80 protein-coding genes and 1 tRNA gene are annotated in these 90,674 nt (G+C 44.8%); 44 read left to right on the top strand and 37 right to left on the bottom strand.

The features are described 5' to 3' along the window. Positions 1-283: 283 nt before the first annotated feature. Both B5F91_RS09075 and yihA read left to right on the top strand, forming a co-directional pair. A complete protein-coding gene (locus B5F91_RS09075; RefSeq protein ID WP_087428768.1) occupies positions 284-1,495 on the top strand; it encodes a GTP-binding protein in 1,212 nt (403 codons plus the stop codon). Between the two features lie 189 nt (positions 1,496-1,684). Continuing rightward, on the top strand, positions 1,685-2,281 hold the full coding sequence (yihA, locus tag B5F91_RS09070) for a ribosome biogenesis GTP-binding protein YihA/YsxC (protein ID WP_087428767.1): 597 nt from the start codon (positions 1,685-1,687) through the stop codon (positions 2,279-2,281). 225 nt (positions 2,282-2,506) lie between these two features. On the opposite strand, the gene abc-f is transcribed toward yihA, so the two are convergent. Genes abc-f through B5F91_RS09055 form a run of 3 tightly spaced genes read right to left on the bottom strand, consistent with a single transcriptional unit; the run spans position 2,507 to position 5,649 of the window. After that, positions 2,507-4,375, bottom strand: coding sequence for a ribosomal protection-like ABC-F family protein (gene abc-f / locus B5F91_RS09065; protein WP_087428766.1), 1,869 nt, complete (start codon positions 4,373-4,375; stop codon positions 2,507-2,509). Positions 4,376-4,430: 55 nt separating this feature from the next. After that, positions 4,431-5,264 carry a DUF3805 domain-containing protein gene (locus tag B5F91_RS09060; protein ID WP_087428778.1) on the bottom strand — a complete coding sequence of 278 codons (834 nt, stop codon included), beginning with the start codon at positions 5,262-5,264 and terminating at the stop codon, positions 4,431-4,433. A gap of 7 nt (positions 5,265-5,271) precedes the next feature. Further along, positions 5,272-5,649, bottom strand: coding sequence for a RidA family protein (locus B5F91_RS09055; RefSeq protein ID WP_087428765.1), 378 nt, complete (start codon positions 5,647-5,649; stop codon positions 5,272-5,274). 317 nt (positions 5,650-5,966) lie between these two features. On the opposite strand from B5F91_RS09055, the gene rho reads away from it, so the two are divergent. Continuing rightward, positions 5,967-7,925: a transcription termination factor Rho gene (gene rho, locus B5F91_RS09050; protein ID WP_087428764.1), complete on the top strand. Its 1,959-nt coding sequence runs from the start codon at positions 5,967-5,969 to the stop codon at positions 7,923-7,925. A 176-nt stretch (positions 7,926-8,101) separates the two neighbouring features. Beyond that, positions 8,102-9,589, top strand: coding sequence for a S41 family peptidase (locus B5F91_RS09045; protein ID WP_087428763.1), 1,488 nt, complete (start codon positions 8,102-8,104; stop codon positions 9,587-9,589). A 100-nt stretch (positions 9,590-9,689) separates the two neighbouring features. On the opposite strand, the gene B5F91_RS09040 is transcribed toward B5F91_RS09045, so the two are convergent. From B5F91_RS09040 to B5F91_RS09000, 9 genes are all read right to left on the bottom strand, one after another. Further along, positions 9,690-10,127: a PepSY-like domain-containing protein gene (locus B5F91_RS09040; RefSeq protein WP_087428762.1), complete on the bottom strand. Its 438-nt coding sequence runs from the start codon at positions 10,125-10,127 to the stop codon at positions 9,690-9,692. A gap of 44 nt (positions 10,128-10,171) precedes the next feature. Continuing rightward, positions 10,172-11,467: a HAMP domain-containing sensor histidine kinase gene (locus tag B5F91_RS09035; RefSeq protein ID WP_087428761.1), complete on the bottom strand. Its 1,296-nt coding sequence runs from the start codon at positions 11,465-11,467 to the stop codon at positions 10,172-10,174. Next, the gene (locus tag B5F91_RS09030; protein ID WP_087428760.1) at positions 11,464-12,141 is read right to left on the bottom strand and encodes a response regulator transcription factor; all 678 of its coding nucleotides are present in this window, start codon (positions 12,139-12,141) and stop codon (positions 11,464-11,466) included. Before B5F91_RS09030 ends, B5F91_RS09035 begins: the two co-directional genes overlap by 4 nt. A 112-nt stretch (positions 12,142-12,253) precedes the next feature. After that, on the bottom strand, positions 12,254-12,997 hold the full coding sequence (locus B5F91_RS09025) for a NigD-like protein (protein WP_087428777.1): 744 nt from the start codon (positions 12,995-12,997) through the stop codon (positions 12,254-12,256). Between the two features lie 138 nt (positions 12,998-13,135). Next, a complete protein-coding gene (gene secG / locus B5F91_RS09020; protein ID WP_087428759.1) occupies positions 13,136-13,510 on the bottom strand; it encodes a preprotein translocase subunit SecG in 375 nt (124 codons plus the stop codon). Between the two features lie 5 nt (positions 13,511-13,515). After that, positions 13,516-14,283: a hypothetical protein gene (locus B5F91_RS09015; RefSeq protein WP_087428776.1), complete on the bottom strand. Its 768-nt coding sequence runs from the start codon at positions 14,281-14,283 to the stop codon at positions 13,516-13,518. Between the two features lie 15 nt (positions 14,284-14,298). Further along, the gene (locus tag B5F91_RS09010; protein WP_087428758.1) at positions 14,299-14,826 is read right to left on the bottom strand and encodes an LptE family protein; all 528 of its coding nucleotides are present in this window, start codon (positions 14,824-14,826) and stop codon (positions 14,299-14,301) included. After that, positions 14,813-16,081: a sigma-54 dependent transcriptional regulator gene (locus B5F91_RS09005; protein ID WP_087428757.1), complete on the bottom strand. Its 1,269-nt coding sequence runs from the start codon at positions 16,079-16,081 to the stop codon at positions 14,813-14,815. Before B5F91_RS09005 ends, B5F91_RS09010 begins: the two co-directional genes overlap by 14 nt. Before the next feature lie 71 nt (positions 16,082-16,152). Then, entirely contained in the window at positions 16,153-18,792 is a 2,640-nt protein-coding gene (locus B5F91_RS09000; RefSeq protein ID WP_239416388.1) for a DUF5686 and carboxypeptidase-like regulatory domain-containing protein, read from the bottom strand. A 200-nt stretch (positions 18,793-18,992) separates the two neighbouring features. Here B5F91_RS09000 and B5F91_RS08995 point away from each other — a divergent pair, with 200 nt between their 5' ends. Genes B5F91_RS08995 through B5F91_RS08980 form a run of 4 tightly spaced genes read left to right on the top strand, consistent with a single transcriptional unit; the run spans position 18,993 to position 21,608 of the window. Beyond that, on the top strand, positions 18,993-19,469 hold the full coding sequence (locus tag B5F91_RS08995) for a phosphatidylglycerophosphatase A (RefSeq protein WP_087428755.1): 477 nt from the start codon (positions 18,993-18,995) through the stop codon (positions 19,467-19,469). A 14-nt stretch (positions 19,470-19,483) separates the two neighbouring features. Next, the gene (locus tag B5F91_RS08990; protein WP_204244675.1) at positions 19,484-19,984 is read left to right on the top strand and encodes a GtrA family protein; all 501 of its coding nucleotides are present in this window, start codon (positions 19,484-19,486) and stop codon (positions 19,982-19,984) included. Then, the gene (locus tag B5F91_RS08985; RefSeq protein WP_087428754.1) at positions 19,962-20,657 is read left to right on the top strand and encodes a CDP-alcohol phosphatidyltransferase family protein; all 696 of its coding nucleotides are present in this window, start codon (positions 19,962-19,964) and stop codon (positions 20,655-20,657) included. Before B5F91_RS08990 ends, B5F91_RS08985 begins: the two co-directional genes overlap by 23 nt. Before the next feature lie 18 nt (positions 20,658-20,675). After that, complete coding sequence (locus tag B5F91_RS08980) at positions 20,676-21,608, top strand: phosphatase PAP2 family protein (protein WP_087428753.1); 933 nt, start codon at positions 20,676-20,678, stop codon at positions 21,606-21,608. Between the two features lie 89 nt (positions 21,609-21,697). Here the strand turns inward: B5F91_RS08980 and B5F91_RS08975 are convergent, their stop codons facing one another. After that, positions 21,698-23,203, bottom strand: a complete 1,506-nt coding sequence (locus B5F91_RS08975; protein WP_087428752.1) for a TrkH family potassium uptake protein — start codon at positions 23,201-23,203, stop codon at positions 21,698-21,700. Between the two features lie 146 nt (positions 23,204-23,349). Here B5F91_RS08975 and B5F91_RS08970 point away from each other — a divergent pair, with 146 nt between their 5' ends. The 8 genes from B5F91_RS08970 to phoU all read left to right on the top strand — a co-directional run bounded on the left by B5F91_RS08970 (position 23,350) and on the right by phoU (position 30,782). Next, complete coding sequence (locus tag B5F91_RS08970; RefSeq protein ID WP_087428751.1) at positions 23,350-24,489, top strand: aldose epimerase family protein; 1,140 nt, start codon at positions 23,350-23,352, stop codon at positions 24,487-24,489. Between the two features lie 223 nt (positions 24,490-24,712). Then, positions 24,713-25,459 carry a metallophosphoesterase gene (locus B5F91_RS08965; protein ID WP_087428750.1) on the top strand — a complete coding sequence of 249 codons (747 nt, stop codon included), beginning with the start codon at positions 24,713-24,715 and terminating at the stop codon, positions 25,457-25,459. After that, positions 25,440-26,102: a hypothetical protein gene (locus B5F91_RS08960; protein WP_144025092.1), complete on the top strand. Its 663-nt coding sequence runs from the start codon at positions 25,440-25,442 to the stop codon at positions 26,100-26,102. The genes B5F91_RS08965 and B5F91_RS08960 overlap by 20 nt, the downstream gene beginning before the upstream one ends. A 173-nt stretch (positions 26,103-26,275) precedes the next feature. Continuing rightward, positions 26,276-27,040: a PstS family phosphate ABC transporter substrate-binding protein gene (locus B5F91_RS08955; protein ID WP_087428773.1), complete on the top strand. Its 765-nt coding sequence runs from the start codon at positions 26,276-26,278 to the stop codon at positions 27,038-27,040. A 43-nt stretch (positions 27,041-27,083) separates the two neighbouring features. Further along, entirely contained in the window at positions 27,084-28,277 is a 1,194-nt protein-coding gene (gene pstC, locus B5F91_RS08950; protein WP_087428749.1) for a phosphate ABC transporter permease subunit PstC, read from the top strand. A 30-nt stretch (positions 28,278-28,307) separates the two neighbouring features. Beyond that, a complete protein-coding gene (pstA, locus tag B5F91_RS08945; protein ID WP_087428772.1) occupies positions 28,308-29,165 on the top strand; it encodes a phosphate ABC transporter permease PstA in 858 nt (285 codons plus the stop codon). An 18-nt stretch (positions 29,166-29,183) separates the two neighbouring features. Then, complete coding sequence (gene pstB / locus B5F91_RS08940) at positions 29,184-29,936, top strand: phosphate ABC transporter ATP-binding protein PstB (RefSeq protein WP_087428748.1); 753 nt, start codon at positions 29,184-29,186, stop codon at positions 29,934-29,936. A 150-nt stretch (positions 29,937-30,086) separates the two neighbouring features. Next, on the top strand, positions 30,087-30,782 hold the full coding sequence (gene phoU, locus B5F91_RS08935) for a phosphate signaling complex protein PhoU (protein WP_087428747.1): 696 nt from the start codon (positions 30,087-30,089) through the stop codon (positions 30,780-30,782). Between the two features lie 79 nt (positions 30,783-30,861). Here the strand turns inward: phoU and B5F91_RS08930 are convergent, their stop codons facing one another. The 4 genes from B5F91_RS08930 to B5F91_RS08915 form a co-directional block, all read right to left on the bottom strand. Further along, positions 30,862-31,476: an LUD domain-containing protein gene (locus B5F91_RS08930; protein WP_087428746.1), complete on the bottom strand. Its 615-nt coding sequence runs from the start codon at positions 31,474-31,476 to the stop codon at positions 30,862-30,864. Continuing rightward, positions 31,469-32,839 carry a lactate utilization protein B gene (locus tag B5F91_RS08925; RefSeq protein ID WP_087428745.1) on the bottom strand — a complete coding sequence of 457 codons (1,371 nt, stop codon included), beginning with the start codon at positions 32,837-32,839 and terminating at the stop codon, positions 31,469-31,471. The genes B5F91_RS08930 and B5F91_RS08925 overlap by 8 nt, the downstream gene beginning before the upstream one ends. Further along, positions 32,836-33,576: a (Fe-S)-binding protein gene (locus B5F91_RS08920; protein ID WP_087428744.1), complete on the bottom strand. Its 741-nt coding sequence runs from the start codon at positions 33,574-33,576 to the stop codon at positions 32,836-32,838. Before B5F91_RS08920 ends, B5F91_RS08925 begins: the two co-directional genes overlap by 4 nt. Before the next feature lie 311 nt (positions 33,577-33,887). Further along, positions 33,888-33,961 (bottom strand) — tRNA-Thr (locus B5F91_RS08915). Between the two features lie 307 nt (positions 33,962-34,268). Here B5F91_RS08915 and B5F91_RS08910 point away from each other — a divergent pair. The 9 genes from B5F91_RS08910 to B5F91_RS08865 all read left to right on the top strand — a co-directional run bounded on the left by B5F91_RS08910 (position 34,269) and on the right by B5F91_RS08865 (position 42,687). Further along, complete coding sequence (locus B5F91_RS08910) at positions 34,269-34,799, top strand: DUF4199 domain-containing protein (RefSeq protein WP_087428743.1); 531 nt, start codon at positions 34,269-34,271, stop codon at positions 34,797-34,799. 47 nt (positions 34,800-34,846) lie between these two features. Further along, positions 34,847-35,797 (top strand): glycosyltransferase family 2 protein, encoded by a 951-nt coding sequence (locus B5F91_RS08905; protein ID WP_087428742.1) that lies wholly within the window; start codon positions 34,847-34,849, stop codon positions 35,795-35,797. Between the two features lie 2 nt (positions 35,798-35,799). Next, a complete protein-coding gene (locus B5F91_RS08900; protein ID WP_087428741.1) occupies positions 35,800-36,312 on the top strand; it encodes a DUF6452 family protein in 513 nt (170 codons plus the stop codon). Beyond that, on the top strand, positions 36,260-36,973 hold the full coding sequence (locus tag B5F91_RS08895) for a DUF6048 family protein (RefSeq protein WP_087428740.1): 714 nt from the start codon (positions 36,260-36,262) through the stop codon (positions 36,971-36,973). Before B5F91_RS08900 ends, B5F91_RS08895 begins: the two co-directional genes overlap by 53 nt. Before the next feature lie 3 nt (positions 36,974-36,976). Next, entirely contained in the window at positions 36,977-37,546 is a 570-nt protein-coding gene (locus B5F91_RS08890; RefSeq protein WP_087428739.1) for a manganese efflux pump MntP family protein, read from the top strand. A 161-nt stretch (positions 37,547-37,707) separates the two neighbouring features. After that, positions 37,708-38,721, top strand: a complete 1,014-nt coding sequence (locus B5F91_RS08885) for an FAD:protein FMN transferase (RefSeq protein ID WP_087428738.1) — start codon at positions 37,708-37,710, stop codon at positions 38,719-38,721. A gap of 478 nt (positions 38,722-39,199) precedes the next feature. Beyond that, on the top strand, positions 39,200-41,191 hold the full coding sequence (locus B5F91_RS08875; RefSeq protein WP_087428737.1) for an oligopeptide transporter, OPT family: 1,992 nt from the start codon (positions 39,200-39,202) through the stop codon (positions 41,189-41,191). 7 nt (positions 41,192-41,198) lie between these two features. After that, positions 41,199-42,038, top strand: coding sequence for an alpha/beta hydrolase (locus tag B5F91_RS08870; protein WP_087428736.1), 840 nt, complete (start codon positions 41,199-41,201; stop codon positions 42,036-42,038). Between the two features lie 100 nt (positions 42,039-42,138). Continuing rightward, the gene (locus B5F91_RS08865; RefSeq protein WP_087428735.1) at positions 42,139-42,687 is read left to right on the top strand and encodes a 30S ribosomal protein S16; all 549 of its coding nucleotides are present in this window, start codon (positions 42,139-42,141) and stop codon (positions 42,685-42,687) included. A 172-nt stretch (positions 42,688-42,859) separates the two neighbouring features. Here B5F91_RS08865 and B5F91_RS08860 read toward each other — a convergent pair whose 3' ends face one another. The 6 genes from B5F91_RS08860 to B5F91_RS08835 form a co-directional block, all read right to left on the bottom strand. After that, positions 42,860-43,879, bottom strand: a complete 1,020-nt coding sequence (locus B5F91_RS08860; RefSeq protein WP_087428734.1) for an endonuclease/exonuclease/phosphatase family protein — start codon at positions 43,877-43,879, stop codon at positions 42,860-42,862. Between the two features lie 102 nt (positions 43,880-43,981). Continuing rightward, a complete protein-coding gene (locus B5F91_RS08855) occupies positions 43,982-45,247 on the bottom strand; it encodes a DNA/RNA non-specific endonuclease (protein WP_087428733.1) in 1,266 nt (421 codons plus the stop codon). A 104-nt stretch (positions 45,248-45,351) separates the two neighbouring features. Further along, a complete protein-coding gene (locus B5F91_RS08850) occupies positions 45,352-47,790 on the bottom strand; it encodes a choice-of-anchor J domain-containing protein (protein WP_087428732.1) in 2,439 nt (812 codons plus the stop codon). 25 nt (positions 47,791-47,815) lie between these two features. Then, a complete protein-coding gene (locus B5F91_RS08845; protein WP_087428731.1) occupies positions 47,816-50,533 on the bottom strand; it encodes a TonB-dependent receptor in 2,718 nt (905 codons plus the stop codon). 437 nt (positions 50,534-50,970) lie between these two features. Beyond that, on the bottom strand, positions 50,971-53,556 hold the full coding sequence (gene xyl3A, locus B5F91_RS08840; RefSeq protein WP_087428730.1) for a xylan 1,4-beta-xylosidase: 2,586 nt from the start codon (positions 53,554-53,556) through the stop codon (positions 50,971-50,973). Between the two features lie 248 nt (positions 53,557-53,804). Further along, on the bottom strand, positions 53,805-54,185 hold the full coding sequence (locus B5F91_RS08835; protein WP_087428771.1) for a DUF3127 domain-containing protein: 381 nt from the start codon (positions 54,183-54,185) through the stop codon (positions 53,805-53,807). A 154-nt stretch (positions 54,186-54,339) separates the two neighbouring features. Here B5F91_RS08835 and dnaN point away from each other — a divergent pair, with 154 nt between their 5' ends. The 10 genes from dnaN (at position 54,340) to B5F91_RS08785 (ending at position 64,133) form a co-directional block, all read left to right on the top strand. Then, entirely contained in the window at positions 54,340-55,464 is a 1,125-nt protein-coding gene (gene dnaN, locus B5F91_RS08830; RefSeq protein WP_087428729.1) for a DNA polymerase III subunit beta, read from the top strand. Between the two features lie 79 nt (positions 55,465-55,543). Further along, complete coding sequence (locus B5F91_RS08825; protein ID WP_087428728.1) at positions 55,544-56,320, top strand: 3'-5' exonuclease; 777 nt, start codon at positions 55,544-55,546, stop codon at positions 56,318-56,320. 3 nt (positions 56,321-56,323) lie between these two features. Next, positions 56,324-57,517 carry a bifunctional phosphopantothenoylcysteine decarboxylase/phosphopantothenate--cysteine ligase CoaBC gene (gene coaBC / locus B5F91_RS08820; protein WP_087428727.1) on the top strand — a complete coding sequence of 398 codons (1,194 nt, stop codon included), beginning with the start codon at positions 56,324-56,326 and terminating at the stop codon, positions 57,515-57,517. A gap of 14 nt (positions 57,518-57,531) precedes the next feature. Next, a complete protein-coding gene (gene recN / locus B5F91_RS08815; RefSeq protein ID WP_087428726.1) occupies positions 57,532-59,202 on the top strand; it encodes a DNA repair protein RecN in 1,671 nt (556 codons plus the stop codon). Positions 59,203-59,219: 17 nt separating this feature from the next. Beyond that, on the top strand, positions 59,220-59,978 hold the full coding sequence (rlmB, locus tag B5F91_RS08810; protein ID WP_087428725.1) for a 23S rRNA (guanosine(2251)-2'-O)-methyltransferase RlmB: 759 nt from the start codon (positions 59,220-59,222) through the stop codon (positions 59,976-59,978). A gap of 21 nt (positions 59,979-59,999) precedes the next feature. Next, positions 60,000-61,697 (top strand): serine protease, encoded by a 1,698-nt coding sequence (locus tag B5F91_RS08805; protein ID WP_087428724.1) that lies wholly within the window; start codon positions 60,000-60,002, stop codon positions 61,695-61,697. Positions 61,698-61,730: 33 nt separating this feature from the next. Next, on the top strand, positions 61,731-62,645 hold the full coding sequence (locus tag B5F91_RS08800; protein WP_087428723.1) for a ribonuclease Z: 915 nt from the start codon (positions 61,731-61,733) through the stop codon (positions 62,643-62,645). A gap of 75 nt (positions 62,646-62,720) precedes the next feature. Next, positions 62,721-63,272, top strand: a complete 552-nt coding sequence (locus B5F91_RS08795; RefSeq protein ID WP_087428722.1) for a sigma-70 family RNA polymerase sigma factor — start codon at positions 62,721-62,723, stop codon at positions 63,270-63,272. Positions 63,273-63,322: 50 nt separating this feature from the next. Beyond that, complete coding sequence (locus tag B5F91_RS08790) at positions 63,323-63,688, top strand: hypothetical protein (protein ID WP_087428721.1); 366 nt, start codon at positions 63,323-63,325, stop codon at positions 63,686-63,688. Between the two features lie 13 nt (positions 63,689-63,701). Beyond that, positions 63,702-64,133: a hypothetical protein gene (locus tag B5F91_RS08785; RefSeq protein ID WP_087428720.1), complete on the top strand. Its 432-nt coding sequence runs from the start codon at positions 63,702-63,704 to the stop codon at positions 64,131-64,133. A 101-nt stretch (positions 64,134-64,234) separates the two neighbouring features. On the opposite strand, the gene B5F91_RS08780 is transcribed toward B5F91_RS08785, so the two are convergent. Beyond that, a complete protein-coding gene (locus B5F91_RS08780) occupies positions 64,235-64,852 on the bottom strand; it encodes a DUF4923 family protein (protein WP_087428719.1) in 618 nt (205 codons plus the stop codon). 126 nt (positions 64,853-64,978) lie between these two features. Next, positions 64,979-65,833 (bottom strand): carboxylating nicotinate-nucleotide diphosphorylase, encoded by an 855-nt coding sequence (gene nadC, locus B5F91_RS08775; protein WP_087428718.1) that lies wholly within the window; start codon positions 65,831-65,833, stop codon positions 64,979-64,981. A 95-nt stretch (positions 65,834-65,928) separates the two neighbouring features. On the opposite strand from nadC, the gene rlmH reads away from it, so the two are divergent. Continuing rightward, on the top strand, positions 65,929-66,399 hold the full coding sequence (gene rlmH / locus B5F91_RS08770) for a 23S rRNA (pseudouridine(1915)-N(3))-methyltransferase RlmH (protein WP_087428717.1): 471 nt from the start codon (positions 65,929-65,931) through the stop codon (positions 66,397-66,399). Positions 66,400-66,626: 227 nt separating this feature from the next. Here rlmH and B5F91_RS08765 read toward each other — a convergent pair whose 3' ends face one another. Then, on the bottom strand, positions 66,627-67,343 hold the full coding sequence (locus tag B5F91_RS08765) for a DNA alkylation repair protein (protein ID WP_087428716.1): 717 nt from the start codon (positions 67,341-67,343) through the stop codon (positions 66,627-66,629). A gap of 161 nt (positions 67,344-67,504) precedes the next feature. Between B5F91_RS08765 and B5F91_RS08760 the strand changes: the two genes are divergently transcribed. From B5F91_RS08760 to ccsA, 4 genes are all read left to right on the top strand, one after another. After that, positions 67,505-68,851, top strand: coding sequence for a hypothetical protein (locus B5F91_RS08760; protein WP_087428715.1), 1,347 nt, complete (start codon positions 67,505-67,507; stop codon positions 68,849-68,851). 47 nt (positions 68,852-68,898) lie between these two features. Continuing rightward, positions 68,899-70,167, top strand: a complete 1,269-nt coding sequence (locus B5F91_RS08755; RefSeq protein WP_087428714.1) for an imelysin family protein — start codon at positions 68,899-68,901, stop codon at positions 70,165-70,167. Positions 70,168-70,269: 102 nt separating this feature from the next. Then, on the top strand, positions 70,270-71,946 hold the full coding sequence (locus B5F91_RS08750) for a di-heme oxidoredictase family protein (RefSeq protein ID WP_087428713.1): 1,677 nt from the start codon (positions 70,270-70,272) through the stop codon (positions 71,944-71,946). A gap of 93 nt (positions 71,947-72,039) precedes the next feature. Then, entirely contained in the window at positions 72,040-74,253 is a 2,214-nt protein-coding gene (ccsA, locus tag B5F91_RS08745; protein ID WP_087428712.1) for a cytochrome c biogenesis protein CcsA, read from the top strand. Between the two features lie 229 nt (positions 74,254-74,482). Here the strand turns inward: ccsA and purT are convergent, their stop codons facing one another. From purT to B5F91_RS08730, 3 genes are all read right to left on the bottom strand, one after another. Continuing rightward, positions 74,483-75,652 carry a formate-dependent phosphoribosylglycinamide formyltransferase gene (purT, locus tag B5F91_RS08740; protein ID WP_087428711.1) on the bottom strand — a complete coding sequence of 390 codons (1,170 nt, stop codon included), beginning with the start codon at positions 75,650-75,652 and terminating at the stop codon, positions 74,483-74,485. A gap of 166 nt (positions 75,653-75,818) precedes the next feature. After that, positions 75,819-76,886: a PspC domain-containing protein gene (locus B5F91_RS08735; protein ID WP_087428710.1), complete on the bottom strand. Its 1,068-nt coding sequence runs from the start codon at positions 76,884-76,886 to the stop codon at positions 75,819-75,821. Then, positions 76,864-77,226, bottom strand: coding sequence for a PadR family transcriptional regulator (locus tag B5F91_RS08730; protein ID WP_087428709.1), 363 nt, complete (start codon positions 77,224-77,226; stop codon positions 76,864-76,866). The genes B5F91_RS08735 and B5F91_RS08730 overlap by 23 nt, the downstream gene beginning before the upstream one ends. Before the next feature lie 169 nt (positions 77,227-77,395). Here B5F91_RS08730 and B5F91_RS08725 point away from each other — a divergent pair, with 169 nt between their 5' ends. Continuing rightward, the gene (locus B5F91_RS08725; RefSeq protein WP_087428708.1) at positions 77,396-77,893 is read left to right on the top strand and encodes a GNAT family N-acetyltransferase; all 498 of its coding nucleotides are present in this window, start codon (positions 77,396-77,398) and stop codon (positions 77,891-77,893) included. On the opposite strand, the gene B5F91_RS08720 is transcribed toward B5F91_RS08725, so the two are convergent. Beyond that, positions 77,883-78,821 carry an endonuclease/exonuclease/phosphatase family protein gene (locus B5F91_RS08720; protein ID WP_239416389.1) on the bottom strand — a complete coding sequence of 313 codons (939 nt, stop codon included), beginning with the start codon at positions 78,819-78,821 and terminating at the stop codon, positions 77,883-77,885. The genes B5F91_RS08725 and B5F91_RS08720 overlap by 11 nt on opposite strands. Before the next feature lie 175 nt (positions 78,822-78,996). Next, positions 78,997-80,454 (bottom strand): aminoacyl-histidine dipeptidase, encoded by a 1,458-nt coding sequence (locus tag B5F91_RS08715; RefSeq protein WP_087428707.1) that lies wholly within the window; start codon positions 80,452-80,454, stop codon positions 78,997-78,999. Between the two features lie 139 nt (positions 80,455-80,593). Here B5F91_RS08715 and B5F91_RS08710 point away from each other — a divergent pair, with 139 nt between their 5' ends. From B5F91_RS08710 to trxA, 3 genes are all read left to right on the top strand, one after another. After that, positions 80,594-80,830: a hypothetical protein gene (locus B5F91_RS08710; RefSeq protein WP_087428706.1), complete on the top strand. Its 237-nt coding sequence runs from the start codon at positions 80,594-80,596 to the stop codon at positions 80,828-80,830. Between the two features lie 28 nt (positions 80,831-80,858). Next, positions 80,859-81,455, top strand: a complete 597-nt coding sequence (locus tag B5F91_RS08705) for an OmpH family outer membrane protein (RefSeq protein WP_087428705.1) — start codon at positions 80,859-80,861, stop codon at positions 81,453-81,455. Positions 81,456-81,654: 199 nt separating this feature from the next. Next, on the top strand, positions 81,655-81,951 hold the full coding sequence (trxA, locus tag B5F91_RS08700) for a thioredoxin (RefSeq protein ID WP_087428704.1): 297 nt from the start codon (positions 81,655-81,657) through the stop codon (positions 81,949-81,951). 277 nt (positions 81,952-82,228) lie between these two features. Here trxA and B5F91_RS08695 read toward each other — a convergent pair whose 3' ends face one another. From B5F91_RS08695 to B5F91_RS08670, 6 genes are all read right to left on the bottom strand, one after another. After that, a complete protein-coding gene (locus B5F91_RS08695) occupies positions 82,229-83,608 on the bottom strand; it encodes a transglycosylase SLT domain-containing protein (RefSeq protein WP_087428703.1) in 1,380 nt (459 codons plus the stop codon). Then, a complete protein-coding gene (gene udk, locus B5F91_RS08690; protein WP_087428702.1) occupies positions 83,605-84,216 on the bottom strand; it encodes a uridine kinase in 612 nt (203 codons plus the stop codon). Before udk ends, B5F91_RS08695 begins: the two co-directional genes overlap by 4 nt. A 124-nt stretch (positions 84,217-84,340) precedes the next feature. Then, complete coding sequence (locus tag B5F91_RS08685; protein WP_087428701.1) at positions 84,341-86,638, bottom strand: DEAD/DEAH box helicase; 2,298 nt, start codon at positions 86,636-86,638, stop codon at positions 84,341-84,343. 2 nt (positions 86,639-86,640) lie between these two features. Further along, the gene (locus B5F91_RS08680; protein WP_087428700.1) at positions 86,641-87,771 is read right to left on the bottom strand and encodes a glycosyltransferase family 4 protein; all 1,131 of its coding nucleotides are present in this window, start codon (positions 87,769-87,771) and stop codon (positions 86,641-86,643) included. 175 nt (positions 87,772-87,946) lie between these two features. Beyond that, positions 87,947-89,014, bottom strand: coding sequence for a radical SAM protein (locus B5F91_RS08675; protein WP_087428769.1), 1,068 nt, complete (start codon positions 89,012-89,014; stop codon positions 87,947-87,949). Between the two features lie 74 nt (positions 89,015-89,088). Continuing rightward, positions 89,089-90,288: a glycosyltransferase gene (locus B5F91_RS08670; RefSeq protein WP_087428699.1), complete on the bottom strand. Its 1,200-nt coding sequence runs from the start codon at positions 90,286-90,288 to the stop codon at positions 89,089-89,091. Between the last annotated feature and the right edge of the window lie 386 nt (positions 90,289-90,674).

Here is a 90,674-nt window from a genome sequence, read left to right as displayed (position 1 = left end):
TTGCATTAAAATATCGTCTCATAGTAAGAGATATGTATCATCTCATAGTAAGAGACAATCAAAATTTTAGTAGTAAGCTCTCCTTTCTACAGCCAGCCCATAATTGATATGCAAAGCCTTATACGACTCTATCAGGCAAGAATCTGTCATTTTGAATTTCTACAGAAAATCATCCCCAATTATCCCACGATAAATCCAAAGCAGTGTCCAAATCATAAATCATAAATTGTAAATCTCATAATAAAACCGTACTTTTGCATTGTTTTTTTAATCGCTAATCAACATGAATGCAAAAGAAATCCCGGTGCTGCTCCTGACCGGTTATCTGGGCAGCGGGAAAACCACATTGGTAAACCGTATCCTTTCCAATAAACGAGGCATCAAGTTTGCCGTTATCGTGAACGACTTAGGCGAAGTAAACATCGATGCTGACCTGATACAAAAAGGAGGCATCGTAAACAAAAAAGACGACAGTCTAGTATCGCTCCAGAACGGATGCATCTGCTGCACCCTGAAGACCGACTTGATAGAACAATTGTTCGAACTGGTGAAAAGCCAACGCTTCGACTATATCGTCATCGAAGCCAGCGGTATTTGCGAACCGGAACCCATTGCACAGACCATCTGCTCCATTCCCTCGTTGGGAGGTGCTTATACCAAATACGGCGTATGCCGGTTGGATTGCATCGTGACCGTAGTAGATGCCCTGCGTATGCAAGACGAATTTGCATGCGGAGACAACCTTACCCACAAACACATCGATGAAGAAGATATTGAAAACCTCATTATCCAGCAAATCGAGTTCTGCAACATCGTCTTGCTGAACAAGGCATCCGAAGTGAAACCCGAAGAGCTGAGCCGCATCAAGCAAATCATCCGTACTATCCAGCCCTCTGCCGAGATTATCGAATGCGATTACGGAAATGTTGACCTCGACAAGCTGCTCAATACCCAACAATTCGACTTTGAGCGTGTAGCCACTTCTGCCGGGTGGATTCGAGGCATCGAACGTGCCATGACCGAAGAAGAGGAACACGAAGCCCACGGGCATCACCACGAACATGAAGATGAACACGGACACCACCATCATCACCACCATGATGAAGGCGAAGCGGAAGAATACGGCATCAGCACCTTTGTCTATTATCGCCGTCCGGCATTCGACATACACAAATTAGACCATTACATCGCTACAAAATGGCCCCGGAACATTATCCGCACTAAAGGCGTATGCTACTTCAGCCATAATCACGACATGTCTTACCTCTTCGAACAAGCCGGACGCCAAAAGCTTTTGAAAGAAGCCGGACTATGGTATGCCACCGCTCCCGAAGAAGACCTCGTGAAGCTGATGACGCAAGAGCCCGGACTGATGCGTGACTGGGACGAGAAATACGGTGACCGCATGATAAAACTGGTCTTTATCGGACAACACTTAGATAAAGAACAAATCACGCACGATTTGGATGAATGTTTGGAACAATCCGTCCCCTAATAACCATAAGATAAATTGTAAATTAATAAATATGAATCTCCGCAAAATGCCAACGTAGGGGCGTATTGCATACGCCCTGAAAACATCCACGTGGATAAGTATGTGCATTCGGGCGTATGCGATACGCCCCTACAACTAATTAGGTGGAATGCGAATTCATATTGATAAATCGTAAATGAATAAAACAACATGGAAATAACAAGCGCCAAATTTGTCATAAGCAACTCACGGGCAGACAAGTGTCCCGAAGGAAATCTGCCCGAATATGCGTTTATCGGACGCTCGAATGTAGGAAAATCCAGCCTCATCAATATGCTGACCAATCATTCGAAGCTGGCTATGACCTCGTCTACGCCCGGAAAGACCTTGCTCATTAACCATTTCTTAATCAATAACGCATGGTATCTGGTCGACCTTCCAGGCTATGGCTATGCTCAACGCGGAAAGAAAGTGATGGAGCAAATCAAAAACCTCATCCAGCATTATGTATTGGAGCGCGTGCAAATGACTTGCCTTTTCGTGTTGATAGACAGCAGATTGGAACCTCAAAAGATAGACTTGGAGTTCATCGAATGGCTAGGAGAAAACGGCATTCCTTTTGCACTTGTATTCACCAAATCCGACAAGCAAAGTGCCGGAAAGACCAAACAAAACGTTGAGCGTTTCCTCGATACGCTAAAAGAACAATGGGAAGAACTTCCGCCCTATTTCATCACTTCCGCCGAGAAAAAGACGGGAAGAGAGGAAGTGCTGGATTACATTGATTCTATCAACCGCACGCTATAATAGTTGATAATTAATAGTTAATAATTAACAGTTAATAATGAATATTCCCATTTTACCCAATTAACTGTAGGGGCGTATCGCATACGCCCGAAAACATCCACGTGGATAAGTTGGTGTATTCCAGGCGTATGCAATACGCCCCTACATTGGCGATCCGCGGACATTCATTTTAATTATTAACTATTAATTATTAACTATTAATTATTAACTATTAATTATTAACTATCAACCCATTTCGCTCAACTCTAACCAACGCATACTTTTTTCATCAAGTTCTTCGTTGAGCACGGGAAGACGTTTCGATTTTTCGGTCAATTCCTCTACTCCTAATGTACCGCTACAGAGAGCGGTTTCTATAGCTTTCTTTTCTTCTTCAAGTGCTGCAATCTCTTGTTCCAATTGTTCGAATTCCTTGCGTTCTTTGAACGACATCCGACGTTTTCCTGCAGGACGTTCACGCTGAGGCTTCTTTTCTTTTTGAGGCTGAGGAACATTTTCTTTCTCGAAAGCAGCCTTGGCTACTTTCCATTCACGATAATCAGTATAGTTTCCAGGAAAATCACGAATATCGCCTTGTCCGTTGAAAACCAACAAATGGTCAACCACTTTATCCATAAAATACCGGTCGTGGCTCACAACAATCACGCATCCCTTAAAGTTTTGCAGATATTCTTCCAGCACTTGCAATGTAACGATATCAAGGTCATTGGTCGGCTCGTCTAAAACCAAAAAGTTGGGATTCTTCATCAAGACTGTACACAAATACAACCTTCGGCGTTCTCCTCCACTCAGCTTATATACATAGTTATGCTGCTTTTCGGGCGAGAACAGGAAATGTTGCAAAAACTGGGATGCCGTAAGCCGCTTGCCATTCCCCAGTTCGATAACTTCTGCTACCGATGTAATGACATCAATCACTTTCATCTGTTCATCGAACTTCAACCCTTCTTGCGAATAATAGCCAAAGCGCACGGTCTCGCCAATATCCAGTATGCCACTATCGGGTTTCTCCAGCCCCATCAGAATCTTAATAAAGGTAGACTTGCCTGTACCGTTATTGCCGATAATGCCCATTTTCTCATACCGGGCAAAAATGTAGGAAAAGTCATCCAAAATTGTAATATCGCCGAACCGCTTACACAAATGTTCCGCTTCAAAAATCTTTGAACCAATATAAGACGCCTTTACATCCAGTTTCACATCAGCCTCATGCGTATGCCGTTTAGCAACCTTTTCCAACTCATAGAAAGCTTCTTCCCGATAACGCGCCTTATGTCCTCGTGCCTGAGGCATCCGGCGCATCCATTCCAATTCAGTTCGATACAGATTATTGGCACGGGCTATTTCGGCATTAGCAGCATCGATGCGCTCTTGCCGTTTTTCCAAGTAATAACTATAGTTGCCTTTATACGAATAGAGTTGGCGGTTATCTATTTCCATGATTTCAGAACATACACGGTCCAGAAAATAACGGTCGTGCGTTACCATAAGCAAACTAAGCTTGGAACGGCTCAGATACCCTTCCAGCCATTCAGTCATATCTAAGTCCAAATGGTTGGTCGGCTCGTCCAAGATAAGCAAATCCGGCTCGGTAATTAATACATTAGCCAAAGCAACCCGTTTCAATTGCCCACCGGAAAGATGCTTGACCTGCTGGTTGAAATCACGGATTTTCAGTTGCGAAAGGATTTGTTTCACCTGACGTTCGTAATCCCAAGCCTTTTCATGCTCCATCCGCTCCAACAAAACATCCAGCCCCGGATTATCCGGCGTAGCCATACACCGCTCATATTCCTTAATCAATTCCGCCACAGCATTGCCATGCGAAAAGCAGGCTTCCAATACGGTCAACTCTTCAGGATAGACGGGACTTTGCTCCAAATAACCTACCCGCAAATCACGCCGGTACGTGATTTGCCCTTCATCGTATCCTTCTTTACCTGCCAATATATTCAATAAGGTAGTCTTCCCGCTTCCGTTCTTCGCTATCAGTCCGATACGCTGCCCTTGAGCAATACCGAACGAGATGTCTTGAAACAAAAGCAAGTCGCCAAATGATTTCGTTAAGTTCTCTACTTGCAAATAAGAAACCATAATTAGTTAATTAAGAATTAAAAGAATGAATATCCGCAGATATTCATTCTTCACTTTAAAGAGCTTTCTCCACTTCTGTACGGATGCGCAGATATTCATCTTTCAGTTTGCAAGGCTTTCCGTTCCGTACTGCCTCCCATATTAATTTCGTAGGATAGACCATCACTCCGGTGTCAGCAAAACGCAAGGCGGGATATTCCTGTTTCCCGTCGATGACCGTTACCCAGTCCATTCCGTCCATTTCGTTGACCAATATCGTACCGAACGCAATGCCGAAACTTTCCCACACCTGACGCTGTTCAGATTTAAAACGTCCGCTGTCCATCACCTGCTGGATGCGGTCTATATCGGCTTCGCTTCCCGTAAAATCCTTGGTCAACTGCTTTTTAATGGTCGACACAGCCCAATCGTATGCCTCATTGATAATATTGATTTCGAGCACCCGCACCGGTATAACTGCTTTCCAAGGCTTTTCATCTGCCTTCCGCACACGGAGAGAAGCGATAATCTCTTCCGCCACTTTGGCACTCTCTCCTTTTATCACCGTAAACGAACATTCCACAGAGATATCATCTTGTCCTGTAATCCAGAAATGGGTGGTGTACCAGCTTCCGTTTTCTTGAAAACTATCTGCCCCATACACACACTTCCAATTCCCTACCTGCACAAGTTTCGCTCCTCGGGTATGCGCCAGTTCGTCTTCCATGCATTCCTTTGCATAGGTACGGCTTTTCCCTTGATAAGCGGAAATACGGAAATTGCCAGTCCAACGGTCCGGATTGTAAAACAAGAAACTGTCTTCTGTATCTTCCGACTCGCACCACCCCAACGGATATGTCAATGCAAACCACGCTCCCGGTGAAATATAAGTCCTGTCCTTTTCTTCCATTTTCCGCTCAACGAACAGCAATACACTCTACTTCTACCAACGCACCTTTAGGCAAAGCCTTCACCGCTACAGCCGAACGGGCAGGAAAATCCCCTTCGAAATATTTGGCGTATACCGCATTCATATCAGCAAACAAAGCCATATCAGCCAAAAATACGGTTGTCTTTACGATATTAGCAGTGGTCAGCCCGGCTTCTGCCAGAATATGCTTGATATTTTCGAACGATTGTGTTGTCTGCTCGGCTACACCGCCTGGAGCAAACTCGCCCGTAGCCGGGTCAACAGGCAACTGACCTGAAACAAAAACCATTCCATTTGCTTCAATAGCCTGGCTATACGGACCGATAGCAGCAGGAGCCTTCTCTGTAAAAATCACTTTCTTCATTGTTTCAACATATTTAATTAGTTAATCAAAATCTAAAATCCACCGCTAAATTAGCACTTTTCCTGCAATCAACAGGACTTTTTGAAAAAAAATTAACGGGATTCTTAGAGGATATTAAAAAAAATACGTACTTTTGTCGTGTCAATATGTGAGAATGACCAAAAATAATTTTGGAAACCTCACTTCAAACTAATCAACAATAATCTTTAAATCCGTAATTATTGACAAGTGTAATGCGCATACATATATGCTTATGCGCATAAATGAGTAAAGCCTTACACTTACAAATATTACACAATTCATTACAACCTATACTTATGTATAACATTATTCAATTGAACGACAAAGATTTGTCTGAATTGCAACAGATTGCCAAAGAGTTGGGTCTGAAAAAAACCAGTGCACTACGAAAAGAAGAACTGGTATACCGCATTTTAGACGAACAGGCTATTGTAGGAGCTACACAAAAAGCTGCCGGCACAAAAACAAATGATGAACGTAAAGACGGACAACCCCGCAAGCGTTCACGCATCAGTGTAAAAAAAGAAGGTGACAAAGTTTATACTGCTACCAAAGACAAAGCACAAAAACTAGAAGCCAACACACCGCCGTTGCCGGCACCAGCTCCCTTATTCAAGACGGAAATTCAGGCAGAACCAACCGAAACTTCTGCACAAACAGAAGCGGTATCGATTCCTACAGACGACGAAAAGCCTAAAGCGAAGCGCGGAAGAAAACCGGGAAGCAAGAACAGAACTACCCAGGAAAAGGAACAACAAACGCTGGACGATAAGGAAAATGCAGTATCGGAACAACCGGAGGAAACCTCTATCGCAGACAATATGGACCTACCCGAACTGGACATGACAGGAGGAGATGACTTTATCGCTATCGAAGACCTTCCTTCAGACAATATAGAATTGCCGACTGAGTTATTAGGCAAATTTGAAGCGACAAAAATGGAACAACCTGCCGCTCCAGATAAAGAAAACAAACCCAATAACAACCGTTACCAACCACGCCAACAACGTCACAACAACCGTCAGGCAAACGGACGCCAACAAAACCAAGCAGCACAAACATCGGCAGAAAACCAATCGGCAGCATTGCCTGCTCCAGAAGCTGCACCGGCTAAACCCGCAGAAAAACCTTACGAATTTGACGATATCCTGAAAGGTACAGGCGTATTGGAAATCATGCCGGACGGATACGGATTCCTCCGCTCTTCAGACTATAATTATCTTTCGTCACCCGATGATATTTATGTATCCCAATCTCAAATCAAGCTTTTCGGACTAAAGACCGGAGATGTAGTAGACGGCACTATCCGTCCGCCTAAAGAAGGCGAAAAATATTTCCCGTTGGTAAAAGTGTCGAAAATAAACGGACTCCCGCCCGAAGTTGTGCGCGACCGTGTTCCGTTCGACCACCTGACACCGCTTTTCCCTGATGAAAAGTTCAAACTCTGCAAAGGATATGACGACAATCTCTCGGTCCGCATCGTGGATTTGTTCGCTCCTATAGGCAAGGGACAGCGTGCTCTGATTGTAGCACAACCCAAAACCGGTAAAACGATTTTGATGAAGGACATTGCCAATGCCATAGCTGCCAACCACCCGGAAGTGTACATGATTATGCTGCTCATCGACGAACGTCCGGAAGAAGTGACCGATATGTCGCGCAGCGTCAATGCAGAAGTCATTGCTTCTACTTTCGACGAACCGGCAGAACGCCACGTAAAAATCGCAGGTATCGTTTTGGAAAAAGCCAAACGCATGGTAGAATGCGGACACGATGTAGTTATCTTCCTCGACTCTATCACCCGTCTGGCACGTGCGTACAACACCGTTTCGCCCGCATCGGGCAAGGTATTGTCGGGAGGTGTAGACGCCAATGCGTTGCACAAGCCCAAGCGTTTCTTCGGTGCCGCACGTAACATCGAAGGAGGCGGTTCATTAACGATTATCGCCACGGCATTGATTGATACCGGTTCGAAAATGGATGAAGTTATCTTCGAAGAATTCAAGGGAACCGGAAACATGGAATTGCAACTTGACCGCAACTTGAGCAACAAGCGCATCTTCCCGGCAGTAAACCTCACCGCATCGAGCACACGCCGCGACGACCTGCTGCTTGACAAGACTACGCTCGACCGCATGTGGATTTTGCGCAAATTCCTGGCAGACATGAATCCGATAGAAGCGATGAACTCGGTAAAAGAGCATTTGGAAAAGACAAAAGACAATGACGAATTCCTGATGAGCATGAACTCATAAGCCGTCATAAACCAAAGACACCCAATGAGGGTGTACCGGATGAAAACGATTTTCATTTCGGTACACCCTCATTTTTTCTATTTTTCTTTTTCCGAACTTCTGCGCTGTTTCTTCACATTTTTTGTTATCTTTGAGCCCACGTATTTAAAACAAGTTAATATCTAAAGAAAAAGCACATGGACACAAAATTTCTAAAAACGCTGCTTCTCTTTATAGGAAGCTGTTTATGGGTGAGCTGTACAGACGAAGAACAAAGCAATGACAACCCGCAAGAAACTATCAGCAATGAAATCTATTACGCCAATATGTTGGGCAAAGACATCATGAGTGAATTGTATTATTGGAATGAAGAAATAGCAGGCGACCTCATGCAATGGAACATCACAACCAACGGAGATCCTATCGGGACTGTAGACCGCATCCGGTATCACGAAGGCGATAAATACATTGATAAATGGACCATGATGACCAACGACATGGATTCTTTCACCAGCAGCGTGGGCGGAGTATCGACCACTTTCGGCTGGAACCTGACGCCTTACCTGCTTTCACCAAACAGCATCGAATGCATCGGAGTGGTCAACTACGTGTCGGCAGGAAGCCCCGCAGAAAAAGCCGGGCTAAAGCGGGGCGATGTCCTTTGGAGCATAAACGGCAAAAGCATCACAACCGACAATTACTTAGACCTGTATTATGCTTCCTCACTGACCGCTTCACTGGCTTATATAGACTGGGAAAACGGCTCAATCGGCGATTCGGGGAAAGAAGTGGAACTGACCGCCGTCACGATGTATGAAAACCCTATATTATGCGACACAGTCTATGAATTCAACGGCAAAAAAGTAGGCTACCTTGCCTACACCAGCTTTGACCTGATTTCGATTCCGGAACTGATTGAAGTCGGGAAAAAATTCAAAAGCGAAGGCATCAAGGAACTGGTGCTTGACTTGCGCTACAATGGAGGCGGTTATGTGATAACCGAAAACGTTTTGGCATCTATGTTTGCCCCCAAAGCGAATGTTGACGCAAAGGATATATTCGAAAAAGAAAAATATAACGCCTATCTGACAGAAGCTTACCGCTTACAAGGCATCAGTACGGAAACCCCTTTCATGACCAAATACGATTACGAGAACGATAAAATCAGTTTGCACGTAAGTACGAAAGACGCCAATATCGGACTGGAACGGATATACGGACTCATCTCTCCCAATACGGCATCCGCCTCCGAAGCCCTGCTGAGCGGACTGATGCCTTACATGGACGTCCGCCTGATTGGAGAAACCTCGCATGGAAAATATTGCACAGGACTGATGATGAGCGGAGAAGACGCTTACGAAAATTGCCCGAAAGAAATCAAGAACTGGGGCGTATATGTAATGGTCAGCATCTATCAGAACGCAGCCGGAGAAACGCCCTGTATGCCCGACGGCTTGCAACCCGATACTCCCGTACAGGATGACCAGATTCCTTTATACCAATTGGGCGACGTAAACGAGCCTCTGCTCCGTGCAGCCCTTACGCAAGCCGGAAAGCAATATGACAGACCCAACGCAAGAAGCCGCAGCATGTCTCCTGCCTTCCAGCACATAGACGTTCCGCAAAAGCCCGTATTCGGCAAACGCATCTTGTTGCCTTCTGTCAATATGCCAGTCATCAACTGACAAAAATGCATACGGCTTCATCGGCAAACACACTTGGGTTCATCAAGCAACGAAGCAGGCTTCATCAGCCGATGAAGCCTGCTTCGTTTAAAAACATACATTAATCATCTATATCAATCACCCGGAACTGATTGTCGAACGTTATTTCCCAACCATTGGAAAGTTTTACTTCATATTCCTTTCCGTCCCGCTCAATTTCCAACACCTTGGCACCCGGATAGGTAGAAGACACATACGAACGAATCTCGGCTGGCAAGACTTGTACAGGCACTTCGGACGCCTTGCATTGGATTTCTGTCCAGTCGCCCGACTTATCGAACTCCAGTTTCTCGCCTGTGGTAAAAATCACATCATACGACTTGTAAAACAATCCCGACTCCATTTTCGCCAATGCCACCTTATGATGCTTGAAATACGTTGTAATCAAAGTCTGGGCTTTCGTAGGCAACTGTCCGATTTGAATCGGTTTGTCATTATCAGCCAACGCCATGGTCTGTACCCCTAACACACACATCAACATCAAAATCCACTTTCTCATACACATTCTTTTTTACACGTTAATATTGTTTTCTCTGGTTTCTATCACAAAGATGCGGAGGGATTCTGAAAAGATTTTGAAATCTCGAAACAATGCAAGCCGTTTTCATAAAAATAACGGATATGCAGTTGGTTCATCTTACAAATGGTATCCACCAAAGCTAGTCCCAAGCCTGTAGAACCTTCTTTTTTCTTCCCTTGATAAAAACGTTCAAAAATACGTTTCCCGTCTAATGCCTCTCCTCCTGTGTTCCGAATCACAAAAGCCTGTTTGTCTGTTTCCACACGGATAAGGCCTTCTTCTACGTTATGCACAAATGCATTCTTCAACAAATTCGTGACCAAAACCGTAGCCAACGAATCATTCATTTCTACACAAAACGATTTCTCCAACCGCATTTCCACCCGAATCTTCCGGTAGGCATACACCTCTTGGTAATCGTCGATATAATGTTTCAGCAATTCATTCAGACAAACCGGATGCTTATCCATGTATTGCCTGTTCTCGATTTTACATAAAAGCAACAACGAACGGTTCATGCGTGTCAGGTTCTCAAGCGTGCGGTGGGTTTTCATCAATTCTTCCAACTGCCTTTCGGACAAGCTTTCGTCTTCCATTAGCATCTCCAACCGGTTTCGGCAGATTGCCAACGGGGTCTGCATTTCGTGAGACGCATTCCCGATGAACTGCTTCTGCTGCTCGAACAATTTTTCATTGCGCCCGGCAAATTCGGTAACTGTCTCATTCAGATGATGAAATTCCGTAATCGTTGTCTTGTTATCCAACGGCTCGTTCGGATGCCCCAACTGATAACGATCCAGCCACCCCAACAAATGGTATAAAGGCTTCATGTTGCGCCGGTATACCCATGCCGTAATCAACAGAATGACCAGCAAGAGCATGACATACAGAAATACAATCCAGCCCAAAATGGCACGTTGCAAGTCCATTTTCTCTATCGTCGGGGTATAAACCACCAGTTCCATATAACGGTCGTTGGGTGCCTGAAAGATGGTAATCAGCACCCGTGCAGGCTCTTCCTCTCTTTTCTCGGTAATATACACCATTTCATCCCGGTAGGTAATTTGAGGATATGCCACCGCATATTCTTTGCTCACTTCATACAAGTAATATTGATTGTTCGAGCCATTGCTCGTATCGGGCATTTCTTCCCCCAACAAAGCACGCACAATGAGTTGCTCGGAGTAATCTTCGAGCGAATCATCAACTTCATCGTTCACCTCTTCGATGATAGCCAAATAGAAAAGCCACGCCCACACAGTGAACACCACGACCAAAGCCAACGACAAACGCCATAAAACCAAATGGAACAGTTTCATTCGACTACAAATTTATATCCGAACCCATATACCGACTTCAATTCCGGGGTAGCCCCGGCATCTTTCAGCCGTTTCCTTAGATTCTTGATTTGCGCATAAATGAAATCAAAATTATCCACCTGGTCGATATGGTCTCCCCAAACCGATTCGGCAAGGGTATTCTTATTGACCAGCCTGCCCGGACGCGACATGAAATAATACAGAATATCGTATTCTTTCCGGTTCAAATCCACTTGCTTCCCGCCTATCACTACGCGGAACTGGTCGGGATAGACTTCGATATTGCCCACCTGTATTTTATGTTCGCCCTCCCGCTGGCTGCGCCGGAAAAGGCTTTTCAAACGCGCATGCAGTTCTGCCAAATGGAACGGCTTCGGCAAATAATCATCCGCGCCCAAATCCAATCCGGCAACCTTGTCTTCGATAGAATCTTTTGCAGAGAGGATAATTACATTGGTACGCTTTCCCAATGCCTGAAGCTCTTTCAACAAGTCCAGCCCATTCCCGTCTGGAAGCATAATGTCCAACAAAATGCAATCATAGTCATAATCCTCTATTTTCAGCAAAGCGGTGCGAAAATCAGGAGCCTGCGAAACCACATAACGCTCTTTCTCCAACGAACGGACCGTTATCTCCCGCAAATCTTGGTCATCTTCTACAATCAGTATTTTCATAAGCAACCTTCTTTTTTACAAAAATAGACTTTCTACAGAAAAAGACAAACAAAAACGCAGACAAATGTGCAAAACACATTCATCTGCGCAAACAAACAACAAATTATCACCCTTATTCGATATCGCTTTCTTCTATGGACACATTCACATTTTTCGCCTCATCGGGAACCGGCTGATTCATATTCTCGAAAACCCACGTCTGTTCTCCATAAACAGCCGAATTGACTTTCATCTTAATCCCTTCAGCTTCATCCAAGGGCAATGTATTCAGATTATAGCAAACCACTTCCTCATACGGATTAAACACGTCAGTCGTGTCGCCATACGTATTATACCGGTATTCCAGATGAATATACCCATCCTCTCCTATCACCGGTTCGTCCGCACGCTTTACCAAGCTGACACGGTGTTTCTTCTCCATGGGCATCTTCATATTGAAAAGCATATTCATATACCCTCCTGCCACCCATGCGTCCAATACGTATGCCGGATGATTGGCATATTCCGCTTCATTGGCATCGGTCAAGTCTTCCACTGTCTTAGTCAGGAAAGGGCGCAACTGTTGGGGCTTGATACCTACATCATAACCATAATAATCATCATACAACGGATTGAAGACCAGCAAGCCGCGGGTACCTTCTGCCAAACGGTAGCCCCATACGGTAGGCGCTGCCGGAAACATCGTTCCCCACGTGTCGCCTGTAAATGTATAAACTCCGTCACTCTGTACATGCACCGTCACCCAATCGTAGGCAATATCGCCGATAGAATATCCCTCACCGTCGTCACACGAAGCCTGAAACAAGCCAACTACCAAAGCACAAATCCATAATCCGTATTTCATTTTTCTTTTCATAAGCCTTTCGTTTTTTATCATTTCAATTAATAAAGAAAAGAAAAGCCCAAATACTGCACGCATTAATAAAAATTAAAGGAGAATATACCTCTTTTCCGAGATATACCCTCCTTTCCCTACAACTATTATGAAATCAAATCATTGAGCTGCCGAGTCGTTTGCAGCAGGAGCTGCTTCCTGGTCTGCCGCACTTGGTTGAGGAGCAGCAAAACCTTCCGGCGCATTCAACGGATTCGTTTTTTGTTCTTCTACAGCCTGATTCATAATCACTGACGAACCTTCGCTTACACCCGGAAGTGCATAGGCTGCAAAGACGCTGACTACCACCATAAAAATAGCCAATCCCCATGTCAGTTTTTCTATAAAATCAGTAGTCTTACGTACACCCATAATCTGATTTGAAGCAGCAAAGCTAGAAGCAAGCCCCCCACCTTTAGAGTTCTGTATCATTACCACAAAACACATCAATACAGAAGCCAATACAATTAATCCAACTAATAAATAGTAAAACATTTTCCTTATTTTGATTTAGCGTTAATAATCAATTTCTCCAAAAATCTAATTTGGTCTGCAAAGTAAGCATTTTTTTTGGGATATTGCAAATTTAATTTTTTAATAATTTCAAGAGCCTTCTCATAACGGTGCTGCTTGACGTAGATTTTCGCCAAAGTTTCAGTAAAATATTGCTCGTCTGCCTCCGTTTCTTCCCTTTCCGCTTCCTCCGAAGACTCGTCTGGCATATCCTCCTCCGCCTTTGGCGCTTCCTCTTTTTTTTCATTTTGCGCCAACGGCAAATGTTTCTCGCTTTCCGAATGTTCGATAAACCGGTCTATCAGTTCCTGCCCTTTCAACGGATGCTTTTCTTCTTGTGCCTCTTTTTCCTGCATCAAGACAGAAATATAATCGACATTCGCCTCAGCCGGAAGCGGCAAATCATTGCCTAACGGTTCCGGCAAATCAGACAAGAAACGGTCTATCAAATCCAAAGTCCGGTCTGTCCCGTTTTCTTTTTCTACAGGATTTTGATGTGCAGCATCACCGGTAATAGCCAAACGGTTCCCTTCTATAAAATAGAAAAGCACGCTTAAATCGGCTATATATAAAGCACTTTTTTGCAATTCAGACTTAAAATCCTTATCGCCTAAAATGAAGAGGTTTTTTAAATAAAGCAAACGTATTGTCTGAAAATAAGGATAATGCACCAACATCTCACGCAATTCGCGCAAACTATCCTCTGATAACAATTCAGGATGCTGAATCCATTGTTGTAAACGTTGTTGTATCATCTCTTTCCCCAAGAATTACCAATTAGCTACAGTAGCATTGAAAATCTGGTCAACAATTTCCTCAATCATTTCAGTCACCAGCCCTTCCTGTACAGAAGAAAGCTGCTGGCTGGCATCATATTCACGGCTTGCAGAGAACTGCTGTTCAAAGTCTTCGGCATGATTGGTATTGTTTACAAAACGTACATTTACCGTCATACGCAACTCTGCCATAGTCGAATAACCATCGGCACCTACACCTTTATTATATGCATCGTAATTGGTAATCTCGCCCGACAATTCCAAATCGCCGCCCTGCCGGGTCTGCTTCAAACGGGTCTGTTGCATGTAAATATCCTGCAATTCCGTATTGAACATTGATTCCATCGGACCCCAAACAAAAGCAGCCGAACGGTTCGGAAAGTTTTCGAATGAAATGGTCTTCACCTTATCATAATTGATAGACGCGCCATTAAACTTATATGAAACGGAACACGCTGCCAACAGACAGGCAAAACCAACACACATACTGATGAATCTATACTTCTTTTTATTCAAGCCCATATTCTTTTATTTTCCGGTAAAGTGTACGTTCTGATATTTTCAAATCACTAGCCGCATTTTTCCGTCTTCCATGATGACGTTCCAACGCCTTGCGTATCATCTCTTTCTCTACCTCGTTCAATGACAAATTTTCTTCCACATACTCTTCCGTATCCTGTACTTCTGGTTCCTCAACCGGAGTGACATGCACAGGAGGCGCAGCTACTGCAGAAACAGGATTAACCACAACCTGAGAATCAGGAATTACACTGACTGTATTCTGAAGATAATGAACAGCTTCATTCGAAGGCTGGCTTACCGGATTTCCTGAACGTTCTGCCATAATATCGTGAACCAACTTCTTCAACTCAGTCACATCCCGCCGCATATCGAACAAGACCTGATACAAAATTTCTCTTTCGCTCTCAAACCCTTTTTTATCAGCCGAAGAACGCACACCAAACAAAGCCGGCAGACGGGAAACAGGCTGAGGAGGAAGATAATTTTGCAAGATATCTGGGGTTATATCCCGATTGGTTTCCAAAATGGAAATCTGCTCCGTAATATTCTTCAGCTGACGGATATTGCCCGGCCACGGATAATGCACCAGCATCCGCTTGGCTTCTTCGGTAAGCTGAATGGCAGGCATGTGGTATTTCTCTCCAAAATCCGCAGCAAACTTACGGAACAACAACACAATATCATCCGGTCGTTCGCGCAAAGGCAATACTTTAATGGGCACTGTATTCAAGCGGTAATATAAATCTTCACGGAACCGTCCGGACGCGATTGCTTCGGCAAAATCTATATTCGTAGCCGCTACAATACGGACATCGGTCTTCTGTACTTTCGAAGAACCCACCTTGATATATTCTCCCGATTCCAGCACACGCAACAAACGTGCTTGGGTGGATAAAGGCAGCTCGCCCACTTCGTCCAAGAAAATAGTACCGCCATTCGCTTCGGCAAAATAACCGTTCCGGTCACTGATAGCTCCGGTAAAAGCTCCTTTTTCATGTCCGAACAGTTCGGAATCAATCGTTCCCTCCGGTATGGCACCACAGTTCACAGCTATGTACGGACCATGTTTGCGACGGCTGAACTGATGAATAATCTGAGGAAAACTTTCCTTACCTACACCGCTTTCGCCAGTCACCAGCACCGACAAATCTGTCGGCGCCACTTGCATGGCTATATCTATCGCGCGATTCAACCCTTCGGTATTGCCGATAATGCCAAATCTTAACTTCACGCTCTGAATCTCTGTCTTATTCATATCTGTAATATTCTACTAGGACAAAAGTACAAAAAGTTTGTTTCCCAATAACAATTTTATCAGATTTTATTTTAGAATACCGTCCGTATCATAAAGCGGATACCCCACTTATTGGATGTAGGCAAATTGTTATAATTCAACCGGCGCACATATTCTACATGCAACAACTTAAATATGTTATGAATACCTGCCGTGATTTCCACATACGGCTTATGCGGGTCCATCACATAACTGGAATAATTATAACGGCCAGTTTCGTCATAATGTCCGGGGAACATCATCAATACATCATCATTCCGGTTTTGTTCCAAGAAAGGATTATTCTTGTCACTCAACTTGCCCCACAGACATTTCACTCCGATAAACTCACGCCATTTCAATTTCTTCAGCAACGGAATACGGTTGAACAACTTGCCTTGCATATTCCATGACACGTCAAGGGAAGCATAGCGGTCATTCAGAAACTCCATGTTATTAATCAAATTGAAAGTCTCATCCTCAATGATATACGACAAATTCGCCGCAGGCATAATCAACAACGGGAACGGAACTTTATTCCACTGGATGCCCGCCTTTAAACGGGCATCTATATTCCCCCAAGAACTCAACCAGAAGCGTTTATAGGCACTGGCTTCCGTCACATTGTATGTATAGTCTCCCCCTAATACCCCTTTCAATGCAATCGTGTGCTGAAGAGTAAAGACCGGAGCATCCAAATTGACCGGCAAACGGCGTTGCTTGGTATTGACAAAAGTCTCGCCCGGCGCATACCGGAAAGCCAAAGAAGCCTCAGCCACAGTAATGTCGTGTGTATTAAACGGGGTGCGTATCCATTCTGTACCCGACATCGAACCATTAGCAATAGCCGACTGCAACTGCGATTCTCCTGCCATAGTCCGATAGAACAATTTCCCGCAAGGCTCATAATTGGCATAACGCAAAATGGCTGTAGTCTTGAACCCGAATTCCCGTTCGCGTTCATACTTGATAGTCGCCTTACGTTCATAGTTGTATTGGTCTACCGTACAAACTTTCAATGAAGTAAATACATTATCCTTATCCGTATTGATAAACTTGTCTGAAGGCAACATATTGTCATACTGATAAGTAAAGGTCAACGAATGTTTCGGAAATTCACGGGGAAGATACTCTTTCTTGTCGAAGGAATATTCCACTTCACCCATGTATTTCGACTTATGGTCTTTGAATCCGTATGCATAATACCCTTTCAAAAACAAATTCGGATGCAAATTGGCTGTGGTCTGTGCCGAAGCACGCAAACGCAATCCATCGATATAATTCGTCGTAATCATGGTATTAATCGGACCAATATCGACTTTGCTGTCTGGCGTACTGGTTTCTACAAAGTTCTCAATGAAAGCCCTTAAGACAAACATGATGTATTTGAATCCTTTGATTTTGGTCAAATCATCCACAAAACTTCCCATGCGTTTTTCTGATTGCGTTAAGTCCTCCTGTCGGTATTTGCCCCAAAATTCCTTATCACGCATCATCGCATTGACATCCTTTATCTCTCTGCCTTTCACCTTGAACAAATCATCGGGCAACGGTTCAAAATCGAAATCAAAATAGCGCGTAGTACGCCTTACGAGAAATGAGCCTAACAATTTCTCCAGATATGACATTTCACACAACATATCATCTTCCAGCAAAGTCCATTCACCCGTAGGCAATTCACCGAATTTCTGTTCGATAATCATGTTGTCTATGAAATTAATATCCGTTTTCTTCGGAAGATTCAATTGACATTGCTTCACCCGATAAGTAGAATCAGCCAAGACATAAAGACTTCCTGTAAATCCGAAATCTTGCGAATTGTTAGGCACAAACGACAAACGGAAACACCGGTCGCGCTCTACATAAATGGTATCCATAATATAGAATTTATAAAAACGGATACCTGCTTCGGAAATAGGGCTATCGAAAGGATACTGTAAAAACCGGAAACGGTCTTCATAAATATCTATATCTTGGAAAACATCTTTCAATACCGTAGTCAACATTTCACCCGTGCTGAACAATTCGTTCACGCCCGATGAATTAATTCCACGAATATACGTTTTCTCCGAATGAGGCTTTTTCCGGTAAACAATCTCAGATACAGTCTCATCTACCGAAAGCGGAAGAATATTTTTCCCCGTCACATCACATTCCTCTACCTGGTCACGGAAAAACGGATATTTCTTAAACAGCCACGATTCGCGTAACGTATCGGCTGTAATATTATTTTTTGCAAAAGTTATTTTCTGATACTTATTATACCGATAGAAGTCTTTTTGAGCCAAATCCGTCCTTTTTTTCGATGCAATCACCTTTCGTATCAATTCTACAGCCGGATTGTTCTTGCGGGAATATTTTTCTTTTTTAGGACGTATAATCACTTCGTCTAATACTTGGTCCATCCCGCTCATGCTGACATTCAGTTCACCCGTTTTTGCAGATACGATAATTTCTTGCGTTTCATATCCTACCATTGAAAAAGTAAGTTTCGTCCAGCCCGGATGGTAAGATATCGAATATTTCCCATCCATATCTGTAATAGTCCCCACTCCTTTTCCATCATAATAAACATTTAAATAAGGTATAGGCTCACCTGTAGTTGCATCCACAACGACTCCATGGATTTGAGCCGCCATTTCTACGATACAGACCCACCCTATCACTATTATAAGGAGCAATCGTTTCACCATATAAAATCTCAATACGCGTTACTTTAAACTCGAAAACGGAAGCGAAATTACACCACTTTCTTGTTACTAACAAATCAAAACCACTGAAAACTGACAAATAAACCGACTTTTATGTAGTATTAACCATTATTAATTTAGATTTTTAGAAAAGGCATTTCAAAGAAAAACCGTACTTTTGTAGGCTCTTTTATAATGTATATATGAAAAAGATACCTTTTTTCCACCAACTAATAGCTACCGGATTCGGAAGCGGATATAGTCCGATAGCTCCTGGAACTGCAGGAGCCTTATTGGCTATGCTCATTTGGTGGGGATATGCTGCTTTTACCGATTATGCCACTATCCAATGGATAACGGCAATATTGGTCATCCTTTTTACCGTCTTAGGAATTTGGTCGGCAAGCGTATCCGAGAAATATTGGGGGGAAGACCCTTCCCGAGTCGTAATCGACGAAATGGTAGGAACTTGGATAGCCTTACTTGCTGTTCCCGAAAACGGACATTGGGGGTATATGTTGGCTGCTTTCCTGCTTTTCCGTCTATTCGACATTTGGAAACCCTTAGGCATACGGAAAATGGAAAAACTGCCCAAAGGATATGGCATTATGGCAGACGATATTTTATCCGGCATTTATGGATATATAGTTATTTACCTTTATAGACTGGCATTTACGTGAAAAATTGGATTCAAATATTCTCCCAAGGCAAAGGGTTGTTCATGTTTATTCGTGCACAACTTTCTGCCCAATTGGCAACAATAGCCGATTTCTTGGTCAGCATCATGCTAAACCAAGGAATGGGCATTTACTATGTGTATGCTACACTGACCGGTTCCATAATGGGAGGATTAGTCAATTGTGCCATCAATTATAAATGGACTTTCCATACCGAAGACTGCAGCCCGATGTTTGTCTTATTTAAATATGTATTGGTGTGGATAGGAAGTATCGGACTTAATTTGTGGGGCACGTATTTGTTGACTGAATTTTTAACAGCGCAGCATAACCGTTTTTCCATTTCGGAATCGACTGCATTTATCCTTTCAAAAATCATAACTTCGGTAACCGTTGCCGTATGTTGGAATTATAATTTGCACCGGGTATTCGTTTTTAAAGATGCTCAAATCAATGACAAAATAAAAAGTAAAATAAAACAAATCAGACATCAACATGGAAGTAAAAAAACAAGCTAAAAAAATGCGGGATGCACTACAGCAGTTCGTCTATAAAATCATCAACCCGCTTATTCATTGTATGATAAAAATAGGAATAACGCCCAATATGGTAACGACTATCGGCTTTTTGGGGAATGTGGCAGGAGCATGTGTGCTCGTTTATGCAGGTATCCATGCAGACACAGACCCTTATAAATTAATCGGATGGGCTGGAGGAATTATTTTTATTTCCTCATTGTTCGACATGATGGACGGGCAAGTAGCACGTCTCGGAAATATGACTTCTACGTTCGGTGCCATGTACGACTCTGTACTTGACCGTTATAGCGAATTGGTCACATTGGGAGGCATCTGTTTTTGTCTGATCGGACATGGGTATCTAATCGGTGCAGTCATTACTTTTGCAGCACTTATCGGCTCATTAATGGTAAGTTATGTACGTGCACGTGCCGAAGGATTGGGATTGGAATGCAAAATCGGTTTTATGCAACGCCCAGAGCGCGTGGTTTTGACAAGTTTAGGGCTATTAATCTGTGGCGTCACTGCTACGTGTGCAACAAACCTACAATTCGATGCCATGCTGATTCTGATTGTACCTATGGGCTTTATCGCTATCTTTGCGAATGTCACAGCTTTTGCCCGAATCGAATACAGCCGCCGGCAATTAATGAAAAATAAAATGAGAAACTAATTTATCTACTATATATAAATAAGGAGTATGAATTTACCGTCAACCAAAGAAAGCCTGACTTTCCTCATTGCCTTAGCGGCATGGATGATTGTAACAGCCCTATTTATTGGCATACGCCCTGAGCATTGGCTCATGGGGGCTTTATTGGCTTTTCTTTTTTTCATTACGCCTTCTACACGCAAATTGGCAATAGCCTTATTGCCTTTCGTCGTTTTTGCTATTTCTTATGACTGGATGCGTATTGTTCCGAATTATGAAGTCAATCCCATAGACATAAAAGGGTTATACGAAACAGAAAAAGACTGGTTTGGCATTCTTACCGCAGAAGGGACTCTAACCCCGAATGAATTTTTCCACATCCATTATTGTGCTTTTATGGATTTTATGGCAGGAATCTTTTATCTGTGTTGGGTTCCCGTTCCTATCCTATTCGGATTAGGACTGTATTTCACTCGCCAACGGAAAGTATATCTGCATTTTGCTTTAGTCTTCTTATTTGTCAACATCTTGGGATTCATCGGGTATTACATTCATCCAGCAGCCCCGCCTTGGTACGTCATGAATTACGGATTTGAGCCTATTCTTAATACTCCAGGCGATGTTGCCGGACTAGGACGCTTTGATGAAATGACAGGTTTAACCATTTTTCATGGACTTTATGGACGAAATGCCAATGTATTTGCAGCAGTACCGTCTTTGCATTCCGCTTATATGGTGGTCACTTTATTTTATGCCATGAAAGCACGATGCGCCACTTGGCTCCGCATCGCTTTTGCAATCATTATGGCAGGAATTTGGTTTACAGCCGTATATTCCGGACACCATTACCTGATTGATGTTATATTGGGAATTCTTTGTGCCCTCTTAGGTATCTTCCTTTTCGAAAAAGGATTAATGAAGATTCCGGCATTCCAAACATTCATGAAAAAATATACGCGCTACATAAGCTGATCCTATTTTCAGAAAAAAGAGAAGAAGGTGACATAAAATGAGATTTCATTCTAAAACACCTTCTTCTCAACCTATCAATTATCAACTACCTAACGGTTATGCCAGAAACTAGGAACAAACATCAACAGAATGGCATACAACTCCAAACGGCCTAATAACATCAGGAAAGACAGTATCCATTTGGCACCATCGGGAAGCCCACTCCACGAAAACGCAGGTCCGTAATTACCTAAAGCCACACCGGCATTACCCATACTGGAATAAACCACACCAAACGCATCGGTTAGCTCTACCCCCATCATCATCAGGGCAATCCACCCCACAAAACCGCATATCAAAAACAACAAAGTAAAGGTCGTAACCGCCGAGATAGTCATAGGGTCTACCGTTTGACGGTTTATTTTTACCGGAAATACGGCACGCGGATGAATAAGACGAGCCAATTCGTTTTTGGCATTGCGCAAAAGAATAAGCAAACGCATCACCTTAATACCTCCACTGGTAGAACCGGTACATCCACCAACCACCGTCGCATACACAATCAGCATCCATGTGAACGGCATCCAATAGTTATAATCATCAGTTGTAAAACCGGTAGAGCTGTGTACCGTAACCACTTGAAATAACGCTTTCCGAAAGGCTTTTTCTATATCATAATGATTATAAATCACAAGTGAAACTGTAATAATCAGGGTTACGGTAAAGACTGAGATGAAAAATCCTCTCACTTCATCGTCTTTCCATAAATGACGGAATTTCCCTTTCAGGCACATGAAATACAACGAGAAATTAAGTGAGGAAAGCATCATAAAAATAGCAATGACATACTCGATAAAAGGAGAATTCCAATATGCCACACTCGATTGCTTAGTAGAAAATCCTCCTGTAGCCGTTGTAGAGAACGAATGGCATACGGCATCAAACCAACCCATGCCTCCCCACACCAGCAACAAAGTTTCCGAAACCGTCAGAATCAAGTAAACGGTCCACAACCATTTCGCCATGATGCTGACTTTAGGATGGATTTTATCGTGAGTCACTCCCGTTGCCTCTGCAGAGAACAACACCTGATTCCCAACTCCAAAAATAGGCAATACGGCTATGGTGAAGAATACAATTCCCAAACCGCCTATCCAATGCGAGAAACTGCGCCAGAACAATATACCGTGCGAAAGCGATTTGATATTATCCAAAATTGTAGCACCGGTGGTGGTGAATCCCGATACAATTTCAAAAAAAGCATCCGCCACCGAAGGTATCGCCCCGCTAATAAGAAAAGGAAGCATACCGAAAGCAGAAAACAGAATCCACGTAAACGCCACAATACAGTATCCGTCTCTTCGTGTCAACTTATTCTCTGCTTTTCTTCCCAAGAAAACCAAAAGCCCTCCAGCCCCCACTGTTATCAAGGTAGAATAGACAAAATAAATATAATCCGACTCATGATAAAATAAGGAAACTCCTGCACATACCAATAACATCATTCCTTCGATAAACAACAAGAAACCTAAAATACGGCATATCATTTTCTGGTTTATCAGGCTGTTCTTCCGATTTCCTCCGACATATACATTTTTTACATTTGCTTCTTCCATTACACATTTTGATTAATGACGCTGCAAAACTAATGAAAAGATTCAATCTACACGTATATTTCTAAAATAAATATTCTTCTCTGCTTTCATATTATTCCCAATTATTATAACTTTGTTCCGATAGAATCTATAAAAGAATCAAGATTATGAGACACACTTACTTACTTTCGATAATCAGCATTACACTTCTATTTATAATCGCATCTTGCGGAAACCATCGGTTTACAACCGCATCGGGACTGAACCCGAAAGACTTCCGACAAAAAGTGGAAGGGCAAAAGACCGGCTTATATAAGATAGCCAACCGGAACGGCATGGAAGCTTGTATTACCAATTATGGCGCGCGAGTAGTAGCACTCATGACACCTGACCGGAATGGGAAATTGGAAGATGTGGTATGCGGCTTCTCCAATATACACGATTACATAAGCCAATCACAAAATTACGGAGCTACGGTAGGCAGATACATCGGACGCATCTTAAACGCACAATATACCTTAGACGGAAAAACCTATCATCTTCAGGCTAACCATTTATTGGGACATACCGCCCACGGAGGAGACCCCAATTTCGGAGCAAGAATGTGGAAAGTGACCCAAGCCACTCCTTCTTCCATTACATTAAATTACCTTTCGCCTGATGGAGAAAACGGCTTCCCCGGCAATTTGAATCTGTTCGTCACTTATACCATAACAGAAGATAATGCTTTAGACATCCGTTATGAAGCAACAACCGATAAGCCGACCGTACTCAACTTATGCAATCACTCTTTCTTCAATATCTCGGGCAATTTAAACCAAAACATAGAAAACCAAACGATGTGGGTAGACGCCGATTATTTCAGTACATACGACCGGAACAAATGCGTAACGGGTGAACTATGGCCCGTAGATTCTACCCCACTTGATTTCAGAGAGCCTCATCTGCTATCCGAGCACATCAATGATAACTACGGACAGCTGAACATCGTAAACGGTTATGACCATGCCTGGGCATTGAATCATCCCGGAGATGATACCCAGCCGGCAGCTTGGATTTATGATAAAGTAAGCGGACGAAAAATGGAAATCTATACTACTGAACCTGCTATCCATATCTATACAGGCAACGGACTGAAAGGGAAAGTCAAAGGAAAACAAAACATTTATTATCCTTTCCGTGCAGCTGTATGTTTTGAGACTTGCCATTTCCAGGACAGTCCCAATAACCCGCAATTCCCCTCCACTGTCTTATATCCCGGAGATATATTCCAAAGCCATACAGCATATAAATTTACGACAGAATAATTGCCGATTTACCCTATTTACTGGTCTAAATAAAAGCTATCAGCAATTTAGAACAGTTTTTCTGTAATACAAATAAAACGCATGTGAACTTTTTTAGCAATCTTTGCTAAAACCACTAAACACATTGCAAACTATGTATCTAACTAACAAACTGAAAAAATATTCCAAATACTTTCAGTTATGTCTGTCTATTCTTCCTTTAGGGATACTGACGGGATGTGACATGATAGAATTTCATCCATACGACTTGGATATTGACGGAGAAACTGGAATCAATGCTAAAAATATCAAAAGGATTGAATCAGCATTGCAAGGAAAAGACGCATTTTCTTTTGTATTCATCAGTGATACACAACGCTGGTATGATGAAACAGAAGATGCCGTATATGCCATTAACCAAATGGAAAATGTAGATTTTGTCATTCATACCGGAGACCTTTCCGATTTCGGGCTGAAATTAGAATTCGAATTACAACGCGACATCTTAAACAAGTTGGATGTCCCTTATGTATGTTTATTAGGAAATCACGATTGCCTAGCTACCGGACAAGACGTTTTCAGAATCATTTTCGGAGATGAGAACTTCTCGTTCCATGCCGGAAACACCCATTTTGTATGCCTGAACACCAATGCACTGGAATTTGATTATTCAGAAGCTGTGCCCGACTTTGCCTATATTGAAAATGATTTAAGCAACTTGCCCGCAGGAATAGCCCGGACTATCGTAGCCATGCATGCCGCACCTTATACAGAACAATTCAATAATAACATCGCCCGTGTGTTCCAACATTATATAGATGAGTACCCTTCTCTGCAATTCTGCTTGGCTGGACATACGCATAGCCTTGCTGTAGAAGACATTTTTGAAGACGGCATATTTTATTATACAGCCCCCTGCATCAAAAAACGTACTTTGCTTCATTTTATTTTCACCCCAGACTCTTACACTTATGAAACAATACCTTATTAATATATTAGCAATTCTGTTATTTTCTATTGCCTTCACACCTGTTATTGCCAATCCGACTGATTCACTTGAAGCAGTTCTCCCACGGAAATGGGATAAACGAATACATCAGAAATACGAAGGCTGGGAACGGTTGCGCCCCACACACGTCAAATACCAATATGCCGGCGGAATGGGAGTGTCCGCCTTCGGAATAGGATGGGATTATGGGAAACGCAGGCAATGGGAAACCGACTTTCTAGTCGGATTCTTACCTTCCAAATATGCGGATAAGTTCCGACTGACCTTTACTGTCAAGCAAAACTATATCCCTTGGAGCATGAGCTTTGATGAGCATTGGGCTTTGGAACCATTCTATTGCGGATTATACGTCACTACCATAGCTGGAGAAGAATTTTGGAAACAAGAACCAGGACGTTATCCGAACCGATACTACAATTTCAGCACCAAACTACGTCCGTATATTTTCATCGGACAACGTATCAATTTGAATTTGGATAACAATCTCATCAAACATATCAGCTTATTCTATGAAATAAGCAGTTGCGAACTTTATATTATTAGCAAAATAACAAACAGCAGCCTGAAAATGAAAGATATCCTCCGATTCTCCTTCGGAGCAAAAATACAATTATTCAAAGACTGATCAAACATTCATTGAAATGACTTAGCTATGTAACAAGTTTGTAACACCCCTTTCGAGAAAATCATTGTACCTTTGAACCGTTAAATTTTAGCAATCAAAAAACTGAATATTAACGGCGTATGAAGAAATATGTTTCTTTTTTCTTATTAGCATGCTGCACATGTCTGCCGGACATGCTGATGGCACAACGCATCAAAGGAAGCGACACCGTACTTCCTCTCACTCAAGAATTATCGGAAATGTATATGAAAAAGAATCCCTCTGCTACAGTAACTGTAACGGGAGGAGGTAGCGGTGTAGGAATTTCAGCCTTGCTCGACGGAACAACCGACTTGGCAATGGCATCTAGAAAAATCAAGTTCAGCGAGAAAATGAAGATGAAACAGGCTAAGCATGAACCTTGCGAATACATCGTAGCTTACGATGCACTAGCTGTTATTGTCAATCCTCAAAATCCCGTGAAACAGCTCACCCGTGAACAGTTGGAAGACATCTTCCGCGGTAAAATCACCAATTGGAAAGAAGTGGGAGGCGAAGATGCACGTATCGTAGTTTATTCACGCGAAACGTCTTCAGGTACATACGAGTTTTTCAAAGAAAGCGTTCTGCATAACAAGAATTACATGAGCAGTGTACTTTCTATGCCCGCCACGGGTGCCATCATCCAGTCGGTACGCCAGACCAAAGGCGCCATCGGCTATGTAGGCTTGGCTTACCTGAATCCATACGTAAAAGCAATTGCCGTATCCTACGACCAAGGCAAACATTATGTCTACCCTTCGGTAGAAAGCGCAACCCGGAAAGAATACCCCATTGTCCGTCCGTTGTATTATTACTACGACAAATCAAACGAAAAGAACGTCATGCCTTTCCTCAACTTTACCACTTCAGAAGAAGGACAAGCCAAGACATTAGACTTGGGATTCATTCCCCGCTAACCATAACACATAACATAGGTATATATAATAAGGTATATAGAATATGAAAAGATTGATTGATAACATCGCACGGTATATACTTACCGTGAGCGGGTTTACCACCAGCGTGGTCATCCTGCTGATTATCGGCTTCCTGTTCAAGGAAGCGGTAGGCCTCTTCAACAATCCCATCGTAGAAGACGGATATGTCTTGGCACTCAACAAGGAAAACGATGTAAAAAAGCTGAGTGCACAGCAAATCAAGAACATCTTCGATGAGGAAATCACCAACTGGAAAGAAGTGGGCGGAAAGGATATGCCCATCACCGTATTCCGCTTGGAAGACCTTGACAAGCATTACACGGAAGAAGAATTAGGAGCGGAATACGAATTTGCCGGCGCTAAAATTGCCGAACAGATTTACCAAACTCCAGGCATTGTCGCATACGTTCCCGATGTGCTGATAGAAGGTCAAAAAAACATTCGCTATATTGAAGACCAAAACATTCCAGCAAAAGATGTTTTATTAGGCAACGAATGGTTCCCGACAGCAACCCCTTCCCCTATCTTCGGTATTCTTCCACTGATAAGCGGTACATTATGGGTCAGCTTCTTCGCTATCCTCATCGCCTTGCCCTTCGGATTGGCAATTTCCATTTATTTAGCCGAAGTGGCGAACGAAAAGACCCGTAAGTTCCTGAAACCGATTATCGAATTGCTGAACGGCATTCCTTCAGTAGTCTACGGTTTCTTCGGGTTGGCAGTCATCGTTCCATTCCTTCAACAGACATTCAATCTGCCCGTAGGTGAATCAGGCTTGGCAGGTAGTCTGGTACTGGCTATCATGGCATTGCCTACCATTATTACTGTAGCAGAAGATGCTATGCGCAGTTGTCCGCGAAATATGCGCGAAGCCAGTCTGGCTTTAGGAGCGACCCAATGGCAAACCATTTACAAAGTAGTGATTCCCTTTTCCATATCCGGTATTACTTCAGGTATTGTACTTGGCATCGGACGTGCTATCGGCGAGACCATGGCTGTACTGATGGTGACGGGTAATGCAGCAGTCATGCCTCACAGCATTTTGGAACCTTTGCGGACCATTCCGGCAACTATTGCAGCTGAATTAGGCGAAGCTCCTGCAGGAGGCGCGCATTATCAATCGCTCTTTTTATTAGGTGTCATCCTCTTTTTCATCACTTTAATTATTAACTCTTGCGTAGAAATCGTATCTTCACGCAATAAATTCAAGAAATAAGTTATGGCTGTTGAAATCGACCCTTCTTACATGAAGCATAAAAAGGGCATTCAGAAAGGAATGTTCATTTGCTTCCGCATACTCAGTTATTTCATTGCGTTACTGTTATTTTACATTCTAGGATTCATTATTGTAAAAGGCATCAGCGTCATTAACTGGGATTTCCTTACCCAAGCGCCTACCGATGGCATGACCAAGGGAGGTATCTGGCCCGCCATTGTGGGTACATTTTACTTGATGATAGGAAGTGCTTTGTTCTCTTTCCCTGTAGGCGTAATGAGCGGCATCTACATGAACGAATATGCACCGAAAGGAAAATTGGTAAACTTCATCCGTACCATGACCAATAACCTGGCAGGTATCCCGTCTATCGTATTCGGTCTGTTCGGTATGGCGTTCTTCGTCAATTACCTGGATTTCGGCGACAGCATCATTGCCGGATCGCTCACGTTGGGTCTGTTGGCATTGCCGATTGTCATCCGTACTACCGAAGAAGCGTTTAAAGACATCCCTACCAGCTATCGGGAAGGAAGTCTGGCACTGGGAGCCACCAAGGCACAGACCATTTGGAAAGTGTTGCTGCCGATGGCGATGCCCCGCATCATCACGGGATTAATCCTTTCATTGGGACGTGTGTCGGGCGAAACAGCTCCTATCCTCTTTACGTGTGCAGCCTACTTCTTACCGAAATTGCCGTCAAGCGTCTTCGACCAATGTATGGCACTGCCTTATCACTTGTATGTAATTGCCACCAGCGGTACCAACATCGAAGCACAAACCCCTATCGCTTACGGCACAGCTTTTGTACTGATAGTCATCGTATTGATTATGAATCTGCTGGCTAATTACATCCGTAAATATTTCGAGAACAAACTAAAATCAAAATAACACATTATCGTCATCTGTATGAATAAGATTGAAGCTAAAAACGTAGATTTCTATTACGGCGACTTCCATGCGCTGAAGAACATCAATATTACTATCCCCAACAATGAGGTAGTAGCTTTTATCGGTCCTTCCGGATGTGGTAAATCAACTTTCCTGCGCTTGTTCAACCGCATGAACGATTTGATTCCGGGCACCCGGCTGACAGGAGAAATAGACATTGATGGACGGAACATTTACGACCCGTCGGTCAATGTAGACATCTTACGTAAGAATGTGGGCATGGTGTTCCAACGCCCTAACCCGTTTCCGAAAAGTATCTTCGAAAATGTAGCATACGGCTTACGAGTAAACGGAATTAAAGACAAAGACTTCATCACCGAACGTGTGGAAACTGCACTGAAAGGCGCCGCTTTATGGAACGAAGTAAAAGACAAGCTGAAAGCCTCGGCTTACGACCTCTCCGGCGGACAACAGCAACGTCTGTGTATCGCTCGCGCCATGGCGGTAGAACCTTCGGTCTTGCTGATGGACGAACCCGCTTCGGCACTCGACCCTATCTCGACTTCGAAAATCGAGGAGTTGATTTGCGAACTGAGCTCGCAGACCACGGTAGTCATCGTGACCCACAGCATGCAGCAAGCTGCCCGTGTGAGCAACAAGACCGCTTTCTTCTATATGGGCGAAATGGTGGAATACGGTGAAACAAAGAAAATCTTCACCAGCCCCGACAAGGAAGCAACTCAGAATTACATCACGGGGCGTTTCGGATAAACTTGTATATAATAATATGGAGAAACGCAGATTAACACAGATTTTCGCAGATTACAAATCAAAATTAATCCTCTGCGAAAGAATAATCCGCGTTAATCTGCGATAATCTGCGTTTTTATCATTAACTTTAACCCATAATTAAAAACGAACATGGTAAAATTTGTAGAAAACGAACTTCTCAACATCAAGACAGAAGTAAACGATATGTGGCAGTTAGTTTACCAGCAATTGGAAAATGCCTATAAATCCGTATTAAACGTCGATATGGAACTTGCCGACAAAGTCATCTTGCGCGAAAAGCGTGTCAACGCCTTCGAACTACGCATCGACAGCGACATCGAAGACTTCATCGCTCTCTATAATCCGGTAGCCGTAGACCTGCGCTTCGCACTCGCCATGCTGAAAATCAACACCAACCTGGAACGTATTGGCGACTATGCAGACAGCATCGCGCGCTTCGTTATCCGCACCGAACTGAAGCCCGAAAACAAAGCTTTATTTGCTGAACTGCAATTGGAAGATATGTTCGACATGGTGTTGCACATGCTCAGCACCACTTACGACGCATTGCAGAAACAAGACATCAGCCTTGCCAAATCTATTTTCGACAAAGACGAAACACTGGACATCCTGAACAAGAATGCCATCGAAACCTTAGCAACATACGCTCACGAACATCCTGAAGAAATCAAGTTGTGCCTGGAAATAGCGGGCATCTTCCGCAAATTGGAACGTGCGGGCGACCACATCAACAACCTCGCCGAAGAAACTGTGTTCTACATCGATGCCGAAGTGTTGAAACACCACAAGTCGATGATGGCGGCGGAAGAAGAGGCAAATAGTTAATAGTTAATAATTAACAGTTAATAGTGGAGGAGAACGATGTCAATCATTCCACTATTAACTGTTAATTATTAACTATTAACTACAAAAGAATAACCGTCACGCTGCGCGGGCCATGCGCTCCCATCACCAAAGCCTGTTCAATATCTGCGGTCTTCGACGGTCCAGAAACGAACACTCCATAACCATACTCACCTGTGTCGATACGCTTGTAAGCCTCATGCATGTTATTCACTAGGTTCTTCCGGTCAAGCAAGATAACCAAGGCTTCGGATATAAAATACACCGCACGCTGCTCTACATCCTGCTGCAGCCATACCGCCCCGTTCTCGCATACGCCGATGCGTCCGTCTACAACCGCAAGGTCTGTACCGTCCAACTCTGCAGGACTTGCCACATCATCAGGATGAAAAGTGGCACACGTTATCAGTTGGATTTTCTCACCCGTTGCCACTTCCTTCATATTCGAAGCTACCCGTTTGGCATTCGGGTAACGGCTCTTTATTACTTCGTTGATATCGTCTTCCGAAGTCAGCACTACCGCCTCACCTCCCATTTGCTTCATGATAGCGCAAAACTGGGTTACCTTATCCGGATAAGTCAAGGCATTCTCTTCCAGTTCCGTCAAGTCGGGACGCTCATAGCGTACCCGCGTATTGCGGCGGATATTCTGCAATATGTCTTCTCTACTACTCATTTATCTTTCCTTTCTTCCACATCTCGTTAAAACTTTCTTTGGCGAATGTGGGCATCTCGTGCTCTTTGCCCCAGTCATTCAAGCCGTTGTATACCATCCAGCGGGGAAAAGCATTCACCCATTTAGCTTTACGTAAAGCCAAGTTAAACAATTCCGGATGTTCCATCAAGAACTTCATGCCGCCCGACATCAGTTTCTTCTCGCAGCTCGCCACACCCAAGCCGTCCAGCTTCTGACGCCAACGGTAAATCTGGTCTGCCAAATCCACCTTAGCCGGACACACGTTCTGGCAAGAATGACACAACGAACATGCCGACACATTATCATAATAATGCAAAGGAGCCTTCAGCATACCGAGGTTGATACCGATAGGTCCGGGAATGAAATAAGTGTACGAATACCCCCCCGAACGGCGGTACACCGGACACGTATTCATGCACGCCCCACATCGCAGGCAATTCAAGGTCTTCACGTGTTCCGGGTCGGCAAGAATCTGGCTTCTTCCATTATCTACAATAATGATATGCAATTCTCCTCCCTTACGCGGCTTGCGGTAATGCGAAGTGTACGAAGTGATGGGTTGTCCCGTACCCGAACGGGCTAACAAGCGGGTGAATACCCCCAAGGCTTCACGGTCGGGCACAATTTTTTCCAGTCCGAATGCCGTAATCTGCAATTTAGGCTGAGAAGTGCCCATATCCGCATTGCCTTCGTTGGTGCACACCACACATTCACCCGTAGAAGCCACGGCAAAGTTGGCACCCGTCATAGCCGCTTCGGCATGAATGAACTTCTGGCGCAGGTTCTTCCGTGCAGCATGGGTCAAATACGTTTGGTCGTTATTGCCCGGCTCGGTGCCCATTTCACGTACAAAGAGTTCACCTATCTCCTCTTTCTTGATATGAATGGCTGGCATCACAATGTGGCTGGGTTTCTTATGCATCAACTGAAGGATGCGCTCTCCCAAGTCACTTTCTACGACTTCGATGCCTTTTTCTTCCAAATACTCGTTCAGCCCGCATTCTTCCGCCAGCATCGACTTGCTCTTGATGAAATGCTTCACCTGATGCCCGTTGAGGATGTTATAGATAATCTTGCAATATTCCCCGGCGTCTTTTGCCCAATAGACGTATGCCCCATTGGCAAGCGCGTTTTTCTCAAACTCCTGCAACAATTGGTCCAAATGGCTGTTGCTATACATTTTCAAGGCACACGCCGCGTCGCGCAGCTGCTCCCATTCGGGAACTTCCTTGCTCATTTTGTCCCGTTTGGCACGAACCATCCACAACGTTTCATCGTGCCATGCCGCCATGTCCTTATTCTTCAAGAACTCTCCGGCTGCTTTCGAATGTTTCGTACTCATAACCCTGCCGCTAAAATTTGAACAATATGAATGGTCTTGATAGGCAGACGGTCACGTTCGATAATGCCCGTCTGGTGCATCAGGCACGAACTGTCCGCCCCTACGATGTATTCGGCTCCCGTATCGATATGCCGCTGTACCTTGTCGCGTCCCATGCGTCCCGACACATCGTGCTCTTCTACGGCAAACATACCCCCGAATCCGCAGCACTCGTCCGGACGTTCCGGTTCTACAATCTCGATGTCCTTCACCAGCGACAACAAGTCGCGCAACTTATTATAATAAGGTATGTTCAATTCGCTGGGCGAAGAAAGATGCATCAGGCGCACACCGTGGCAACTGTTCTGGATGCTGACCTTATGCGGGAACGATGCCGCAATCGAAACAGGCTTCACCACATCGTGGATAAACTCGCAAATATCATAAATCTTCCCTTCGCTGGCACACCGGTGCGACTCTTCCGCCAGCAGGTTCCCATAATGGTCGCGCACGAACACCACACAACTCGCCGAAGGGCCTACGATATAATCGTAACGCTCAAACAAACGGTCGAAACGCTTTGCCAGTTCCTTGGCTTCTCCTTCAAATCCCGCGTTCGCCATCGGCTGCCCGCAACAAGTCTGGTCCAGCGGATAATCCACATCCACACCCAGACTCTTCAGCAGCTTATACGAAGCCACCCCCACTTCGGGATAGACCGCGTTGATGTAACAAGGGATAAACAATCCTACTTTCATGCTTTTCTCATTTAGTTTTTATCACGAGCAAAGTTACTTCATATTCTTGAATAAACGAAAATACTTCACGAATATTATCAGAAAATAATTTCAAGTCCTTAACTTAGAAATACAACCCCTCCCCAAAACGCACCTAGGTTCATCAGCCTACTCACCTAGATTCATCGGCTGATGAACCCGTATGCGTAAGCCGATGAACCCGTATGCATTTTTGGCAGAAGGGAAAAGACTTTTTGACAGGACTATTTTTCACATGGCGTAAATACAAAAAGAAAAGCCGCCCCTCAAGAGAGAGACAGCTTTACGAATCGAGCCTCTTGTCGGATTCGAACCAACGACCCCGAGATTACAAATCACGTGCTCTGGCCAACTGAGCTAAAGAGGCAGGTGGGTAAGCTTACCATATCGCGCCGCTACAACCAACTACCTTTGCTGCGATCAAGCCCTGGAGGATTCGAAGGGAGCTGGCCGTATGGGACTTACCCGTATTTCAAATATCTTGCAATCCCTGAACTATCGGCGCGATATTTCTTGATTGCGGGTGCAAAGGTAAGCGTTTTTTTTGAATCTGCAATACCTTTCGATAAAAAAATGAAGAAAATTTGAAAGAAACATCATTTTTCCCGCTTTTCATAGAGGAAATAGAGACAAAAAGCGTACTTTTGTAGACGAATATTTAAAGAAAAAAGATAATGACAACAGATAGACCAGTCTCCATTCAAGAACCTTCAATGAGGTTCGGCACTTACATGGGTATTTTTTGGATGTTCAAATTCATCTTTCTCCCATTAGGCTTCAGTATACCCTTGTTGCAACTCTTTTTTATCCTATGCACGCTTTTTGTGCCCATTTTAGGATACCTGTACGCACGGAAGTTCAGAAATACCTATTGCGAGGGGACAATATCTTTCTCCCGCGCTTTTCTTTTTACGGCATGTATGTACATTTTTGCGGCGATGCTGACGGCGGTAGGCCATTACATCTATTTCCAGTTCATCGACCAAGGATTCCTGATGGACATGTACCGCCAGCAACTGAATGAAGCTAAAGCAATGGTACAAGGCGAACTTGCCACTTCGATTGACCAAATAATGATTGCATTCGACACGGTAGCGGCACTTACACCCATTCAGCTTACTTTCCAACTTATCACGCAAAACGTATTTTATGGCATCCTCCTGTCTTTACCCACAGGATTGCTGGTCATGAGGTACAAAAAATAATTTTTAATCCATAATACTCAGTTCCTAATTTTTAATTACTTATTCAGATGGACATATCAGTAGTAATACCTTTATATAATGAAGCCGAATCATTGCCCGAACTGCATGCTTGGATAAAACGAGTCATGAACGCACACGGGTTCAGCTATGAAATTATTTTTGTAAACGATGGAAGCACCGATAAATCTTGGGAGATTATCGAGAAATTAAGCCAAGAAAATAAAGAAGTGAAAGGCATCAAGTTCCGCCGGAATTACGGCAAGTCTCCGGCATTGTATTGCGGGTTCGAACGTGCCGAAGGAGATGTGGTCATCACCATGGACGCCGACCTGCAAGACAGTCCCGACGAAATTCCGGAACTCTACCGGATGATTACGGAAGACGGCTATGACTTAGTTTCGGGCTGGAAGCAGAAACGCTACGACCCGCTCTCGAAAACCATACCGACCAAGTTGTTTAACGCTACCGCACGTGCCGTATCGGGCATCCACAACCTGCACGACTTCAATTGCGGGCTGAAGGCATACCGGCGCGATGTAGTGAAAAACATCGAAGTATATGGCGAAATGCACCGGTATATCCCTTACCTTGCCAAAAACGCGGGCTTTACCAAAATCGGGGAAAAAGTCGTGCACCACCAAGCACGGAAATACGGAAAAACGAAGTTCGGGCTGAACCGCTTCGTCAACGGATACCTGGACTTGATTACCCTGTGGTTCTTATCCACTTTCGGGGTCAAGCCTATGCATATCTTCGGATTCTTGGGCACCATTATGTTCCTCTTGGGACTTATTTCGGCAGGTGTTATCGGTTTCAACAAGCTGTATGACATGTATGCGGGCCATCCGTACCGGCTGGTAACGGAAAGCCCTTACTTCTACCTTGCCCTGACCACTATGATTATCGGGACGCAGCTTTTCCTTGCCGGATTCATCGGCGAACTGATTGCCCGCAACGCTCCCGAACGCAATAAATATCAAATTGAAAAAGAATTATAACGATGAAAAGACTACCGGTGCTACTCTGCATCCTCTTGCTGACAGGGGTGCTTATTCCAAGTTGTGAGGTGGAGAACTGCCCGCCCAACGCTTTGTCGTACCTGCATTTTTCGCTGGTAGACCAAAACGGAAGGACGTTCCAAACTTCGGACACCATTACCATCGTAGGGCAGACCCTTGCCAACGATTCGCTTGTATCCGATACGCTCATCAATCAGGAAACGGCTGCAAACAGCTTCACCCTGCCTTTAAGCTACGACGCTTATACCCAGTTTATCTTTGTCTATCATGCGTTGAATGCCGGCTATGTGGGACGGGATACCATCCGGATTGACCACCGCAATATCCCCTATTTCACCAACTTAGACTGCGGCACCATGATGTTTTACGAAATTACCAATGTCGGGCACACCCACCACAGGCTCGACTCCATTGCTATCACTAATCCGAATATAGACAACAATGAGAAAGAGAATATCCGCATTTATTTCACTGTTTCTGGCGTTGAGCAGTAGCCTCCTGTTCTTGCTTCCCGCTCCGGCATGGGCGCAAAAGAAAGACAAAGAACAACTGAAGGCAGACTATAAGGCTTCCCCGTTTTATCAAGGGAGCTCTGTCGGTGTAGAGATTGCCGGTATAGGGGGATATCTGTTGGGAGGAGACATATTGAGCAGCGAGATTATCTTGCAAAGCAATCTGAAAAACCGTTTCTTGCCTACCCTCGAAATAGGATATGGGAAGACCGATGTGGTGAACGATGCCAACGACATGCATTACAAAACATCCGCCCCCTATTTCCGCATCGGTATGGACTATAATGTATTCTATCTGAAACCTTACCTGCCGGGCTATCTGTACGTAGGCTTGCGCTACGGCATGAGCTCGTTCAGCTACGACGTGAGCGGACCTGACATGAGTGACCCCAACTATGGAGGCACTACCGTGCCTTTCTCCTACTCAGGCATGAAAAGCAAGGCGAGCTGGCTGGAAGGCGTGGTAGGCATCAAAGTAAAGATATACAAAGGCTTCCACATGGGATGGGCGGTGCGCTACAAGATGCGCATGAGCATCACCAACCACGAGAACTCGCAGCCTTGGTACGTGCCCGGATTCGGGAAAAACGCCAGCAGCAGCTTCAACCTGACCTATAACTTAATTTACAATCTTCCGTTTTAGCACATGAGCACGTTAGAAATTTGGTTGTTGGCGGTCAGCCTGGCTATTGACTGCTTCACGGTATCCGTTGCCAGCGGAATCATCCTGAGGCGCATCCATTGGAAAACATTCCTCACGATGGCTTTCTTCTTCGGCTTCTTCCAAGCGTTGATGCCCCTGTTAGGATGGTTCGGAGCCAGCCGTTTCAGCCACCTCATCGAGGCATACGACCACTGGATTGCCTTCGGGCTGCTCGCCTTTTTGGGCATCCGCATGATACGCGAATATTTCAAGGACAGCGAAGAATGCAGCTTCGACCCTACCCGGCTGAAAGTGATTATCACCCTCGCCGTAGCGACCAGCATCGACGCGCTGGCGGTAGGCATCTCGTTCGCTTTCACCGGATACAACAATTTCGAGCGTCTGCTCTCCCCGCTCCTGATTATCGGGCTGGCATCTTTCCTGATTTCGTTAACCGGAAGCCTCATCGGCATCTTCTTCGGGAAACGGTTCAACCTGCGCATGGAGCTGTTCGGCGGGCTGGTGCTTATCGGCATCGGAGTGAAGATACTGTGCGAACACTTGCTCGGTTAGAAAATTGAGAATGATAAGTATGTGTATCGAATTAAATGAAATAAGGAAACGCAGATTTTCGCAGATTCACGCAGATTTAATTAATTATCAAAAAAAATAATCTGCGAAAATCTGCGTGAATCTGCGTTTTAAGCTGACGAATTTATAAACTAATTAGAACAATGGCAAATAGAAACGGACTGAAATGGCAAATCCCCTTCCTGCTCCTGCTCATCGTGGGAACGGTGCTCATCTTACGCAAACAAGCCCCTTACCAAACCGACCAAGGGCTGGTGTTCGGCACCATGTATAAAATCACTTACCAATCGAAAGAGAACCTGAAAACGGAAATCGAAGCCGAACTGCAAAAGGTAGACCGTTCGCTCTCGCCTTTCAACAAGCAATCGGTCATCACCCACATTAATGACAACACCGACATGCAGGCGGATTCCCTGTTCGCCTACGTCTTCCGCTTAGCCAAACAGATTTCGGAAGAGACCCATGGCGCGTTCGACATCACCGTAGCCCCGCTGGTCAACGCCTGGGGATTCGGGTTCAAAAATGCCGACAACGTGGATTCATTGACTATCGACAGCCTGCGCCAATTCGTGGGATTCGAAAAGATACGCCTTGAAGACGGAAAAGTCATCAAGAGCGACCCGCGCACGATGCTGGATTGCAGTGCCATAGCCAAAGGATTCGGAGTGGACTGCGTGGCACGGCTGCTCGACCGGAAAGGCGTGCGCAACTACATGATAGACATCGGCGGGGAACTGGTGATGAAGGGCGAGAACTCGAAAATGCAGCCGTGGCGCATCGGCATCAACAAGCCCATAGATGACTCGCTCGCCGTCAACCAAGAACTGCAAACCATCCTCCAGATTTCGGATGCAGGGCTTGCCACATCGGGAAACTACCGCAATTTCTACTATAAAGACGGAAAGAAATACGCGCATACCATCGACCCTCGCACGGGCTATCCCATCCAGCACAACATCCTTTCGGCTACCGTCGTAGCTCAGGATTGTGCCACGGCAGATGCCTACGCCACCTCGTTCATGGTCCTTGGGCTGGACTCCGCCAAAGCCATTTGCGACGCTCATCCCGAGCTGGACGCTTACTTCATCTATACCAAGGAGGACGGGAAAACAGACGTATATTATACGGAGGGGATGAAGCGGTATATTGTGAGGTAGTCAACAATTAATAATGAACAGTTAAATGAATATCCGCAAATCGCCAATGTAGGGGCGTATCGCATACGCCCTGAATACACCAATTATCTACGCGGATGTTTTCGGGCGTATGCGATACGCCCCTACAGTTAATTTAGTAAAATAGGGATATTCATTAACAGTTAATAGTTAAACGGTGAATCGCATGAGATTTACATCGGGCAAAGTCTCGGAAACGATGAATCGCATGAGATTTATGCCAAACAAGCCCTCGGAAGTGATGAATCGCATGAGATTTATGCCAAACAAGGCCTCGGAAGTGATGAATCGCGTGCGATTCACGTCCGGCAAGCCCTTGGGTTAACTTGTAGGGGCGTATCGCATACGCCCCGAAAACATCCGCGTGGATAAGTTGGTGCATTCGGGCGTATGCGATACGCCCCTACGGCTGGCACTTTGCGGACATGAAAGATAAATTAAAACTAAAAATAGAAGCAACATGAAAGAAACAAAAGAAGAAAACCCGGCGGGATTGCCCGAAAACGCATTCCGCCCATTGAAGCCGGGCGAGCAGTATCATCCGCTGATGTCGCCCGACAAGAAGTATCCCGAAGTAAACGCCTGGTCGGTCACGTGGGGCATCGCCATGGCTATCCTGTTCTCTGCCGCCTCGGCTTACTTAGGGCTGAAAGTAGGACAAGTGTTCGAAGCCGCCATTCCTATCGCTATCATTGCCGTAGGCGTGTCGGGCGCGGCGAAACGCAAAAGCGCGTTAGGCGAGAACGTCATCATCCAGTCTATCGGAGCCTGTTCGGGAGTCATCGTTGCGGGAGCCATATTCACCCTGCCCGCCCTCTACATCCTGCAAGACAAGTATCCCGAAATGACCGTCGATTTCTTCCAGATGTTCATCAGTTCCTTGCTGGGCGGCATCTTGGGCATCCTGTTCCTGATTCCGTTCCGCAAATACTTCGTGAGCGAAAAGCACGGCGAATACCCATTCCCCGAAGCTACGGCAAGCACGCAGGTATTGATTTCGGGCGAAAAGGGAGGGAGCCAAGCCAAGCCGCTGCTCTTCGCGGGACTCATCGGAGGGCTGTATGACTTCATCGTGGCTACCTTCGGCTGGTGGAACGAGAATTTCACTACCCGCGTATGCGGCTGGGGAGAAATGATAGCCGACAAAGCCAAGTTGGTGCTCAAAATCAATACCGGAGCCGCAGTGTTGGGATTGGGCTACATCGTGGGGCTGAAATACGCCGCTATCATTTGCGCGGGCTCGCTTGCCGTATGGATAATCATCGTGCCGGGCATTGCCCTGCTATGGGGCGACCAAGTGCTGAATGCCTGGAATCCGGCTATCACCCAAACCGTTAGCTCGATGTCGCCCGAAACTATCTTCGCCGAATATGCCAAAAGCATCGGCATCGGAGGCATCGCCATGGCAGGCATCATCGGCATCGTCCGCTCGTGGGGCATCATCAAGAGTGCGGTAGGGCTGGCGGCTAAAGAAATGGGCGGGAAAAAGGCGGAAGCCAACGTTGTCCGCACCCAAAAGGACTTATCAATGAAAATCATCGCTATCGGCTCGATTATCACGATTGCGCTCATCGCCTTGTTCTTCTATTTCGACGTAATGCAAGGCAACCTGCTCCACACCATTGTAGCCATTATCCTTGTGGCAGGCATCTCGTTCTTATTCACGACCGTAGCGGCGAATGCCATTGCCATTGTAGGCACCAATCCGGTTTCGGGCATGACCTTGATGACCTTGATTTTGGCATCGGTGGTCATGGTAGCCGTAGGCTTGAAAGGGGCAACCGGCATGGTGGCAGCATTGGTCATGGGCGGCGTGGTATGTACGGCATTGTCGATGGCTGGAGGATTCATCACCGACCTGAAAATCGGTTATTGGTTGGGAAGCACTCCCGCCAAGCAACAGACGTGGAAATTCCTCGGCACACTGGTGTCGGCAGCTACCGTGGGCGGCGTCATCATGATTCTGAACAAGACTTACGGATTCTCGTCCGGAGCACTTGCCGCCCCGCAAGCCAATGCCATGGCGGCTGTAATCGACCCGTTGATGAACGGTGTGTCTGCCCCTTGGCTGCTTTATGGCATCGGAGCCGTATTGGCTTTGGTATTGACCTATTTTAAAGTCCCTGCCCTCGCCTTTGCCTTAGGTATGTTTATCCCGTTGGAACTGAACCTTCCGCTCATCGTAGGAGGAGCCATTAACTGGTATGTCACCACCCGCAGCAAAGACGCTTCCGTCAATACGGCACGCGGGGAAAAAGGCACCCTGCTCGCTTCGGGATTCATCGCCGGAGGTGCCTTAATGGGAGTGGTAAGTGCCGCAATGCGTTTCGGAGGAGTCAATCTGGTAAACGAAGCATGGCTGGCAAATCCGATGAGCCAAGTGGTATCGCTCGTTGCATACGCACTCCTTATTATCTATTTAGTCAAAGCAAGTATGAGAATTTCAAAATAACCTTACCATGAAAAAGTTAGCATTAATGAGTTTACTCTTCGTTTCTACGCTGCTCTCGGCGCAGGAACCTATCAAAATCAAGTTATGGCAAAACGGCGCGCCCAATGATAACGGCATGACCGGGCAAGTGGAAAACGGACCGCTCTATGTGGCAGAACCGACCATCGAAGTCTATCCCGCTAAAGAAAGCAACGGATTGGCAATCGTCATGTGCCCGGGCGGCGGATACGGACATCTCGCTATGGCACACGAAGGACACGACATGGCAAGCTGGTTCAACAGCCAAGGTATCACGTATGCCGTCCTGACCTACCGCATGCCCAACGGAAACAATGAAGTGCCCCTGAGCGATGCCCAACAAGCCTTGCGCATCATGCGCCAGCACGCCAAAGAATGGAACATCCGGAAGCTGGGCATCATGGGAGCCTCTGCCGGCGGACATCTGGCAAGTACAGCCGCCACCCATTTTACAGACGCTGAGACCCGTCCCGACTTCCAAATCCTTTTCTATCCGGTCGTCACTATGGACCCGACTTATACTCACATGGGCTCGCACGATAACCTGTTAGGCAAGAATCCATCAAAGGAACTCGAACAGAAGTATTCGAACGAATTGCAAGTCACTCCAGAGACGCCTCAAGCCTTCATCATGCACAGCAGCGATGACGGTGTCGTTCCTGTAGCCAATAGCGTAAACTACTACATGGCATTGGTGAAAAATGGTGTATCTGCCAGCCTGCACACCTATCCCATCGGCGGACACGGCTGGGGATTCCGCGACAATTTCATCTACAAACGCCAATGGACCGGCGAACTGGAAAAATGGTTGCGGGAAATAAATAAGTAATAATTCTTTGCGAATCAAATAAAAACCATTACCTTTGCACCCGCTAATACGGGATATTAGCATAATTCAAATCATTAATCATTAATTAAAGAACAACAAAATGGCAACAAAAATCAGATTGCAAAGAAGAGGACGTAAAGGATATGCGTTCTACTCAATCGTTATCGCAGATTCAAGAGCACCACGTGATGGTAGATTTATTGAAAAAGTGGGTACTTACAACCCGAACACCAATCCTGCCACAGTAGATTTGAATTTCGACCGTGCAATGTACTGGGTTATGGTAGGTGCACAACCTACAGACACTGTACGCAACATTTTGTCTCGCGAAGGTGTTTACATGAAGAAACACTTGATGGGAGGCGTTGCTAAAGGCGCATTCGATGAAGCTACAGCTGAAGCTCGCTTCAACGCTTGGAAAGAAAACAAACAAGCCGGCTTAGAAGCACAAAGAGCAAAAGAAGAAGAAGCCAAGAAAGCTGCTGCTAAAGAACGTCTGGAAGCAGAAAAGAAAGTAAACGAAGAAATTGCGAAGAAAGTAGCTGATAAGAAAGCCGCTGAAGCTGCAGCTAAAGCTGAAGCAGAAGCCGCTGCAAATGCTGAAGAAGCACCTGCAGAAGAAGCTACTGAAGCTCCGGCAGAAGCATAAACATTCTTTTATTACTTATAAAAATACCCGGTTTCGTTATGAAGCCGGGTATTTTGTATAATCAAATGTACATTAAGCGAAGTATGAAGAAACGCAGATTTTCGCAGATTAACGCGGATTTGAATTAATATTTAAATTATAATTTGCGGAAATCTGCGTTTATATCATCCAATCACCGCTTAATGAAATAAACCACCGTAGGAAGATGGTCGCTATATCCGTTCAACCAGCGTCCTCCGGCTTGGGTACGGTTGGGATAGCCGGCATATTTGCCATCGGTCTGAAACAAATAGTCACGCTTGAATATCTCGTGGCTCTCGTAAGTCAGCTTGCGCGGACGGCGGTTTAAGAAATTCCCTGTAAACACAATTTGGTCGAAAAGATTCCATTTGCCACGGTATTTCAGGGTTCCGTCTCCTTCGGCTAACGTATTCCACCACGGATTATATAATTCTTTCTTTTTCACATCCTTTGCGTAACGTTTCGCGCCTAATGATTCCGCCATGCTTTTGTCCATCGGGTCATCGTTCATATCTCCCATAATGACAATCTTGATTTTCGAGTCCAAGCGTTGCAACGAATCTTTCAAGGCACGCACTTGCATTCCGGCACGTTCACGGGCAGGAGATTCCGCACCACGTGAGGGCCAATGATTCACGATAAAGGCAATCCGTTCACCAGCCATTTTCCCATCCGCTATCAAGAAGCCACGTGTGGGACGGTCTGTAGGATTAGCAAGCTGATAAGGAACCAATTTGGTAGATGTCACTTGATAAAGCTCCGGATTGTAGAACATGGCACAATCGATGCCCCGCTCGTCCGGACCTTCGTAATGGATAATCTGATATCCCCGCCCTGCCAAAGCCGGTTGCTTCAGCAAGTCTTCCAACACCCGGCGGTTTTCTACTTCCGCCATGCCGATTACCGCTGCCCCTTCGGACACCTTATCCGTAGCCAAGAGACTCAATACCGTCGATATATGTTCCAACTTCGACTGGTATTTCTTTTCGTCCCATTTATTCCGCCCGTCGGGCAAGTATTCGTAATCGTTCTTTCCTTCATCGTGAACGGTATCAAATAGATTCTCCAAATTATAAAACGCCACTCCGTAGAGTTTTCCTTTCTTGTTTTGTGCATTGCCTACTACAACGAGTAAGACTAAAAGCACCATTAATCCGATTCTTCTATACATATTTTTAGGAGTCTCAAACGCAGAGACGCAAAAGCGCAAAGTTTTTATTTTTTAGCAGACAAAGGTGCGCTGCGTTTTTGCGTCTTTGCGTTCTATTAAAAATTACCATTTCCAATCGTTTATCACCGCTTCCGCTTCCACTTGATTCTCTACGGCATCATCCAAGTTGCAGAAGAAATCAATGCCGGTTTTCCGTTCCAATTCGTCTACCGATACCACATAGCGTTGCAAATCTTCGGCTTTCGGATTGCGTGCCAAGCCTTCCTGATGCGGAACGAGGAAAGCTATCGCATGAAACTCATTTCCTTTTTGAGCCAATATAGCCATGAAATAAGAGGCAGGACATGCCAATCCGTGTATCGTGAAACCATTGGCGTCGGTGGTAGGCGTACCGCCTTGCACCTTTGTTCCGGTGAAATTCACTAATAAATCATTCAATGTTCCACCCTTTGCCACATATACCTTATCATACGTTCCCGATGCGGTAGAGCGTCCCCATGCCTGCACTTGTGCTTCCAGTTCCCGCCAAAAGCCACCGTTGAAATCATTCAATTGGGGAGACATATTACTATAATAGAAGGTCTGTTCGTTTGCTTCCTTTACATATACCCGGTCTTCCGAAGCGCATAAGTGTCCTTTATCGAAACCGTCGCTCTTGTGGTCGGCTTCTTCGGTCTGCATGTCCGAAGGCAATCCCGGATCTACCGCCCACGCATCGGTGCGCGATACTTCATCAGCTGAGGTGGTTTTATCGAACGAGAAAGCTACCCAGTTGGCATGTCTCTTTGCGGCATTCCATTCCAAGGCATAATTCAATATCTGCTTGCCATCCACCGTAACATCATGGGCGACAAAGACATTCGAATCATTCAAACAAGGCATTTCGTATTCCGTGAGATAAGCGTCTCCGGTATTGGCGTTCAAATTTCCTGCCGGAGCATCTTCCTCTACATATTCGATGGTTACGTTATTCCCTTCGATATCCAATACCCGGAACTTCAGGAAACGATAACGGTCGGCACCCATACACCATGCCCAATAAGCGGATTCTTCCTCAATGTCGATAGATTGTTGCCAACCGCTTTCCTGCACCGGAATATCCTGCATAGCATCCAAGCGTCCGGCATCACTCCTCACGAACCAATAGGTATCGCCATGGAAAGTTTGGTCTTGAATGTAAAACGGATAAGTGAACCCTTCGGGCTGGCAAATAGAAAAGCCTTCCGATGCACTTTCATATCCTTTCAACACAAGTGTGACCGCCCCTTCTTGTGTGATCTCATTCTCTATAATTATCGCCTCATTGTCACTACATCCTGTAGCCATCCAGCCGAGGAGCAACATGTAAATACTTAAAATCTGCTTCATAGATGTAAAATTAAAACGCAGATTAACGCGGATTTAAATATTAATTTAATCTGCGTAAATCTGCGAAAATCTGCGTTTCTTTATACTATTATTTAATTAAAACCTTATTCAGCCTCGTTCACCACAATATTCTTGAACTCCCATGTAGGAGCAGCCGTCGAATTGCTGATGTAAACAAAGGCGATGCGGATAGTCTGACCTACGTAGGCACTCAAGTCATACGGACCTACGGGATAGAAATCCCATGTCTGTCCGTCAGACCATTGAGTTTCATCATAAGTCAAGTCTTCCCAGGTACAAGACTCTACATTGTCTACATAGTCGGTAGAAATCTTAATCAGGAAGTGGTCGGTCAACGCTTCACCATTCAAATAGCGGTGTGCCTCTTCGAACGATAATTGCGGAGCCATGGCTTCCGACAAATCTACAGTAGGAGATACCAGCCAGCTTTCCGCCGGATAGTTCGTGTTATTATAGTAAGCCGAAGCTTTCCAGCCGTACGTAGCGTCGTTCTTCCATACATAATTTACGCCTTGCATCGAAATGTCTTGGATAACGAATCCGCCTTCATCGCCAACCAAACTTTCATTGAGGTATGTGCCCGCCATAGCTACATAACCCTCGGCGGTCTTTTCGAACGTAGTGGTGCGGGCAGAATAAATCTGCGATGCGCTCCAACCCGCGTCATACGTATATTCCGTTACAGCCATCGTGCCCTCGGCATCTGTCCGATAAACCACAACCGCCTTCTCGCCCTTAGCTGCGAACGGGAACTTCTGAACCAAATAGATGGGGAATACATTCGCCGGTTTCGATACATAATCGGCACCCAAGTCCGCATAAAGCGCAGGGTCGGCAACTACGACATTCGCGTCTTCATTCGCATATTCGCTCCATGCGCCTTCACGATAGACATAGAGGGCAGCCGTATTGGCGTATGCGCCCGATGCACGGCTCATCTTCAGCATCTGAGCGGCGATTTCCGATTCAGGCACTTCCTTGAAGAGACATACATCCCAGTATTGTCCGTTTACAATCGCCAGATTCTTGATTTCGGCGGTAGGCGCACACTGGTCAGTGCTCTTGTAAGCGAATGCCAAGGTAATCTTTTTCCCTGCAAACTGCGCCAGGTCTACGCTTTGAGCGATGAAATCCCAACGGTTAAATCGAGAACCATCATAAGCTAAATCTGTCCACGTAGTTGCCTGTACATCACCGGTATAATCAGTAGAGACTTTCAGTTGCATGAAATCAGCCGCATTGTTCCCATTCAAGAAATTGAAAGCAAAATCAAAGTTCAGTACTGGATTCTGCGCTTCCGACAAGTCGATTTCGGAAGACACAAACCAGCTTTCGGCTGCCAAGTTTTTCTTATTTGCATCATCATATCCTGTCGCTTTATAATAACCGTATGAGGCATCATGAGACCATACAGCAGACAGATCTTCAGGAACAGTAATGTTTTTAACAGCAAACAATTTGCTTTCTTCCTTCATCGCATCCTCCACATACGTGTAGCGCGAAGCTGCATAGCTTCCGTAGCTATACGAATCGTCATAAAGAGTCAGTTTTACGGTCTTGTCCCTTTCGATATTCTTCAGCTTAAACGTGCCGTCTCCGTTCGACTCAAACGACCATTCTCCGCCTTCCGTTGGTAAAGAAGTCGTAAAGTTAAAATTATCGTGTGTCTCGTCCATGTAGATGTACTGCATGTAGCTATTCAACAACGTATAGCCTTCCGAACCTTCTTCGATCGTAACAACCTGCTCTGAACCGTTATCCGAAGAAATAATGCCATCGGTCACGGTAATCGCATCGGGATAGATATATCCATAAGGTTTACTCGGGTCATCCAGCTTGCCGAACGGATAATAACTGCCATCGTTGGCTTTAGCCGCAATGACGTAATTTCCGGCTTCTCCGTCGAAGGTATTAACCTGCTGATACACTACCGGAATGACACCGCCTCCCGCACCGGGCTCGAACTCCGAGTAAGCATAGTTCACGGCTACCATATCTCCTTCTTGCGGATTTTCCATTCTGGATTCCAGTACCGACGGGATTTGTCTCAGCGTAGAGGGAGACAGATAAGTAGCGGTAGAAGTCCCGTTCCATACGCTACGGTAATCGTTATTGGTCAGTGTGTAATCCGAAATCTTCTTGAAATCGGCCAGATAACCCGACTGGCCTCTGTACATATTATATTGCACCGAGATGCGCGAGCCTGTATCAGCATTGGGATATTTGTAATCGATAAAGGCGGGCAAATACCATTCGGCTTCCGTTGCATCGGCAAAATACTTGTTCTCGCCAATAGCTTCCAAAGCCGTTACATACGATTGCCCTTCCGGGTCTTTCGACAAGGCAAGCTCCTTGTTCGCCTCCATTCCGGCAATGGTCCCATAATCGGAAGAAGCCAGCTGGATAGTGACACCTGTCTTGATATCGGTTATGTCATAATCGATATTGAACTGGTCGTTGTAATCTTCGCACGCCGACAAACCTGCCAGCAATACGGTCGACATGAGTATTATCTTTTTCATATACTGCGTTTCTTTAATTTAGGGGTTAGAAGTTTACTCTCAGTCTCAAGCTATACGTACGCCCAAAAGCGTAATAGCAGTAAATGTTCTCGGCTGTAGCTTCCTGCAAGGTAGAAGAAGAAAGCGTGTTCGGATTGAACGCCTTCGAGATATACTGGTAATCCAACAGGTTGTTCACGTTTCCGGAAAGAATGGCATTCAGCTTGCCGATCTTGAAGCGGTAAGAAGCATTCAGGTCGAACTGGCTTGCCGCAGGAATCTTCCACGGGTCGAGCACCGACACTTCCCTGCCCAATGACAGGTTGCTTCCCGACAGGGAATAGTAAGCATAGTTACGTCCGTAATACGTCCAGTCGGCACCCACACGGATGGATTTGCCTATCTTGAAGGTTGCGCCGATAGCCGCGGTGGTCTGTGCCGAACCTCCCACGCGCACGCCTTTCAGGTTGATTTTCGCGTTGGCATGGTCGGCTGCTCCTACCGTAGTGGTCGTTCCTTCCGAGGTCAAGGCGTTTCCATGCGCATCGTATGCATATCCTGTAGCATTGCTATCCCATTTCCAATCACCCAACGAGAACATACCGGTCAGTTCCAGCCAGCTCAGCGGAGTGATTTTCATATCCAATTCAATACCTTTATGCAACGCATTTACACCGGTCATGTTCATGTAATATTCCATTTGATTATCCAATGTGCCGCTCTTGGTCATGGTCTTGTCCAGCCATTTTGTCCAATAAGCGTTCAGGTTCGCGCTCAGCCATTCGTTGCGGAAACCGTAACCCAACTCGAACGACAAGACTTTTTCGTTCTTGGCATCCTTATTAATGGCATGGCTGGTAGTAGCCTGCATGAAAGCGCCGTAAGAGAATTTCGGCGCACGGCTGATATAACCTAAATTAAAGAATACATTGTGATTGTCGGTGATGTTGTAGTTGGCACCTCCCTTTGCCGTAAAGCCTAAGAAGCTGACTTTGTCCGATTTGGCATGAGCCTTGTCGTAATAGAAGCGGTCGTAACGCCAATACGTAGTGTTCGACAACGAACCGGCTACGAAAGCCGAAAGCTTGTCTTTGTTGAATTCAGTTTGGAAGAAAGCACCTTCCTGCAATACGTGTCCGTCATAGTCGCGGTAAACCACATCGCCCACGCCTAATTTCTGGTATCTCCATGCCGGATTAGCCGCGTTAATATTGTTAGCCGCCTGCACATCGCCGCGGGTAGAGTCCATAAAGTATTGCCCGCCGAACAAGTCTGATATTTCATTGGTATGCGTACCTTTATAATAACGGAAGTCGACACCTCCGTAGAAATCGAAGTATTCACCGAACTTGGTGGTGTAAGTCGAGAGCAATCCGTACCAGTTATGATAGTTCTTCGACTGGCTCATCACCAACATGGAACCGTATTCGCTCGCGGCATTGATGTCTTCGATGGCTCCATAGTCGAACGTGCCGTCCGCCTTGCGGAACTTGGTCTGCAATTCGCCGTAATAAGCGCCGTTCCAGTCACGGTACGAATAGCCGTAGTCCTCGTTTCCTTGTCCCGAATTGCCGTACCCGCGTCCGATAGACACGTATGCCACGGTACTCAATGATGATTTCTCATCGATTTGCCACTGGTGGTTCAAGCTGATTTGCGGCTTGTGATATACGTTGTATTCCGCGCTCTGACGCTCCCCGTTGTTATCGAATCCGTAAGTGGAATTATACTTGTAATTCTTCACGCCATATACCTTCTCCATGCGTTGCCAGTCGGCGATAGTCAACGCGCCGTCACGCTGGTAGTGCTTTTGCGGAGCACCGAAAGCCGTAAGCGACAACTGGTGCGCATCGTTCAGACGCTTCGAGATGTTCAGGAAGTAATTATAGCCTTCGAAATCAGTTCCTTGCACATATCCGTTACCCCACGTGCGTGCACCAAGCAACGTCATTGCCCAACCGCTCTTCGACACACCGGTAGAAACGCTGAACAACATCTTATTCATGCCGTCGTTGCCCATCGAATAAGCGACCGTTCCGCCCTTTTCACTATCCAGCCCGCGGGTCACGATGTTAATGGTACCTCCTACCGAAGGAGCCGAAACCTTCGAGGCACCCAAACCACGCTGAGTCTGCATGGTGCGGGTCACATCGGTCAATCCAGCCCAGTTCGACCAATAAATACCTCCCCATTCCATGTCGTTCATCGGCACGCCGTTCACCATCACGGCAATGTTTTCGTTGCCGAACCCGCGCATGTAGATTTCCGAGTCGCCATAACCTCCGCCTTCCTTGTTGGCATGCACGCCCGGAGTAGATTTCAAGATTTCAGGGAATTCCTGCGTACCGAGTTTTTCTTCAATGAAGTCCATACTTACGCTGGACACGGCTACCGGCGTTTTGCGGGCGATAGCGACAGAAGATGTAATTACAACATCCTGCAACATCTGCGTATCGTGGTCCATTCCCACAACGCCCAAGTCGACTTCTCCTTTTTGAGTAATCTCCATCGTCTTCTCTTTATAACCGATATAAGAGAAGACAACCGTTACTCCCGACTTGGAAATTTTCAATGTAAACCCTCCGTTTACATCGGTTATCGCACCTTGAGTTGTGCCCTTCACGGCAACCGTCGCCCCGATGAGAGGCTCGTTCGTGACCGCATCCACAACTGTACCTTTTAGGGTAGCCTGAGCTACCGCCGTTGCTGTACAACAAATCGTAAGCACGGCAAACAGCAAGAAATGTTTCAACTGTTTTCTCATACGTTTCTTCTTTGTTTTTGTGTTATTAAAGATTTAGAAACAAATATAACAATTTTTGCTTAAACACAAAGACTTTCATACGCTTTTTATCGCAGATTTAACCGCTTTATGTTAATAAAATTAGCAGTTAACAAAACATCTCCCTATCAATTTATTACCGAATATTTCCCTTACAAGCTGATATAGACAGTCAACTATCGTCCAAATCATCGGACATCACCCCAATTTATGCCCTTTACTTTCAAATTAACACTTGAAACAAAACCGTAACATCTTCCACCCTAAAAAGGAACAAAACCAGATTATTGCCGTCATTTTCAGACAATATGATAAAAGGCAGACGAGCATTTCCCCTTACTCCGGTTCATTCTATGCCCCTCTGCCTTTATCTTTGTGTACTTATACACTATAAATTTAAATCACATAGTCCTTCCTATTCAGATACGTTTCACTTTAACCGCCTTCAATTGTTTCCTATCGGAAGAACCTCCATACAAAATCTCGTACTCTCCGGAAAGCGGATGAACCGTATTGGTATTCTCGTCAAACCATTCAAAACTTTCATCGTCTAATTGGAAAGTAACCTGCCGGGTCTCACCTTTCTTTATAGCCACACGTTTAAATGCACGCAAGGCATGGCTTGGCCCTTCCTTATCTCCCGGACGGCGCAAATACACTTGTACCACTTCTTCTCCGTCACGTTCACCAACATTTGTTACCGGAACCGTCAACGTACAAATTTCGCCTTCTTTCACTTCCAACGCAGAAGCCTTAGCTTCTCCATATTCGAACGCCGTATAGCTTAATCCATACCCGAACGGATATAACGGAGCCTCATCCATGTAGCGGTATGTACGTCCCTTCATCGAATAATCCAGAAAATCGGGCAATTGCTTGGTGCTCTTATAGAAAGTAACCGGCAAACGTCCTGCAGGATTATAATCTCCCAATAGAACAGAAGCCACCGCATTACCTCCAGCCTGTCCGGGATACCAAGCCTGAATAATGGCATCACACATTCCTGCTTCGCGAGCCAGCCCCATAGCTGAACCAGAGAAATTGACAAATATAATCTTCTTTCCGGCTTTCTTCAACTCGGAAAGCAAACGGGTTTGCACTTCAGGCAATTCGATATTCTCACGGTCTCCTCCTTTAAATCCGGGTACGCTGACCGGCATCTCTTCACCTTCCAGCCCCGGAGAAATACCTCCGGCAAATACAACCACATCGGCATCTTTCACCTTTTCCACCGAAGCCTGCAAATCAAGCGGCACTTCACGCCCGAAATCGAAATTCAGCGTAGCACAATTGCCTTCAGTCGCCACAAACTGTATCTTGATATCATACGATTTTCCTGCCTCTGCCTGAAATGCATAGACACGGTTGCTCTTCATATTCAAGGCAGAAGCCACTTCTTCTCCGTCAACAAACAATTTGGCAAAGCCTTGGGTCTGGAAACTGAATACCACTTCTTCACTCTTCTCTGGACGGAACGTAGATTCATACTCTGCCGAGAAATCGCCCAAATTGACACCCGGAGCAAACACAATAGCCCCAGCTGTGGTAAAACGGAACGGCGTACCGACATGAGTCTCTACATCCGGAGTACCTTCCGGCTTAGTCTGATTCCAATAAGCAGCCTTAAACCCAACCTTCCCGTCTGCACTGCATTGCTGGAACAAGCTTTGCAATGCCACAGCAGAAGTATGGTCACACCCAGGCTCATAAATCAACTGTCCTTCGGGGAATTGCGCCTGCAAGCTCTTCAATAAAGTAGAAGTCTGACTTGGGAATCCGTTATAGTTTCCCCATTGCATGATACTGTCATTGGCATTCGGACCGACCAATGCCACTTTCATCTGTTTGTTCAACGGAAGCACATTGCCTGCATTCTTCAACAACACAATGCTTTCCTGTGCCATCCTCAAAGCCAACGCCCGATGTTCCTTACTATCTACTACACTATAAGGTATCTCATTCCACGAAACGTCCTCATCCATTTCGCCCAACTCAAAACGGGCTTTCATCAAACGCTTTACAGACACATTGATTTTCTCTTCATCAATCAAGCCCTGCTTGACAGCATCTACCAGCGAACCATAGCTTTCACCACACTCCAAGTCGGTACCACTTCCTACCGCCTTAGCCGAAGCATGTTCCGCATCCGGCTCGGTATGATGATAACCCTCAGTATAAAAGTCATTGATTGCCCAACAATCGGACACCACAATCCCTTCATATCCCCAATCATCGCGGAGAATCTGCTGAAGCAACTTCGTGCTTCCGCAGCAAGGCTCTCCTTCAAAGCGGTTGTAGGCACACATCACCTCTTTCACATCCGCCTTCTGTACCAAAGCCTTAAAGGCTGGCAAGTAAGTTTCCCACAAGTCACGCGGGTCTACGCTCTCCACATCAAATATATGACGATTCCATTCCGGTCCCGAATGCACCGCAAAATGCTTGGCACATGCATGAAGCTTATCGTATTTTTCATCTTCAGGCCCCTGCAATCCACGCACGACGCTGATTCCCATCCGGCTGCTCAGATAAGGGTCCTCACCGTAGGTCTCTTGCCCGCGTCCCCAACGCGGATCGCGGAAAATATTGACATTAGGCGTCCAGAAAGTCAATCCCTGATACCGTTCAGACGAACCGTCTTTCCCGAACTCTACATATTTGGCACGCGCCTCATCGCTGACCGCCGTAAATACCTCCAGCAACAGACTATCGTTGAACGATGCTGCCATTCCGATGGATTGAGGGAAAACCGTAGCCAGTCCGGCACGTCCTACCCCGTGGAGAGCCTCGCTCCACCAGTCGTAAGCCTTGATGCCCAGCCTCGGAATCGCCGGTGAAGAATTTTGCATAAGTGAAACTTTCTCTTCCAGCGTCAGCCTGCCTACTAAATCTTCGGCACGCTCCTCTGGCGAAAGAGAGGTGTCTTGATACGGCAATTTGGAATTGCACGACAACAGGAAAAAGCCTATCAGCCCTAACCCCACAAATCTAAATGTCTTTTTCATGATAAAATTGGATAATTAATGATTATAACTAGATGTTTTTACATCCCTACTTATATATATAACGTAGCAAAGTTAGCAACTTCTTCAAAACATGCAAAAAACAGGCGATGCATTAGAACTATTTAAACGAAGCAGGCTTCGATGGCAAACAAAGCAGGCTTCATCAGCCAACGAAGCCAAGTGCGTCAGCCAATGAAGCCGTATGCATTTTTGTCAGCACAAATGTGCCTTTTTGTCAGTGCCGAGATTTAGAAAGGAAGGTCGTCTTTTTCATCGCCAGCAGAGAAATCTACCGGAGCCGCCGGAGCAGCGTTCACCGGCGGGAAAGGAGGCTGTTGGGGAGCGACCGACTGGTCTGCGCTGACGCGGTCTACCTTCCAGGCGCGGATACTATTAAACCAACGCCCCTGCCATTCACGGGCATCAATATCAAACGAAACATTCAGTTCTTCGCCCACCTGGATATTGAATTGTTGTATTTTATCTGCTCCAAACACATCGAAACACATCCGGCGCGGATATTGGTCATGCGTTTCGATTACATACTCTTGCACTGTCCATTCATTTCCATTTCTTGATGTACCGCTCTTCGGAGGAAGTACGGCAATCACTTTTCCTGCTAATTCCATATCTATAGTTTTTTTAATTTTGGTCACGAAATTACGCTTTTCTACAGAAGTAAACTAATTTTTTAGCTTCTTTTTTGTGATGCATCGCCAATCTTTTCGTAACTTTGGCAATGTTTTTGACGATTGCAAATATAAAAAATAAAAATATACCAATATGAAATTTATTGTTTCAAGCACAAGCCTATTCAGTCATTTACAGGCTATCAGCCGTGTAATCAATTCGAAAAACTCGTTACCCATCCTCGACTGCTTCCTGCTGGAGCTGCGCGACGGCACACTTTCCATGACCGCCTCGGACAACGAGACAACTCTTTCCACCTCTATCGAAGTAAACGAATTTGACGGAGACGGACGGTTTGCCGTTTCATCCCGTACCTTGTTGGAAGCGTTAAAAGAGATTCCAGAACAGCCCTTGGCATTCCAAATAAACTTAGACAACCTGGAAATCACCGTCCAATACCAAAACGGACAATACAACCTGATGGGGCAGAATGCCGATGAATATCCTCAGCCTCAGGCATTAGGAGCTAATGCCGTACAACTGACCCTATCAGCCGAAACCTTGCTGGGAGGGGTGAACCGATGCATTTTCGCGACCGCCGACGACGAGCTTCGTCCGGTTATGAACGGTATTTATTTCGATATCACTCCCGAAGACATCACCATGGTAGCATCGGACGGACATAAACTGGTACGCAACAAGACCTACGCAGCCCACGGCACTGAAAAAGCAGCCTTTATTTTGCCCAAGAAGCCCGCTAACCTCCTGAAGAACCTGCTGACCAAAGAACAAGGAGATGTACAAATCGGCTTCGATGACCGGAATGCCATGTTCACACTGGAAAACTACCAAATGATATGCAGGCTGATAGAAGGACGCTACCCGAACTATAATTCGGTGATTCCCCAAAACAACCCGCATAAAGCCACCCTCGACCGCACTTCACTGATTAGTGCCTTGCGGCGTGTGTCCGTATTTTCATCCCAGGCAAGCAGCCTGATTAAGCTGAACTTGTCGGAAAACCAGCTTACAATATCCGGACAAGACATTGACTTCTCGACCTCGGCAGAAGAAACCCTCATCTGCCAATATGAAGGCAATCCCATGAATATCGGTTTCAAGTCGTCGTTCCTGATAGACATTCTGAATAACATTTCTGCAACCAATGTTGTCCTCGAATTAGCAGACCCTTCACGCGCAGGAGTCATTGTTCCGGAAGAACAAGAAGAAAACGAAGACCTGCTGATGCTGCTGATGCCTATGATGCTGAACGACTAAGATATTGAAAATTGAAAATTAAAAATTGAGAATTGAGCGTTAAACCATTCGTGGTTCTCGCATTACCAAAAGAAATAACATGAAACTGAATTTGAAAAATCCGCTGGTTTTCTTCGATTTGGAAACCACCGGAACCAACATCAATACCGACCGCATTGTAGAAATCTGCTATCTGAAAGTGTATCCGAATGGAAACGAGGAAAGCAAGACCATGCGCATCAATCCGGAAATGCACATACCCGAAGCCTCTACCGCTATCCATGGCATCCACGATGAAGACGTAGCAGACTGCCCCACTTTCAAGCAAATAGCGAAAGAACTGGCTAAATCCATCGAAGGGGCAGACATCGCCGGATTCAACTCCAACCGCTTCGATGTGCCGGTGCTGGTGGAAGAATTCTTGCGTGCAGGCATAGACATCGACTTGAGCAAGCGCAAGTTTATTGATGTTCAGGTGATTTACCACAAACTGGAACAGCGCACCCTATCGGCTGCCTATAAGTTCTATTGCGGGAAAAACCTGGAAGACGCACATACTGCAGAAGCCGACACACGGGCTACTTACGAAGTGCTGAAAGCCCAACTCGACCATTATCCGGACACGTTACAGAACGACGTGGCTTTCCTTTCCGAGTATTCGACATACAGCAAAAATGTAGACTTCGCAGGCCGTATCGTTTACGATGACAACGGAACTGAAGTATTCAACTTCGGAAAATACAAAGGCATGCCGGTAGCGGAAGTGCTGAAACGCGACCAAGGCTATTTCGGCTGGATTATGAACGGTGATTTCACACTGAACACTAAAAACGTATTGACTAAAATCAGATTGCGCGAAAGCGGATTGGTAAAATAAAACATGAAAGGCAAGAAAATCGTATTAGGCATTACGGGAAGCATTGCGGCTTATAAAGCGGCGGTGCTGACCCGCTTACTCATCAAGAAAGGAGCTGAAGTGCAAATTGTCATCACCCCTGCCGGAAAAGAATTCATTACGCCCATCACCCTGTCGGCACTGACCAGCAAGCCGGTCATCAGTGAATTTTTCGCCCAGCGGGACGGCACTTGGCATAGCCACGTAGACTTGGGTTTATGGGCAGATGCCATGCTCATCGCTCCTGCCACGGCTTCCACTATCGGAAAAATGGCACACGGCATAGCCGATAACATGCTGGTCACGACCTACTTGTCGATGAAAGCACCGGTATTCGTTGCTCCGGCTATGGACTTGGACATGTTTGCCCATCCCTCTACCCAACACAATTTGGATATCCTCCGTTCGTATGGCAATCACATCATCGAACCGGCTTCGGGCGAACTGGCAAGCCACTTGGTGGGCAAAGGCAGAATGGAAGAACCGGAAAAGATAGTGGAAGTACTGGAAGATTTCTTTGCCCGAAAAGAAGACTTGAAAGGCAAGAAAATCCTGATAACAGCAGGACCGACCTATGAAAAGATTGACCCGGTACGCTTCATCGGCAATTATTCTTCAGGCAAAATGGGATATGCATTAGCCGAGAATTGTGCAGAAAGAGGGGCTGAAGTGACCTTGATAAGCGGTCCGGTCAACCTCCAGACGCAACATCCTGCCATCCGGCGCATCAATGTGGAAAGTGCGGAAGAAATGTACCGCGCTGCAATGGAGTTTTATCCGGATTGCGATGCAGGCATTTTATGTGCAGCCGTAGCCGATTTTACACCAGAAATTGTAGCCTCTCATAAAATCAAACGAGAAAAAGACGATTTGACCATTAAGTTGAAGCCGACTCATGATATTGCCGCTGCCTTGGGACAAGCCAAGCATCCCCAACAACGCCTGATAGGTTTTGCATTGGAAACCAATGATGAACTTGCACATGCCCAAGAAAAGCGCAAACGGAAGAATTTCGACTTTATCGTGTTAAATTCATTGAATGACAAAGGTGCCGGATTCCGTTGCGATACCAATAAAATAACGATTGTCGATGAAACGGGATGCACGCCTTATCCGTTGAAAGACAAGAAAGAAGTGGCAAAAGACATTATTGACAAACTTGCCGCAATCATGGCATAACCAGAGACAAGCGTATGTTACAATCCATTCATATACAGAATTATGCGTTAATCGACAAACTGGATATTGATTTCATGCCTGGTTTCTCCGTCATTACCGGCGAAACCGGGGCTGGAAAATCAATTATCCTGGGAGCCATCGGATTGCTATTGGGGCAACGTGCAGACGTAAAAGCCATAAAAAACGGAGCATCGAAATGCATTGTAGAAGCCCGTTTCGGAATAGCATCGTACGGCATGGAAGCCTTCTTCAATGAACTCGACTTAGAATACGACCCGGAAGAATGCATTTTGAGACGGGAAGTATACGCAAACGGAAAAAGCCGTGCGTTCATCAATGACAGCCCTGCATCGTTAGCACAGACGAAAGCGTTGGGCGAAAAACTGATAGACATACACAGCCAGCACCAAAACCTGCTCTTAAACAAAGAAGGATTCCAACTGAACATTTTGGATATTCTGGCACAAGACGAAAAACAACTGGCTGCCTATAAACAAGTTTACACCCAATATAAAAACACATGTAAAGAACTTGATACGCTAATCGGACAAGCCGAAAAAAGCAGGCAAGATGAAGACTATCTGCGTTTCCAACTGGAACAACTGGAAGAAGCAGAATTAAAAGAAGGAGAACAGAACGGACTGGAACAAGAAGCCGAAACCCTTAGCCATGCCGAAGACATTAAAGCCGGACTATACCGGGCAGGGCAATTGATAGACAATGCAGAAGCGAACGGCATTCTTTCACAAACCAAAGAATGTATCCAAACACTGCAAGGCATCTCAAAGGTCTACACCTCTGCATCTGAATGGACGGAACGTCTTCAAAGCTGCTATATCGAACTGAAAGACATTGCCCACGATTTATCCTCGGCAGAAGATGAAGTGGAATTTAATCCGGAACGGCTGGACTATGTAAACCAACGGCTGAACCTGATTTATAATCTGCAACAAAAGCACCGGGCAGACAGCATAGAAGCATTGATTGACTTGGCAAATAACTACCGGAAACAATTGAACGATATCGCTTCTTATGATGACCGGATAGCCGAACTCCGTAGCCTGAAAGACAACTTATATGATAAGGTATTGGAGGAAGCCGCCACACTGACCCGTATGCGTACCGACTCGGCACGCCACATCGAAGAACAAATGAAAAAGCTGCTTGTCCCGCTAGGTATGCCCAACGTGCGTTTTGCCGTAGCAATGGAACAACGCAAAGAACCCGATGCCAACGGCACGGACAATGTGACTTTCTTATTCTCAGCCAACAAGAACGGGACATTGCAAAATGTAGCCTCCATAGCTTCAGGAGGGGAAATAGCCCGTGTCATGCTCTCACTGAAAGCCATGATAGCCGGAGCCGTCAAATTGCCGACTATCATCTTCGATGAAATTGATACAGGTGTATCCGGCTCGATAGCCGAAAAAATGGCATTGATTATGCGCGACATGGGACGCCAAAACCGGCAAGTCATCAGCATCACTCATTTGCCACAAATCGCGGCACGGGGCACAACCCATTATAAAGTATACAAAGAAGATACAGAAACAGGCACAAACAGCTATATCCGCAAGCTGGTCCCCGATGAACGGATACACGAAATAGCCCACATGCTAAGCGGAAGCACATTGACTGAAGCCGCATTGAACAATGCACGTGCCTTGCTTGAAAACCCCAATTAATACAAAAAGAAAGATTTATGATAGAAAAAAACGAAATGATATTCGGAATAAGAGCCGTTATCGAAGCCATTGAAGCCGGAAAAGAAATAGATAAAGTATTAATAAAAAAAGATATGCAAAGCGAATTGGCAAAAGACCTGTTTGCTGCATTAAAACATACTTTCATCCCAGTCCAACGGGTTCCGGTAGAACGCATTGACCGCATTACCCGCAAAAATCATCAAGGAGTAGTGGCATTTGTGTCACCCATTACTTACCAACGGACTGAAGACCTTGTCCCATTCCTCTTCGAACAAGGCAAGAATCCTTTGTTCATCTTGCTGGACGGAATAACGGATGTTCGCAATTTCGGAGCTATCGCCCGTACCTGCGAATGTGCCGGTGTAGATGCCATTATTATCCCTTCAAAAAACAGTGTCAGCGTAAATGCCGATGCTATCAAGACTTCGGCAGGTGCCCTGCATACCCTTCCTGTATGCCGTGAGAACAATCTGACCCAAACGATCCGTTTCTTGAAAGACAGCGGATTCAAAATCGTAGCCGCAACTGAAAAAGGCGACTATGACTATACAAAAGCCGACTATCATTCACCAACCTGCATCATCATGGGAGCAGAGGATACAGGAGTCCCTTACGAACATCTGTCCCTCTGCGATGAATGGATCAAAATACCGCTCTTCGGAAACATTGAATCCCTGAACGTATCAGTAGCAGCAGGAATCTTAATCTATAAAGCCATAGAACAACGCGGATTCACTTCCGACATCGAACAATAATCTACTTAAACTTCAACCTACATGAAAAAAATAATAACTATTTTAGCTTGCATGATGCCCTTCATCACTCTTGCTGCACAAGAGCTTCCTAAATGGGCAGACAAAGCCAGAAAGGCTGTATTTTCCATTATCACTTATACGAAAGACAATCAAATCCTGAATACAGGAAATGGTTTCTACATCGATGAAACCGGTACCGCCATTTCCGATTATACGCTTTTTAAAGGAGCGGAACGGGCAGTTATCGTAACTGCTAACGGAAAAGAACTCCCTGTAAAATACATCATGGGAGCCAATGACATGTATGATGTAGTAAAATTCAAGGCTGAATTCGATAAAAAGGCAGAAGCGCTCCAACCCGCATCCGTAGCTTCCGGTGTAGGCCAGACCGTCTATTTAGTCCCCTACTCTACCCAGAAAGACACAAAAGGACAATCCGGAACCGTTGCCAAAGTGGACACAATCGGCGAACAGTCATATTACTATACCTTGAACATGCAGACCAGCGAAAAGACAATAAGCTGCCCCATCATGAATACAGAAGGACAAGTTGTAGGCATGATACAGAAGAACAACGAACCGGAAAATAAAAACAGTTATGCCATCGGAATCCGTTACCTGACAGATTTAACTATCAGTGCATTATCTGTCAATGATATGGCACTCAACTCTATCGGTATAAAAAAAGGACTTCCCGAAGACGAATCTCAAGCATTGGTTTACCTGTATATGGCTTCAAGCGTTTACGAACGGAACCAATACCTGGAACTGTTGAATGAATTTATCGCCTCGTATCCCAATACAACAGAAGGATATCTGCGCCGCGCCACATGCTATATCGATTTTGGAGATGATTCCCACTATGCATTAGCAGAACAAGATTTGAAAAAAATGGTAGATATAGCAGAAGACAAAGGAGACGCCCATTATAATATAGCTAAGCTGATTTATTCATATCAATTAAGCTTGGGCGACAAAGAACCCTACGCGAATTGGAATTTCGACTATGCCTTAAACGAAATAAACCAAGCATTGACATTTGCACAAGAACCTATCTACTACCAAACACAAGGCGATATTTATTTTGCCATGCAAAAATATGCCGAAGCTTTTACAGCATACGATACCGTAAACAAAACCAATCTGGCTTCTGCCGCAAGTTTTTACGCCGCTGCAAAAGCCAAAGAACTAACAGAAGGCACTGATAAAAAAGAAGTCATCGCTTTGCTTGACAGTGCAGTCGTACGCTATGCCCAACCTTATGGAAAAGACGCTGCACCTTATTTATATGAGCGAGCACGAGTAAAAGCTGATAGCGAAGACTATCGCGGAGCGGTGAGCGATTATAATGAATTCTACGATGCCATGTTAGGGCAAACTTCTGCCGAATTTTACCTCATCCGTTCACAGGCAGAATTAAAATGCCGCATGTATAAACAAGCTATTGATGACATCAACAAAGCCGTGGAACTAGAGCCTAAGAATGTCGTTTTCTGGATGGAAAAAGGAAGCGTACACTTGAGAGTCAACCAATTGGACGAAGCAATCAAAGCTTTGACCCAAGCAGTCGAAATGGATGCTGAAAATGCTCCTGCCTACCGCATGTTAGGCTATGCACAAATTCAGAATAAGGAAAAAGAGAAAGGCATTGCCAACCTTCAGAAAGCTGTAGACCTAGGAGATGAAGTTGCAAACGGGCTTTTACAGAAATACAAATAGTAAATGAAAGGATGAAGAATTCCCCATTTATTTATGGAAAAATTCGAATTACATATTTTGGGATGCGGATCAGCTTTACCGACTATGCGGCACCAAGCCACTTCACAAGTTGTCAATGTGCGTGAAAAGCTATTTATGATAGATTGCGGCGAAGGGACACAAGTGCAATTACGACGGTCTCGCTTGAAATTCAGCCGGCTAAACCATATCTTTATCTCTCATTTGCACGGCGACCATTGTTTCGGACTTATCGGACTAATTTCCACTTTCGGCATGTTGGAACGTACCGCCGACTTGCATATCTATAGCCATCCGGACTTAGTAAATCTGCTGCAAACCCAAATCGATTATTTCTGCAAAGGAATGAGTTATCAAGTCTTGTTTCATCCGTTCGACCCGAAAGCACAAATGGTCATTTATGACGACCGTTCGGTTTCGGTAGAGACTATCCCTTTGCGTCACCGGATGCCTACATGCGGATTCTTATTCCGTGAGAAACCGACTCTTAACCACATCCGAAGGGATATGATTGATTTCTATCATATCCCTATCTGGATGATTAACCGTATAAAAGAAGGGGAAGATTTCATTACAGAAGAAGGGAAAACTATACCCAACAGTTGGTTAACTATTCCTTCTGCCCCTCCACGCATATACGCCTATTGTTCGGATACAGCCTATTGTCCCCGCATCATTGAACAAATACACGGGGCAGACCTTCTTTACCATGAAGCGACATTTGCCGACTCTGACTTAGTACGTGCCAAACAAACACAACATTCGACAGCCCGCCAAGCTGCACAAATCGCATGCGATGCCCAGGTGAAACGATTGGTCATCGGACATTTTTCCGCACGATATGAAGACGAAAAACAACTTTTACTAGAAGCGCAAGAAATATTTCCCCATACGGTCTTGGCACAAGAGAATCTGCAACTGACCATATAGGCAGGTTAAAAAAACTTATCCCATTTAAACGGTAGCACTTCATTTTATCTAAATATCTATACAAGCATATCCATTATGAATAACTATAACGAGGAAGAAATTATCAGTCAGTTACAAGAACCACAACTCCAACGGGAAGCGTTCGGTAAAGTCGTGCGGCACTACAGTGAGCAACTGTATTGGCAAATCAGACGTATGGTACTTTCTCACGATGACACAAACGATCTCTTGCAAAATACATTTATCAAAGCGTGGAGCAATCTGGAATACTTCCGGGGAGAAGCACGCCTTTCCACTTGGCTCTACCGCATCGCCCTGAATGAATCACTAAACTTCCTGAACAAACAACGGGCCATCAACCAGTTGTCGCTGGACGAAGCAGAATCGGCAGCCCTCAACAAATTGGAAAGCGACCCCTATTTTGATGGAGACCAGACTCAACTGCTTTTTGAAAAAGCCATACAGACTTTACCGGAAAAGCAACGCATTGTGTTTAACCTAAAATATTTTCAGGAAATGAAATACGAAGACATGTCTGATATCCTAGGCACCAGCGTAGGTGCGCTAAAAGCCTCTTATCATCATGCCGTGAAAAAAATAGAAGAATTTTTAAGCCAACACGATTAAACCTTATTCCCCAATTTCAATCTAATAAACAAAGGAAGGAGGATGATACGATGAAAAGAAACGACCTTGAACTGCAAAAGAAATACGGGAAAAAAAATCCGTTCACCGTACCCGAAGGGTATTTCGACCACTTCGCAGAAGAACTGATGAACCAACTGCCCGAAAAAGAAACCACACCGCTTCCCCAAATCAAGCTATGGGACCGCGTAAAGCCATGGGTCTATATGGCAGCCATGTTTGTTGGGCTAATGTTTACCATACGCACTTTTATCGGTGAAACACAGGAAGAAAGCGATATGGGCAACCTTTCTGATATGTCTGATGAATACATCGAATCCATCGTAGACCAAACAATGATGGACGATTACGAATTATACCAATATTTGACAGATGCTGACGCAAGCATTTATAACTAAAAAAAACGAACCAATGAAAAAACTATTTTCGATTCTGATTCTTTTCACCTGCTTTTGCACATACGCCCAAGCACAGAAAAACAAATTAAGCAAAGAAGAATTCCGTGCCCGTCAGGAAGCTTTTATTACTGAAAATGCCAAACTGACACAACAAGAAGCCAAAGAGTTCTTCCCACTCTATTTCGAACTGCAAGACAAAAAAAGTGCATATAACCGTGAAGCATGGCAAGAAATAAGAAAAGGGAAACAAGGAAACCTGAGCGAAGAAGAATACGCCAGCATTGTAGAAGCATTGATTCAAGCAAGAATCACTACCGACCAACTTGACTTAGAATACGTACGGAAATACAAAAAATTTCTTTCCTCTAAAAAAATATATGACATTCAGCGGGCAGAAATGAAATTTCACCGCCACTTATTGAAACCGGACAGAAAAAAGAAATAATCTTATTTAGTTGATAATTGATAGTTGATAGTTAACAATTAATAGTGAAAAGTGAAAATAGACATTAACTATTAACTATCAACTATTAACTATCCAAAGCTTTACTGCTTCTCCAAGGCAAAACCTAATTGCAAGCCATCGTATTCATTCAACAAAGAATTTGCCGTACTCAATGCTGAATTAGACGATTTACTTTCCAATGCTTCCCCAATTGTCTGAATCAAAGACATGACTTTATCGGCTTTAAAAAGCAAACTCATTTTCTTCGGCGTCAACACATTTTGTGAAACAACCGCATTGAACTTTATCCCCAAACGAGTTTTCAACTGCAATTCTTTTGTCTCAGCATTATAAGTGTATGTACCTTGCGTAGTCCGCCCCTTGACCGTTGAAGTATATGTACTGTCAGCATTAAATGTATAAGTACATCCCTCAGTAAATCCCAACTTAGCCAAAATATCAGTCATCTTCTCCTCTACTTTTTTCGAAGCGACCTCGCCTCCAGCCTTAGCCAACAAATTATCACTGGTAAATTTACAATCCGAACCGACGTATTTCCACGTACCTTCTATCGAAGTGGCTGTACCCGTCTTACCTTCTGTTACAGCTTTAGCTACACCTGAAATAATTGACTCCCAATCTTGAGCCTTACCTGTTCCGCAAAAAGCAAAACATAAAGCAATCATCAACATTCCTCTTATCATCAAGTTACATTTCATAACAATTCTATTTTTAACAAGAAGGTATCTCAATGAAAAATCTTACTTTCATTAAATCATTTCATGCTGAGATACCCTCCTTTCTTCATTATTTTAATAAATCACGTCATCTGTGGCGAACTTCAATCAGCATGCCTTAAAGCTCATGTCGAGACCTTTCACCGAATGGGTCAACGCTCCCACCGAAATGAAATCCACCCCACATTCAGCATAGTCGCGAAGTGTATCAAAAGTAATGCCTCCCGATGATTCTATCTCATAACGTCCGCCTACCATTTCTACCGCCTGGCGTGTTTTTTCGGGCGTAAAGTTATCTAGCATGATACGGTCTACACCACCCAAATCAAGCACCTGTTGCAATTCGTCCAAGTTACGCACCTCGATTTCTATTTTCAAGTCCTTGCCCTTCGTCTTGCAATATTCCTTCGCACGCTGGATGGCTTTATCAATGCCTCCGGCAAAATCCACATGATTGTCTTTCAACAAAATCATATCGAACAGACCGATACGGTGATTCACTCCTCCGCCAATCTTTACCGCCATTTTTTCCAAGATACGCATACCCGGAGTGGTCTTGCGTGTATCCAATACACGGGTTTTCGTACCTTGCAGACGTTCTACATACTTATGGGTCATCGTAGCGATGCCACTCATGCGCTGCATGATGTTCAGCATCAGGCGTTCGGTCTGCAAAAGCGACTGCACCTTACCCGATACCACCATCGGCACATCTCCCGGTTTCACATGCGTACCGTCATTCATAAACACTTCTACCTGCAAAGTCGGGTCAAAACGGCGGAACACTTCCTTTGCCACTTCAATGCCTGCCAGAATACCTTCTTCTTTAATCAATAACTTCGATTTTCCCATTGCATCAGCGGGGATACACGACAAAGTGGTGTGGTCGCCATCACCTATATCTTCCGCGAACGACAAATCAATCAAACGGTCGATTAAGTCCTTAACTATTTTTTCATCCATAATACCTTATTTTATTTATATGTTCATTTTGCGGCAAAGGTACGGATTTATTCATACCTTTGCAAAAGGAAACATTTAAAACCCGATTAACGAATATGAAATTTACCCTATTAGTAGTAGGCAAGACGGTAGAAAAACACTACATCGCCGCTATCAACGATTACACACAGCGCATAAAGCATTACATCCCGTTCGACATCGAAGTCATCCCCGAACTTAAAAACACCAAAAGCCTCAGCGAAGAGCAGCAAAAAGAAAAAGAAGGCGAACTGATCCTGAAAGCCCTCCAGCCGGGTGATGTACCCGTATTACTTGACGAGCATGGCAAAGAATTCCGTTCCATAGAGTTCGCCGCATGGATAGAACGGAAAATGCACTCGGTCAAACGGCTTGTGTTCATCATCGGTGGTCCCTACGGATTCTCGCCTGCCGTATACGGGGCGGCGCAAGAAAAGATTTCACTATCAAAAATGACTTTCTCACATCAGATGATACGCCTCATCTTCACAGAGCAGCTTTACCGGGCAATGAGCATTCTGAACAACAGCCCGTATCATCACGAATAAATGAAAACATATTATTGCTTCTACAAAGCCAAATAACTGCCTAGTCCGAGACATCCGAGTCCTCCCTCAGTCCCATACTACCAGGACTGCAGTCCTGAGCCTACTAGGACTGCAATCCTGACCTGTTAGGACAGCAGTCCTGACTGGACGGGACTCTTTACGCAATTAAACGGCTCCAACTATGCAGCTTACCACATCCGTCAAAGCAGCCGCCTGCCTTATCCAAATTACCGCTTCATTGCCCGTATCACTTCCTTCGTGGCAGCATCTACCCGATAGGACTCCGTTATCTTTTGCAACGCCTTATTATAAGTAAATTTATCTAAAGAATTTTGTTTCAGATACGCTAAGGTCCGTTCGGGGAACTTCACGAAGCAGACCGACAATGCCCATGCCACCGCCATCCGCACGTAATAGCCTTCGTGGCGGATGCCGTCGTATAGGGAGAAGAGTTCGTCAAGATGTTCTTCATCGATGAAATGCTGCATCGCCATCACTACACCGAAACGGATTTCGTACTCGCCTTCGGCGTGCATCCATGTTTTCAGGTATTCCCAAAGGCGGTCTTTGTTCGCCTCGATGAACTTCTTCCCTCCTCCGAACTTGAACGTGTCGCACACCGACCAACTATTGATGTTCCACACAAACTGAGTAACCCGATGCAGGTAGACTTCGACATCGGCATCGGGACGGATGCAGCCCAACACCATGCCTTGCAGCATCCGCTCTTCCATGTAATAGATATCGGCGGTATCGAGATAAGCCTCCCAATCGTCTTTGACAATGCGTGCCGCCAATTTGCGCAAGTCGGGCACCCGAATGCCCAATATATGCTCCACGCCCGGATTCAGGCTTTCGGTAAACTTCTTGTTTCCCCGCTCCGCCAATTGGAGCAGATGTTCCTTTATGGTTAAGCCATCGAGGCGGTAATGTTCTTCTTCCATGTCACTTTCCCTTTAAAAATAAAAAACACCTGCAAAGATACGGAATCCCTACCTACATGTAGGTATTTAACATCTTTTTTTTACCTAAAAGTAGGTATTGCGGCACTCCGGGAAGCGCAATACCTTTGCGGTAGTTAAAAATCAACAAAAGATAAAGAGAAATGAAAACAACGAAACTCTTATTCTCGCTCTGCTTGGCGATGCTCGCTCCGCACGCTTTCGCTACAGGTGAAGCAGAGCAGGCAAGTAAAGACAAAGCGGGAACATCCGTAATGAGTGCATCGGAAACACCCAAGAAGGAAAAGAAGAAATCGCGCTTCACCATCGGCGGTTATGGAGAAGCCGTATATAGCCGGAACTTTTATAGCGACAATTACCTGCGCTACGATAGTCCGGAAGATTATAAAGACGATAAGCACGGACGTTTTGACCTGCCCCACGTTGTCTTGATGTTAGGATATGATTTCGGCAAAGGCTGGTCAATGGGAATGGAAATCGAATTTGAACACGGAGGTACGGAAAGCGCCGTAGAAATAGAAGAACACGAAGGTGGTGAATACGAAAGCGAGATTGAACGCGGAGGAGAAGTCGCCCTCGAACAATTCTGGATTCAAAAATCATTCTTTCCGGAGTTCAACATCAAGTTAGGACACATGGTAGTACCCGTCGGAGCGACCAATGCCCATCATCTTCCTACGGAGTTCTTCGGTGTATATCGCCCGGAAGGTGAGAACACCATTATGCCGTGCACATGGCATGAAACCGGATTAAGTATTTGGGGACGTGCAGGAGACTGGCGGTACGAAGCCATGTTACTCCCTGGGCTTGACTCGGACCGCTTCAATGATAAAGAATGGATAAAAGGCGGTGCCGGAAGTCCTTACGAGTTCAAGATAGCCAATGCCATGGCGGGTGCCGTCCGCATAGACAATTACTCGGTAAAAGGACTCCGCCTCTCTGTAAGCGGATATGCAGGCAACACCTTCAGCAACACACTGAAGAAAGCGACCAATGCGATATACGACGATGTAAAAGGAACTGTCTTAATCGGTTCATTCGATTTCCACTACAATGACCATAACTGGGTGGCACGAGGGAACTTCGATTACGGGCACTTGTCAGACGCAGCATTGATTACCCGTTACAACCAAAGTTTCTCTAATGACTCGCCCGCGAAAAAAAGACCTGTAGCCACATCGGCAATCTCTACCGGAGTAGAAGTAGGCTATGACTTGTTCGGCTGGCTCGGCAAGAAACAACAAGAAAAGGGACGCAAATTCTACCTCTTCGGCCGTTATGAGTATTATGATTCCATGCACACGACGGAAGATGCCGTGACCGATTATGAAGAATACGGCCGCCAACGCATCGCATTCGGTGTGAACTATTACCCGATGAAAGACATCGTATTGAAGGGGGAATATTCATTGGGCATCCTGAAAAGCAAATTCAATAACGAACCAGCCGTTTCGTTAGGAGTAGCCTATTCCGGTTTCTTCAATTTGTAAAATCAAAAACAATATACAAACAAAACACCAATTAAAAAAGTAAGACAATGAAAAAGTATTTGAAATTCCCGCTCTACATGGCATTTACCGCCATGATAGGCATGAATGTTACAGCTTGTAGTGATGACGAACCGGTTGCTCAAGAAGAGCCAGGCACCCTCTCTGCACAGGAACAAGCACTGAAAGATGTAATAGCCGACTATACAGACAAGACTGTTATCCCTACCTATAAAGGTATGGCAGATGCAGCCATGCAACTGCATAGTTTGTGTATCGACATCCGTACTAAAAAAGCGGACGGAACCTTATCTACCGCAGATGTAGAAGCAGCCGGCGAAGCTTGGAAAACCGCACGCGATTATTGGGAAAAAAGCGAAGCCTGGCTGTTCGGCCCAGCCGGAGACTACTATATAGACCCGCACATTGACTCTTGGCCGCTTGATAAGACCGGTATGGACGCTCTGCTAAACAACCCAGCGCAGATGGCACAAATGGATGATGAAGGTGTATACGTAGGTAACTATTTAGGATATGCATTACAAGGATTCCACGCCATCGAATATCTTTTATTCGAATTGACAAATACAAATGCAGACGGCAATGCTACAGCTGATTCCAAAAGCGTGGCACATAACCTGAACTATAGCACTGAAGAATTAAACTATTTAGTAGGTTTAGCTGCGGACTTGCGTAATCAATGCATCTTATTGGAAGCATGCTGGGCAGGCACCGAAAATGTAACGGCTGAAAAACAACAGATTCTGACCGATACCGAATTGGACAAAGGCATCAACTTCGGTGAACGTATCAAAAATGCAGGCAACGCAGGCAGTGAATACGTAAACTATCTTGATGTGATGTACGACATCATCACCGCCGGAATCCAAAACATCGCAAACGAAGTAGGTAATATCAAAATCGGGAACCCGACAGGTAAAGGACTTCCTTCGGGAGGTATGGAATACGACCCGAACTATATTGAATCGCCTTATAGCCTGAACTCCATCCGCGACTTCCTGGGCAATATCCAAAGCATCCGCAACGCCTACCAGGGTTCTCCTTCGGTAGACGGAACCATCCAAGTGCCAACGAATACGCTTAGCACATATATCGCTACACTTGATGCCGACCTGGACAACCGTGTGAAAGCAGCCATCCAAGATGCATACGATAAAATTTCGTTGATGGGTGAACCGTTTGCATATACGTGCGGAGCATCTGATTATGATACCGTTAACCAAGACGCTATCGATGCCTGCAACGTAATGAATGATATCTTCGACGAAGTGAAAGCTTTGCTACAAGCAAACCATTAATCCACTTTGTGCTAACACAAAGGCATAGGCATTCCTCTTCGGAAGAATGTCTATGTCCTTTAAACATACCGTAACCACACTAACTTTATATTACTTTTGATTATGAAGAAACAGTATTATTTAGCCGCATTCCTGTCGATAGGCATGATAACGGCTTGTAGCGATGATGAAGTGAAAACGGACAATCCGTCTCCAAGTCCGGAACCGTCAGAACTCCCTGACTGGTATTATACGGGCGGAGAATTGGGCACGACATTCAACTCCGCGTCTACGGCTTTCGAAGACCCCACTCCCGTAGTGGATGCCGATGCCGATATGACCGCCGCCTTCAACAGAGGAGAACAATTCTTTGAAAAGCCTTATACATCCAACTTCTCCGGTATGCGCCACGGCCTCGGTCCGGTCTATATCCGTACCTCTTGCCAACATTGCCATCCGGGATACGGACACGGACAAAGCCAACCTACAGGAACTTTCAACACAAACCAAATAGGCAACGGTTATCTATTAGTTGTCTACGACCCGGCTACGGATGCTTACGTATCTTGGCTTGCCGGTATGCCTCAAACCAAAGCCGTAGCACCTTTCAAATCTCCGCTGGACGAAACCCAAATCCAACTGACTTGGCACGAATATACCGATAGCTGGGGCAACAAGTTCCCCGATGGCGAGACTTACCAGCTCCGTTATCCCGAAGTAAGCATACCGAAGAGTGCCATCTACGTAGCCAACAAAGGATATGAAGTAGGCAACTACGAAGTCCGTTTGGAATCGACTATCGGCATTTACGGTACCGGCCTGCTGGATGCCATTACCGATGAAGACCTGAAAGCGCAATACGCGCAAGAAGAAAAAGACGGTTATCTGAAGAACGGACTGAACGAAACCATCTTCAAGAACGGCGAATGGGTAAAACAATATTCCAACACGACACAAGGAGGAGACGGTACACTTTACCCATTGCGTTACACCTACGCCCTGAGCCGCGGTCCGTTGCAAGACGCCGCTGGAGCCAACGCTTTCTGGAACATCACCAATGCTACACGTAGCGACCGCCGCTTCCATTACTTAGACGCAGCAGGCACCTACGCCCAGTATTCATCGGAAGACCCCGATGTGCAAGCCGGATTCCGTGCTTACATCGAGCAAGCCGACCCGGAAAAGAATCATCCCGACTGGCACATCCAAAACGAAGACGGTACGTATGACGAGCAACAGAATATCTACAACTACCTGACTTCGAAAGAACTGGACGTAGAAGTGTCCGACCAAGACTACATCGACCTCATGGTATGGCATCGTGGATTAGCCGTGCCCGCCGCACGCAATGTAGACGATGAAGAAGTGCTCCGCGGAAAGGAACTCTTCGAACAACTGAACTGTACGTATTGCCACAAGCCGAGCTGGACTACAGGCGATGACGAGATACGCGACCCGGCACGCTTCTTCACAGGAGACAAGGCAAACCAGTTGCCCCGTTATCCGCACCAGAAGATTTGGCCCTATACCGACATGATACAGCACAAGCTGCACATGCAAAACGATATCCGTACCGGCTGGTGCCGCACCACTCCGCTTTGGGGACGCGGCTTGCACCAACGTTGCACCGGAGCCGAATATGCCGACCGTCTGCACGATTGCCGTGCACGCACCACGCTGGAAGCTATCATGTGGCATGGAACCAGCACCGAGAGCGATGCTTACGAGCAAATCAAAGCTTTCCGCAACCTCTCGAAAGAAGACCGTGACGCTATCGTGAAATTCATCGACTCTATCTAATATTCTCACCACAGATTACACAGATTTTTTATTGTCAATTATTTTAATCTGTGTAATCTGTGGTAAACCTTCCTCCACAATACGTAAAGACAAATGAAACTGATTAAACGCATTGCTTTCGGAAGCGCAGGGCTGCTCGTCTTGATGATGATGCTTGCCACCTTCTTGGAAAAAATTCAAGGGACTGATACGGCTTGGTCTGTCATCTACGGCTCTCCGGTTTTTACCACAATATGGGGTATCATGACAATATGCGCTTTTGCCTACCTTATCCACCGGAAACTACAACGGGACTTCTTCACCTTCCTGCTCCATATCTCGTTTTTGGTCATCCTGAGCGGAGCACTCACCACCCGCCTTTGCGGCAAACAAGGAAGCATCCATTTGCGAATGAACGATGCGCCGGCTTCGGCTTTCATCACTTCCGAATCAAGCGAAGAGCCGCTCCCTTTCCAAGTGCAACTGCATGATTTCCGCATCGACTATTACAAAGGGAGCTTTGCGCCCATGGACTTTACCAGCCGCATTCGGATTGATGATAACGGAACTCAAACGGAAGGAGAAGTGTCCATGAACCGGATATTCACCTACCGCCACTATCGCTTCTACCAATCGGCATACGACAAAGACGGACGAGGCACCACCCTTGCCGTATCTTATGACCCGTGGGGAATCGGCATCACCTACACCGGATATGCCTTGCTTTTGCTTTCTATCTTAGGTTTCTTCTTTCAAAAAGACAGCATGTTCCGCCGGCTTCTCTCCCATCCTGCGTTACAGAATAAAACCGCAATACTATGCATTGCCTTATCTTCATTCCTCCCCGGCATGGCATCCGAAGCCCCCAAACATTTATCGCGCGAAGCGGCTTCCGAAATAGGCAACCTCTACATTTATTATCACGACCGCATCTGTCCCCTACAGACACTGGCGAAAGACTTTACCATGAAACTCTATGGCAAAACGAGCTACAAAGGACTGACATCCGAACAAGTGTTTACGGGCTGGTTCTTCTATTACGATGACTGGAAAGCCGAACCCGTCATCCGCATCAAAAGCAAGGAGATACAACACGCATTAGGCATCAAAGGGCAATACGCCTCCCTGAATGATTTCTTCGGAACAGAAGGATACAAGCTGAAAGATAACAAAGAAATAAACGAAACCAAATACAAACGTGAGCTGAATGAAGCCAACGAGAAATTCAATCTGATAAGCATGACCGCCACGGGAAGTATCCTGAAAATCTATCCATGCCGGACGGAACATAACCGGATAAGCTGGTTTGCTCCCGTAGATGACTTGCCTCAAGACTTACCTGATGACCAATGGCTATTCGTCCGCAAAAGCTTAGGATTGCTGAGCGAGCAAGTGATGAAGAAAGACGATGCCGCTATCATCGGACTCACGGATAAGATTCGGGAATACCAGCAAAAGACCGCCCTCGAAGTACTCCCCTCAGACGCACGCTTCGATGCGGAAAAACTATACAACCGCTTGGACTATACAAAACCGTTGGCAATGGCTTGCCTTACCATCGGCTTCTTGTCGTTCCTTTTCTATTGCCGGAGAGTAAGCCGTCCGCTATACGGCAAGACCCAACTGCATATATTTCCGCTTATCGCATTGGGGATTATATCATTTTATCTGATAACCTTAATCAGCCTGAGAGGTTTTGTAAGCGGACACCTTCCGCTCTCGAACGGATATGAAACGATGCAGTTCATGGCGTTTTGCGTCACCCTGCTCACCTTTCTCTTCTACCGCAAACTAAAAGCCGTTATCGCTTTCGGCTATATGTTATGCGGGCTGGCTTTGTTAGTGGCTATGTTAGGAGAAGCCAATCCGCCCATTACCCAACTGATGCCTGTACTGGCATCCCCTCTATTGAGCATCCATGTGGTGACCATTATGATAGCCTACTCGCTCACTGCATTTGTCATGCTGAACGGCATCATGGCGATTGTCTTACGCCATACCCGAAAGGATTATCAGGATGCCATCGTCCGCCTGCAAGTCATCAGCCGGATTATCCTTTATCCGGCGGTGTTCTGCCTGGCTCTCGGCATCTTCATCGGTGCCGTATGGGCAAACGTTTCATGGGGACGCTATTGGGGATGGGACCCGAAAGAGACATGGGCACTCATTACCTTATTAATATATACAGCAGCCCTGCACCCTGCATCGCTCCCCGCATTCCGGCGTCCGATGTTCTTCCATTGGTTTGCCGTCATCGCTTTCCTAAGTGTATTGATTACCTATTTCGGAGTCAACTTCATTTTAGGAGGAATGCATGGCTATGCATAAATTATAGCATCATTTGTTTTTACTTGTCATTCAGTTGAGAATGAAAGCGGAGGCTGGTGCGTGAGCATCGGCCTCCGCTGTTTTTGAGAAAAACAAACGCAAAGACGCAAAAACGCAGAGTTTTTTATTAAGAGAACAAAAGCACAGAGAAGCCCAATTCTCCGTGAACTCTTGTCTTCTCTAAAAAATAATTCTTTGCGCTTTTGCGTCTCTGCGTTCAATAAAAAAATCAATAAACTTCCACTTTTGACGCCAACGCCTTGCACTTATCGCGCAACGCATCAAGGTCGCCGTCCGTCTTGTCGTAGCAAACTACTACCCCCATACGTCGGTTCAATTTCGTAAACGGCTTGCCGAAGATGCGCAGATATGTGTTAGGTTGCGAGCAAACCAATTCCTCGCCCCGATAATGCGGAGCCTCTTTGCTAGCTATAGGAGAAAGAATCACGGCACTGGCACCGATATGTTCTTGCGTAATGCCCGGAATGGGAAGACCTAACACGGCATACAGATGCAATTCGAACTCGTTCAGGTTTTGCGTATTCGCTAAAGTCACCATACCTGTATCATGCGGACGCGGAGAAAGTTCGGAGAAATACACGCCGTTTTCATGGCTAAGGAAGAACTCTACACCCCAAATCCCGTAACCCGTCAAGGCTTCGGTCACCTTTGCCGCCATGCATTGCGCTTCGGCAAGATGTTCAGGAGCGATGTGTGCGGGCTGGAAGCTTTCGCGATAGTCTCCTCCTTTTTGTACATGTCCAATAGGCGGGCAGAACAAAGTGGGACCGTTCTTCTGCGTCACCGTAAGCAAGGTGATTTCACTATCAAACTGGATGAACTCTTCGATAATCAATTCCTTGATATCCCCCCGGCTTCCTTCGCAACCGTAGTGCCAAGCATGTTCCAAGTCTTCGGGACCTTTTGCCACCGACTGGCCTTTGCCCGATGAAGACATCAACGGTTTGATGACACAAGGGAAACCGATTTGCTCTGCCGCTTCTTTCAGTTCCTCGAACGACTTAGCATAGAAATACTTCGCGGTTTTCAGTCCCAATTCTTTCGCGGCAAGGTCACGTATCGCTTTGCGGTTCATCGTAAAATTCACGGCACGCGCACTGGGCACCACTTGAATACCTTCTTTCTCCAAATGATACAAACGTTCGGTACGGATAGCTTCAATCTCGGGCACAATAATGTCGGGATGATACTTTTCCACCACACGGTCGAGGGCGTCTCCGTCCAACATATTGAACACTTCGCAAGCATCCGCCACTTGCATGGCAGGAGCACCTGCATACGAATCACACGCAATGACATACTGACCCAAACGTTGGGCAGCTATCACAAACTCTTTTCCTAACTCGCCGGAACCCAGCAACAATATTTTCTTTGTCATACGATTAACGTTTTATTTGTCTTGTGTACAAAGATAGTACAAATTTACTTTTTTAAGTATCAATCTGCCTTATTTTTCATAACAATCAAAATTAGCAATAAATATGCCGAGACGAAGAGAGAAGACGTCCCAGCATATTGTATATGGAAAGAACTAAAAAGCAATGTTAAGCCCAATACATTGAATCAATCAAAAAAGGCAATTGAAAAAGGAAAAAAGTACCTATAGCCACCGCAAATAACCACAAAAGAATTAATGTTATTTTCACACCTGTCGACATAGGACGCCAAACTTTAAAGCTTTGAAGGAGTAATTGAAGAAATCCCCAAATAGGAATGCCCACCACCAATAACGCACAAATAGACAAACCTATTACCGATACAGGAGCCGTACCAAGCAAATTCCAATCAATTTCCGGTAAAGCATAATATAAAATCGCAGGTGTACTTGCTAATATACCTGTGGCAGCCATAAACAAGGCAAATGCAATAATCAACCCTAACATTAGGGCAGGTATGCAACAAATAGCAAGGAGCACCAACACAAACTTAATAATAAAACCAGCCACCTGCACCAGTCCATCGAAGAAACGGGCAAGTAAAGAACGAGGTTCTGCCGAACGTTCTTTTTCACCTTCCCGTTCAAAACCGTCGGTTACCGTCTTGCCAATGTTTTCCATATTAATAGGCTTCCCTTGCATCTGAAGTTTTTCGGTAGCCGTACGTGCCAACGGGACAATAATCCACAAGATAATATATGCCAGCATCAACGGAAAGAAACCTCCAAAGCTCAACAAAATAAAGCCTGCCACCAACAACAAGATGCGTAAAGGCGTAGGATCGCATCCGAAATAAGCCGCAAGACCTGAAACTACACCACCCAAGATACGGTCATCCGGATTACGGAACAAACGTTTGACAGATCCGTATGCTGGTTCTTCTGTTTCCTTTTCTGTCCGCTCTTCTTCTCCTTCCGTATTCAATTCCTCCGGCTTTCCCATCCGGGCTATTACAGCTTCCACTTGTTCGATAGTGATAACTTGTATCCCTTCGCGGATATATTCATTAAATAACTCGGAAATACGGTTTTCCATATCGCGCACAATCTCATCGGCTCCCGCTTCTTTACGGAAATGATAGCGAAGATTGTTTAAGTAGTTATCAAGTAAAACGTATGCGTCCTCGTCTATATGATAAACGGTTCCGCCTAAATTAACAGTCAGTGTCTTTTTCATTCTTGTTAGATATTAGTTTGGTTCGTAAATGATTTACCGTAGCAGAGAGTTCATCCCAAGCCGTTTCCAGCCCTGTCAGGAATTCTTCTCCTTTTTGAGTCAAGGTATAATACTTTCGAGGAGGTCCTTGGGTCGATTCCACCCATTCATACGAAAGCAAATCATCGTTCTTTAAGCGCGTAAGCAACGGATAGAGAGTTCCTTCCACCACAATCAGTTTTGCTTCTTTCAGGTTTTGGATAATATCCGATGCATACGAAGGTTCCCGATGAAGTAACAACAGGATGCAATATTCCAACATTCCTTTTCGCATTTGAGATTTTACATTATCTACATTCATGAGTCATTCCTCCTTATTTCCTTTGTATGGCACAAATATATGCATTATATCAATACCTTGTATCGCAAGGTACTATTATTTCAATTATATTAACAAAATAATTCTTCGTTCATCGTTCTTCATTCTTCATTAAAAACAATAACTTTGTGGAGAAAAAAACGAGAAGTATATGTTTACAATTAGAAAAGCTACATTAGAAGACATCCCTTTAATCAACAAGCTGGCATGGGAAGCATTTCCCGCAACGTATAAAAACATCCTAACCTCAGAACAAATCGACTACATGATGGATTGGATGTACTCACCCGAAAATCTGCGCAAACAGATGACTGAGGAAGGACACATTTATTATATAGCCTTCGAAGAATGCGAAGGTGCGGGATATGTCTCTATCCAACCCGAAGGGAAAGACCTTTTCCACCTCCAAAAGATTTACGTAATTCCATATTACCAAAAACATCATTTGGGAAAACTCTTGTTCTGCCAAGCCATCGAAGGCATCAAGGAACTGCATCCCGGACCATGCCGTATGGAACTGAACGTAAATCGTGAAAATCCAGCTTTAGGCTTCTACCAACACATGGGCATGAAAAAAGTGCGCGAAGAAGACACACATATAGGAAACGGTTTCTACATGAACGATTATATTATGGGAATCAGTATTTGATTTCAATATCTAAACAAATGGGAAGGTGATCGCTATACCCACCGTGATACCTCATACCTTTATACGTGCGGAAAGGCGTATCACCACCATATTGTTCGTCTTCTTCCAATAAAAAAGGGAATACAAGCCTGTAGGATTTTGACGGGTGAGTATAAAGAGAAGACGAAAAATTTAGCATATTTCCGTTCACCAAAAACTGGTCAAACATCTCCCACTCTCCTTTATACCGATATGTGCCTTCTTCTTTCCCTGCCATTAAGTTATATAATTTCCAAGGAGATGGATGTTTATCTGTCCTAACTTCCGCACCCAGCACTTCAAACACCGAACGGCTGAAAGGGGAGTCATTAAAGTCTCCCATAACTACGAGATAAGGATTTTGACGGACTGCCAATAGCGAATCCACCGCCTGACGCAAGACCTTTGCCACTAACATACGATATGGTTCACTTTGTCGGATACCTCCAAAACGGGAAGGGAAATGACAGACAAAGACATCAAGCGTATCACCCGAAATAACTCGTCCACTAACATGCAACAAATCTCGCGTAGGCTTATGGATGGTTTGTTCAGAAAAAATACGGATGCATTGCGAACCAATCAACCGGAAAGTAGCGGGCTGGTAAAGCAATGCCACATCAATCCCCCGCTCATCGGGTGAATCGGTCATCACATACCGATAAGCAGCATCACGCAAAGGAGAATATTTTGTCAATCCATCCAAACAATAGGCATTCTCCACCTCGCATAAGCCGACCAAATCAGGCACTTGCTCATCCGAAGCAGCCAAAATGACTTTCGCTATTTTCGCCACCTTATCGTAATACTTCTTCCAAGTCCAAGCACGGACTGCCTGCGGAAGAAACTCCTCATCGTGCTTCAACGAGTCATGACGGCAATCGAACAGGTTTTCCACATTATAATGCATCACGCGGAACGGCTCTTGCGCATGAGTCTGCGAAAAGAAAGACACAGACAACACAAAAGTACACAGAAATACACAGATTTTATTTATTTCCCGACCCACAACATAGCGCAGCCTGAAAATAAACCTGCATATTTCTGTATACCTCTGTGTCATCTGTATTCAATTAAAAACATCATCACGCCTTCGCTGGAATATGCGCCAGTACATCCAACAGATGACGCCAAAACTTATCGACCGTAGGAATCAGCATCCGTTCATCGGGCGAATGCACGCCACGCAAAGTCGGTCCGAACGAAACCATATCAAGCGAAGGATATTTTTCAAGGAACAAACCACATTCCAATCCTGCATGAATGGCTTTTACCTTCGGTTCTACTCCAAACAAACGCTTATAACTCTCTACTGCGATGTGCAATATTTCCGAAGACGGATTCGGTTTCCATCCCGGATAACCGTCGCCCGTTTCTACTGAAGCCCCTCCCAATACAAAAGCGGCACTGACCATCTGCGACATATCCACACGGGAAGAAAGAACAGAACTACGCTGACTCGTCACCACCTTAATGCAACCTTCTCCTTGTTTAACAGAAGCCAAATTGGACGAAGTTTCTACCAACCCTGCAATATCTTGGCTCATGGCATACACTCCATTATGTACAGCATAAATAGAAAGCAGAAAACGTTTCATTTGCTCCCCATCCATTACCTCCGCCCTAGGAGATTCCGATTCCAGTTCCAATTCCAGATTTGGTTCAGTCACTGCATATTCATTTTCAATTTCCGACAAATATACATTCAAATCTACCCGCACCGATTCCTTATCCTTCATCGGCACAGCACATACAGCATGAGCTTCGCGTGGGATAGCATTGTGCAGATTTCCTCCGTCTATCTCACACAAACGCAAATCATATTTCTGCATCAATTGCACCAAATAGCGGTTCAACAACTTATTGGCATTCGCCCGGTTCTTATTAATATCATCCCCCGAATGCCCACCAGTCAATCCTTTTACAGCAACACGGAAAAAGAAATATCCTTCGGGAGCGGCAGTCATTGTGCATGGAAACATTGCTGTAGTACCGGCACCTCCCGCACATCCGATAAATAATTCTCCCTCATCTTCCGAATCCAGATTAATGAGAATGTCCCCTTCCATGAATCCTTCTTTCAAGGCAAAAGCACCGGTCAACCCTGTTTCTTCATCTACCGTGAACAAACATTGGATAGGTCCATGTTCAATTTCATCCGAAGCTAAAATAGCTAGTTCTGTTGCAACTCCAATGCCATTATCAGCCCCCAAAGTTGTCCCTTTCGCTCTCAGCCACTCACCGTCAATATAAGTCTCAATCGGATCTGTTTCAAAATTGTGCTGTGTATCCTTATTTTTTTCACACACCATATCCATGTGCGATTGCAAAATTACCGTTTTCAGATGTTCTTTCCCTACAGTAGCAGGTTTTGTTATCAACACATTTCCGGCTTCATCCGACTTAGCTGACAAGCCATGTTTTTCAGCAAAATCCAATAAATACGCCCTGATTTTATCCTCCTTTTTCGAAGGGCGTGGCACCTGACACACTTCCTCGAAATAATGAAAGACAATGCCGGGTTTCAAATCTTTTTTCTCCATAATTATCCGTTTTGTTTTTACTACATTCGCAAAAATAAGTTAAAAAGTCGAATTAATCAGGCTCTCATCTTCTTTTTCTGTGATGAAACGACCAAATTCGATAACAAAAGTATATATTTGCACCACAAAATTAATAGAAATGCTGAAGACTATTCTGATTACAGTGTTAATAGTTGCTATCAGTATGGCACTATTCTCCGTTAAGATACTCTTTAAAAAGAACGGAAGATTTCCCAATACGCATGTTAGCGGGAACAAGGCTTTAAGAGAAAAAGGCATCGGCTGTGTGCAGTCACAAGACCGCGAATCACGAATTGCCAATCCACATGCCATTGCCGAACGGAGAATGCCAAAGAAAACAGAACAAGAAAAATAATTACTAACTAAGAATACTTAAAAACATTATGAAAAAAATGAAGTATATCCTGAACGGATTTTTAACATTGGCTTTTGCGCTGATGTTTACGCAATGTACAGACCAAAAGGAAGCTAGCAACAATTCACAAGTGGTAGCTACTGTATCTGGAAACATGAAAATTGCATACGTAGAAATCGATTCTTTGTTGACTAAATATCGTTTTTGGAACGACTTGAACGAATTGATGATCCAGAAAGAGGAAAATATCCGCACCACATTGAACGAAAAAGCAAAAGACTTGGATAACGATATGAGAGAGTTCCAACGCAAACTGGAAAACAACGGTTTTGTAAGTCCTGAACGTGCTGAACAAGAAAGAGTACGTATCGTTCAAAAACAACAAAAGCTACAAGAATTACAAGAAAAATTGACTAACGAATTGCAAATGGAAAACCAGAAAAACAGCCTCCAACTCCGCGATTCAATCAATTCATTCTTGAAAATCTACAATAAAGACAAAGGCTATAGCCTCATTATCAGCAACACCGGTTTCGACAACCTGCTGTATGCCGACCCAGCATTCAACATTACCAATGAAATCGTAGAAGGATTGAACGCACGTTATAATCCTGCAAAGAAATAAAAAAAACAAATTTCCACAACAGACAGCTGTATTCAAAAACAAAAGCTATTATAATGCGGAGGGTGTCTCAAAATGAAAGTTGATTTCTATTTTGACACACCCTCTTCTTTCTGTTTAAAGGCTTCTTCGCCTATATCCGCCGAACAATTTTCACTATTCAAGCGTTACCCTTATATAAAAACCATAAAAACAGACTATCATGGAAACATTCGCTGACTTAATATCATCGTCCGTCCCTGTATTAGTAGACATTTACGCAGAATGGTGCGCTCCGTGCAGAGCTATGGCACCTGCCCTAAAACAATTAAAAGACATACAAGGGGACAACTTACGGATTATCAAAATAAACATTGACAAGAATCCGCAAATTGCTCAGCAATATGCCGTACATTCAGTTCCTACTCTCATGATATTTAAAGACGGAAAACAGCTTTGGAGACAAAGCGGAGCTATGAGTGCTCACGAGTTGAATAAGATTGTCGAACAATTCAAATAAACATTCAAGTCCAATTACCATAAAAGAGGGGGCTGAGTCAAAATAAAAAATCAATTCTCATTTTGATACAGCCCCTTAGAAGCTGTTTTGAATTTCTCCAAAAAGTTTTTCTTGGCTTGATGTATCCGTTTTCGTGTGTGCTTTGGGCGATTTTTTGGCCCTTTTCGCTCCTGTTCTTCGTCAGATAGCCCGCTATCTTCCTCATCACAGAAGCAAAAATGCCTCAAAAACTCATCCCAAATCATCGCACGATAAATTCAAAACAGCTTCTTAGACATTATTTTTTAATTTTCTTTTTATACATCTCAGAACGGTCGATTACATCCCGAACAAAATTATAAGTTTCTGTACCCCGAAAATAACCGTTCTTACAAACAGGATCCTGATAATACTCTTCATTACTTTTCAACAACACATAATGGTCTACATGATGTTCCCATAAATAAGGGTTCCTGCCATACTTTTCTGCCAATGCCATAGCATCCGTAATATGCCCTGCTCCTGCATTATAGGCAGCCAATACAAATTTCACCTGTTCCTCCTTATCTGACACTTTGCGGAACAAGTTCTGAAGTTGGGCTATGTATTTCACTCCTCCCTTTATACTTTCTTCAGGGTCTTGCTCCTTCCCTTTCGGAATTCCCATAGCATGAGCCGTAGCTGGCATCAGTTGCATCAATCCCTTTGCTCCTGCCCACGACACGACATTCGGATTAAAATTTGATTCCGTATAAGCCAACGACGCTAGCAAGCGCCAATCCCAACCGATTTCTTTGGCATATTTGCGGAACAAATCATCAAAATGCGAAATTTTCCCGTCCTCCACCGAAAGGATAGAGCCGTGCACCGGTTGCTTGTTCAACTCAAAATAACGGCGTGCACTCGCCTTAAATTCCGGCGAATTGATATTTTCCTTATGCCATTTATCAGCCGCCTCTGCAAGTAAAGGCGAAGTTTTCCGTACTGCCCACGAAGCCCGCTGGTCGAAACTGATAACCAGATTAATATTCAGATTCGGATAATACGTACGGTTGATTTTAGCTACCTCGTCTGTTGCTACCGTATAATCTATTTTCCCTTCCGATACCCACGTTATCAAATCCTCTGCCGACACACTGTCCGCTTCTACTTCATGAATCTGAATTCCTCCGCCCAATTCTTCATCCAAATGTACCAACCGGTCATAATATTTTCCCGGGCTCACATATACGTCTTTCCCTATCAGTTGAGTCACATCCTTCAGTTCGTCCCTGCTCCGGCGTTGCACGATAACTTGATGCGTGATATTTTCCTCGCCACAATAAATCAGACTATCTTTCCAGGCTGGTGTGATATCCAAATTATACGCAATCAAATCTCCTTCCCCTTTCAACAGGCATCGCACCATTTCAGCAGTATTATTCACCACCTTCAGCTTCATTTTCAAACCCAAAGACTGAACAAACTGTTGCGCCAGTTCATACTGAAACCCCATTGGTTCGCCCCGGTAATTAAAGTACGAAGTAGAACTGTTAGCAGTTAGCACAATCAATTCTCCCCGTTCCCGGATATCAGCCAAATCAATGTTTGCCTCTCCGTCCACCCTACTCCGCTTTCCTGTACACGAGACCAACAGGATAACGGAAAAAAACATACAGAAGAAAACAAGCGGCTTCATCGTCCGATTATTTTTTCGATATACATCTTCAATATTTCTATCGCCTTTTTATTGTGTCCTCCTTGTGGGATAATCAAGTCGGCATATTGCTTGGCTGGCTCGATAAATTCCTGATGCATTGGTTTCAACACCTTCATATAACGCTCCATAACTGCCTCGGCAGTCCTTCCCCGTTCGATTACATCACGCTGGATAACCCGTATCAGCCGTTCGTCTGAATCGGCATCTACAAAAACCTTCAAGTCCATCTGCTCACACAGTCTTTTGTCGCTCAAAGCCAAAATGCCTTCAATAATTATCACTTTATGCGGTTCTACATGTATCGTTTCACACTGACGTGTACAAGTCAGATACGAATAAACCGGCTGTTCGATAGCCTTCCCTTGTTTAAGCATCTCCACTTGTTCCGAAAGCAAGTCCCAGTCGAAAGCATTCGGATGGTCAAAATTGATGTTTTGCCGTTCTTCTACCGGCACATGACTGCTGTCCTTATAATACGAATCAAGCGGAAGCAAAGCCACTTCATCGGCAGGCAGACTGTCGATAATGCTTTTCACTACTGTAGTTTTTCCGGAGCCTGTTCCTCCTGCGATACCAATGATTATCATGCTTGTTTGGGTTTAAATGTGGAATAACGAAGTACAAATATACGAAAAGAAACGGGAAAATGAAAAATAGAAAATAAAAAAATGAAGAATAAAAGAAGAAGTTAGAGTCTGTAAAAGCCGCCGCTTATTCCAATTTGACAGTTTTAATTTTTCCGGGTATCAGAGTTAAATAAGCCATACCGTCCTGCCCTATTTCCACATCCATATACTTAGGTGATACAACGATTTGCCCGTCTAAAGCCATAATCCCCCATTGATGAGGATGATTTTCAAAAGCACAATAATTTCCCACCGGACGCCGGATATTCCGATAAAGAGGAGGAACCACCACGGTATTACCCGATTTCAGTCCCCATTTCAGTCCTGCTTTAAACGGTTCTGCATTTTTCATTTTTTCCAGCCGCTCCCGTCTTTCTTCCTCTTTCCTCTGCCTGTCTGCTTCTTGCCGCTCCAGTTCTTTCCGGGAAATTTCCTGCATCAAACGTGGCACCACAATATCAAAGTTTTCCTCATCCGATGCCGGAACATCACAAGCAATGTATTGTTTTTCTTTACCTTCCGCTACATGATAATACTTCCCGTCTTCACTTCTCACGATAATGCTTGAGTCTGGGAAAGCACCACAAAATGCATACACTTCCTTCTCATCATTTTCTAAAATGCAATGATAATTCATCAAACTGCCCTTGGCAATCATCTTGACAGGAAAAGAAGCACCATAATCATTCATTTTCAGATAAAATCCCATCCAATGGCAATTGTACGGATCCAATTTTCTCTTTGTCTTGTAGACCTTCTGCGTCCGGCTATAATACCAGTCACCAGCCTTTATCATCTCTACACGACCGAATTTCAACACTTTCGGTTTCTCTTCATAACGCAATTTATTCCGTATGTCTATAAAAAAATCCTTGCCCCGTTCATCTGTCACCCGCAATAGATCTCCTTTCATCAATTTCATCCCGTTACAAGAATCACCTTTCCACACTGTCCTACCCTTATCATCCACCAATCCGACAGACCAATCTTCAAATTTCACGGCTGCCAGCCGGTCTGACACATCAAAAATTTTCAAATACCGAGCTTTTACAACCACCTTCTCTCCTTGTCTCAATCCCCACAATCCGGTTGCCTTATCCCGAAAAGCCTTCAGCCGTTTCGTCAATTTCGGTTCCGTTTCCCCCTGCTCATTCAAATTTTGCAAATACAAACACAGTGCCTCGTGCGTCATCACCACTTCCAGTTCCGAATCACTATCCTCCGCTTCCTTTGCACTTGCCCTTACCGAAACTCCTGTATCCAAAATACCTGAAGCATATCCTCTACCCGCAAGCCGTCCTTCAAACATGGCACGCCAATCCCGATAAACAGTAGGCAAGCCGAACATCCGGTAAAGCCCCACATTGTCTATCACTACACAACTCGCTTTCCCTTCCGATTTCCGCAATCCCCTGCCCACTTGTTGCAAATATTTAGCAAGTGAAAGTGTAGGACGTGCCAATTGAACAAATTCCACATCCGGACAATCGAATCCCTCACTGAAAACATCCACATTCACCAGTACCTGTATCTTTCCTTGCCTGAATTCTTCTACCAATATTTTCCGTTGTACAACAGGCGTCTTACTATCTATCGCCACAGCCTCGATTCCCCGTTCCCGGTAATAGGCAGCAATATTCCGTGCATGGTCAATACATACCGCATAAACGATCCCTTTCTTTCCTTTCGCATATTCTTGAATACTCCGATAAAGCCTTCCGATACTTGGACGCCGGTTCAGTACCTCATTCATTTCTTTTACCTGATAATCCCCGTCCGCCCCGCGTTTTGCCAAACTTTCTATCAACCGCTGTTCTTCGCTATCCGGACGAATGGAAATATAATCAAAAACCGAAAGCCATCCCTTGCGGATAAATTCCGCAATGCTCCAGGCTTCTACCAGCGTTTCAAACAAGTCTGTAAACCCTTTCCGGTTCAATCGGCAAGGAGTAGCCGTCATCCCCAGTTTTTTCGCTTTTGGACAACGAATCCAAAGTTCCTTATAAGTCTCAGCCAATACATGGTGCGCCTCGTCAATAATAATCAAATCAGGTTTCTCCTCCAGTTCCTCCCAATGCCTCGAAAGCCATTGGATAGACATCACCTTCACCAAACCCGATTCTTTTCGAATGCCATACCGCGCCACCGTCTCCTCAATCTGCTCTACCAATTCCCGACGATGCGCCACAATCCAGATATTCGTTATTGCTTGTTCATTATGAGCTATTAATTCATTCACAATCGAAGCGAGCACCTGCGTTTTTCCCGTTCCTGTAGGCATTTGCACCATCACACTTGGGTGTTTTTCCCACTCCTGAAAGATACGGGAAATCATATCCTTCTGGTAATCACGCAAATGAATTGTAAAGGATAATGGTTTCATCGCTACCCATTGCGACTATAAACCGCCTTCACTTGGTCGGCAATTTTTTCCCAATCGTATTTTTTCATGTCATACTTAACAGATTCCAAAGGACGGTCTATAACAGCTTTCAATTTCTGCGCAAGAACATCAACATCACCGGTCGGGAAATAATCTTCCTTGTCAAGCCCCACTTCGAGATTGGCTGGAATATCGCTCACAATAACCTTTACCCCATAACTCATGGCTTCCAGAAGGGCAATCGGCAATCCTTCATGACTGGATGGAAGACAATAACAACGGCAATTTGTCAACAAAGAATGCAATTTACGTCCTTTGATAAAACCCGTCAATACAACCCCATTCTTACGAGCCTCTTCTTTCAGTTTCCGTGAATAATCATCCTCAAAATCCGTATCACCTGCCAAAACCAACTTTATGCCGCTATCGTTTTTAACTCTTAATTGACTTGCGCCGAACGTTGTTTCTTCATTCTTAATTTGAGCGTAAGCGGAAATAAGGTGATGCAAATTCTTTTCCGGCACAAAGCGGCACATGCCCAAGATATACTTACCCTTCTCTATCCCCAATTCCTCGAAAAATTCAGGATAATCACAGACCTCCGGTTGAGATACCCCATTATATATAAGGTGTACCCGCTTCGTCCTGCCGTACTTCTCTTTAATCAAATTCCGAATCACATCCGAAATCACGATTACATCATCGGCAAACATACATCCCAAACGCTCCCCCATTTTAAGCATCATTTTGGCTGCTTTACCCCATTTATCCCGGTCATAATCAGGACCATGATGCGTAAATACCACTTTCAGCCCCAATATTTTCGCGTATGGGACAAGCAAAGCCGGACCGATAGCATGAATGTGAAGCACATCTGCCCCTAATCGTTTCGCCTCATTTATCGCCCGAAACGTATGGATAATAGCCTCAAACGATTTTTTCTTCGGACTTTCTACATCCACCAATTTCACACCGTTCCATTCTGTAAGACAATCTCTTACATAACTTTTCCGTCTGATTACGGTCACATCAAAGCCACGGCGCACCATTCTTGGAAATAGTTCCTCACAATGCGTCTCTACGCCACCCATGATATTCGGAATACCCCGGGTGCCGGTAACAACAATTTTCATAAGACACAGAAAATAAAAGAATAAATGATTATTTTTGCGGAGAATCCGCAACCCTGTTAAGATGAGAACTCTTTTTCAGCATATAAAAGAAGCCCTGCAATACATCGGAATCATCCTCCTGTCCGGTCTGGCTGCATTATGGCTTCTGATTAGAAGACGAAGGATAAAATAACTGTCAGAATTTTTCCCGCAAATCCCCTTGGCAAGGGTCCTGACCCACGTCACACCATTTCGGTTCTATGCAAATCGGTTTTCCCTGCATCGAACGCAATTTGTTCTGAAGTGCCCATTTTGCCGGATATTTAATGTATTTATGCATCACCGGACTGGCTGTACCTACCATCCAGCAATTCTTCGGACATTTCCGAACCATAGCCCTGACTTTCTGCGCCTGTTCGCTTTCCCATATCTCCATAAACGGCGCATCGTGGATATTGCCCATACTTTCTTTCCAATACTTTTCTTCCAGTCCGTTGCAAGGCATCACTTCGCCCCACGGGTCAATGAAGAAATTCATCGTGCCCGCCTCACAAGGCAACATGCGCCGTCCGCCTTCGATATAATTGATAAGCCCCATATTAAACCAGGCACGGAACCAGCTTTTCGGATGATTTTCTTTCAATTGCCATTCAATCAGCTGCTTGAAGTTATTGCAGACTTCATCCTTGTTGGTTATCACATTATCCCCTTTATGAAAATAATACGAGTTATGAAAGGCAGCCGTAGCAAATTCCATCCCCATAGCCAGCGATAACTGGTAAAGCGAAAGCATATCTTTCGAATTATGGTTCGATACTGTACACCCGAAACCGATATCTTTCAGTCCCAAATGTTTCAAGGTAAGCAACGTACGCAATCCCTTGTCAAATCCTCCGGCATGTCCGCGCAATTCATCATTTTTCTGGCTTAATCCCTCAATTGAAATGCGGATACCGATATTCGGAAACTTCTTTGCCAAAGCAATCACCCGGTCTTCAAACCAGCCCGAAGTAGAAATCACGATACGCGGCGTATGCTTATAACACTCTTCCACGATTTCTTCCAAATCTTCACGGATAAACGGTTCGCCTCCTGTAAGGTTAATGAATTTCAGTTGGGGCAAGGTTTTCAAGTCTTCCGCCTTTATTTCCTCTTGCCGGTTAGTTGGATTCTTCCAAATATTACACATCTGGCAACGCATCGGACACCGGTACGTTAAAATAATACTTGCGTCTGTAGGACGCGGAATATTCATATTCGACATAATTGCAAATTTTATTTTTGAATTATAAAACAATATCATCCTGAGCAAAGCGAAGGGGCTCCAGCATACAAAAATTAATGCTTAGAAGATTCTTCACAATATTCAGAACCGACATACAAATTACTAATTTCCTTATAATACACTTCTGCATTATAACGCTCCATAGCCTTTTGAGCTATTTGCTGATAATCAAACGTAGCGTTATACATGCATTCTATCTTATTTTTTAAGTCATCTGCACTTCTGCTGGCAAACGTCATGCCGCTTACCCCTTCATCAATCAATTCAGGTATTCCCCCGATACGTGCACCCAGCACAGGAGTACCCAAACATTGTGCTTCTATCACCGACAAAGGATTATTTTCATACCATTCAGAAGGTATCACCGAAAATTTAGCTCGTCCTGCAATGTCCTTTATCTCATCCCATTGCTTGAAACCAAGAAACTCTATGTTACCCCCTAATCCTTCACTCTTCATTCGTAATTCTTCATTCAGCGGTCCTCCGCCAATCACTTTCAACTTATAAGGCAATTGCGAAGCAGCTTCAATCAATGTTTCAGCCCCTTTCTCGTGCGACAAACGTCCGATAAAACAATAATACTCATCACGCGAATAGTCATCTTTCCGGCATTTACCCACATCAATGAAATTGCACATCACCTTTAATTTACGCTTGTCAAAACCGCCTTGTTCCATTTTCTCAGCCATGAAAAGGCTTGGGCAAACAAATGCATCCGTACACGATTCAAGCCTCTTCCGGTTCCACATCACAGCCTCTCTATACCCAATCCACGATGCCAATGTAGACCCTTTCATACATTTATTAGTCAGACACGGCTTTTTATTCCCGTCGAAACACAGTTCGCATATCGTTTTATCCCCGCGCAGGCAATCATACCTCGGACAAAGCAATTTATAATCATGCAAAGTCCAAACCACCCGAATCCCCCGCTTATGCGCCAATTCAGCGATAATCGGTGACAAATGCGTATGGATATTATTCAGGTGCACCACATCCGGGCGAAAGTCATCAAGCAGCTTATTAAACTTTTTCTTCACCTCTATAGATCCGAACGGTCTTGTCAGAGCCATCAGTTTACTCATATTCTGTGGGAAATAACGCTTCCATGGCGTATCCAGATTTTCAGGATAATCCATAGCAAACACAGCCGTTTCATGCCTATGTTCTCTCAATAATTGCTCCAGATTGAGCATATAAATGCAATCACCGCCCCGGCGGTAATAAAATTTGTTGGATAATAAAATTCTCATAATGAAAAAATAGGATATATAGATTAACTCCTTTTATATATACGGATTAGGAGTTAGAGAAAGATGTTATAAGCTTACACATCATATATTATATCGAAAAAATCGGCTAATGTAAAAATTTGGGTCTTGCCATGCTTTTGCAAAACAGCATCCATAATTTTCTTTTATTGGTTATATGATATTCGCAAATATATGCATTTATTTCGCCAAATGCAAGCAATTGTCTGATTTCTTGCAGGAATCCTATAGCATAGTCCCTGATTTATAAGTTAAATAGCTTAGAAGCTGTTTTGATTTCATTCGATAAATCTGTTAAGCATGATTTGGATGAATGCAATCTGTACCATAGCTTCTGCGGTTTCAGCAAGGAATTCATAATCGATGGT

The organism is Bacteroides sp. An322 (assembly GCF_002161765.1).
GTDB classification, from domain to species: Bacteria; Bacteroidota; Bacteroidia; order Bacteroidales; family Bacteroidaceae; genus Phocaeicola; species Phocaeicola merdavium.
This window is presented reverse-complemented; position numbering and strand designations above follow the sequence as displayed.

Excerpts from the sequence above, each read along its gene's own strand:
- B5F91_RS09075 (WP_087428768.1), top strand. The coding sequence starts at position 284 with ATGAATGCAAAAGAAATCCCGGTGCTGCTCCTGACCGGTTATCTGGGC.
- yihA (WP_087428767.1), top strand. The coding sequence starts at position 1,685 with ATGGAAATAACAAGCGCCAAATTTGTCATAAGCAACTCACGGGCAGAC.
- abc-f (WP_087428766.1), bottom strand. The coding sequence starts at position 4,375 with ATGGTTTCTTATTTGCAAGTAGAGAACTTAACGAAATCATTTGGCGAC.
- B5F91_RS09060 (WP_087428778.1), bottom strand. The coding sequence starts at position 5,264 with ATGGAAGAAAAGGACAGGACTTATATTTCACCGGGAGCGTGGTTTGCA.
- B5F91_RS09055 (WP_087428765.1), bottom strand. The coding sequence starts at position 5,649 with ATGAAGAAAGTGATTTTTACAGAGAAGGCTCCTGCTGCTATCGGTCCG.
- rho (WP_087428764.1), top strand. The coding sequence starts at position 5,967 with ATGTATAACATTATTCAATTGAACGACAAAGATTTGTCTGAATTGCAA.
- B5F91_RS09045 (WP_087428763.1), top strand. The coding sequence starts at position 8,102 with ATGGACACAAAATTTCTAAAAACGCTGCTTCTCTTTATAGGAAGCTGT.
- B5F91_RS09040 (WP_087428762.1), bottom strand. The coding sequence starts at position 10,127 with ATGAGAAAGTGGATTTTGATGTTGATGTGTGTGTTAGGGGTACAGACC.
- B5F91_RS09035 (WP_087428761.1), bottom strand. The coding sequence starts at position 11,467 with ATGAAACTGTTCCATTTGGTTTTATGGCGTTTGTCGTTGGCTTTGGTC.
- B5F91_RS09030 (WP_087428760.1), bottom strand. The coding sequence starts at position 12,141 with ATGAAAATACTGATTGTAGAAGATGACCAAGATTTGCGGGAGATAACG.
- B5F91_RS09025 (WP_087428777.1), bottom strand. The coding sequence starts at position 12,997 with ATGAAAAGAAAAATGAAATACGGATTATGGATTTGTGCTTTGGTAGTT.
- secG (WP_087428759.1), bottom strand. The coding sequence starts at position 13,510 with ATGTTTTACTATTTATTAGTTGGATTAATTGTATTGGCTTCTGTATTG.
- B5F91_RS09015 (WP_087428776.1), bottom strand. The coding sequence starts at position 14,283 with ATGATACAACAACGTTTACAACAATGGATTCAGCATCCTGAATTGTTA.
- B5F91_RS09010 (WP_087428758.1), bottom strand. The coding sequence starts at position 14,826 with ATGGGCTTGAATAAAAAGAAGTATAGATTCATCAGTATGTGTGTTGGT.
- B5F91_RS09005 (WP_087428757.1), bottom strand. The coding sequence starts at position 16,081 with ATGAATAAGACAGAGATTCAGAGCGTGAAGTTAAGATTTGGCATTATC.
- B5F91_RS09000 (WP_239416388.1), bottom strand. The coding sequence starts at position 18,792 with ATGGTGAAACGATTGCTCCTTATAATAGTGATAGGGTGGGTCTGTATC.
- B5F91_RS08995 (WP_087428755.1), top strand. The coding sequence starts at position 18,993 with ATGAAAAAGATACCTTTTTTCCACCAACTAATAGCTACCGGATTCGGA.
- B5F91_RS08985 (WP_087428754.1), top strand. The coding sequence starts at position 19,962 with ATGGAAGTAAAAAAACAAGCTAAAAAAATGCGGGATGCACTACAGCAG.
- B5F91_RS08975 (WP_087428752.1), bottom strand. The coding sequence starts at position 23,203 with ATGGAAGAAGCAAATGTAAAAAATGTATATGTCGGAGGAAATCGGAAG.
- B5F91_RS08970 (WP_087428751.1), top strand. The coding sequence starts at position 23,350 with ATGAGACACACTTACTTACTTTCGATAATCAGCATTACACTTCTATTT.
- B5F91_RS08965 (WP_087428750.1), top strand. The coding sequence starts at position 24,713 with ATGATAGAATTTCATCCATACGACTTGGATATTGACGGAGAAACTGGA.
- B5F91_RS08960 (WP_144025092.1), top strand. The coding sequence starts at position 25,440 with ATGAAACAATACCTTATTAATATATTAGCAATTCTGTTATTTTCTATT.
- B5F91_RS08955 (WP_087428773.1), top strand. The coding sequence starts at position 26,276 with ATGCTGATGGCACAACGCATCAAAGGAAGCGACACCGTACTTCCTCTC.
- pstC (WP_087428749.1), top strand. The coding sequence starts at position 27,084 with ATGAAAAGATTGATTGATAACATCGCACGGTATATACTTACCGTGAGC.
- pstA (WP_087428772.1), top strand. The coding sequence starts at position 28,308 with ATGAAGCATAAAAAGGGCATTCAGAAAGGAATGTTCATTTGCTTCCGC.
- pstB (WP_087428748.1), top strand. The coding sequence starts at position 29,184 with ATGAATAAGATTGAAGCTAAAAACGTAGATTTCTATTACGGCGACTTC.
- phoU (WP_087428747.1), top strand. The coding sequence starts at position 30,087 with ATGGTAAAATTTGTAGAAAACGAACTTCTCAACATCAAGACAGAAGTA.
- B5F91_RS08930 (WP_087428746.1), bottom strand. The coding sequence starts at position 31,476 with ATGAGTAGTAGAGAAGACATATTGCAGAATATCCGCCGCAATACGCGG.
- B5F91_RS08925 (WP_087428745.1), bottom strand. The coding sequence starts at position 32,839 with ATGAGTACGAAACATTCGAAAGCAGCCGGAGAGTTCTTGAAGAATAAG.
- B5F91_RS08920 (WP_087428744.1), bottom strand. The coding sequence starts at position 33,576 with ATGAAAGTAGGATTGTTTATCCCTTGTTACATCAACGCGGTCTATCCC.
- B5F91_RS08910 (WP_087428743.1), top strand. The coding sequence starts at position 34,269 with ATGACAACAGATAGACCAGTCTCCATTCAAGAACCTTCAATGAGGTTC.
- B5F91_RS08905 (WP_087428742.1), top strand. The coding sequence starts at position 34,847 with ATGGACATATCAGTAGTAATACCTTTATATAATGAAGCCGAATCATTG.
- B5F91_RS08900 (WP_087428741.1), top strand. The coding sequence starts at position 35,800 with ATGAAAAGACTACCGGTGCTACTCTGCATCCTCTTGCTGACAGGGGTG.
- B5F91_RS08895 (WP_087428740.1), top strand. The coding sequence starts at position 36,260 with ATGAGAAAGAGAATATCCGCATTTATTTCACTGTTTCTGGCGTTGAGC.
- B5F91_RS08890 (WP_087428739.1), top strand. The coding sequence starts at position 36,977 with ATGAGCACGTTAGAAATTTGGTTGTTGGCGGTCAGCCTGGCTATTGAC.
- B5F91_RS08885 (WP_087428738.1), top strand. The coding sequence starts at position 37,708 with ATGGCAAATAGAAACGGACTGAAATGGCAAATCCCCTTCCTGCTCCTG.
- B5F91_RS08875 (WP_087428737.1), top strand. The coding sequence starts at position 39,200 with ATGAAAGAAACAAAAGAAGAAAACCCGGCGGGATTGCCCGAAAACGCA.
- B5F91_RS08870 (WP_087428736.1), top strand. The coding sequence starts at position 41,199 with ATGAAAAAGTTAGCATTAATGAGTTTACTCTTCGTTTCTACGCTGCTC.
- B5F91_RS08865 (WP_087428735.1), top strand. The coding sequence starts at position 42,139 with ATGGCAACAAAAATCAGATTGCAAAGAAGAGGACGTAAAGGATATGCG.
- B5F91_RS08860 (WP_087428734.1), bottom strand. The coding sequence starts at position 43,879 with ATGTATAGAAGAATCGGATTAATGGTGCTTTTAGTCTTACTCGTTGTA.
- B5F91_RS08855 (WP_087428733.1), bottom strand. The coding sequence starts at position 45,247 with ATGAAGCAGATTTTAAGTATTTACATGTTGCTCCTCGGCTGGATGGCT.
- B5F91_RS08850 (WP_087428732.1), bottom strand. The coding sequence starts at position 47,790 with ATGAAAAAGATAATACTCATGTCGACCGTATTGCTGGCAGGTTTGTCG.
- B5F91_RS08845 (WP_087428731.1), bottom strand. The coding sequence starts at position 50,533 with ATGAGAAAACAGTTGAAACATTTCTTGCTGTTTGCCGTGCTTACGATT.
- xyl3A (WP_087428730.1), bottom strand. The coding sequence starts at position 53,556 with ATGAAAAAGACATTTAGATTTGTGGGGTTAGGGCTGATAGGCTTTTTC.
- B5F91_RS08835 (WP_087428771.1), bottom strand. The coding sequence starts at position 54,185 with ATGGAATTAGCAGGAAAAGTGATTGCCGTACTTCCTCCGAAGAGCGGT.
- dnaN (WP_087428729.1), top strand. The coding sequence starts at position 54,340 with ATGAAATTTATTGTTTCAAGCACAAGCCTATTCAGTCATTTACAGGCT.
- B5F91_RS08825 (WP_087428728.1), top strand. The coding sequence starts at position 55,544 with ATGAAACTGAATTTGAAAAATCCGCTGGTTTTCTTCGATTTGGAAACC.
- coaBC (WP_087428727.1), top strand. The coding sequence starts at position 56,324 with ATGAAAGGCAAGAAAATCGTATTAGGCATTACGGGAAGCATTGCGGCT.
- recN (WP_087428726.1), top strand. The coding sequence starts at position 57,532 with ATGTTACAATCCATTCATATACAGAATTATGCGTTAATCGACAAACTG.
- rlmB (WP_087428725.1), top strand. The coding sequence starts at position 59,220 with ATGATAGAAAAAAACGAAATGATATTCGGAATAAGAGCCGTTATCGAA.
- B5F91_RS08805 (WP_087428724.1), top strand. The coding sequence starts at position 60,000 with ATGAAAAAAATAATAACTATTTTAGCTTGCATGATGCCCTTCATCACT.
- B5F91_RS08800 (WP_087428723.1), top strand. The coding sequence starts at position 61,731 with ATGGAAAAATTCGAATTACATATTTTGGGATGCGGATCAGCTTTACCG.
- B5F91_RS08795 (WP_087428722.1), top strand. The coding sequence starts at position 62,721 with ATGAATAACTATAACGAGGAAGAAATTATCAGTCAGTTACAAGAACCA.
- B5F91_RS08790 (WP_087428721.1), top strand. The coding sequence starts at position 63,323 with ATGAAAAGAAACGACCTTGAACTGCAAAAGAAATACGGGAAAAAAAAT.
- B5F91_RS08785 (WP_087428720.1), top strand. The coding sequence starts at position 63,702 with ATGAAAAAACTATTTTCGATTCTGATTCTTTTCACCTGCTTTTGCACA.
- B5F91_RS08780 (WP_087428719.1), bottom strand. The coding sequence starts at position 64,852 with ATGAAATGTAACTTGATGATAAGAGGAATGTTGATGATTGCTTTATGT.
- nadC (WP_087428718.1), bottom strand. The coding sequence starts at position 65,833 with ATGGATGAAAAAATAGTTAAGGACTTAATCGACCGTTTGATTGATTTG.
- rlmH (WP_087428717.1), top strand. The coding sequence starts at position 65,929 with ATGAAATTTACCCTATTAGTAGTAGGCAAGACGGTAGAAAAACACTAC.
- B5F91_RS08765 (WP_087428716.1), bottom strand. The coding sequence starts at position 67,343 with ATGGAAGAAGAACATTACCGCCTCGATGGCTTAACCATAAAGGAACAT.
- B5F91_RS08760 (WP_087428715.1), top strand. The coding sequence starts at position 67,505 with ATGAAAACAACGAAACTCTTATTCTCGCTCTGCTTGGCGATGCTCGCT.
- B5F91_RS08755 (WP_087428714.1), top strand. The coding sequence starts at position 68,899 with ATGAAAAAGTATTTGAAATTCCCGCTCTACATGGCATTTACCGCCATG.
- B5F91_RS08750 (WP_087428713.1), top strand. The coding sequence starts at position 70,270 with ATGAAGAAACAGTATTATTTAGCCGCATTCCTGTCGATAGGCATGATA.
- ccsA (WP_087428712.1), top strand. The coding sequence starts at position 72,040 with ATGAAACTGATTAAACGCATTGCTTTCGGAAGCGCAGGGCTGCTCGTC.
- purT (WP_087428711.1), bottom strand. The coding sequence starts at position 75,652 with ATGACAAAGAAAATATTGTTGCTGGGTTCCGGCGAGTTAGGAAAAGAG.
- B5F91_RS08735 (WP_087428710.1), bottom strand. The coding sequence starts at position 76,886 with ATGAAAAAGACACTGACTGTTAATTTAGGCGGAACCGTTTATCATATA.
- B5F91_RS08730 (WP_087428709.1), bottom strand. The coding sequence starts at position 77,226 with ATGAATGTAGATAATGTAAAATCTCAAATGCGAAAAGGAATGTTGGAA.
- B5F91_RS08725 (WP_087428708.1), top strand. The coding sequence starts at position 77,396 with ATGTTTACAATTAGAAAAGCTACATTAGAAGACATCCCTTTAATCAAC.
- B5F91_RS08720 (WP_239416389.1), bottom strand. The coding sequence starts at position 78,821 with ATGCATTATAATGTGGAAAACCTGTTCGATTGCCGTCATGACTCGTTG.
- B5F91_RS08715 (WP_087428707.1), bottom strand. The coding sequence starts at position 80,454 with ATGGAGAAAAAAGATTTGAAACCCGGCATTGTCTTTCATTATTTCGAG.
- B5F91_RS08710 (WP_087428706.1), top strand. The coding sequence starts at position 80,594 with ATGCTGAAGACTATTCTGATTACAGTGTTAATAGTTGCTATCAGTATG.
- B5F91_RS08705 (WP_087428705.1), top strand. The coding sequence starts at position 80,859 with ATGAAAAAAATGAAGTATATCCTGAACGGATTTTTAACATTGGCTTTT.
- trxA (WP_087428704.1), top strand. The coding sequence starts at position 81,655 with ATGGAAACATTCGCTGACTTAATATCATCGTCCGTCCCTGTATTAGTA.
- B5F91_RS08695 (WP_087428703.1), bottom strand. The coding sequence starts at position 83,608 with ATGAAGCCGCTTGTTTTCTTCTGTATGTTTTTTTCCGTTATCCTGTTG.
- udk (WP_087428702.1), bottom strand. The coding sequence starts at position 84,216 with ATGATAATCATTGGTATCGCAGGAGGAACAGGCTCCGGAAAAACTACA.
- B5F91_RS08685 (WP_087428701.1), bottom strand. The coding sequence starts at position 86,638 with ATGAAACCATTATCCTTTACAATTCATTTGCGTGATTACCAGAAGGAT.
- B5F91_RS08680 (WP_087428700.1), bottom strand. The coding sequence starts at position 87,771 with ATGAAAATTGTTGTTACCGGCACCCGGGGTATTCCGAATATCATGGGT.
- B5F91_RS08675 (WP_087428769.1), bottom strand. The coding sequence starts at position 89,014 with ATGTCGAATATGAATATTCCGCGTCCTACAGACGCAAGTATTATTTTA.
- B5F91_RS08670 (WP_087428699.1), bottom strand. The coding sequence starts at position 90,288 with ATGAGAATTTTATTATCCAACAAATTTTATTACCGCCGGGGCGGTGAT.